The organism is Paraburkholderia sp. BR10141, assembly GCF_056155635.1.
Genome location: NZ_JBMIQH010000006.1, coordinates 57,672 through 170,327 on the forward strand (window position 1 = coordinate 57,672; position 112,656 = coordinate 170,327).

At 66.0% G+C, this 112,656-nt stretch carries 108 protein-coding genes, 2 tRNA genes and 1 pseudogene (2 of these 111 running past the window's edge); 68 read left to right on the plus strand and 43 right to left on the minus strand.

Annotation, left to right across the window (positions count from 1 at the left end):
• From ACOJB8_RS10500 to cysM, 12 genes are all read left to right on the plus strand, one after another.
• Positions 1-715, plus strand: partial view of a prephenate dehydrogenase gene (locus ACOJB8_RS10500; RefSeq protein WP_368727376.1) — the 3' portion only. The gene continues 275 nt to the left of window position 1, outside the view; only the last 715 of its 990 coding nucleotides appear in the window; its start codon lies off the left edge, out of view; the stop codon is at positions 713-715.
• 81 nt (positions 716-796) lie between these two features.
• Positions 797-2,101, plus strand: coding sequence for a 3-phosphoshikimate 1-carboxyvinyltransferase (gene aroA, locus ACOJB8_RS10505; protein ID WP_368727375.1), 1,305 nt, complete (start codon positions 797-799; stop codon positions 2,099-2,101).
• A 27-nt stretch (positions 2,102-2,128) separates the two neighbouring features.
• A complete protein-coding gene (gene cmk, locus ACOJB8_RS10510; protein WP_368727374.1) occupies positions 2,129-2,824 on the plus strand; it encodes a (d)CMP kinase in 696 nt (231 codons plus the stop codon).
• Positions 2,825-3,012: 188 nt separating this feature from the next.
• Complete coding sequence (rpsA, locus tag ACOJB8_RS10515; RefSeq protein WP_069262639.1) at positions 3,013-4,743, plus strand: 30S ribosomal protein S1; 1,731 nt, start codon at positions 3,013-3,015, stop codon at positions 4,741-4,743.
• A gap of 25 nt (positions 4,744-4,768) precedes the next feature.
• Entirely contained in the window at positions 4,769-5,092 is a 324-nt protein-coding gene (locus tag ACOJB8_RS10520) for an integration host factor subunit beta (RefSeq protein ID WP_027817382.1), read from the plus strand.
• A 294-nt stretch (positions 5,093-5,386) separates the two neighbouring features.
• Positions 5,387-5,680, plus strand: a complete 294-nt coding sequence (locus tag ACOJB8_RS10525; RefSeq protein ID WP_028208175.1) for a lipopolysaccharide assembly protein LapA domain-containing protein — start codon at positions 5,387-5,389, stop codon at positions 5,678-5,680.
• A 64-nt stretch (positions 5,681-5,744) separates the two neighbouring features.
• The gene (lapB, locus tag ACOJB8_RS10530; protein WP_069262638.1) at positions 5,745-6,920 is read left to right on the plus strand and encodes a lipopolysaccharide assembly protein LapB; all 1,176 of its coding nucleotides are present in this window, start codon (positions 5,745-5,747) and stop codon (positions 6,918-6,920) included.
• Between the two features lie 85 nt (positions 6,921-7,005).
• A complete protein-coding gene (locus ACOJB8_RS10535; RefSeq protein WP_475012445.1) occupies positions 7,006-8,403 on the plus strand; it encodes a UDP-glucose dehydrogenase family protein in 1,398 nt (465 codons plus the stop codon).
• Positions 8,375-9,379 (plus strand): D-glycero-beta-D-manno-heptose-7-phosphate kinase, encoded by a 1,005-nt coding sequence (gene rfaE1, locus ACOJB8_RS10540; RefSeq protein WP_342948582.1) that lies wholly within the window; start codon positions 8,375-8,377, stop codon positions 9,377-9,379. The genes ACOJB8_RS10535 and rfaE1 overlap by 29 nt, the downstream gene beginning before the upstream one ends.
• Positions 9,380-9,484: 105 nt before the next feature.
• Positions 9,485-10,477, plus strand: coding sequence for an ADP-glyceromanno-heptose 6-epimerase (gene rfaD, locus ACOJB8_RS10545; RefSeq protein ID WP_475012448.1), 993 nt, complete (start codon positions 9,485-9,487; stop codon positions 10,475-10,477).
• Positions 10,478-10,550: 73 nt separating this feature from the next.
• Complete coding sequence (locus ACOJB8_RS10550) at positions 10,551-10,898, plus strand: ComEA family DNA-binding protein (protein ID WP_069262634.1); 348 nt, start codon at positions 10,551-10,553, stop codon at positions 10,896-10,898.
• A gap of 249 nt (positions 10,899-11,147) precedes the next feature.
• A complete protein-coding gene (gene cysM / locus ACOJB8_RS10555) occupies positions 11,148-12,050 on the plus strand; it encodes a cysteine synthase CysM (RefSeq protein WP_069262633.1) in 903 nt (300 codons plus the stop codon).
• A 70-nt stretch (positions 12,051-12,120) separates the two neighbouring features.
• Here the strand turns inward: cysM and mltB are convergent, their stop codons facing one another.
• Positions 12,121-13,434, minus strand: a complete 1,314-nt coding sequence (gene mltB / locus ACOJB8_RS10560; protein WP_475012451.1) for a lytic murein transglycosylase B — start codon at positions 13,432-13,434, stop codon at positions 12,121-12,123.
• Positions 13,435-13,649: 215 nt separating this feature from the next.
• Here mltB and ACOJB8_RS10565 point away from each other — a divergent pair, with 215 nt between their 5' ends.
• Together ACOJB8_RS10565 and ACOJB8_RS10570 are read left to right on the plus strand one after the other, a co-directional pair.
• Positions 13,650-14,576, plus strand: coding sequence for a histone deacetylase family protein (locus ACOJB8_RS10565; protein WP_069262632.1), 927 nt, complete (start codon positions 13,650-13,652; stop codon positions 14,574-14,576).
• 73 nt (positions 14,577-14,649) lie between these two features.
• Positions 14,650-15,435 carry an enoyl-CoA hydratase gene (locus ACOJB8_RS10570; protein ID WP_475012655.1) on the plus strand — a complete coding sequence of 262 codons (786 nt, stop codon included), beginning with the start codon at positions 14,650-14,652 and terminating at the stop codon, positions 15,433-15,435.
• 13 nt (positions 15,436-15,448) lie between these two features.
• Here the strand turns inward: ACOJB8_RS10570 and ACOJB8_RS10575 are convergent, their stop codons facing one another.
• Positions 15,449-16,339: an alpha/beta hydrolase gene (locus ACOJB8_RS10575; RefSeq protein WP_368616016.1), complete on the minus strand. Its 891-nt coding sequence runs from the start codon at positions 16,337-16,339 to the stop codon at positions 15,449-15,451.
• A 301-nt stretch (positions 16,340-16,640) separates the two neighbouring features.
• Here ACOJB8_RS10575 and ACOJB8_RS10580 point away from each other — a divergent pair, with 301 nt between their 5' ends.
• The 6 genes from ACOJB8_RS10580 to ACOJB8_RS10605 all read left to right on the plus strand — a co-directional run bounded on the left by ACOJB8_RS10580 (position 16,641) and on the right by ACOJB8_RS10605 (position 23,013).
• Positions 16,641-17,675, plus strand: a complete 1,035-nt coding sequence (locus ACOJB8_RS10580) for a methionine ABC transporter ATP-binding protein (protein ID WP_069262629.1) — start codon at positions 16,641-16,643, stop codon at positions 17,673-17,675.
• Positions 17,665-18,318 (plus strand): methionine ABC transporter permease, encoded by a 654-nt coding sequence (locus tag ACOJB8_RS10585; RefSeq protein ID WP_069262628.1) that lies wholly within the window; start codon positions 17,665-17,667, stop codon positions 18,316-18,318. Before ACOJB8_RS10580 ends, ACOJB8_RS10585 begins: the two co-directional genes overlap by 11 nt.
• A gap of 55 nt (positions 18,319-18,373) precedes the next feature.
• Positions 18,374-19,171: a MetQ/NlpA family ABC transporter substrate-binding protein gene (locus tag ACOJB8_RS10590; RefSeq protein ID WP_475012454.1), complete on the plus strand. Its 798-nt coding sequence runs from the start codon at positions 18,374-18,376 to the stop codon at positions 19,169-19,171.
• 210 nt (positions 19,172-19,381) lie between these two features.
• Positions 19,382-20,131 carry an electron transfer flavoprotein subunit beta/FixA family protein gene (locus ACOJB8_RS10595; RefSeq protein ID WP_368727368.1) on the plus strand — a complete coding sequence of 250 codons (750 nt, stop codon included), beginning with the start codon at positions 19,382-19,384 and terminating at the stop codon, positions 20,129-20,131.
• A gap of 14 nt (positions 20,132-20,145) precedes the next feature.
• The gene (locus ACOJB8_RS10600; protein ID WP_475012457.1) at positions 20,146-21,093 is read left to right on the plus strand and encodes an electron transfer flavoprotein subunit alpha/FixB family protein; all 948 of its coding nucleotides are present in this window, start codon (positions 20,146-20,148) and stop codon (positions 21,091-21,093) included.
• Positions 21,094-21,225: 132 nt separating this feature from the next.
• Positions 21,226-23,013, plus strand: a complete 1,788-nt coding sequence (locus tag ACOJB8_RS10605) for an acyl-CoA dehydrogenase (RefSeq protein WP_475012459.1) — start codon at positions 21,226-21,228, stop codon at positions 23,011-23,013.
• A gap of 81 nt (positions 23,014-23,094) precedes the next feature.
• Here ACOJB8_RS10605 and ACOJB8_RS10610 read toward each other — a convergent pair whose 3' ends face one another.
• On the minus strand, positions 23,095-24,381 hold the full coding sequence (locus tag ACOJB8_RS10610) for a D-amino acid dehydrogenase (RefSeq protein WP_368616018.1): 1,287 nt from the start codon (positions 24,379-24,381) through the stop codon (positions 23,095-23,097).
• A 176-nt stretch (positions 24,382-24,557) separates the two neighbouring features.
• Here ACOJB8_RS10610 and ACOJB8_RS10615 point away from each other — a divergent pair, with 176 nt between their 5' ends.
• Both ACOJB8_RS10615 and ACOJB8_RS10620 read left to right on the plus strand, forming a co-directional pair.
• The gene (locus ACOJB8_RS10615) at positions 24,558-25,046 is read left to right on the plus strand and encodes an Lrp/AsnC ligand binding domain-containing protein (protein ID WP_042261052.1); all 489 of its coding nucleotides are present in this window, start codon (positions 24,558-24,560) and stop codon (positions 25,044-25,046) included.
• Between the two features lie 111 nt (positions 25,047-25,157).
• A complete protein-coding gene (locus ACOJB8_RS10620; protein WP_475012462.1) occupies positions 25,158-26,312 on the plus strand; it encodes a PA0069 family radical SAM protein in 1,155 nt (384 codons plus the stop codon).
• Between the two features lie 16 nt (positions 26,313-26,328).
• Here the strand turns inward: ACOJB8_RS10620 and ACOJB8_RS10625 are convergent, their stop codons facing one another.
• A complete protein-coding gene (locus tag ACOJB8_RS10625; protein WP_475012464.1) occupies positions 26,329-26,835 on the minus strand; it encodes an NINE protein in 507 nt (168 codons plus the stop codon).
• 104 nt (positions 26,836-26,939) lie between these two features.
• Positions 26,940-28,100 carry a PQQ-dependent sugar dehydrogenase gene (locus tag ACOJB8_RS10630; protein ID WP_475012466.1) on the minus strand — a complete coding sequence of 387 codons (1,161 nt, stop codon included), beginning with the start codon at positions 28,098-28,100 and terminating at the stop codon, positions 26,940-26,942.
• Between the two features lie 228 nt (positions 28,101-28,328).
• Here ACOJB8_RS10630 and rpsP point away from each other — a divergent pair, with 228 nt between their 5' ends.
• From rpsP to ACOJB8_RS10660, 6 genes are all read left to right on the plus strand, one after another.
• On the plus strand, positions 28,329-28,592 hold the full coding sequence (rpsP, locus tag ACOJB8_RS10635) for a 30S ribosomal protein S16 (protein WP_028206744.1): 264 nt from the start codon (positions 28,329-28,331) through the stop codon (positions 28,590-28,592).
• Between the two features lie 97 nt (positions 28,593-28,689).
• The gene (rimM, locus tag ACOJB8_RS10640) at positions 28,690-29,451 is read left to right on the plus strand and encodes a ribosome maturation factor RimM (protein ID WP_069262620.1); all 762 of its coding nucleotides are present in this window, start codon (positions 28,690-28,692) and stop codon (positions 29,449-29,451) included.
• Between the two features lie 65 nt (positions 29,452-29,516).
• Entirely contained in the window at positions 29,517-30,284 is a 768-nt protein-coding gene (trmD, locus tag ACOJB8_RS10645; protein WP_069262619.1) for a tRNA (guanosine(37)-N1)-methyltransferase TrmD, read from the plus strand.
• A gap of 149 nt (positions 30,285-30,433) precedes the next feature.
• Complete coding sequence (gene rplS / locus ACOJB8_RS10650; protein WP_035522529.1) at positions 30,434-30,829, plus strand: 50S ribosomal protein L19; 396 nt, start codon at positions 30,434-30,436, stop codon at positions 30,827-30,829.
• 86 nt (positions 30,830-30,915) lie between these two features.
• Positions 30,916-31,638: a CoA pyrophosphatase gene (locus ACOJB8_RS10655; RefSeq protein WP_069262618.1), complete on the plus strand. Its 723-nt coding sequence runs from the start codon at positions 30,916-30,918 to the stop codon at positions 31,636-31,638.
• A gap of 150 nt (positions 31,639-31,788) precedes the next feature.
• Positions 31,789-32,727, plus strand: coding sequence for a CobD/CbiB family protein (locus ACOJB8_RS10660; protein ID WP_475012470.1), 939 nt, complete (start codon positions 31,789-31,791; stop codon positions 32,725-32,727).
• 79 nt (positions 32,728-32,806) lie between these two features.
• Here the strand turns inward: ACOJB8_RS10660 and ACOJB8_RS10665 are convergent, their stop codons facing one another.
• From ACOJB8_RS10665 to ACOJB8_RS10675, 3 genes are read right to left on the minus strand one after another with little or no spacing between them, the layout of a single operon-like run.
• Positions 32,807-33,130 (minus strand): putative signal transducing protein, encoded by a 324-nt coding sequence (locus ACOJB8_RS10665; RefSeq protein WP_475012472.1) that lies wholly within the window; start codon positions 33,128-33,130, stop codon positions 32,807-32,809.
• A 23-nt stretch (positions 33,131-33,153) separates the two neighbouring features.
• The gene (gene rsgA / locus ACOJB8_RS10670) at positions 33,154-34,095 is read right to left on the minus strand and encodes a ribosome small subunit-dependent GTPase A (RefSeq protein ID WP_475012473.1); all 942 of its coding nucleotides are present in this window, start codon (positions 34,093-34,095) and stop codon (positions 33,154-33,156) included.
• Complete coding sequence (locus ACOJB8_RS10675; RefSeq protein ID WP_368616020.1) at positions 34,092-35,369, minus strand: M48 family metallopeptidase; 1,278 nt, start codon at positions 35,367-35,369, stop codon at positions 34,092-34,094. Before ACOJB8_RS10675 ends, rsgA begins: the two co-directional genes overlap by 4 nt.
• Before the next feature lie 112 nt (positions 35,370-35,481).
• Between ACOJB8_RS10675 and orn the strand changes: the two genes are divergently transcribed.
• Positions 35,482-36,111 (plus strand): oligoribonuclease, encoded by a 630-nt coding sequence (orn, locus tag ACOJB8_RS10680; protein ID WP_069262614.1) that lies wholly within the window; start codon positions 35,482-35,484, stop codon positions 36,109-36,111.
• A 64-nt stretch (positions 36,112-36,175) separates the two neighbouring features.
• Here the strand turns inward: orn and mog are convergent, their stop codons facing one another.
• Both mog and yjgA read right to left on the minus strand, forming a co-directional pair.
• The gene (gene mog, locus ACOJB8_RS10685) at positions 36,176-36,799 is read right to left on the minus strand and encodes a molybdopterin adenylyltransferase (RefSeq protein ID WP_368605520.1); all 624 of its coding nucleotides are present in this window, start codon (positions 36,797-36,799) and stop codon (positions 36,176-36,178) included.
• Entirely contained in the window at positions 36,786-37,400 is a 615-nt protein-coding gene (gene yjgA, locus ACOJB8_RS10690; protein WP_069262612.1) for a ribosome biogenesis factor YjgA, read from the minus strand. The genes mog and yjgA overlap by 14 nt, the downstream gene beginning before the upstream one ends.
• A 266-nt stretch (positions 37,401-37,666) precedes the next feature.
• Here yjgA and pmbA point away from each other — a divergent pair, with 266 nt between their 5' ends.
• Positions 37,667-39,037 carry a metalloprotease PmbA gene (gene pmbA / locus ACOJB8_RS10695; RefSeq protein ID WP_069262611.1) on the plus strand — a complete coding sequence of 457 codons (1,371 nt, stop codon included), beginning with the start codon at positions 37,667-37,669 and terminating at the stop codon, positions 39,035-39,037.
• Positions 39,038-39,132: 95 nt separating this feature from the next.
• Here pmbA and ACOJB8_RS10700 read toward each other — a convergent pair whose 3' ends face one another.
• The 9 genes from ACOJB8_RS10700 to ACOJB8_RS10740 all read right to left on the minus strand — a co-directional run bounded on the left by ACOJB8_RS10700 (position 39,133) and on the right by ACOJB8_RS10740 (position 48,011).
• Positions 39,133-39,630, minus strand: coding sequence for a dihydrofolate reductase (locus tag ACOJB8_RS10700; RefSeq protein WP_028206731.1), 498 nt, complete (start codon positions 39,628-39,630; stop codon positions 39,133-39,135).
• A 95-nt stretch (positions 39,631-39,725) separates the two neighbouring features.
• Positions 39,726-41,252: a sigma 54-interacting transcriptional regulator gene (locus ACOJB8_RS10705; RefSeq protein WP_475012475.1), complete on the minus strand. Its 1,527-nt coding sequence runs from the start codon at positions 41,250-41,252 to the stop codon at positions 39,726-39,728.
• 16 nt (positions 41,253-41,268) lie between these two features.
• A complete protein-coding gene (locus tag ACOJB8_RS10710) occupies positions 41,269-42,762 on the minus strand; it encodes a hypothetical protein (protein WP_406952765.1) in 1,494 nt (497 codons plus the stop codon).
• Positions 42,763-42,926: 164 nt separating this feature from the next.
• The gene (locus ACOJB8_RS10715) at positions 42,927-43,772 is read right to left on the minus strand and encodes a peptidase C39 (protein ID WP_475012477.1); all 846 of its coding nucleotides are present in this window, start codon (positions 43,770-43,772) and stop codon (positions 42,927-42,929) included.
• 13 nt (positions 43,773-43,785) lie between these two features.
• Positions 43,786-44,508, minus strand: coding sequence for a C39 family peptidase (locus ACOJB8_RS10720; protein ID WP_069262607.1), 723 nt, complete (start codon positions 44,506-44,508; stop codon positions 43,786-43,788).
• 115 nt (positions 44,509-44,623) lie between these two features.
• Positions 44,624-46,201 (minus strand): beta strand repeat-containing protein, encoded by a 1,578-nt coding sequence (locus ACOJB8_RS10725; RefSeq protein WP_069262606.1) that lies wholly within the window; start codon positions 46,199-46,201, stop codon positions 44,624-44,626.
• A 27-nt stretch (positions 46,202-46,228) separates the two neighbouring features.
• Complete coding sequence (locus ACOJB8_RS10730) at positions 46,229-46,846, minus strand: hypothetical protein (RefSeq protein WP_475012480.1); 618 nt, start codon at positions 46,844-46,846, stop codon at positions 46,229-46,231.
• On the minus strand, positions 46,843-47,343 hold the full coding sequence (locus ACOJB8_RS10735; protein ID WP_475012482.1) for a hypothetical protein: 501 nt from the start codon (positions 47,341-47,343) through the stop codon (positions 46,843-46,845). Before ACOJB8_RS10735 ends, ACOJB8_RS10730 begins: the two co-directional genes overlap by 4 nt.
• 122 nt (positions 47,344-47,465) lie before the next feature.
• Entirely contained in the window at positions 47,466-48,011 is a 546-nt protein-coding gene (locus ACOJB8_RS10740; protein WP_475012484.1) for a hypothetical protein, read from the minus strand.
• A gap of 547 nt (positions 48,012-48,558) precedes the next feature.
• On the opposite strand from ACOJB8_RS10740, the gene ACOJB8_RS10745 reads away from it, so the two are divergent.
• Together ACOJB8_RS10745 and ACOJB8_RS10750 are read left to right on the plus strand one after the other, a co-directional pair.
• Positions 48,559-49,944, plus strand: a complete 1,386-nt coding sequence (locus ACOJB8_RS10745) for a sigma-54 dependent transcriptional regulator (RefSeq protein ID WP_368616024.1) — start codon at positions 48,559-48,561, stop codon at positions 49,942-49,944.
• A gap of 312 nt (positions 49,945-50,256) precedes the next feature.
• Positions 50,257-51,228 carry a thymidylate synthase gene (locus ACOJB8_RS10750; protein ID WP_342945423.1) on the plus strand — a complete coding sequence of 324 codons (972 nt, stop codon included), beginning with the start codon at positions 50,257-50,259 and terminating at the stop codon, positions 51,226-51,228.
• A 96-nt stretch (positions 51,229-51,324) separates the two neighbouring features.
• On the opposite strand, the gene ACOJB8_RS10755 is transcribed toward ACOJB8_RS10750, so the two are convergent.
• Both ACOJB8_RS10755 and ACOJB8_RS10760 read right to left on the minus strand, forming a co-directional pair.
• Positions 51,325-53,919 carry a DUF6600 domain-containing protein gene (locus tag ACOJB8_RS10755; protein WP_475012486.1) on the minus strand — a complete coding sequence of 865 codons (2,595 nt, stop codon included), beginning with the start codon at positions 53,917-53,919 and terminating at the stop codon, positions 51,325-51,327.
• A gap of 226 nt (positions 53,920-54,145) precedes the next feature.
• Positions 54,146-54,868 (minus strand): ArsR/SmtB family transcription factor, encoded by a 723-nt coding sequence (locus tag ACOJB8_RS10760; RefSeq protein ID WP_368605512.1) that lies wholly within the window; start codon positions 54,866-54,868, stop codon positions 54,146-54,148.
• Between the two features lie 216 nt (positions 54,869-55,084).
• Between ACOJB8_RS10760 and ACOJB8_RS10765 the strand changes: the two genes are divergently transcribed.
• The 3 genes from ACOJB8_RS10765 to ACOJB8_RS10775 all read left to right on the plus strand — a co-directional run bounded on the left by ACOJB8_RS10765 (position 55,085) and on the right by ACOJB8_RS10775 (position 56,989).
• A complete protein-coding gene (locus ACOJB8_RS10765) occupies positions 55,085-55,231 on the plus strand; it encodes a hypothetical protein (RefSeq protein ID WP_176732839.1) in 147 nt (48 codons plus the stop codon).
• 102 nt (positions 55,232-55,333) lie between these two features.
• Positions 55,334-56,359, plus strand: a complete 1,026-nt coding sequence (locus ACOJB8_RS10770; protein ID WP_475012489.1) for a GlxA family transcriptional regulator — start codon at positions 55,334-55,336, stop codon at positions 56,357-56,359.
• A gap of 126 nt (positions 56,360-56,485) precedes the next feature.
• Entirely contained in the window at positions 56,486-56,989 is a 504-nt protein-coding gene (locus tag ACOJB8_RS10775; RefSeq protein WP_069262939.1) for an acyl-CoA thioesterase, read from the plus strand.
• A gap of 103 nt (positions 56,990-57,092) precedes the next feature.
• On the opposite strand, the gene fumC is transcribed toward ACOJB8_RS10775, so the two are convergent.
• The 5 genes from fumC to ACOJB8_RS10800 all read right to left on the minus strand — a co-directional run bounded on the left by fumC (position 57,093) and on the right by ACOJB8_RS10800 (position 63,456).
• Positions 57,093-58,502 (minus strand): class II fumarate hydratase, encoded by a 1,410-nt coding sequence (gene fumC, locus ACOJB8_RS10780; RefSeq protein ID WP_069262598.1) that lies wholly within the window; start codon positions 58,500-58,502, stop codon positions 57,093-57,095.
• Between the two features lie 102 nt (positions 58,503-58,604).
• Positions 58,605-60,293 (minus strand): phospholipase D family protein, encoded by a 1,689-nt coding sequence (locus ACOJB8_RS10785; protein WP_475012491.1) that lies wholly within the window; start codon positions 60,291-60,293, stop codon positions 58,605-58,607.
• 171 nt (positions 60,294-60,464) lie between these two features.
• Entirely contained in the window at positions 60,465-61,427 is a 963-nt protein-coding gene (gene panS / locus ACOJB8_RS10790) for a ketopantoate/pantoate/pantothenate transporter PanS (RefSeq protein WP_475012493.1), read from the minus strand.
• 252 nt (positions 61,428-61,679) lie between these two features.
• Positions 61,680-63,089, minus strand: a complete 1,410-nt coding sequence (locus ACOJB8_RS10795; RefSeq protein WP_475012495.1) for an MATE family efflux transporter — start codon at positions 63,087-63,089, stop codon at positions 61,680-61,682.
• A 145-nt stretch (positions 63,090-63,234) separates the two neighbouring features.
• Positions 63,235-63,456 (minus strand): RNA-binding S4 domain-containing protein, encoded by a 222-nt coding sequence (locus ACOJB8_RS10800; protein ID WP_028206712.1) that lies wholly within the window; start codon positions 63,454-63,456, stop codon positions 63,235-63,237.
• Between the two features lie 308 nt (positions 63,457-63,764).
• Here ACOJB8_RS10800 and ACOJB8_RS10805 point away from each other — a divergent pair, with 308 nt between their 5' ends.
• Both ACOJB8_RS10805 and ACOJB8_RS10810 read left to right on the plus strand, forming a co-directional pair.
• Entirely contained in the window at positions 63,765-64,277 is a 513-nt protein-coding gene (locus ACOJB8_RS10805; protein ID WP_475012497.1) for a hypothetical protein, read from the plus strand.
• A gap of 192 nt (positions 64,278-64,469) precedes the next feature.
• On the plus strand, positions 64,470-66,704 hold the full coding sequence (locus tag ACOJB8_RS10810) for an ATP-dependent helicase (protein WP_475012657.1): 2,235 nt from the start codon (positions 64,470-64,472) through the stop codon (positions 66,702-66,704).
• 46 nt (positions 66,705-66,750) lie between these two features.
• Here ACOJB8_RS10810 and ACOJB8_RS10815 read toward each other — a convergent pair whose 3' ends face one another.
• From ACOJB8_RS10815 to fdxA, 8 genes are all read right to left on the minus strand, one after another.
• The gene (locus ACOJB8_RS10815) at positions 66,751-67,512 is read right to left on the minus strand and encodes a DUF4088 family protein (RefSeq protein WP_254354957.1); all 762 of its coding nucleotides are present in this window, start codon (positions 67,510-67,512) and stop codon (positions 66,751-66,753) included.
• 134 nt (positions 67,513-67,646) lie between these two features.
• Positions 67,647-67,970 (minus strand): AzlD domain-containing protein, encoded by a 324-nt coding sequence (locus ACOJB8_RS10820; protein ID WP_069262594.1) that lies wholly within the window; start codon positions 67,968-67,970, stop codon positions 67,647-67,649.
• Entirely contained in the window at positions 67,967-68,686 is a 720-nt protein-coding gene (locus ACOJB8_RS10825) for an AzlC family ABC transporter permease (RefSeq protein WP_256094564.1), read from the minus strand. The genes ACOJB8_RS10820 and ACOJB8_RS10825 overlap by 4 nt, the downstream gene beginning before the upstream one ends.
• Before the next feature lie 147 nt (positions 68,687-68,833).
• On the minus strand, positions 68,834-69,736 hold the full coding sequence (locus tag ACOJB8_RS10830) for a helix-turn-helix transcriptional regulator (RefSeq protein ID WP_342945430.1): 903 nt from the start codon (positions 69,734-69,736) through the stop codon (positions 68,834-68,836).
• A 28-nt stretch (positions 69,737-69,764) separates the two neighbouring features.
• Complete coding sequence (locus ACOJB8_RS10835; RefSeq protein WP_342945431.1) at positions 69,765-70,256, minus strand: CreA family protein; 492 nt, start codon at positions 70,254-70,256, stop codon at positions 69,765-69,767.
• A 108-nt stretch (positions 70,257-70,364) separates the two neighbouring features.
• A tRNA-Asn gene (locus ACOJB8_RS10840) sits at positions 70,365-70,440 on the minus strand.
• A gap of 79 nt (positions 70,441-70,519) precedes the next feature.
• A tRNA-Asn gene (locus ACOJB8_RS10845) sits at positions 70,520-70,595 on the minus strand.
• Positions 70,596-70,734: 139 nt separating this feature from the next.
• Positions 70,735-71,058: a ferredoxin FdxA gene (gene fdxA / locus ACOJB8_RS10850; RefSeq protein ID WP_028206706.1), complete on the minus strand. Its 324-nt coding sequence runs from the start codon at positions 71,056-71,058 to the stop codon at positions 70,735-70,737.
• Between the two features lie 326 nt (positions 71,059-71,384).
• Here fdxA and pncB point away from each other — a divergent pair, with 326 nt between their 5' ends.
• The 5 genes and pseudogenes from pncB to ACOJB8_RS10875 form a co-directional block, all read left to right on the plus strand.
• Positions 71,385-72,596 carry a nicotinate phosphoribosyltransferase gene (pncB, locus tag ACOJB8_RS10855; protein ID WP_342945432.1) on the plus strand — a complete coding sequence of 404 codons (1,212 nt, stop codon included), beginning with the start codon at positions 71,385-71,387 and terminating at the stop codon, positions 72,594-72,596.
• 86 nt (positions 72,597-72,682) lie between these two features.
• A complete protein-coding gene (locus tag ACOJB8_RS10860) occupies positions 72,683-73,345 on the plus strand; it encodes a LutC/YkgG family protein (protein WP_342945433.1) in 663 nt (220 codons plus the stop codon).
• Positions 73,335-74,771, plus strand: a complete 1,437-nt coding sequence (locus ACOJB8_RS10865) for a sodium:proton antiporter (protein ID WP_342945434.1) — start codon at positions 73,335-73,337, stop codon at positions 74,769-74,771. Before ACOJB8_RS10860 ends, ACOJB8_RS10865 begins: the two co-directional genes overlap by 11 nt.
• 105 nt (positions 74,772-74,876) lie before the next feature.
• The gene (locus ACOJB8_RS10870) at positions 74,877-75,866 is read left to right on the plus strand and encodes a 2-hydroxyacid dehydrogenase (protein WP_069262588.1); all 990 of its coding nucleotides are present in this window, start codon (positions 74,877-74,879) and stop codon (positions 75,864-75,866) included.
• A gap of 167 nt (positions 75,867-76,033) precedes the next feature.
• A pseudogene (locus ACOJB8_RS10875) lies at positions 76,034-77,401 on the plus strand (DNA recombination protein RmuC); the annotation flags it as partial.
• An 80-nt stretch (positions 77,402-77,481) separates the two neighbouring features.
• Here the strand turns inward: ACOJB8_RS10875 and ACOJB8_RS10880 are convergent.
• The 6 genes from ACOJB8_RS10880 to ACOJB8_RS10905 form a co-directional block, all read right to left on the minus strand.
• A complete protein-coding gene (locus tag ACOJB8_RS10880) occupies positions 77,482-77,979 on the minus strand; it encodes an N-acetyltransferase family protein (protein WP_475012502.1) in 498 nt (165 codons plus the stop codon).
• Positions 77,979-78,254, minus strand: a complete 276-nt coding sequence (locus ACOJB8_RS10885; protein WP_028206699.1) for a hypothetical protein — start codon at positions 78,252-78,254, stop codon at positions 77,979-77,981. The genes ACOJB8_RS10880 and ACOJB8_RS10885 overlap by 1 nt, the downstream gene beginning before the upstream one ends.
• Before the next feature lie 67 nt (positions 78,255-78,321).
• Positions 78,322-79,626, minus strand: a complete 1,305-nt coding sequence (gene moeA / locus ACOJB8_RS10890; protein WP_069262585.1) for a molybdopterin molybdotransferase MoeA — start codon at positions 79,624-79,626, stop codon at positions 78,322-78,324.
• 107 nt (positions 79,627-79,733) lie between these two features.
• A complete protein-coding gene (gene mobA, locus ACOJB8_RS10895; protein ID WP_342945437.1) occupies positions 79,734-80,366 on the minus strand; it encodes a molybdenum cofactor guanylyltransferase MobA in 633 nt (210 codons plus the stop codon).
• 7 nt (positions 80,367-80,373) lie between these two features.
• On the minus strand, positions 80,374-81,495 hold the full coding sequence (gene moaA, locus ACOJB8_RS10900; RefSeq protein ID WP_069262583.1) for a GTP 3',8-cyclase MoaA: 1,122 nt from the start codon (positions 81,493-81,495) through the stop codon (positions 80,374-80,376).
• A 156-nt stretch (positions 81,496-81,651) separates the two neighbouring features.
• Positions 81,652-84,900: an Rne/Rng family ribonuclease gene (locus ACOJB8_RS10905; RefSeq protein WP_475012505.1), complete on the minus strand. Its 3,249-nt coding sequence runs from the start codon at positions 84,898-84,900 to the stop codon at positions 81,652-81,654.
• Positions 84,901-85,782: 882 nt separating this feature from the next.
• Between ACOJB8_RS10905 and ACOJB8_RS10910 the strand changes: the two genes are divergently transcribed.
• From ACOJB8_RS10910 to ACOJB8_RS10925, 4 genes are read left to right on the plus strand one after another with little or no spacing between them, the layout of a single operon-like run.
• Complete coding sequence (locus tag ACOJB8_RS10910) at positions 85,783-86,826, plus strand: RluA family pseudouridine synthase (RefSeq protein ID WP_342945439.1); 1,044 nt, start codon at positions 85,783-85,785, stop codon at positions 86,824-86,826.
• Positions 86,827-86,859: 33 nt separating this feature from the next.
• Positions 86,860-87,519: an HAD-IIIA family hydrolase gene (locus tag ACOJB8_RS10915; RefSeq protein WP_069262580.1), complete on the plus strand. Its 660-nt coding sequence runs from the start codon at positions 86,860-86,862 to the stop codon at positions 87,517-87,519.
• Entirely contained in the window at positions 87,516-87,920 is a 405-nt protein-coding gene (locus ACOJB8_RS10920) for a Rieske (2Fe-2S) protein (protein ID WP_069262579.1), read from the plus strand. The genes ACOJB8_RS10915 and ACOJB8_RS10920 overlap by 4 nt, the downstream gene beginning before the upstream one ends.
• A 38-nt stretch (positions 87,921-87,958) precedes the next feature.
• Positions 87,959-88,963, plus strand: a complete 1,005-nt coding sequence (locus ACOJB8_RS10925; protein WP_368616041.1) for a S49 family peptidase — start codon at positions 87,959-87,961, stop codon at positions 88,961-88,963.
• Positions 88,964-89,060: 97 nt separating this feature from the next.
• On the opposite strand, the gene ACOJB8_RS10930 is transcribed toward ACOJB8_RS10925, so the two are convergent.
• Together ACOJB8_RS10930 and ACOJB8_RS10935 are read right to left on the minus strand one after the other, a co-directional pair.
• Positions 89,061-89,783: an SAM-dependent methyltransferase gene (locus ACOJB8_RS10930; protein WP_342945442.1), complete on the minus strand. Its 723-nt coding sequence runs from the start codon at positions 89,781-89,783 to the stop codon at positions 89,061-89,063.
• Positions 89,780-90,418, minus strand: a complete 639-nt coding sequence (locus ACOJB8_RS10935; protein WP_475012507.1) for a Maf-like protein — start codon at positions 90,416-90,418, stop codon at positions 89,780-89,782. The genes ACOJB8_RS10930 and ACOJB8_RS10935 overlap by 4 nt, the downstream gene beginning before the upstream one ends.
• Before the next feature lie 452 nt (positions 90,419-90,870).
• On the opposite strand from ACOJB8_RS10935, the gene ACOJB8_RS10940 reads away from it, so the two are divergent.
• From ACOJB8_RS10940 to nagZ, 22 genes are all read left to right on the plus strand, one after another.
• On the plus strand, positions 90,871-91,512 hold the full coding sequence (locus ACOJB8_RS10940; RefSeq protein ID WP_342945444.1) for a DUF177 domain-containing protein: 642 nt from the start codon (positions 90,871-90,873) through the stop codon (positions 91,510-91,512).
• Between the two features lie 134 nt (positions 91,513-91,646).
• On the plus strand, positions 91,647-91,826 hold the full coding sequence (gene rpmF, locus ACOJB8_RS10945; protein WP_018441573.1) for a 50S ribosomal protein L32: 180 nt from the start codon (positions 91,647-91,649) through the stop codon (positions 91,824-91,826).
• A 134-nt stretch (positions 91,827-91,960) separates the two neighbouring features.
• Entirely contained in the window at positions 91,961-93,100 is a 1,140-nt protein-coding gene (gene plsX, locus ACOJB8_RS10950) for a phosphate acyltransferase PlsX (RefSeq protein ID WP_342945445.1), read from the plus strand.
• Positions 93,100-94,089: a beta-ketoacyl-ACP synthase III gene (locus ACOJB8_RS10955; protein WP_475012510.1), complete on the plus strand. Its 990-nt coding sequence runs from the start codon at positions 93,100-93,102 to the stop codon at positions 94,087-94,089. The genes plsX and ACOJB8_RS10955 overlap by 1 nt, the downstream gene beginning before the upstream one ends.
• 123 nt (positions 94,090-94,212) lie before the next feature.
• A complete protein-coding gene (gene fabD / locus ACOJB8_RS10960) occupies positions 94,213-95,151 on the plus strand; it encodes an ACP S-malonyltransferase (RefSeq protein ID WP_342945446.1) in 939 nt (312 codons plus the stop codon).
• A gap of 34 nt (positions 95,152-95,185) precedes the next feature.
• Positions 95,186-95,935, plus strand: a complete 750-nt coding sequence (gene fabG / locus ACOJB8_RS10965) for a 3-oxoacyl-ACP reductase FabG (protein WP_342945447.1) — start codon at positions 95,186-95,188, stop codon at positions 95,933-95,935.
• Between the two features lie 167 nt (positions 95,936-96,102).
• Positions 96,103-96,342, plus strand: a complete 240-nt coding sequence (acpP, locus tag ACOJB8_RS10970) for an acyl carrier protein (protein WP_004197638.1) — start codon at positions 96,103-96,105, stop codon at positions 96,340-96,342.
• Positions 96,343-96,533: 191 nt separating this feature from the next.
• Positions 96,534-97,775: a beta-ketoacyl-ACP synthase II gene (gene fabF / locus ACOJB8_RS10975; RefSeq protein ID WP_342945448.1), complete on the plus strand. Its 1,242-nt coding sequence runs from the start codon at positions 96,534-96,536 to the stop codon at positions 97,773-97,775.
• 23 nt (positions 97,776-97,798) lie between these two features.
• Positions 97,799-98,269, plus strand: coding sequence for a protein YgfX (locus ACOJB8_RS10980; protein ID WP_342945449.1), 471 nt, complete (start codon positions 97,799-97,801; stop codon positions 98,267-98,269).
• A 113-nt stretch (positions 98,270-98,382) separates the two neighbouring features.
• Entirely contained in the window at positions 98,383-98,982 is a 600-nt protein-coding gene (rpoE, locus tag ACOJB8_RS10985; protein ID WP_027795258.1) for an RNA polymerase sigma factor RpoE, read from the plus strand.
• 90 nt (positions 98,983-99,072) lie between these two features.
• Positions 99,073-99,714: a sigma-E factor negative regulatory protein gene (locus ACOJB8_RS10990; RefSeq protein WP_069262933.1), complete on the plus strand. Its 642-nt coding sequence runs from the start codon at positions 99,073-99,075 to the stop codon at positions 99,712-99,714.
• 5 nt (positions 99,715-99,719) lie between these two features.
• Positions 99,720-100,781, plus strand: coding sequence for a MucB/RseB C-terminal domain-containing protein (locus ACOJB8_RS10995; RefSeq protein WP_069262932.1), 1,062 nt, complete (start codon positions 99,720-99,722; stop codon positions 100,779-100,781).
• Positions 100,782-100,805: 24 nt separating this feature from the next.
• Positions 100,806-102,323, plus strand: coding sequence for a DegQ family serine endoprotease (locus ACOJB8_RS11000; protein ID WP_475012514.1), 1,518 nt, complete (start codon positions 100,806-100,808; stop codon positions 102,321-102,323).
• A 5-nt stretch (positions 102,324-102,328) separates the two neighbouring features.
• Positions 102,329-102,664: a glutaredoxin family protein gene (locus ACOJB8_RS11005; protein WP_475012516.1), complete on the plus strand. Its 336-nt coding sequence runs from the start codon at positions 102,329-102,331 to the stop codon at positions 102,662-102,664.
• 174 nt (positions 102,665-102,838) lie between these two features.
• Positions 102,839-104,632 carry a translation elongation factor 4 gene (gene lepA / locus ACOJB8_RS11010; protein WP_069262568.1) on the plus strand — a complete coding sequence of 598 codons (1,794 nt, stop codon included), beginning with the start codon at positions 102,839-102,841 and terminating at the stop codon, positions 104,630-104,632.
• Positions 104,633-104,665: 33 nt separating this feature from the next.
• Positions 104,666-105,562 carry a signal peptidase I gene (gene lepB, locus ACOJB8_RS11015; RefSeq protein ID WP_069262567.1) on the plus strand — a complete coding sequence of 299 codons (897 nt, stop codon included), beginning with the start codon at positions 104,666-104,668 and terminating at the stop codon, positions 105,560-105,562.
• A 211-nt stretch (positions 105,563-105,773) separates the two neighbouring features.
• Positions 105,774-106,943 carry a ribonuclease III gene (rnc, locus tag ACOJB8_RS11020; protein WP_368682104.1) on the plus strand — a complete coding sequence of 390 codons (1,170 nt, stop codon included), beginning with the start codon at positions 105,774-105,776 and terminating at the stop codon, positions 106,941-106,943.
• 54 nt (positions 106,944-106,997) lie between these two features.
• A complete protein-coding gene (era, locus tag ACOJB8_RS11025) occupies positions 106,998-107,903 on the plus strand; it encodes a GTPase Era (RefSeq protein WP_069262565.1) in 906 nt (301 codons plus the stop codon).
• Positions 107,904-107,921: 18 nt separating this feature from the next.
• Positions 107,922-108,935, plus strand: coding sequence for a DNA repair protein RecO (gene recO, locus ACOJB8_RS11030; protein WP_368616049.1), 1,014 nt, complete (start codon positions 107,922-107,924; stop codon positions 108,933-108,935).
• Positions 108,932-109,696, plus strand: a complete 765-nt coding sequence (gene pdxJ, locus ACOJB8_RS11035; protein WP_069262563.1) for a pyridoxine 5'-phosphate synthase — start codon at positions 108,932-108,934, stop codon at positions 109,694-109,696. The genes recO and pdxJ overlap by 4 nt, the downstream gene beginning before the upstream one ends.
• 55 nt (positions 109,697-109,751) lie before the next feature.
• Positions 109,752-110,150, plus strand: a complete 399-nt coding sequence (gene acpS / locus ACOJB8_RS11040; RefSeq protein ID WP_069262930.1) for a holo-ACP synthase — start codon at positions 109,752-109,754, stop codon at positions 110,148-110,150.
• A gap of 44 nt (positions 110,151-110,194) precedes the next feature.
• Positions 110,195-111,235, plus strand: a complete 1,041-nt coding sequence (gene nagZ, locus ACOJB8_RS11045) for a beta-N-acetylhexosaminidase (RefSeq protein WP_069262562.1) — start codon at positions 110,195-110,197, stop codon at positions 111,233-111,235.
• Positions 111,236-111,324: 89 nt separating this feature from the next.
• Here the strand turns inward: nagZ and ACOJB8_RS11050 are convergent, their stop codons facing one another.
• A protein-coding gene (locus tag ACOJB8_RS11050) for a sigma-54-dependent transcriptional regulator (RefSeq protein WP_069262561.1) crosses the window boundary here: on the minus strand, positions 111,325-112,656 show its 3' portion. 54 nt of this gene lie beyond the right edge of the window; 1,332 of the gene's 1,386 nt are visible here — the last part of the coding sequence; its start codon lies beyond the right edge, outside the window — the gene reads right to left on this strand; its stop codon occupies positions 111,325-111,327.

Here is a 112,656-nt window from a genome sequence, read left to right on the forward strand (position 1 = left end):
CATCGTGCTGATCGCCGCTCCCGTAGCGCAAACCCAGGCCCTGCTCGAGCGCATGGCGCCGCACCTGGGGCAAGCAACCATCGTCACCGACGCCGGCAGCACCAAGAGCGACGTGATCGCCGCGGCCCGTGCCGCGCTCGGCGCGCGCATCGCCCAGTTCGTGCCGGGGCATCCCATCGCCGGGCGCGAATCGAGCGGCGTCGACGCCGCGCTGCCCGATCTCTACGTGGGCCGCAACGTCGTGCTGTGCCCGCTCGCGGAAAACGCGCCGGCATCGGTCGAGCGCATCGCCGCGATGTGGCGCGCCACGGGCGCATTGATCGGCGAGATGCCGGCCGCGCAGCACGATCGCGTGTTCGCTTCGGTGAGCCATCTGCCGCATGTGTTGTCGTTTGCGCTCGTCGACCAGATTCTCGCTTCGCCCGACGCCCAGCTGAAATTTTCGTTCGCGGCAGGCGGTTTCCGCGACTTCACGCGCATTGCCGCGTCGAGCCCCGAAATGTGGCGCGACGTGTGCCTCGCGAACCGCGCCGCGCTGCTCGCCGAACTCGACGGCTACACTGAAGTGCTGGCGAAGCTGCGCGCGGCCATCGACGCCGGCGACGGCGCAGCGCTCGAAACCGTGTTCGCGCGTTCGCGCGCCGCGCGCGAGGCGTGGCAGGAGCGCGGCGGCAAGAGCGCGGCGGCGGCCATCGATACAGCACCAGGCAAATAAGCAAGCAGGACCCAGCCCGACGGCGCGAGCGCCGCAACCCAGGCAACCTCAGGTAACACCAGGCATTCTCAGGACACGCTCATGGAACACCTCGATCTCGGACCGTTCACCCGTGCGTCCGGCACGATCCGTCTGCCCGGTTCGAAGAGCATCTCGAACCGCGTGCTGCTGCTCGCCGCGCTGGCCGAGGGCGAAACGACCATCACGAACCTGCTCGACTCCGACGACACGCGCGTGATGCTCGACGCACTGGAAAAGCTCGGCGTGAAGCTCAAACGAGAGGACGACACCTGCATCGTGCAGGGCACGCGCGGCGCGTTCCAGGCGGTGCGCGCGGATCTCTTCCTCGGCAACGCAGGCACGGCGGTGCGTCCGCTCACGGCCGCGCTCGCGGTGAACGGCGGCGACTACCGCATTCACGGCGTACCGCGCATGCACGAGCGACCCATCGGCGACCTCGTGGACGGCCTGCGCCAGATCGGCGCGAAGATCGATTACGAAGAAAACGAAGGCTATCCGCCGCTGCGCATCCGCCCCGCGCCGGTTTCGGTCGAGGCGCCCATCCGCGTGCGCGGCGATGTGTCGAGCCAGTTCCTCACGGCGCTTCTGATGACGCTGCCGCTCGTGCGCGCCAAGGACGGCGTGACGATCGTCGAAGTGGACGGCGAACTGATCTCCAAGCCCTACATCGAAATCACGATCAAGCTGATGGAGCGCTTCGGCGTGAAGGTCGAGCGCCACGGCTGGCACCGCTTCGAGATCCCGGCGGGCGTGCGCTACCAGTCGCCGGGCAAGATCATGGTCGAGGGCGATGCATCGAGCGCGTCGTACTTTCTCGCCGCGGGCGCGATCGGCGGCGGCCCGCTGCGTGTGGAAGGCGTGGGACGATCGAGTATCCAGGGCGACGTTGCGTTCGCCGCGGCGCTCATGCGCATGGGCGCGAACGTCACGGTCGCCGATGACTGGATCGAGGTGCGCGGGATCGGCAACGATCACGGCAAGCTCGACCCCATCGACATGGACTTCAACCTGATTCCCGACGCAGCGATGACGATCGCCGTGGCGGCGCTCTTCGCCGACGGCGCAACTACGCTACGCAACATCGCGAGCTGGCGCGTGAAGGAAACCGACCGCATCGCCGCGATGGCCACGGAACTGCGCAAGGTGGGCGCGAACGTGGAAGAGGGCCCCGATTACCTGATCGTGCGTCCGCCCGAGCAACTCACGCCGAACGCAGCGATCGACACCTACGACGATCACCGCATGGCGATGTGCTTCTCGCTCGTGAGCCTCGGCGGCGTGCCGGTGCGCATCAACGACCCGAAGTGCGTCGGCAAGACGTTCCCCGATTACTTCGAGCGCTTCCTGGCGCTCGCGCAACCTTGATTCAATGAAGCCGAGTACCTTTGCCGCATGAAATCGACCCGTCCCTTTTATCCGACGCCCGTCATCACGATCGACGGCCCGAGTGCTTCCGGCAAGGGCACGGTGGCCGCGCTAGTCGCCGCGCAACTTGGCTTTCACCTGCTCGACAGCGGCGCGCTGTACCGCCTGGCGGCGCTCGCGAGCATGCGCTACGCGATTGCGGCCGACGACGCCGAGAACCTTGCGAAGCTGATCGACGATCTCCATATCACGTTCCGCGAGGGGCTTGCGCAGCTCGATGGCGTTGAAGTTTCGAACGAAATCCGTGCCGAGGAAGTGGGCAACCGCGCCTCGATGATCGCTGCGCATCCGGCCGTGCGCACCGCGCTCGTGGCGCGCCAGCGGGCGTTTCGCAAGCTTCCCGGGCTCGTTGCGGATGGCCGCGACATGGGCACCGTGATCTTCCCGGACGCTGTTCTGAAGGTGTTTTTAACGGCCAGCGTGGAGGCCCGTGCGGCCCGCCGGCATAAGCAATTGATCCAAAAAGGTTTTTCTGCTAATATGGATGACTTGCTTCGGGATTTGCGTGGACGCGACGCGCGCGACAGTAACCGCGCGGCCGCACCGCTCAAGCCTGCAGCAGATGCGCAGCTTCTCGATACTTCGGCGCTCTCCGTCGACCAGGCGGTCGAACAGGTGGTGCAGTGGTATCAGGAGTCTAGCCAACTGCGGCCCGTACGGTAATCCGCGAACGGGGCAAAGCGCAGTAAAGAAAGCAGTAAGCAGTAAGCAGTACGAGTAGGTGCCCTGGAAAGCAACAGGGCGTGTGTTAAACCCTTTAACCCCGTATGGCTTTTGCATCTGCGCCGCGAGCATCGTGTTCCGGCCTCAACGCCCGGCAGTCAAGACCGACTGGCGAGGTAGCGAAAACCATGCAAATCCAGATTTTTATGTCCGACCTGCAAACCTCCACCCCGAATACCGAATCTTTCGCGGCTCTGTTCGAAGAGTCGCTGACCCGCCAGGACATGCGCGCCGGCGAAGTGATTTCCGCCGAAGTCGTGCGCGTCGACCACAACTTTGTGGTCGTCAATGCTGGTCTCAAGTCCGAAGCCTATATTCCGCTCGAAGAATTCCTGAACGACGCGGGTGAAGTGGAAGTGCAGGCGGGTGATTTCGTTTCCGTCGCGATCGACGCGCTGGAAAACGGCTACGGCGACACCATCCTGTCGCGCGACAAGGCGAAGCGTCTCGCTTCGTGGCTGTCGCTGGAAAAGGCTCTCGACAACAACGAACTCGTGACCGGCACGATCACGGGCAAGGTCAAGGGCGGCATGACCGTCATGGTCAACGGCATCCGCGCGTTCCTGCCGGGTTCGCTCGTCGACACGCGTCCGGTCAAGGACACGACGCCGTACGAAGGCAAGACCCTCGAATTCCGCGTCATCAAGCTCGACCGCAAGCGTAACAACGTCGTGCTGTCGCGCCGCGCAGTGATCGAAGCCACGCAAGGCGAAGAGCGCGCAAAGCTGCTCGAAACGCTCAAGGAAGGCGCGATCGTCAACGGCGTGGTCAAGAACATCACCGACTACGGCGCGTTCGTGGACCTCGGCGGCATCGACGGCCTGCTGCACATCACCGACATCGCATGGCGTCGCGTGCGTCACCCGAGCGAAGTTCTCTCGGTTGGCCAGGAAGTCACCGCGAAGATCCTCAAGTTCGACCAGGAAAAGAACCGCGTTTCGCTCGGTATCAAGCAACTGGGCGACGATCCGTGGGAAGGCATCTCGCGCCGTTACCCGTCGGGCACGCGTCTGTTCGGCAAGGTCACGAACATCACCGACTACGGCGCGTTCGTCGAAGTCGAATCGGGCATCGAAGGCCTGGTTCACGTGTCGGAAATGGACTGGACCAACAAGAACGTTGCTCCGTCGAAGGTTGTCCAGCTGGGCGACGAAGTCGAAGTCATGGTCCTCGAGATCGACGAAGACCGCCGCCGCATCTCGCTCGGCATGAAGCAGTGCAAGCCGAATCCGTGGGATGACTTCAGCCGCAACTTCAAGAAGGGCGACAAGCTCCAGGGCGCGATCAAGTCGATTACCGACTTCGGCGTGTTCATCGGTCTGCCTGGCGGCATCGACGGTCTGGTTCACCTTTCGGACCTGTCGTGGTCGGAAGCTGGCGAAGAAGCCGTTCGCAAGTACAAGAAGGGCGACGAAGTCGAAGCCGTGGTTCTGGGCATCGACGTCGAGAAGGAACGCATTTCGCTCGGCATCAAGCAGCTCGAAGGCGACCCGTTCAGCAACTTCGTTGCTGTCAACGACAAGGGTTCGATCGTCGACGGCGTGGTCAAGTCGGTTGACGCCAAGGGCGCAGTCGTGACGCTGAACGCCGACGTCGAAGGCTACCTGCGTGCTTCGGAAATCGCGCAAGACCGCGTGGAAGATGCTCGCAACGTGCTGAAGGAAGGCGACAAGGTCAACGCGATGATCATCAACATCGATCGCAAGTCGCGTGGCATCAACCTGTCGATCAAGGCGAAGGACTCGGCTGAAACGCAGGAAGCCCTGCGCACCATGTCGGCTGATTCGGGTCAGGCTGCCACCGGCACGACCAACCTCGGCGCGCTGCTCAAGGCCAAGCTCGACGGCCAGAACCAGTAAGCCTCAAACGGGGGCAAGCTGAAGTATGACCAAATCTGAATTGGTCGCGCAGCTGGCTACGCGATTTCCGCAACTTGTTCTCAAGGACGCGGATTTCGCGGTCAAGACGATGCTCGATGCGATGTCCGAGGCGCTTGCCAAGGGCCATCGCATCGAAATTCGTGGCTTTGGCAGCTTCGGCCTGAATCGTCGGCCGTCGCGCGTCGGTCGCAATCCGAAGTCGGGTGAAAAGGTGCTGGTGCCTGAGAAGTTCGTGCCGCACTTCAAGCCGGGCAAGGAACTGCGCGAGCGCGTCGACCGTAATTCGGGCGAGCCGCTGAAGGCGGACGAGCCGGACGACGACCTGTAAGCGTTGGATCGTTTTCGATCGGGCGATTGCGGTCGTCGGCGGTCAATGCCAGATGGCCAGAATGCATGGACCGATAAAAAGCGCTGGGGTGAACAACCCCGGCGCTTTTTTTTCGTCTGCGCCTTTTGGACGCGGTTAGTTCCGGCAAGCCAGGTTGCCTGGCTCAGTGCTCGCTCACACGTGTCGGCCCGCGAGCCGTTCAATTACAATACGGGACACTTCGGCGCGGCTTGTGCTGCGGCGCAGCATGTCCGCCGTGCCGGCGCCTTTCTCAACTGCCAAGAGAACCCTTCAATGAGATTGATCGCCTGGGTGATCCGTGTGCTGGTGTTCGTACTGCTGCTCGTCCTTGCGCTCGCCAACACGCAAACCGCGACGCTGAACTTTCTGGCCGGATATTCGTGGCAGGCCCCGCTGATCCTGATCGGCCTCGCGTTTTTTGTCGTGGGGCTGCTGGCGGGGCTGCTTTCTGCGCTGCCCGGCGTGTTCCGGCTGCGCATGGAAAACGGCCGCCTCAAGCGCGACTTGCGGGTGGCGCGTGAAACGCCCACGCCGAGCGTCGAGCCGCCGCTGCCGCCGCTCATCTGATTTGTATTGCCGTGCCGCGCGCCTGAACGCGTGCGGCTGATTTTCCGCTCATACCATCGCTCGCATGGATCTCGATTTTTGGTGGCTCCTCGTCATTCCCGTGGCTTTCGCGCTCGGCTGGATGGCGTCGCGCTACGACCTGAAGGCACTGCTTTCCGAAAGCGCCAACCTGCCGCGCTCGTATTTTCGCGGCCTGAATTTTCTGCTCAACGAGCAGCCGGACAAGGCCATCGACGCGTTCATCGAGGTCGCCAAGCTCGACCCCGAAACCGTCGAGCTGCACTTCGCGCTCGGCAATCTGTTTCGCCGCCGCGGCGAGACCGACCGCGCGATCCGCGTGCATCAGAATCTGCTTTCGCGTTCCGACCTGCCCGTGAACGAGCGCGACCACGCGCTCTATGAACTCGGCCAGGATTTTCTGAAGGCCGGTATGCTCGACCGCGCCGAAGAGACCTTCGGCAAGCTCAAGTCGGGCGACTTCGCGCTCGGCGCTCAGCGTGCACTGCTCGCGATCTACGAGATCGAGAAGGACTGGAACCGCTGCATCGACACGGCACGTCATCTCGAAACGATGGGCGCGGCGTCGCTCGACCTCGAGATCGCCCAGTTCCACTGCGAACTCGCGCAGGAAGCGCTCCAGCAGAAAAAGCCCGACGAAGCGCGCCGTCAACTGGCGCTCGCGCTCAAGGCCAATTCGCAGAACGTGCGCGCGACGATCCTCGCAGGCGACGTCGATGCGGCAAGCGGCGATTGCGAGACTGCGCTTGGCCACTGGCGCGATGTCGAAGCGCAAAACCCCGCTTATCTGCCGCTCGTCGCCGAAAAGGTCATGAAGGCCTACGAGACGCTCGGCCGCGCCGAAGAGGGCGCACAATTGCTCACGACGTGGGTCGACGCGTATCCGTCGAACGATCTGCTCGACGTCGCCTACAAGTATGTCGCCGCGCTGCGCGGCCCCGATGCGGCGCACGCGCTCGCCCGCACGCAGATGCAGAAGTCGCCGAACCTCGCCGGCATGGCGCGCCTGCTCGAAGCGCAGCAGGCCACGGCCGAAGAGCCGCGCCGCAGCGAACTCGAGCTGATGCGCAAGCTGCTCCAGCAGCGCACCAAGAACCTGCCTCGCTACACCTGCCAGAACTGCGGATTCCGGGCGCGCCTGTTCTACTGGCAGTGTCCGGGCTGCAGCGGCTGGGAGACCTATGCGCCGCGCCGTGTCGAGCCGGTTCCCGCGTCGAGCTGAGCCTTAAGGGCGCGCGTGCCCAGCCCGGCATCAGCCGGCCGCGCCCACAATCATTCCAACATCCGCATCTGTCACCGGAGCGCCTATGAAGATCACCATTGTCGGTACCGGCTACGTCGGCCTCGTCACCGGTGCGTGTCTTGCCGAAATCGGCCACGACGTGTTTTGCCTCGATGTCGATCCGCGCAAGATCGATATCCTGAATGGCGGCGGCGTCCCGATTCACGAGCCGGGCCTGCTCGAACTCATCGCGCGCAACCGCGCGGCCGGGCGCATTACCTTTTCCACCGACATCGCGGCGAGCGTCGAGCACGGCGAGGTGCAGTTCATCGCCGTGGGCACGCCGCCCGACGAAGACGGCTCGGCCGATCTCCAATACGTGCTCGAAGCGGCGCGCAGCATCGGCCGCCACATGAACGGCTTCAAGGTGGTCGTCGACAAGTCGACGGTGCCGGTCGGCACGGCGCAGCGCGTGCACGGCGTGCTGGCCGAAGAACTGGCGAAGCGCGGCCTCTCGCATAGCGTGGATCACCGCTTCTCGGTCGTCTCGAACCCCGAGTTTCTGAAAGAGGGCGCGGCGGTGGACGACTTCATGCGTCCGGACCGCATCATCATCGGTCTCGACGAGGACGAGAACGGCACCGTGGCGCGCGAGAAGATGAAGCGCCTCTACGCGCCGTTCAACCGCAATCACGAACGCACGATCTACATGGACGTGCGCTCCGCCGAATTCACGAAGTACGCGGCCAACGCCATGCTTGCGACGCGCATCTCGTTCATGAACGAGATGGCGAATCTCGCCGACCGCGTGGGCGCCGACATCGAGGCGGTGCGCCGCGGCATCGGCTCCGATCCGCGCATCGGCTATCACTTCCTCTATGCCGGCTGCGGCTATGGCGGCTCGTGCTTCCCGAAGGACGTGCAGGCGCTGATCCGCACGGCCGCGGAGTCGGGCCAGAACCTGCGCGTGCTCGAAGCCGTCGAGGAGGTCAATCACGGCCAGAAGGAAGTGCTCGTGAAGAAGATCGCCAGCGTGTGCGGCGACGACCTCACCGGCAAGCACTTCGCCGTGTGGGGCCTCGCGTTCAAGCCGAACACCGACGACATGCGCGAAGCGCCGAGCCGCCGTCTGATCGCCGACCTGCTCTCGCGCGGGGCCACGGTGGCGGCGTGGGACCCAGTCGCAGCCGAAGAGGCGCAGCGCGTGTTCGCGCTCGATCTCGCACACGCGCCTGAGCAGCACACGCGCCTGACGTTCGCATCGAGCCAGGACGACGCACTCACGGGTGCCGACGCGCTCGTGATCGTCACCGAATGGACCGCCTTCAAGGCGCCCGATTTCGCGCATTTGAAGAAGGTGCTCAAGGCACCGCGTATCTTCGACGGACGCAACCTCTACGAGCCCGACGCCATGGCCGAGCTCGGCATTGACTATCATTCGATTGGGCGGCCCCATGTCAATCTCGCAAACTCCGCAGCCTGAAGCCGCGCCCGTCGCCGCGCTTGCTGCTGCCATCGCGCCGGAAGTGCGCGTCGTGCCGCGCGAGAAGCTCGCGACCTCGCGCGTGCTGGTGGTGGGCGACGTCATGCTCGACCGCTACTGGTTCGGCGACGTCAACCGCATCTCGCCGGAAGCGCCGGTGCCGGTCGTGCATGTGCAGCGCAAGGAAGACCGTTTGGGTGGCGCCGCGAACGTCGCGCGCAACGCGGCGGCGCTCGGCGCTCACGCGGGCCTCCTGTGCGTGGTGGGCCATGACGAACCCGGCGAGCGTATCGTCGAGCTGCTCGACGAAAGCAACGTGAACGCGTATCTCGAGCGCGATCCCGCGTTGCCGACCACCATCAAGCTGCGCGTGCTGTCGCGCCAGCAACAGTTGTTGCGCGTGGACTTCGAAAACACGCCCGCGCACGAGATCCTGCTCGCCGGCCTCGCGCGTTTCGACGCGCTGCTGCCCACGCACGACGTGATTCTGCTCTCCGACTACGCGAAGGGTGGGCTCACGCATGTCACGCAGATGATCGCGAAGGCGCGCGCCGCGGGCAAGGCGGTGCTCGTCGATCCGAAGGGCGACGACTGGGAGCGCTATCGCGGCGCGAGCCTCATCACGCCGAACCGCGCGGAGCTGCGCGAAGTGGTGGGCACGTGGAAGTCCGAGGAGGACCTGCACGCGCGCGTGACGAAGCTGCGCCACGAACTGCAGTTCGATGCGCTCCTGCTCACGCGCTCAGAAGAGGGTATGACGCTCTTTTCCGATGACGGCGCGCTGCACGCGGCGGCCGATGCGCGCGAAGTGTATGATGTCTCGGGCGCCGGCGACACGGTGATCGCGACCGTCGCGGTCATGCTGGGCGCGGGATTGCCGCTCGTCGAAGGCGTCGCGCTCGCGAATCGCGCGGCCGGCATCGTGGTCGGCAAGCTCGGCACGGCCACCGTCGACTACGACGAACTCTTTCAATAATGTTGCGCATGCGAGCGTGCAGCGCTCGCACCCCGGCCGGAATTTCCGCAGCGTTTTTCCGGCGGGGCATCAACCTCGCGTGAACCTCGTCACCGCAGACCTATCATGACCCTCATCGTCACCGGCGCGGCCGGCTTCATCGGCAGCAACATCGTCAAGGCGCTGAACGAACGCGGCGAAGACCGCATCATCGCCGTCGACAATCTCAGCCGCGCGGACAAGTTCAGGAATCTCGTCGATTGCGAGATCGACGACTACATCGACAAGACCGAGTTCGTCGAGCGCTTTGCGCGCGGCGATTTCGGCGACGTGCGCGCGGTGTTCCACGAAGGCGCCTGTTCGGACACGATGGAAACCGACGGCCGCTACATGATGGACAACAACTTCCGCTATAGCCGCGCCGTGCTCGACACGTGCCTCGCGCAGCGCGTGCAGTTTCTGTATGCGTCGTCGGCGGCGATTTACGGCGGCTCGACGCGCTTCGTCGAAGAGCGCGAAGTGGAAGCGCCGCTGAACGTGTACGGCTATTCGAAGTTCCTGTTCGACCAGGTGATCCGCCGCGTGCTGCCCACGGCGCAAAGCCAGATTGCGGGCTTTCGCTACTTCAACGTGTACGGTGCGCGCGAAACGCACAAGGCGCGCATGGCGTCGGTTGCGTTCCACAACTTCAACCAGTTCCGCGCCGAAGGCCGCGTGAAGCTGTTCGGCGAATACAACGGTTATGCGCCGGGCGAGCAGACGCGCGACTTCGTCTCCGTCGAGGACGTGGTGAAGGTGAACCTGTTCTTCTTCGATCATCCGGAGAAGACGGGCATCTTCAATCTGGGCAGCGGCCGTGCCCAGCCGTTCAACGACATCGCCACGACCGTGGTGAACACGCTGCGTGCGATGGAAGGCAAGCCCGCGCTCTCGCTCGCGGAGCAGGTCAAGGAAGGGCTGATCGAGTACATCCCGTTCCCGGATGCGCTGCGCGGCAAGTATCAGTGCTTCACGCAGGCGGACCAGTCGAAGCTGCGCGCAGCGGGCTACGACGCGCCGTTCCTGACGGTGCAGGAAGGCGTGGATCGTTACGTACGTTGGCTTTCTGGCCAGGTGTAACGCGAAGCCCTGACTTCATAAACTGGACTCTCCTCGCCGGCGATGGTCGCCGGCGTTTTGAGGGAGATCCAGCATGTTCCGAAAAGTCCTTGCGGCGGCCGCGCTTCTGGCCGTATTCAGCCACGCCTTTGCGGCCGTGGACGTCAACACCGCCAACGAAGACGCGCTTCGCGGCATCAAGGGGGTGGGGCCCGCGCGCGCCAAGGCCATTCTCGACGAGCGCAGCGCGCACGGCCCGTACAAGGATGCCAGTGACCTCGGCAAGCGCGTGAAGGGCATGGGCGGCCATACCGTCGAACGTTTGCAGGCCGAAGGATTGGCGATCGGTCCCGCGAATGCCCATGCAGCACAGGCGAAGGTTGCGCAGGCAACGCCCGCGAAGGCGGGCGCACCTCAGGCTGCCGTGGCGGTCAAGAAGTAGCAGGCCGCTCGCGCTCGTGTGTTACCCCGCGCGTCGTGCTGCGCCGTCGCGGGGCGCAGTTTCCTTCAGGTGTCGCTCAGGTGAAGTCGACCCGCGACGTTGACCCGCGGCCCGGGCCGCGGGCTTTTTGCAGCCCATGATGGTCGAGTCGCCAGCCGGCGTCCATACCGGCGTCATGGGTCCCCTGCGGTCGCTGCCCGCGTGGTTTAGAATCGACGGGTCACGTCATCGCGCCTCACTGCCATCCCCATGCCCTACAAGACCATTGAAGACACGATCGGCAATACCCCGCTCGTGCAACTCGTCCGCCTGCCGGACGACGAAATCCGCGCCCGCAACAACGTCTTGCTGGCCAAGCTCGAAGGCAACAACCCGGCTGGGTCCGTGAAGGACCGCCCGGCGCTCTCGATGATCCGTAAAGCCGAAGAGCGCGGCCGCATCAAGCCCGGCGACACACTCATCGAAGCGACGAGCGGCAACACGGGCATCGCGCTCGCCATGGCGGCGGCGATCCGCGGCTACAAGATGGTGCTCATCATGCCGGAGGACCTCTCGGTCGAGCGCCGTCAGAGCATGGCGGCTTACGGCGCCGAAATCATGCTTACGCCGGTCAAGGGCGGCATGGAATATGCGCGCGATCTCGCCGAGCAAATGCAGCGCGACGGCAAGGGGATTATCCTCGACCAGTTCGGCAATCCCGACAATCCGCTTGCGCACTACGAGGCCACCGGCCCGGAAATCTGGCGCGATACCGAAGGGCGCATCACGCACTTCGTTTCGTCGATGGGCACGACCGGCACGATCATGGGCACGTCCCAGTTCCTGAAAGAAAAGAATCAGGCGATCGAGATCGTCGGCGCGCAGCCGGAAGAGGGCTCGCGCATTCCGGGCATTCGCAAGTGGCCCGAAGCGTATATGCCGAAGATTTTCGACCGCAGCCGCGTGGATCGCGTGGAGAGCGTGAGCCAGGCCGCCGCCGAGAACATGGCGCGCCGTCTGGCCTCGGTCGAAGGTATCTTCGCGGGGATCTCGTCGGGCGGCGCATGTGAGGTGGCGATGCGTCTTGCGCGCCAGCTCGAGAACGCGACGATCGTGTTCATCGTCTGCGATCGTGGCGACCGCTATCTCTCGACGGGTGTGTTTCCCGCCTGATTGAAGCGTGGACGCAAAAAAAAACGGCCTTCGATGTTTCCGAAGGCCGTTTTGCTTTGTATCGCTGAAGTTACTCTTGCTGTTCGGGTGGCGTCGCGCCCGTGCCGTTCGGGGCGCTGTTCATCCCGTTGCCATTGCCACCGTTGTTGCCGCCGTTGCCGCCATTTCCACCGTTTCCGTTCGCCGGGCCCACCCCCACGCCTGGCTGCGTCGCCAGCATCTGCGCTTTCACGCGCATGCCCAGTTGATACACCGCGAGCGCATAGAAGAAGCTGCGGTTATAGCGCGTCAGCACATAAAAGTTCTTGAGCCCGAGCTTGTACTCGGTGCCGCGGCCAGGCGACGGCAGGTCGATCACCGTGACAGGCGTGCCCGCCTCGGCGGCGATATCCACGTCCGGCTGGTCGAGCACGAGGCCCGAGCGCAGCAACTGGCTCAGCGGCCAGCGCGGTTCGGGCTTGCCGTCGGCGGCGGCCTGGGCGATGCCGAGGCTGCCCGCATCGGTGGCGATATTCCATACCACGGGCCGCCCCGATTCCCAGCCGTTCTGCCGTAGATAGTTCGCCACGCTGCCGATCGCGTCGGCCGTGCTCCCGCGCAGGTCGATGTGATTGTTGCCCTCGTAGTCCACCGCGTACTGCACGATGCTGCTCGGCAGGAACTGGGGAATGCCGATCGCGCCCGTGTACGAGCCGAGTACCGACGACGGATCGATCTGCGCGTCGCGCGTCCACACGAGGTAGTCCTCGAGATTCTTGCGGAACGTCGCCATGCGCTCGGCGCGGTTCGGCGTGTCCGGATAATCGAAGGCGAGCGTGGTGAGCGCATCGAGCACGCGGAAGTTGCCCATGTAGCGGCCGTAGATCGTCTCCACGCCGATGATGCCGACGATCACCTCGGGCGGCACGCCAAACTCCTCCGACGCGCGCTGCAGCGTGGCCTGGTTCGCGCGCCAGAAGCGCACCCCCGCATTGATGCGTACCGGGTCGAGGAAGCGCGCCTGATATGCGCGCCAGTTCTTCACGCCCGGAACGGGCGAGGGCGTCACGAGCTTCACCGCCGTCGCCGAATAGTTCGCGCTCGCGAACAGCGCATGCAGTGCGGTGGGATCGAAGTCGTAGCGCGCCACCATGTCGTTGATGAAGCCGTCGACGTCCGGATTGTTCGCGTAGCGCTGCGGGACGATTTCCTCTTCGAACGTCTGGCCCTGCGTCGGCGTTTGCGGTTGCGCCTGCGCGAGCGTGAGCGGCGTCTGTCGCGATTTCGGCGCGGCAGTTTGCGCGCGCGCCGCGCCGGTGCACAACGCCGCCGCGACGCAAAGCGCGAGTGCGAAGGTCGTGCGGCGTGGGCGGCTGGAGGCGGACAGAGCGGTCTTGAGGGTCATGAGAGAGCGGAGGCAGAGCGGTCCAGGAAGAACCCGGGCAGTATAACCGAGCGCCTTCGGGGAATCGGGCCGTTGCGCGCCGGCGTGGCGCGTGAGCACCAGGTCGCTGTGGTAACGTGGTGTCTGTTCGCGCGCCAGCCGGCGTGCCGCCAGACTAAAGACAGAAGGAGACCCGCGGCCGCGCGCATGCGCGAAGCCCGCGGCGAGTGCGACTCATGACGACCGGTTTCTTCTCTCACCCCGATTTTCTGCTGCACGAGATGGGCGAATGGCATCCTGAATGCCCCGCGCGTCTGCAGGCTATCGAAGACCAACTGATCGCGAGCCGCATCGACGCGCTGATCGAGCGCGACGAATCGGCGCCGCTCGCGACCGAGGCGGACCTCCTGCGCGTGCATACCCAGGCGCATATCGACTTCATCCGCAACACGGCGCCCAGCGAAGGCTACGCGAGCATCGACCCGGACACGCTGATGAATCCGCACACGTGGCAGGCGGCGCTGCGTGCGGCGGGCGCGGCGATCGCGGCCACCGACGCGGTCCTCGCCGGGCGCTACGAGAACGCATTCTGCAGCGTGCGCCCGCCCGGCCATCACGCGGAGCCTGCGCGCGCGATGGGCTTTTGCTTCTTCAACAACATCGCGATCGCGGCGCGCCATGCACTCGAAGTCCACGGCCTCCAGCGCGTGGCGATCGTCGATTTCGACGTGCATCACGGCAACGGCACCGAGGCCGCGTTCGCGGGCGACTCGCGCGTGCTGATGTGCAGCTTCTTTCAGCATCCGTTCTATCCGTACTCGGGGGCCGAGAATCCGGCGCCGAACATGGTCAACCTGCCGATCGCGGCGCGCACGAAAGGCATGGAAGTGCGCGAGGCCATCGACATCATGTGGCTGCCGCGGCTGCACGAGTTCAAACCGGAGATGGTGTTCGTCTCGGCGGGCTTCGACGCGCATCGCGAAGACGATCTCGGCAACATGGGCCTCGTGGAGGACGACTTCGCCTGGATCACGGACCAGATTCGCGACATCGCGGGCCGCTATGCGAAGGGGCGCATCGTGAGCAGCCTCGAAGGCGGCTATAACCTCTCGGCGCTCGGCCGCAGCGTGGTGGCGCATCTGCGCGCGCTGGCGGATATCTAGGCGGCCGGCGCGGCCCCGAGCGCGGACCCGCATCGCACACATTCGAACGAAGGAGACACGCATCGTGAGTGCCATTCCCTCTTCATCGCAAGCGCTAGTCGAAATTACACGCGATGCGTATGGCGTGTCGGGCGTCGTGCGCCTCACGCTGAACCGTCCGGATGCGTTCAACGCGCTTTCCGAGGCGCTCATCGATGCGTTGCAGGGCGAACTCGCCGCGCTGGCGCAATCCGACGCGCGCGTGGTCGTGATCGCAGCGGCAGGGCGCGCGTTCTGCGCGGGCCACGATCTCAGGGAAATGCGCGCGGCGCCCTCGCACGAGTACTACACGAAGCTGTTCGAGCGCTGCTCGAAGATGATGCTCGCCATTCAAAAGATGCCGCAGCCCGTCATCGCGCGCGTGCAGGGCGTGGCGACGGCGGCGGGCTGCCAGCTCGTCGCGATGTGCGATCTGGCGGTGGCGGCGGACTCGGCGCGCTTTGCGGTGTCGGGCATCAATCTCGGGCTCTTTTGCTCGACGCCCGCTGTGCCGCTCTCGCGCAATGTCTCGCGCAAGGCGGCCTTCGAGATGCTGATGACGGGCGAATTCATCGATGCGGAGAAGGCGTTGCGCGAAGGCCTCGTGAATCGCGTGGTGCCCGTCGACCAACTCGACGCCGCCGTGACCGCACTGGCCGCGAGCATCTGCGCGAAGCCGCGCGGGGCCGTCGCGGCAGGCAAGGGGCTCTTCTACCGGCAGCTCGAAATGGGCATCGACGCCGCGTATCAGCTGGCCGGGCAGACCATGGCCTGCAACATGATGACCGACCCAGCGCTCGACGGCGTGCAGGCGTTCATCGAGAAACGCAGCGCGAAGTAACGCGCCTGACCGCTCAGGAGTGCTGGTCGATCCAGTCGATCAGCGCGCCGATCACGCGCTCTCGATCGAGGTCGTTGAGCGTTTCATGGTAGCTGCCTTCATATAGCGTGAGCGTGCGATCGGGCGATCCCACGTTCGCGCCGAACGCGCGGCTGCCCTCGGGCTCGGTGAGCTTGTCCTCGGTGCCATGCCAGATCAGCACGGGTAGCCGCAGTTGCGCGCGTCCCGTCTCGATGCGCTTCATCGCTTCCAGCAATTGCGCCCCCGTGCGGGCGGGAATCGCGCCGTGATGCACGAGCGGATCGGCGCGATTGGCTTCGACCACGTCGCGCACGCGCGCGAGCAGCGCCGCGTCGATCTTCATGGCCGGAAAGGTCGGCCAGATCGCGCTGATTACGCGGCTCGCGGCGATTTTCCATGCGGGCACGTCGCGGCCCGGCGCGAGCGCCGCGCTCGAGAGCAGCAGGCCCGCGAGCGGCACGCGAGTTTGCGGCAGGCGCTCGATGGCGTAGAGCGCGGCAATCGCGCCGCCCATGCTGTGCCCCATCAGGAAGAGCGGTGTGCCCTGTGCAGCGCATTGCGCGCTCGCGTGGGCGAGGAGCGCCTCGGCGTCGTTGAGATAGTCGTCGAAGTGCGAGATCCAGGTGCGGCGGCCAGGGGCATGCCCGTGGCCGCGCAGATCGATTGCGTAGACATCGATGCCCGCGGCGGTCAGCCGCGTGGCGAGCGCCGCATAGCGGCCCGCGTGTTCCGCGAGACCATGAATCAGCGCGATGGCCGCGCGCGGCGGCGCGCTCGCGCGCCAGACGTAGAGCGGCAACTCGACGCGGTCACGCGTACGCAGCGTCGCTTGCGCGGCGGGTTCGGCGGCTTGCGCCATGGCGATGTTCTGACTGGTCTCCATCTCGCTCCCTGTTTGGGCAATGCGTGGCGGTTCACGGTAGTTCGTTTTCGGCATCAATCTGTCGGCGGCAGTGTAGCGGCCGCGCGGGCGGCCACGCGCTGCCAGAAGCCTCTAATGCAAATGAGTTATGAAATTATCGAAATTGATTATTAAAAGGAATTTTGCGTGCCAGGGTAAAATGCGGGGCTAAATCCAGTCCATCAAACGGCGGCTGTCTGCCGGCGCGACGCGTTTTCCGCTACTGAAAAGGAGCGGCCTGCGCGAGCGGCGCGCGGCACACCCGCCGTTTTGCTTTTTTTCCATGATCGAAATTCGAAACGTGTCCCAGCGCTTCGCCGGCCCACAAGGCTGGATCGAGGCGCTGCACAACGTCAATCTGACGATTCCGCCGGGCGAAGTGTTCGGCATCATCGGGCGCAGCGGCGCAGGCAAGAGCACGCTGGTGCGCACCATCAACCTGCTCACGCGGCCCACCGAAGGCGACATCGTCGTCAACGCTCGCACGCTCACGTCGCTCTCTTCGGCCCAGCTGCGCGAAGCGCGCCGCGAGATCGGCATGATTTTCCAGCACTTCAACCTGCTGTCGTCGCGCACCGTGTTCGACAACGTCGCGCTGCCGCTCGAACTGGCCGGCGTGAAGCGCGCCGAGATCGAAGCGACGGTGCTGCCGCTGCTCGAACTCGTCGGCCTGACCGCGCAGAAAGACCGCTATCCCTCGCAGATCAGCGGCGGCCAGAAGCAGCGCGTGGGCATTGCGCGCGCGCTCGCGAGCAAGCCGAAGGTGCTGCTTTCGGACGAGGCGACCTCGGCGCTCGACCCCGAAACCACGCGCGCGATTCTCGACCTGCTGCGCAAGATCAATCGCGAACTGAACCTGACCATCGTGATGATCACGCACCAGATGGAAGTGATCAAACAGGTCTGCGACCGCGTGGCCGTGCTCGACGCGGGCCGCGTGGTGGAAAGCGGTCCCGTGATCGACGTGTTCCTGCAGCCGCGCCACGAAGTCACGCGCGCGCTGCTCGGCGACGTGATCGCCCAGGAATTGCCGCCCGCGCTCAAGGCGCGCGTGGCCGAGCATCTCGCCAAGGGCAGCGGCCACTTGCTGCGCCTCGCGTTCAAGGGTACGGGCGTCGATCAGCCGGTTCTCTCGGAGACGATTCGCCGCTTCGAACTCGATTTCAACATCCTGCACGGCCAGATCGACGAGATCCAGGGGCAGGCGTTCGGCTCGCTCGCGGTGCTCGCGGGCGGCGATCCGGTGAAGGTGGCGCAGGCCATGGCGTGGCTGCGCGAACAAGGCGTCGTGGTGGAGGAACTGTCCCATGTGGAGTGAAATGTTCGACATGTTCGTCCAGTCGTTCTGGGAGACGCTCGTCATGGTGGGCATCTCGGGACTCGTGGGCGCGGCCATCGGCCTGCCGCTCGGCGTACTGCTCTATCTCACCGACCGCAACGGCGTGCTGCAGAACATCGCCGCGAATCGCGTGATGGGGGTGATCGTCAATGCCGTGCGCTCCACGCCGTTCATCATCCTGCTCGTTGCCGTGATTCCGTTCACGCGCCTCGTGGTCGGCTCGTCGATCGGCACGGCGGCCGCCGTCGTGCCGCTCACCATCGCCGCTGCGCCATTCATCGCGCGACTCGTCGAAACGGCGCTGCGCGAAGTCGATCGCGGCCTGATCGAAGCGGCCCAGGCCATGGGCGCGAGCACGAGCCAGATCGTCTTCAAGGTGCTGCTGCCCGAGTCGCTGCCAGGCGTCGTCGCGGGGCTCACCATCACGTTCATCTCGCTCGTCGGCTATTCGGCGATGGCCGGCGCGATCGGCGGCGGTGGTCTTGGCGACCTCGGCATCCGCTACGGCTATCAGCGCTTCGAACCCGAAGTCATGTTGATCGTGGTCGTGATCCTGATCGTGTTCGTGCAGCTCGTGCAGTCGTTCGGCGACTGGCTCGTGCGGCGCCTGAGCCACAAATAGGCCTTAAAACAAGCGGTTTTTCGATCAACATAGCTACACAAGACAAAGGTTGGGTATGCAACGTCGTTTCATGATCCGGCTCGCGGCGGCGCTTGGCGCGGCTTCGCTCATCGCACCGCTTGCTGCGCACGCGGACGAAACCATCAAGGTGGGCGTGACGGGCGGCCCGCACGAGCAGGTGATGGAAGTCGTGAAGAGCGTGGCCGCGAAGAGCGGCCTGAACATCAAGATCATCGAGTTCTCCGACTACGTGCAGCCGAACGCGGCGCTCGCGGGCGGCGATCTCGACGCCAACAGCTACCAGCACGCGCCGTATCTCGACGCGCAGGTGAAGGATCGCGGCTACAAGCTGATCAAGATCGCGGACACCGTTACGTTCCCGATGGGCATCTACTCGAAGAAGATCAAATCGCTCTCCGAACTGAAGCCGGGCGCGCGCATCGCGGTGCCGAATGATCCGACGAATGGCGGCCGTGCGTTGCTGCTGCTGCAGAGCCAGGGTCTCATCAAGTTGCGCGCCGACGCAGGTTTGAAGGCGATGCCGCTCGACATCGTGGAAAACCCCAGGAAGCTGAAAATCGTCGAGCTCGACGCCGCACAGATTCCGCGTTCGCTCGACGACGTGGACGCGGCCGCGATCAACACGAACTTCGCCATGCAAGCGGGCCTGAAGCCGAAACAGGACGCGATCGCAATCGAAGACCCGAAGGGGCCGTACGTGAATATCCTCGCGATCCGCGAGGCCGACCGCAACAAGCCCTGGGTGGCGAAGCTGGTCGCCGCGTACCACTCGCCGGAAGTGAAGCGCTACGTCGAAACGACGTTCGGCGGGGCGGTTATCACCTCCTGGTAGGACCCCCTGGGCCGTGAAATTAGAGATATTTTTCGGCGCCCGGGCTTGATGCCCGGGTTTTTTCCACCGTAAAATCGCACGATCGTTCGCTACTGATGACCGGGGTGCGGCAGCGGTGGTTCGGGAAAATTGCTGGTGGCAGATCGGCCCGACAGGGCTATCGCTATAATGTCCGCCAGGTTGACGTATTCGTAACTTCGGAGCATGTGAATGAAAGTCCTTGTGCCAGTCAAACGCGTAGTCGATTACAACGTGAAGGTTCGTGTGAAGTCGGATGGCACGGGCGTCGACATCGCGAACGTGAAGATGTCGATGAACCCGTTCGACGAAATCGCCGTGGAAGAAGCGGTGCGTCTGAAGGAAGCGGGCGTGGCGACCGAAGTCATCGCCGTTTCGGCGGGCGTGACGCAAGCGCAGGAAACGTTGCGTACGGCGCTGGCCATCGGCGCGGATCGCGCGATCCTCATCGAGTCGAACGAAGACCTCCAGCCGCTGGCTGTGGCCAAGCTGCTGAAGGCGCTGGTCGACAAGGAACAGCCGCAACTCGTCATCCTCGGCAAGCAGGCCATCGACGACGATTCGAACCAGACCGGCCAGATGCTCGCCGCGCTGGCGAACCTGCCGCAAGCCACCTTCGCCTCGAAGGTGGTCGTGGCCGACGGCAAGGCGACGGTGTCGCGCGAAGTGGACGGTGGCGCGGAAACTCTGTCGCTCAAGCTGCCCGCAGTCGTTACGACGGATCTGCGCCTGAACGAGCCGCGCTACGTCACGCTGCCGAACATCATGAAGGCGAAGAAGAAGCCGCTGGAAACCGTCAAGCCCGAAGACCTCGGCGTCGACGTCGCGCCGCGTCTGAAGACGCTGAAGGTTGCCGAGCCGCCCAAGCGCAGCGCAGGCGTGAAGGTGCCGGACGTGAAGACGCTGGTCGAGAAGCTGAAGACGGAAGCCAAGGTGCTGTAAGGAGCGAGACGAAAATGACGAATCTGGTTATTGCTGAACACGACAATCACTCGATCAAGGCCGCGACGCTGAACACGGTCGCCGCAGCACAGAAAATTGGCGGCGACGTGCACGTGCTGGTCGCGGGCCACAATGCGCAAGCCGCAGCGGATGTTGCCGCGAAGATCGCAGGCGTCGCAAAGGTGCTGCTGGCCGACGCGCCGCAACTCGAGCAGGGTCTCGCCGAGAACGTCGAAGCGACGGTCCTCGCGCTTGTGCAAAATGCGGCGAAGAACTACACGCACATCCTGGCTCCGGCAACGGCAGCGGGCAAGAACGTCACGCCGCGCATCGCCGCGAAGCTCGACGTCGCGCAAATCAGCGACATCACCGCTGTGGATGCGCCGGACACGTTCGAGCGCCCGATCTACGCGGGCAATGCCATCGCGACGGTGCAATCGGTCGACCCGATCAAGGTCATCACCGTGCGTACGACGGCATTCGATGCAGTTGCAGCCGTTGGCGGCAGCGCAGCAGTCGAGAAGCTCGACGCGGCAGCGGACAGCGGCCTCACCCAGTTCGTCGGCCGTGAAGTGACGAAGCTCGACCGTCCGGAACTCACGAGCGCAAAGATCATCGTCTCGGGCGGCCGGGGTCTGGGCAGCGGCGAGAACTACACGAAGGTGCTGGAGCCGCTCGCGGACAAGCTCAACGCAGCACTTGGCGCATCGCGCGCAGCCGTCGACGCGGGCTATGTGCCGAACGACTATCAGGTCGGACAGACTGGCAAGATCGTCGCGCCGCAACTGTATGTGGCGGTCGGCATCTCGGGTGCGATCCAGCATCTGGCCGGCATGAAGGACTCGAAGGTCATCGTCGCGATCAACAAGGACGAAGAAGCACCGATCTTCAGCGTGGCCGATTACGGCCTCGTGGGCGACCTGTTCACGGTCGTGCCGGAACTCGTGAAGGAACTCGGCTGAATCCGGCCGGTGTATCGAACGACGAGCGCCGCGTATCATGATTGAACGCGTGGCGTGAGACGAAGCAACAAAGGGGCGCTGCGGCGCCCCTTTGTCATTTGAGGAACCGCATACCGACAGGAGGAGACTGAAATGTACCAGGCGCCCACGAGCGACATGCTGTTCGTCATGAAGGAACTGGCCGGCCTCGAAGAAATCGCCAGCTTACCGGGCGGCGAAGACGCCACGCCCGAAACGGTCGAAGCGGTGCTGCACGAAGCCGCTAAGCTGTGCGGCGAAGTGCTCGAGCCGCTGAACGCCGAAGGCGACCGCAATCCGAGCCGCTGGGAAAACGGCAACGTGCACGCCACGCCCGGTTTCAAGGCGGCATTCCGGCAATACGTGGAAGGCGGCTGGCAAGGCGTGCAGCATCCTCAGGAATACGAAGGACAAGGTTTGCCGAAGCTCGTCGGCACGCCGTGTGTGGAAATGCTCAACGCGGCGAACCTTTCGTTCGCGTTGTGTCCGCTGCTCACCGACGGCGCCATCGAAGCGCTCCTCACCGCCGGCAGCGAAGCGCAAAAGCAGCGCTTCGTGCCGAAGCTCATCTCCGGCGACTGGACCGGCACGATGAACCTCACCGAGCCGCAGGCGGGCTCCGATCTCGCCGCCGTGCGCACGCGCGCCGAGCCGCTAGGCGACGGCACGTACAAGGTGTTCGGCACGAAGATCTTCATCACGTGGGGCGAGCACGACATGGCGGAGAACATCGTCCATCTCGTGCTCGCGCGCACGCCCACGGCGCCCGAAGGCGTGAAGGGCATTTCGCTCTTCATCGTGCCGAAGTTCCTCGTCAACGAAGATGGCACGCTCGGCGCGCGCAACGATGTGCACTGCGTATCGATCGAACACAAGCTCGGCATCAAGGCGAGCCCGACCGCCGTGCTGCAGTTCGGCGACCATGGCGGCGCGATCGGCCAGTTGATCGGCGAAGAGAATCGCGGCCTCGAATACATGTTCATCATGATGAACGCCGCGCGTTTTGCGGTGGGCATGCAGGGCGTGGCCGTCTCCGACCGCGCGTACCAGAAGGCGCTCGCCTATGCGAAGGAGCGCGTGCAGAGCCGCCCGGTGGACGGTTCCGCGAAAGCCGCGGTGAGCATCATCCATCACCCCGACGTGCGCCGCATGCTCGCCACGATGCGTGCGCTCACCGAAGCCGCGCGTGCGCTCGCTTACGTGGCGGCCGGCGAGAGCGACCGCGCGCATGGCGACCCCGACGAGGCGGCCCGTGCGCGGCATCAGGCGCGCTACGAGTACCTCGTGCCGATCGTGAAGGGCTGGAGCACCGAACTCGCGCTGGAAGTGACGAGCCTCGGCGTGCAGGTGCATGGCGGCATGGGCTTCATCGAGGAGACGGGCGCGGCGCAGTTCTACCGTGACGCACGCATTCTGCCGATCTACGAGGGCACGACGGCGATCCAGGCGAACGATCTCATCGGACGCAAGACGCTGCGCGACGGCGGCGCGGCGGCAAAGGCGCTGCTTGCCGATATCGCGCAGACCGTCGACGCGCTGGCCGCACAACGAGGCGCGGCGTTCGAGTCGATGCGCAAGCATCTCGCGGCGGGTAAGGAGGCGCTGGCATCGGCCGTGGACTTCGTGCTCGCGAAGACGAAAAGCGATCCGAACGCGGTATTCGCGGGCAGCGTGCCGTATCTGAAGCTGGCGGGCATCGTGCTGGGCGGCTGGCAGATGGCGCGCGCCATGCTCGCCTCGCAACGTCTCATGCAGGAGGACCCGAAGTTTCATGGCGCGAAGATCGCCACGGCGCAGTTCTACGCGCAACACGTCTTGCCGCAGGCGGTGGCGCTCGAAGCGGCGATCGTCAGCGCAAACGGCAGCGAGGGCGTGCTGGCGCTAGCGGAGGATCAGTTCTGACGCAGCCGCGCGCTACTCACAGCGAGAAATGAAACACGGCGCCCTGGCGGCGCCGTGTTCGTTCACGCAGCGTGGCTGGCTTCAGGCATACGCCGGACGATGCGAGCCTTGCGTGTCGCCGAGATAGCGGTGCACCGAAAGATCGTCCGCGCGGATGGCGGGCTGCTTGCCCGAGATCAGGTCGGCGAGCAATTGGCCCGAACCGCACGACATCGTCCAGCCGAGCGTGCCGTGACCCGTGTTCAGGAACAGGTTCGAGATCGGCGTGCGGCCGACAACCGGCGTGCCGTCCGGCGTCATCGGGCGCAGGCCGGTCCAGAAGGTGGCCTTCGTCGTGTCGCCACCGCCCGGGAACAAGTCGTTGACGCACATTTCGAGCGTTTCACGACGCGCTTGCTTGAGCGTCTTGTCGAAGCCGACGATCTCGGCCATGCCGCCCACACGGATGCGGTCGTCAAAACGCGTGATCGCGATCTTGTAGGTTTCGTCGAGCACGGTCGAAACCGGCGCGGCACTCGCATTCACGATCGGCGCCGTGATCGAATAGCCCTTGAGCGGATAAACCGGAATCTTCACGAGGCCCGCGAGCATCTTCGTCGAGAAGGAGCCGAGCGCGACCACGAACGAATCGGCGCGCACCAACTCGCTGCCGCATTGCACGCCCGCGATACGGTCGCCCTGCATGGCGAGGCCGTCGATCGGCGTGTTGTAGCGGAATTTCACACCCAGTTGTTCGGCCATGGCGGCGAGGCGCGTGGTGAACATCTGGCAGTCGCCGGTTTCGTCGCCGGGCAGACGCAGGCCGCCGGTGAGCTTGCCCGACACCGCGGCGAGCGCCGGTTCTGCGCGGCCGAGTTCGGCTGCGGTGAGCAGTTCGTACGGAACGTTCGCGTCCTTGAGCACGGCGATGTCCTTCGCTGCGCCTTCGAACTGCTGCTGCGTGCGGAACACCTGAAGCGTGCCGCCCGTGCGGCCTTCATACTGAATGCCCGTGTCGGCGCGCAACGCCTGCAGGCAGTCGCGGCTGTATTCCGCGAGACGCACCATGCGGCCTTTGTTGAGCGCGTAGCGTTCAGCCGTGCAGTTCTGCAGCATCTGCCACATCCACTGCAGCTGGAACTTCGTGCCGTCCAGACGAATGGCGAGCGGCGCGTGCTTCTCGAACATCCACTTGATCGCCTTGAGCGGCACGCCCGGCGCGGCCCACGGTGCGGCGTAGCCCGGCGAGATCTGTCCGGCATTGGCAAAACTGGTTTCGAGCGCGGGACCGGCCTCGCGGTCGATCACCGTGACTTCGTGGCCCGCGCGGGCGAGATACCAGGCGCTGGCCACACCGACCACACCACTGCCCAACACGACGACTCGCATAGCTGCTCCATATAGTTTCGTTGAGCTACGCCGCGTTGCCGGGCCCTTGGAAGCCGTCTTTTGGCACCGATAGGGAAGAAGGCATGAAAATCCGGGTGTAGCCAGTATTTGTAGCTATGCTATTGTTGTATGTCCAGGTTTTGTTATCGTATTTTTCAGATTTTCGGGAATAAATCATGAGAACGCAGCGCCAGCCGGTCCGCGCGCTCGACCGGCTCGATCACCGCATCCTGAAGCTGCTCCAGGAGGACGGCCGCATGGCGATGAAGGACCTCGCGGAGCAGGTCGGGCTCTCGGTCACACCGTGCATCGAGCGCGTCAAGCGCATGGAGCGCGATGGCGTGATCACGGGTTACTTCGCGCGTGTGAATCCCTCTGTGCTGGGTGCGGCGCTGCTCGTGTTCGTGGAGATCACGCTCGATCACAAGAGCGGCAACATGTTCGATCAGTTCCGCCGCGAGGTGCAGAAGATTCCCGAAGTGCTCGAATGCCATCTCGTCTCGGGCGACTTCGACTATCTCATCAAGGCGCGCATCGGCGAGATGGCCGACTACCGCAAGCTGCTCGGCGACATCCTGCTGCAACTGCCGGGCGCCGTGCAGTCGAAGAGCTACGTGGTGATGGAAGAGATCAAGGAGACGCTGACCATCGCCGTGGGGGAATGAACGGGTAACAGCGGGCTGAAGGCGGCCCCGTTTTTAGGACTCGACAACGCGGATCGATACTGTATATTTATACAGTATCGATCCGCGCTTTCATGTCCATTTTCTCTACCCGTGACTGATTCCCATCACCCCGATCCCGACGCCTGGTATCCCGTTGCACCGCCCACCGCGCGCAAGGGGCGCGGGGCGGTCACGAACCTGCAAGGGCGCTACGAAGTCGACCAGCGCGAAGCGTTCGACGACGGCTGGCAGCCCACGGGTGTCGGCGGGGAGCGCGATGGTGATGGCGATGAAACCGGCGAGCCCAGGCTGCGCACCGAAGTCTTCGAGGAGCGCGCGAAGAGCATCCTCACACGCAACCAGTCGCCGGACATTCCATTCAACGTCTCGCTCAATCCGTATCGCGGCTGCGAGCACGGCTGTATCTATTGCTTTGCGCGGCCTACGCACAGTTATCTCGGCCTCTCGCCGGGGCTCGATTTCGAGAGCCGAATCTACGCCAAGGTCAATACGGCGGAGTTGCTCGCGCGGGAAATCGCCAAGCCGTCGTACGAGCCCGAACCGATTGCGCTGGGCGTGAATACCGACGCCTGGCAACCGGTGGAGCGCGACCTGCGCATCACACGCCGCGTGGTCGAAGTGCTGGCGGAACGGCAGCATCCGTTCGCGGCCATCACGAAATCCTCGCTGATCGAGCGCGATCTCGACCTGCTCGCGCCGATGGCCGCGCGCCAGCAGTTCATGGCGGCAATCACGATCACCACGCTCGACGCCGATATCGCCCGCTCGCTCGAACCGCGTGCGGCGACACCCGCGCGCCGGCTGCGTACCATCCGCACGCTCGCCGAAGCCGGTGTGCCGGTCGGCGTGAGCATCGCACCCGTGATTCCGTTCGTGACCGAGCCCGACATGGAGCGCGTGCTCGAAGCCTGCGCCGAGGCCGGTGCGACAAGCGCGAGTTACATCGTGCTGCGTTTGCCATGGGAGGTCGCGCCGCTGTTCCAGGACTGGCTGGCGGCGCACTTCCCGCAGCGCGCCGAGCGCGTGATGAGCCGCGTGCGCGACATGCGCGGCGGCAAAGACTACGAATCGGCGTTTTCGCAGCGCATGAAGGGAACGGGGCTGTGGGCCGACCTGCTCAAGCAGCGCTTTCATCATGCCGTGCGGCGCCTCGGGCTCAACGAGCGGCGCCACGGCATTCTGGACATGTCGGCGTTCGTGCAGTCGAAGACCGTGCGCGAGAAGCCTCAGCTCGACCTGTTCTGAGCCGTTACTGCGCGATTTACTGCGAGAGCGCCTTCGCGGCCTCGACCTGCGACTCGAAGTACGTTTGAAACGAGAGTGCGAGTCCCGTCATCAGCAGGAACGCGCCAATCAGCAGCGAGAAGATCACGACGAAAATCACCGTCCAGCCCGAGCGGCTCGTGCGGCCTTTCTCCACGAACGCGGCGTTGAACTGCGCGTCCCATTTGGCGTCGGGGCGAAGTCCGTAGACGATTGCCGCCAGAAATGCCGAGAGGACCGACACCGCGCCGATCACGGCGAGCACCCAGCCGGGAATCGAGGCGCGCTCGGTGGCGACGAGCAGCATCACGCCCGGAATGCCGAGGAGCGTGCCCAACAAATGCGCCCAGCCCCACACGTCGCGCGGGCCATACAGGTAGAAGCGGTGGGCGCCGAGACTGCCAAACAGGAAGGCGAGGGCGGCGGTGAGCGTCTTGGAGCGAAAGCGTGCGAGGTTCTTGTCGTTGGGCATGGGCTCGGGCGAAACGTGGGCGTCGGCCGCCATGAGCGCATTACGTCGAACGCGCACGGGCCGCCGGGCATTGTATGCCGCACGACGCGCTTGCAGCACAAGCGCACGCTTATGCCCGGCACCATGGTCTGCCCGCGTCACGGTTTCGTGTAGGTCACGCGATAAATCGCGCCCGCATAGTCGTCGCTGACGAGGAGCGATCCGTCGGGCAGCGGCAGCACGTCGGCGGGGCGGCCCCATTGGGTCTCGTCTGAATTGAGCCAGCCCTGCGCGAACACTTCCTGGCGTGCGTTCGTGCCGTCCGGGTTGGCGATCACGCGCACCACGCGATAGCCGACCTTCTTGCTGCGGTTCCACGAGCCGTGCTCGGCGATGAAAATGCTGTTCTTATAGTCGGCCGGGAACATCGAACCGGTATAGAAGCGCATGCCAAGCGACGCCACGTGCGCGCCGAGCTTGAGGACGGGGGGCGTGAAGCCGCTGCACGGATGGCCTGCGCCGAACTCGGGGTCGGCGACATTGCCGCCGTGGCAATAGGGAAAGCCGAAGTCCTCGCCCACGTGCGCGAGGCGGTTGAGCTTGTCGTCGGGGATGTCGTCGCCGAGCATGTCCCGGCCGTTGTCGGTGAACCAGAGCTCATGCGTCTGCGGATGCCACGCGAAGCCGACCGTGTTGCGCACGCCGCGGGCGATGGTCTCGTAGTGCGAGCCGTCGGGCTCCATGCGCCCGATCATCGCGAAATGCACGCGCTGCGGGTCGCTGGCCGGCAGACAGACGTTGCACGGCGCGCCTTGCGGCACGTAGAGCTTGCCGTCGGGGCCGAAGGCGATGAACTTCCAGCCGTGGTGGCGCTCGGCGGGCAGCGAATCCGTGACGACGACGGCTTTGGGCGGATCGTCGAGATGACGGTCGATGTCGTCGAGCCGCACGATAGACGACACCGCTGAAACGTACAATGCGCCGTTGCGCCAGGCCACGCCCACCGGCATCGTCAGTCCCGAGGCCACGATATGGCGCTTGATGGCTTTGCCGTCCTTGAGTTCGAGCGCGTAGACGTCGCCGTCCGTACTCCCCACATACAGGAGGGTGCCGTTGCCTGACAGCGTCATTTGGCGCGCACCGGGCAAGTCGGCGGACAGCACCTCGATGTGGAAGCCCGGCGGCAGCTTGATGCGCTCGATGGGAAGCGCCGCTTGAGCGAACGGCGCCGCGAGCAGGGCGGCGGCAAAGGCGAGACACGCCGCTGCAAAGCGTCGGGCCGACTCGCGAGACACCGGAAAAAAGGAGCTGCCACCCACGCCGCCGCCACAAACGCGACGCGGCCATTGCACGAGTCGTCTGAAAGTCGCCACAATTCGCTCCAGGGCCCGCCCATCGTGGGCATGAGCCGCAGTTTGACCGCTTTGTCTCGCCGCTTTCCGCGCGCCGGCGTGCAATTTCCCGTTAAGTGTTTGTTATGCCTCCGGTTTCGGGCTATAATCGCATGTTTCAGTAGTCCCGAACCCCCGGTTTTCAAGGATTTTCGTATGGTCATCATCCGTCTGGCACGCGGCGGCTCGAAGAAGCGCCCGTTCTACAACATCGTCGCAACCGACTCGCGCAACCGTCGCGACGGCCGTTTCATCGAGCGCGTGGGCTTCTACAACCCGGTCGCTACCAAGGGTGAAACGCTGCGTATCGCTCAAGATCGCGTGACGTACTGGAAGGAAAACGGCGCGCAAATGTCGCCGGCCGTCGAGCGCCTCGTGAAGGAAGCGCAAAAGACCGCCGCCGCTGCGCCGGCTGCTTAAGTCTTTAAGCGTCTTTTCAGTCTGTTGTCCGTGTTTCACCCGTGTACGCGCTGCATGATCCGCGTATGCAATATCAAGCTGGTCGCAAGGGGTGCCGATGTCCGCGCATGACGCCAAATCTGCCGTAGAGGCGAACGACGCGTCGGAAAGCGGGGCGCCCGAAGTTGCAGCCAGCGGCGCCGGCAAGGCTGCCGCCCGCGGCGCGCCGTCGTTTGGTGCGTTCGTGCGCAAGCCTGCGCGCGAGAGCGCCGCGAAAGCTGTGCCCGCAACCGGGACAGCCGGTGGCCTGCGCGCCGAAACCGAGGCGAGTTGGCCTGCCGACGCCGTTGAAGTCGGCGCCGTGATCGACGCCTACGGCCTCAAGGGCTGGCTGAAGATCGCGCCGCACGCGCAGGATAGCCAGGCGCTGCTTTCCGCTAAACGCTGGTGGCTCCTCAAGGGCCGCGAGGGTCAGGCGCATCGCGAGCGTCATTGCGCGGTGCGCGTGAGCGCCAAGGTTCATGGTGACAGCGTCGTTGGCCAGCTTTCGGGCGTGGCCGACCGCGATGCCGCGCTGCTGTTGCGCGGCGCGCGCGTGTACGTGAGCCGGGCCGAATTCCCGGCGCCCGCAGCCGATGAATATTACTGGGTCGACCTGATCGGCCTCGATGTCGCCAATGAGGCGGGCGTCGAGCTCGGCAAGGTTGCCGACCTGATCGACAATGGCGCGCAATCGGTGTTGCGTGTCACGTATGCGTCCACGGACAAGGATGGCAAGCCGGCCACCGGCGAGCGCCTGATCCCGTTTGTAGGCGTGTTCGTGAAGACGGTGGACCTGGCGGCGAAGCGTATCGTCGTCGACTGGGAAGCCGACTACTAAGCAGCGGCAACGCTGTGGCAACCCCGCCGCGCGCCTTGATTCAATTTCGCTGAACGGAGAGAGCGATGCAGTTCGATGTCGTCACGCTCTTTCCCGAGATGTTCCGCGCGCTGACCGACTGGGGCATTACCAGCCGGGCGGCGAAGCAGCAGCGTTACACGTTGCGCACGTGGAATCCGCGTGATTTCACGACCGACAACTACCGTACGATCGACGATCGCCCCTACGGCGGCGGGCCCGGCATGGTCATGCTGGCCAGGCCGCTCGAAGCGGCGATCGACGCGGCAAAGGCCGCGCAGGCGCAAGCCGGCGTGAGCGCCCCGCGTGTGCTGCTGATGTCGCCGCAAGGCAAACCGCTCACGCACGAACGCGTCATGCAGTTCGCGCAGGAGCCGGGTCTCGTGATGTTGTGCGGCCGCTATGAAGCGATCGACCAGCGTCTCGTCGACCGCTGCGTGGACGAAGAAGTGAGCCTCGGCGACTTCGTGCTCTCGGGGGGTGAATTGCCCGCGATGGCCTTGATGGACGCCGTGGTGCGCAACCTGCCGGGCGTGCTGGGCGATGCGCTTTCGGCGGTGCAGGACAGCTTCGTCGACGGTTTGCTCGACTGTCCGCATTACACGCGCCCCGAGGAATACGACGGTGTGCGCGTGCCCGATGTGCTGCTTGGCGGCCATCATGCGGAAATCGAGCAATGGCGTCGCCGCGAGGCGTTGCGCAACACGTGGAACAAGCGGCCCGATCTGATCGCGCGGGCCAGAAAGAACAAGATGTTGAGCCGGGCCGACGAGGCGTGGCTCGCTAGTCTCGCGAAGGGCTCGAACGAAGCGTAAGGCTTCGGGCGTGCGCGACAAGGGGCGCAAAAGGCGGTGCCGCTTCATGCGTGAACGGCGCCAGTTGTGAATCCATCCTCTATCGGGGCCGTAGTGCAGCAACCCTGCACAGGTACGAACGCCGACAAGATGGCATACGGAGTCAATCCATGAATCTGATTGAAAAACTCGAGCAGGAAGAAATCCAGCGCGTGCTGGGCGAGAAGACCATCCCCGAATTCGCCCCCGGCGATACGGTGATCGTCAACGTGAACGTGGTTGAAGGTAACCGCAAGCGCGTTCAGGCATACGAAGGCGTCGTGATCGCGAAGCGTAACCGCGGCCTGAACTCGTCGTTCATCGTGCGCAAGATCTCGTCGGGCGAAGGCGTCGAGCGTACGTTCCAGACGTACTCGCCGCTGCTGGCCAGCATCGTGGTGAAGCGTCGCGGCGACGTGCGTCGCGCGAAGCTGTACTACCTGCGCAACCTGTCGGGCAAGAAGGCACGTATCAAGGAAAAGCTGGTGTCGAAAGACCGCGCAGCTGCTCCGGCCGAACAGGCGTAAAAGCTGTAAGAAAGAAGCACCCTCCGGGGTGCTTTTTTCTTTTTGGCCGCAAAATAATCTCGTGTACGTGTAATCCGGGACGCCCGTTGATCCGCCCAGTATTTGAACCCGAAAGCCTGCCGATCGAATCGACGGGCGCGAGCCTTCCGCAGGTCGCCGCGGAACGCCTGACCGCCGCCGGCTTGCGCACGCGCTTCGAGCAGCGCCTGCCGTGGGACCCCGAACCCCAGGAAGCCCGTCTGTTCGAGATGCGCGATCCACGCGAGGCCGCCGTGCTCATGCCCATTGCCATGCGCCCGGGCGGCCTGACCGTGCTGCTCACCCAGCGCGCCGACAACCTCAGCAATCACGCGGGCCAGGTGAGCTTTCCCGGCGGCAGCCGCGAACCTTCCGACCCCACCCCCATCGCCGCCGCGCTGCGCGAGGCGCACGAGGAAGTGAACCTCGACCCCGCGCGCGTCGAGGTGCTCGGCGCATTGCCCGACTACCTCACCGGCACCGGCTTCAGGGTCACGCCCGTGGTCGGTCTCGTGCACGAGCCGTTCAGTCTCGCGGCGGACTCGCTCGAAGTGGCAAGCATCTTCGAAGTGCCGCTCAGCTTTCTCATGAACCCGGTGCATCACCAGGTGCGCGTGCTCCGCTGGGAAGGCGGCGAGCGGCGCTTTTATGCGATGCCGTATCCGGACCGCAATTCGCCGGACCTCGACGTGCCCGAACCCGTCGTCGCTTCCGGTGTCGGCTCCTCGCACTTCATCTGGGGGGCGACGGCCGGTATGCTGCGCAACTTCTACCGTTTCCTGCTCGCGTAACACGTCTGGCGGCGCGTGCAAGCGTCGCTGCGCACTGTTGCGAGTTTGCCGCCCGAATTGCCGGCGATGGTCAGGCACATCTGGCCCTGTGATATCGTTGCAACACTTTCATAAAACCCCTTTCGCAACCCGATCTGCACGGCGCGTCGCATGACCTTCTTTTCCGTATTGCTGGCTCTCGTCATCGAACAGGTGCGGGCGCTGTCGCCCAATAATCCGGTCATGGCGCTCGTGCGCCTCAATGCGGAGTGGGCCGCTCACGGCTTCGACGCCGGCAAGCAGAAGCATGGCCTCCTCGCGTGGCTCGTGGTCGTGCTGCCGTGGACGCTCGCCACGGCGCTCGTCTACTACGTGCTGTACCACATCAGCTTCGTGCTGGCGTTCCTGTGGAACGTGGTGGTTGTGTACTTCACGCTCGGTTTTCGCCAGTTCAGCCACTATTTCACCGACATCCATCTCGCGCTGAACAACGACGACGTGCCGCGCGCGCGTGAAATCCTCCAGGAATGGACCGGCATCGACGCCGTGGACATGCCCGTGAGCGAGATCGTGCGCCACACGCTGATTCACGCGGTGATCGCCTCGCATCGGCACGTGTTCGGCGTGTTCTTCTGGTTTCTCGTGCCGATCGGACCCGCGGGCGCCGTGTTGTACCGCATCGCCGAATATCTCGCGCGCGAGTGGGCACGTCCGGCCGAGGACCGCACCGAGGCGTTCTCGAACTTCGCGCAGCATGTGTTCTTCGTGATCGACTGGGTGCCTGCGCGGCTCACGTCGCTCGGCTTCGCGATCGTCGGCAACTTCGAGGACGCGATCTACGCCTGGCGCAACCACACGAACCAGTGGCCCGACACCAACGAAGGCGTGCTGCTCGCCACTGGCAGCGGCGCGCTGGGCGCGCGCCTGTCAGGCCCGCTCGCCGAGCAGTCCAGCGTCGATGTGCTCGCGCAGCCGGGCGAGGGCGGTCCGTACACGGTGGGCGACGACTGCACGCCGCGTACGCTGCAATCGGCCGTGGGCCTCGTATGGCGCGCCGTGATCCTGTGGATGATCCTGCTGCTCATGCTGACGATTGCCGTCTGGCTCTGAGCGCCCGACGCTGAGTCGCAGAAATGCAAATGGGCCGCTTCCAGCGGCCCATTTTCGTCTGGATCAGCAACTCACGCCGTTACTCGTCGCGCACGTCGCGATCGCGTCCGCAATTCCAGCACACGGTGAACTGCGCCTCGAGCACCTCGCCGCAGCGCGCACAGCGCCACTTGGGCGAGCCCGGCGGCGGCCCGTTCACGGCTTCGTCAATCAGACGCCGGGCGAGCTTCTCGTCGCGCTCGTCGACGAGCCACAGTTCGGGCGCGCACTGCTCGGCCGGAATCTCGCCCATCGCGCCGCTCAGGTAGCGGTTGTGCAGCTCGCAGGGGACGCCCGCCGTCGCCAGGATGTTCATCCAGTGCTGGGCGATCAGCAGATTCGGCGCGCGCACGAGCTTGAGCATAGGCGTTGGGGGCAGGCGGCGCGTCAGCGCACGATCTGGCTGATCTCGTGGATGAGCTGCGCGTAGAGCGCCTGGCGCTCGGGCGCGATGCGGCCGTCGTCCACGGCTTCCAGAATCGCGCAGCCCGGCTCGTGCAGGTGATGGCAGTTATAGAAGCGGCAATGCGCGAGCAGCGGCCGGAACTCGGGGAACGCACGCTCCAGCTTGCCTTCGGTGAGGTGATAGAGGCCGAACTCCTGGAAGCCCGGCGAGTCGATCAACGCGCCGCCCTCGGGCAGCGTGTAGAGCCGCGTGAACGTCGTGGTGTGACGGCCGCTGTTGAGCGCCGTCGAGATCTCGCGCGTGGCCGCTTCGGCGTCGGGGATCAGCAGGTTCACGAGCGTCGACTTGCCCATGCCCGACTGGCCGAGCAGGATCGTCTGATGGCCGTGGAGATGCTCGGCCAGCACCGCGTGTGCTTGCTCGGGGCGGCCCTTCACCGAAACCTCCAGCACCGTATAGCCCAGCGCGCGATAGCGTTCGAGGCGCTGGCGCGCGAGCGGCAGCGCGGGCTCTACGTCGATCTTGTTGAGCACGATGAGCGGCTTGAGGTCGTTGGCCTCGGCGGCCACGAGCGCGCGCCCGAGCAGGTCCTCGCTGAAGTGCGGCTCGGTGGCGAGCACGATCAGCAACTGGTCGAGGTTCGCCGCGAAGAGCTTCGACTTGAACTGGTCGGAGCGATAGAGCAGGTTGCGCCGCTCGCCGATCGCGACGATCACGCCCTGGTCGGCGGAAGTCGACTGATACTCGACGCGGTCGCCCACCGCAACCTCGCTCTTCTTGCCGCGCGGGAAGCATTGCAGGTGCGCGCCGCCGCCGTCGGGCGCGACGAGATAATGGCGCCCATGGGCGGCGATCACCACGCCGTGCAGCGTGGCGCCTGCAGCTTTTGCGTTGCCGGCGGCTTTGGATGCGCGCCGGTTCATGCGTGCGCGAGCAGTCGGTCGATCCGCTGCGAAGCCGGCGGATGCGAGTAGTAGAACGCGGTATAGAGCGGGTCGGGCGTGAGCGTCGACGCGTTGTCCTCGTAGAGTTTCACGAGCGCGTTGACGAGATGCTGCGCGTCCGTTTGCGTGGCGGCGAAGGCGTCGGCCTCGAACTCGTGCTTGCGCGAGGAGAGGCTGCCAAGCGGCGTAACGAAGAACAGGAACACGGGCACGGCGAGGAAGAACAGCACGAGCGCGAGCCCTTCATTGCCGCCGAGCAGCGACGGCCGCACGCCGAGCCCCTCGTAGAACCAGACGCGCTGCGAGAGCCAGCCGAGCAGGGCGAGCAGCGCGAGGCTGATCGCAAACGTGACGACCATGCGCTTGATCACGTGACGGCGCTTGAAGTGACCGAGTTCGTGCGCAAGCACGGCCTCGATCTCGCTGCCGGACAGGCGCGCGAGCAGCGTGTCGAAGAACACGATGCGCTTGGATGCGCCAAAGCCCGTGAAATAGGCGTTGCCGTGCGCGGAACGGCGGCTGCCGTCCATCACGAACAGGCCCTTGGCCGCGAAGCCGCAGCGCTGCATGAGCGCCTCGATGCGTGAGCGCAGCGCTTCGTCGCGCAGCGGTTCGAACTTGTTGAAGAGCGGCGCGATGAAGGTGGGGTAGAGCACCAGCACGAGCATCTGGAAGGCGACCCATACGGCCCACGTCCAGAGCCACCAGAGGCTGCCCGCCTGCTTCATGAGCCAGAGCACGACGAAGAGCAGTGGAATGCCGAACGCGGCGCCGATCAGGAGCCCCTTGATGCGGTCCATGATGAAGATGCGCTTCGTCATGCGATTGAAGCCGAAGCGCTCCTCGACCACGAACTGGCGGTAGTAGTCGAGCGGCAGCTCGACCAGGCCGGAGATGGCGAGCACGGCCCCGACCAGCGCGATCTGGCCCACATATTCGCGCCCGATCGCGTCCGAGATGCCGAGATCGAGCGCCTGCACGCCGCCGAGCAGCGTGAGCGCGATCAGCACCACGGCGCTGAGCACGATCTCGATCATGCCGAGGCGCGTGCGCGCGACCGTGTAGTCGGCGGCGCGCTGGTGCGCGGCGAGCGGGATGGTGGCGGTGAACTGCGCCGGCACCGCGCCGCGGTGGGCGGCCACGAAGCGGATCTGGCGCGACGCGAGCCAGAGTTTGGTCGCGACCATGGCGAGCACGCCGACGACGAACAGCACGCTGAAGTACAGCGCAGGGGAGGGGGACAGATTAGGCATCCAGGAAGTCCGTGGTATCTATGCGACAATTATATGTTCTCGCCGGCCGGGCATCGCATCCTGTCGATGCCGCGCACGCGCCGCGCCACCAACGCTCTTCGGGTTGCCTTTCATGACTGACATTACCGCTGCCGGCGCGCCGCTCATCGAGCGCACCGACATGAACCTGATCTGGCTCGATATGGAGATGACGGGCCTCGATCCCGACAACGACCGCATCATCGAGATCGCCGTGGTGGTGACGAACTCGACGCTCGAGAAGCTCGTGGAAGGCCCCGTGCTGGCCATCCATCAGCCGGAGTCGGTGCTCGACCGCATGGACGAATGGAACCGCAACACACATGGCCGCTCGGGCCTCACCGAGCGCGTGCGCGCTTCGACCGTCACGGAAGAAACCGCGACCGAGCAGATCATGGCGTTCCTTTCGCAATACGTGCCGCCGGGCAAGTCGCCGATGTGCGGCAACTCGATCTGCCAGGACCGCCGCTTCATGGCGCGCTGGATGCCCACGCTCGAGCGCTTCTTTCACTACCGCAACCTCGACGTGAGCACGCTCAAGGAGCTGTGCCGCCGTTGGCAGCCCACCCTCTACAAGGGTTTCCAGAAGCGCGCGATGCACACGGCGCTCGCCGACATCCACGAGTCGATCGACGAACTCAAGTACTACCGCGAGCACTTCCTCGTTCCGGCGCCGGGCATCGTGCCCGACGTGGCGGCAGGCGAGGCCGGCCCGGCGCTCTGAGCGCCGTTGAGACACGCAGCAGCAGCGGCGCTGCCGCTGCTGCGCGATCGTTGAAGTTCGAGTGTCAAGCGCGCGGCGCCCGCTGCGCGTTCCTGGGCCGGAACGCCGCCACGACGTTCGGATCGGTTTCGATATACGGTCCGCCGATCAGGTCGATGCAGTACGGCACGGCAGCAAAAATACCGGGCACCTTCACCGCGCCCTGATCGTCGCGCAAGCCTTCCAGCGTTTCCTTGATCGACTTCGGCTGCCCCGGCAGATTGATGATGAGCGCCGCGTGGTCGTCGTTCTCGCGGATCACGGCAACCTGGCGCGACAGAATGGCCGTCGGCACGAAATTCAGGCTGATCTGGCGCATCTGCTCGCCAAAGCCCGGCATTTCCTTTGTCGCGACCGCGAGCGTCGCCTCGGGCGTCACGTCGCGGCGTGCGGGGCCGGTGCCGCCCGTCGTCAACACGAGGTCGCAGCCGAGGCCGTCCACGAGCGCCGTGAGCGTCGCGGAGATTGTTCCCGCGTCGTCGTGGATCAGGCGCGTTTCGGCGCGCCACGGCGTTTTCAGCGCGTTGCCGAGCCACTCCATCAGCGAGGGAATGCCCTTGTCCTCGTAGACGCCGCTCGTCGCGCGGTCGCTGACCGACACGAGGCCGATCACGAGTTCGTCAGGATGGCTGCGCTCAGGCTTCGTCATCTTCGCGGTCCTCGTCGGCACGCTCGTCGTCCTGGTCTTCGCTCTCGCCGGCGCCCTGGGCGCTCGCGTCCTTGATCCACTGGAACAGCTCGCGGAAGGACCTGGGCGGCTTGCCTTGCTCCTGCTCTCGGCGCGCGTTGCGGATCAGCGTGCGGCCTTCCTGCGGGTCGGCGGCGGGGTGCTGGCGGATGAATTCGGTGAGCGCGGCGTCGTCCGCGAGCAGCTTGTCGCGCGTGCGCTCGATCCAGTGCAGGCGGGCCGTGGCGGCCCTGTTCACGCCGCGGTGCTCGTCGAGCTTCGTGCGCAGCGCGGCGACTTCGGCCTCCGTGAGCCCGCGCATCATGCGGCCCACGTACTGGAGCTGGCGGCGACGGCCTTCGTGGTCGGTGATGCGGCGGCACTCGTGGACGGCGTCCGCGAGGTCTTCGGTCATCGGCATGCGCTTGAGCGCGTCCTTGGGCAGTTCCACGAGGGCCTGGCCGAGTTCCTGGAGCGCTTCCATGTCGCGCTTGAGCTGCGATTTGCTCGGGCGATCGTAGCCGTTGTCGTCTTGTTCGGCGACAGCGTCGTTCATCGGTTGAATGCGGGTTTTGCGTTTCATGGGGCGTATTGTAGCGTGCGCGCGCGTGCGGCTCGGGCTGGAAGTCGGCGGAAAGCGGCGCCGGCGGCCCGATGCGGGTGCGGGCATTGGTACGGCGGTTGGTGCGGGGGCCAGGCGGCGAAAGCGCCTGTGATGCGTGTTCACATACCTTGCTATGATCGCGGGATGCGCTTTGCGAACGCTGCGCGTTCCGAGGCACCTGAATCGACACCAGCGAAACACGACATCAGCGGGCCGCACCGGCCCAATACCGGACCGTAACGACAATGGCAGCAGACATCGAAGCCCGGCAACGCTTTTTCCCCCACACCCAGGACGAGCTGAAGGAGATCGCGTCAGATATCCTGCGGCACGCCAGCGCGCTCGGCGCGAGCGACGCCGCGACCGAGATTTCCGAAGGCGACGGTTTGTCCGTCTCGGTGCGGCGCGGCGAGGTCGAGACGATCGAGCACAACCGCGACAAGATGGTCGGCGTGACCGTCTATATCGGCAACAAGCGCGGCAACGCGAGCACCTCGGACTTTTCGCCGCAGGCGCTCAAGGACACGGTGGCTGCCGCGTACAACATCGCGCGCTTCACCGCCGACGACGACTGCGCGGGCCTCGCCGAGCGCGATCTGCTCGAAACCGCGCCGCGCGACCTCGACCTCTATCACCCGTGGAATCTCTCCGCCGACGAGGCCGTGGAAATCGCGCGCCGCGCCGAAGACGCCGCGTTCGCCGTCGACCCGCGCGTGAAGAATTCCGAAGGCGCGAGCGTGTCGGCGCAGCATTCGCAGTTCGTGCTCGCCACCTCGGGCGGCTTCATGCACGGCTATCCGTACTCGCGCCACTACGTTTCGTGTGCGCCTATCGCAGGCGTCGGCCGCAACATGCAGCGCGACGACTGGTACAGCTCGCGGCGCAGCGCGGCCGAGCTGGCCTCCCCCGAAGCCGTCGGGCGTTATGCGGCCGAGCGTGCGCTTTCACGCCTGAACGCGCGCAGCCTCGACACGCGCAAGGTGCCGGTGCTGTTCGAGGCGCCGCTCGCGGCGGGCTTGCTCGGCGCGTTCGTGCAGGCTGTGAGCGGCGGCGCGCTGTATCGCAAGACGTCGTTCCTCGTCGACAGCCTCGGCAAGCCGGTGTTCGCGCCGCACATCCAGATCGTCGAGGACCCGCATGTGCCGCGCGCGGCCGGCAGCGCGCCGTTCGACGAAGAGGGCGTGCGCACGCAGCGCCGCGAAGTCGTGAAGGACGGCATCGTGCAGGGCTATTTCCTGTCGTCGTATTCGGCTCGCAAGCTCGGCATGCAGACCACGGGCAACGCCGGCGGGTCGCACAACCTGCAGTTCCAGAGCTCGCTCACGAAGCCCGAGGACGACTTCGAGGAGATGCTGAAAAAGCTCGGCACGGGCCTGTTGCTGACCGAACTGATGGGGCAGGGCGTGAACTTCGTGACGGGCGACTATTCGCGCGGCGCGTCGGGCTTCTGGGTGGAGAACGGCAAGATCCAGTACCCGGTGGAAGAAATCACGGTGGCTTCCACGCTGCAGGAGATGTTCCACCACATCGTCGCCGTGGGCGCGGATACGCTCGCGCGCGGCACGCGTCAGACCGGCTCGGTGCTGATCGAGCGGATGACGGTGGCGGGCCAGTAAGCGCCCTTTAGCGCCTTCTGCACAGGCTCGATGAAAAACGGCACGCCCTGGCGTGCCGTTTTGCTTTTGGGTGCCGCGCTGCGCGCGCCCATCGATCAATCGCGCCGCACGTACCGCACGAAAGCGAAATCGAAGTCGTTCGGTGCATTCGCATGCAGCGTCTCGCGCGACGTTTCCTGCCACACGTCGGGGTCGGGCGCTGGGAAGGTGGCGTCGCCCTCGAAGTCCGCGGAGATTTCCGTCACGACGAGTTCGTGCGCAAGCCCGAGTCCTTCGCCGTAGAGCTGCGCGCCGCCGATCAGGAACGCCGTGGGCGCCTGGTCCTGGGCCGCGAGCGCGAGCGCCTCGTCGAGGCTCGTGGCGGTGTCGCAGCCGGGAAAGCGCTTGCCCGCGTCGCGCGTCACGACGATGTTGCGGCGGCCCGGCAAGGCGCGGCCGATCGATTCGTGCGTTTTGCGGCCCATGATGATGGGCGCGCCCATCGTGGTGCGCTTGAAGAACGCGAGGTCTTCGGGGAGCCGCCAGGGCAGCGCGTTGTCGCGGCCGATCACGCCGTTGCGGGCGCGCGCGACAATGAGAGTGAGCGTCGTCATCGAAAGGGTAGAGGTGCGAGGTTGTAAGCTGTTCGCAGTCATTCTACCCGAGCGCGCCGGGCGCCCCGACGCGCTTCCTCGCGGCATCGGCTGTTTCAGTCCTGCCCGTCGGTCGGCAATTCCGCCTGGTTCTCCGCTTCGCCGCCAAAGAACGTTTTTTCGTCGCGCAGGCCGTGCGTGCCCATCAGCCGGTAAAGCGTCACGCGCGAGATGCCGAGATCGGCAGCGGCTTCCGTGAGCCGGTGCCGGTGCCGCAGCAGCGCCGCTTCGATCGCGCGCCGCTCCGCGGCCTCGCGCGCCTGCGCGAGCGTGACCGTCTGCTGCGCGGTGAAGTGCGCGAGATCGAGATCCTCCGCCGAGATCAGCTTGCTTTCGGCCATCACGATCGCGCGGCGCACGCGGTTGATGAGCTCGCGCACGTTGCCAGGCCAGTTGTAGTTGTACAGGGCCTCGATGGCGTCTGGCGTGAAGCCGCGGATGCGGCGCGCGCTGTCCTGCTTGAACTTGTGCAGCACGTGATGCGCGAGAATTTCGATGTCCTTGCCGCGCGCGCGCAGCGGCGGCTCGTCCACGCGCAGCACGCACAGGCGGTGAAAGAGGTCGGCGCGAAAGCGTCCGTCGCGCATCGCCGCCTCGAGATCGACGTGCGTGGCCGAAATGATGCGCACGTCCACGGGAATCTGCTCGCGGCCGCCCAGCCGCTCGATCTTGCCTTCCTGCAAAAAGCGCAGCAGGCTTGCCTGGCTTTCCAGCGGCAGGTCGCCGATTTCGTCGAGAAAGAGCGTCCCGCCGTTGGCCGATTCGACGCGCCCGATCTTGCGCTGGTTCGCGCCCGTGAACGCACCGCGCTCGTAGCCGAACAATTCGGATTGCAGAAGATGGTGCGGAATCGCGCCGCAGTTGATCGGCACGAAGGTCGCCTTGCGCCGCGCGGAGCGCTCGTGGATCGCGAGCGCCGTGAGTTCCTTGCCAGTGCCCGATTCGCCCGAGATGAATACGGTGGCATCGGTGTTGGCCACCTTGCGGATCGTGCGAAAGAGCTGCTGCATCGCTTCGCAGGTGCCGACCATCTCGTCATCGTCCTGGCTCGCGGCGGCGGCCGGCGTGTCGAGATCGCACAGCGACACCATGCCGAACGCGTGGCCCACGAGGTAGTCGAGCGTCGCATGCGCGACCGGCACGTGCACGTAGTCGAAGCAATAGTGGCGGATCAAGCGCCGCACTTCGGCGTCGGTGAGGCGCGAATCGTCGGTGAGCGCGATCCATCCCACCTGCTGCAGCCGCAGAATCGTCTCGAGGCCCGCGAACTCGCGCGGCGCGAAACCCGTGAGATCGATGATGCCGGCGTAGGCCGCCTCCGGTTTCACGAGGCGCGAGGCCTCGTGCACCGTGCGCGCGGTCGAGATTTCCCAGCCACGGCTCTTGAGGTAGGCACACAGCAGCGGGTCGGGCGTACGCGCGACATACAGCAGGGTGCGCTCGATGCCCGCCTCGGGCTTCGCATCGCGCGCGCGGCCCACGTCGGGGATATCTTCGGCAAGCGGCGGCCCGCCCACGGCGAGACGCTGCCCGGCTCCGGCGAGTGGTGTCACAGTGGCGCCCAGATGTGAGGATTCGCGCACGATCGGCCTCATGTGATCAGAAGGTGTAAGGGAATCGCACGCCGACGACGAAGTTCGGTGCATCGGGCGTGAGCCCGACGGACACCGCGCCGTTGATCGTCAGGTGCTTGTTCACCACGTGATTCAGGCCGAAGTTGAGCACCGAGGCGGTCGTCTGGCTGCCCGGCACGCCGGTCCAGGTGCCGCCCGGCGACTTGGTCTTCGACTGCGGCTCGATGGCCATGGTGTACGAAATGCTCGCCGAGTCCTTGTCCGAGAAGGCGAGCGCTACGCCGCCGCCGAACTGGATGATGTCGCCGAGTTTCACTTCGGCAGGCTCGGTCTGCCCGATCACCGAGGAGATGTCGGCGAACGAGCGTGAGATGTTGTACGTGTATGAGAAGCTGCCGAACAGCACCACGGGGTCGTAGGTCTTCAGCACCGAGATGCCGGCCGTGACGTTCCAGAAGCCCGTGCCTGTAGGCAGCTTGCTGGGAGCGACGAGATTGGTGTTGTCGGGCGTGATCTGCTGAACCTTGATGCCGAACGGCGAGGTGCCGGTCGCCGTTTTCACGCGCAGGCTGCCGACCACGTCGGGAATGCTGTTGGTTTCCTTCAGGAACTGGTAGTAGATCCCGAAGTTCACGTCGCCGATGGCGTTCGAATTGACCGATGCATCCGTGAGCGTGCTGGCCGAGCCGCCCGCGCCACCCACGATGAAGGTGCTGTGCCGGTAGACGTAAGGCACGTCCACATCGATGCTCATGCGGTCCGTGAGGCCGTAGCGCGTGTCGAGGTCGGCCGTGATCGTGTGCGACTTGGTCTGCCCCAGATTGATGTTGCCGAGGAAGATCGCGTCGAGTGCAAGAAAGCCCGAAAGCTGGAGCTGGCGCCGATCGTAGTAACTGTCGCTGATGCCCCAGTCCAACGTCAGCTTGTGGTCGAAGAGCGGCGCGTGCTCGCGCTGCACGACCGCCTCTTCGGCTTGCGTGCGCGACGGCTCGGCGCTCTTTTGCGTCTCACCCACGGTCGGGCTGCCGGTGTTGGGATTGACGCCCGGGTTGATACCAACGGGCGCGCCCTGCTGCGGCCCGCTCGCGGCCGAAGTGCCGGTCGCACCATTGGTCGCGCCCGCGTCGGGCGAGGGCGGGTTCACCGGCACGCCCGTGGCCGTGCCGGTGAGCGAACCCGGCGCCGTCGCGCCCGGCAGCGCCTGGGCGAGCGGCGGCAGGGGCACAGGCAGACCGTCTGCGCCCGGCTGTTCCGCGACCGTCGCGCCCGACGCGGCGTCAGGCGCGCCCGCGCCCGGCATGCCGCGGCCGCGTTGCGCCATTTCGAGGTTCGTCACCTGGCGCTCCAGCGACTGGATTTGCCTCTGCTGCTCGTCGACGACGCGCATGAGTGTATTCAGGCGGTCTTCGATCGACTGGCTTTGTAGCGCCTGCGCGTGGGCGGATTGCGAGAGCGCGAATAGTAAAACGGCTGCTGGAATGGCGGCCAGCGACACGTGTGGCGCGGCCGCCCTGGACATCATCTTCATTGTTCTTCCCCCGGGATCGAATGCGGGCGCCCGGCGGAACCCCCTGGTTCCACGCCCGCGCACGTCGATGCTCCTCATTCAAAGTGCTGCTTCTCGCGCGGGTCCTTGCCCGCGTGGTGGTCTCCTTGACTGGCACGTCTCGTGTAGGCCCTCGGTTAGTGGAGATTTCGCAGAGCCTGTAATACGCCGGTCTGCCGGATCATTTGCGACGTCATCTGCTGCGTCTGCAGACTCAGTTGCAACTGGTTGGCGACCTGCTGGTTATTGCCTGCGACCTGGAGTAACTGGGCGATCGCGCCGGCTTGCTGCATGTTGCCCGGCACGATGTTCTGCGTGGCGATGCCCGCCGGCGTCTGCAGCGTCACGTTGACGCCGTTACTGCCGAACGAGATGCCCGCTCTTATGCTGCCGGTCGCGTTCGATGCCGACGCGCTCGACTGGTTGGCGGCGCCTGGCAGATTCGCGAGGTGCGGCGCGTTGTTGTCATAGGAGATGGTGGCGGCATTGGCGCCCGTATTGCCGTTGCCGGCCACCTGGGTGATCTGCGAGACGCCGTTGATCGAGACGTTCTGGCCGCCGGTGGCCGTCGCGTTCGGGTTGGCGCCGCTGTTTGCGCCCGTGGCCCCGCCCTGCGTCGGGTCGATCACGGTTGCATAGGTCTTCACCTGCGCGCTCACCTGGTTGGCCGCGTTCTGGGCGACCGCGAGCGCGCCTTGCGCGACTGCGGTCGCGCCGTTTGGCAATTGCCATTGAGAAAGCAGGTTCAGAACGAACCCGGAAATCATGTCGCTGCCGGCATATTTGCCGGTCTGATGCGCGAGCACGTCGTCGCCGACGGCTTCGCAGCGGATGCCTTGCGCCTGTCCGTCGGCGTTCGCGAGAAACGCCGGCACCGGTTGCGGCAAGCCGATGCCTTCAGCCGCTAGCGCACCGCTCGAAAAAGCGCAGGCGAGCGCGCAGACGGCTGCCGCGATGCCACACTGTGAGAGGTTGCGTTTCATGATTCTTCGGACTTCAGAACATGACGGCCTTATCGAGGCCGTATTCGAAGAAGGGAGTCGCCGCAGTGCCATTGAGCAAGGCTTGTTCACGCAGCTTGAGCGCGAGCGACTCGTTGTTCTGCAACAGCGGAGAGTCCTCCAGGAACGGTTTGCCGAGCACCGCGAAGACGAGGCCGTTCCATGTTTTGGCGAAGTCGTCTTCGGCGACGATCCGGTTGCCGAGCGCGGGGTCCGCAATGAAGATGCGGCCGTTCTCGGCGTGCTTGACGATCACGAAGTGCTCGTAGCCATCGATGTTCATGAGCACCAGCACGGGAATCTGCAGGTGGTAGAGCGCGTCGGTATTGACGCGAAAACCGCGGCCGCGCAAGCCGATCGTCTCGACGAACTTCTTCATGTCGAGCATGGAGAAGCCGTTCTTGACGACCACCTCGGGCGTGGAGAACACCATCATCTGGCGGATCAGCTCAGGTTCGGGGATGTCGATGCCGTAGCCATACTTGAGCAGTGTGGCGAGTGCGGCGGCGCCGCAGCTGTAGTCGTACTGCTGGCTGACGATGCTGCGATAGCGCAGGTCCCGCATCGAGTGGAGCGGCAGCTTCACCGGCACGCCGACGAGGTGGGTCGCGTCGAGCGTCGACTGCTGCGCATGCACAGGCACAAGGGCTGCGCTGGCCGAGAGCGTCAGCGCGACGACAAACATCCTTGATGCCGGGGTCGATACGGGCCCGGACATGGTGGTCTCCTGCCTTCTGGTATGCGCGCCGGCTGCGGTGGGACAGCCGGCGCGCGTTGCTTGCTGCGTTTTCTGCCTGGGGCGAGCCCAGTTCCTGCAGTGCTGCCAACCGTGCTTAGTGGCCGTTGTTCATCGCGGCGATTGCCATGCCGTTGTGCTGCAGGTTGCCGATGCCGCCGGCAATGTTCACGCCGATGTTGCCTTGCGCGCCGGTGAGCGTATTGGCGCCGAGGCTGGCCGTACCCTGGAACTGGCCGACTGCCGACATGTTGGCGTTCTGCGAGCTGTTATCCGTCGCGACCATCGCAACCGTCGAGTAGGCACCCGGGGTTGCCGTCGTCACCGAGCCCGCAAGACTGTTGTTCTGCGCGTTGCCGATGCCGGATGCGACGTTCACGCCGACGTTGCCCGATACGTTGGCGAGAGAGCCGTCGCCGACAGACGCGTTCAGGTTGAAGTTCTTCACGTGGGCGCTACCGCTGGACGCCTGCGTGTTGAAGATCTGCGCGTTGCCGAACACGTTGCCCATGTCGACGGAAGCGAGCGCGACGTCGTTGCTTTGCGCGTTGTTGATGCCTTCAGCGATGTTCACGCCGAGGTTGCCCGTCACGCCGGTTGCTGCGCCGTTGCCGGTATTGGCGTCGAGCGTGCCCGCCTGTTGTGTGTTGATATGCTGCGTAACGGAGCCGGTGGTGTGCTCGTCGACGGTGTTGAGCGAGTCGCTCACGTTGTAGCCCCAGCTCTTGCTCGAGCTCGAGCTGCGCGACGACGAGTGGCTATGCGAATCCGAGCTGGAGCTCGACGAGCTGTACATGGATGCGTACGTGCTCGACGAGTTCTTCGACTTTTCGCTCGTGCCGTTCACGCTCGTCGAAAGCGCGGCGCTGGCCGTGCCGTCAGCATGAGCCGTATTGGCGGTCGTCGAGCTGTTGCTCGTATTCTTGTTGTTGTTCACGGACCAGGCCGCGCCGACGTTCGTCGTGTCGCTGTTGTTGTGCGAGTTGGTCGTGGTGTGCGACGTGCTTTCCGAGCCAGTGAGGTCGATGCCGGCCGAGCCGTTGCGGTGGTTGCCGGTGTGCGACCACGATGCGTTGGCCTGGAGGCTGCCATTGCCGCTCTGCGACTTCGTCGACGTGTTGTTGCCTACGCTGCTGTAGCTCGTGCCAAGGGCCGCGCTGCCTGTGTCGCTATAGGTGCTGGCAGTCGTGTGGTCATGTGTGCTGCCATTGTCGGTCGCGACGTGATAGTCGGCGCTCGCGCTTGCGTTGAAGGTCTTACTGAAGCTCGAGTTGCTCGACGAGCTCTTCGAGTTCGACGCATTCACTTGATGCGAATGCGACGAACTGCTCGACGACGACGAGCTGCTCGACTCGCTCGAGCTCGAGGACTTCGAGAAGGAATTGCTGCCCGTGCCCGTCACGCTCCACGTGGTGTTGTTCACTGCCGTGGTGATCTTGCCGCTGTTGTAGCTTTGCGCTTGCGGAAGCAGCGTGCCGCCACCGGTGGTCTGGTTGTTGTTGATGACGGCGCCGGCGGTGCTCGAAACCGAGACGCAGCCGAACAGCGCGACAAAGCCTTCGATGCCCACGTATTGCGTGACGCCTGTGGCGTTGAAGAGATACGCCGAATTTGCCGCGTGAGCGGAGCCTACCGCCGACGCAAGAACTGCCGCTGCTATGAGGGTGCGCTTCATGATTTCGCTCCGATACTGAGTGGTCAGTTAAAAAAGAGTGCCCGCCGGGGGACGGAGCACAAAACTGTTTGCCGTAGCGTTACCGGCGCCGGCCGTCTGGTTCACCTGCACGAGGCCCGTCGCATTCCTGAATGCCGCATTGTCGATGCGTACCTCACGAATACCCCCTGCCTGGGCCATTTGCCCCTGACCGCCGTTTTGAGCAGCCGCCGCGGACAGTTCGCCGTCCGAGACCGCCACTACACCAATCGCACCACTGCTGATGAGAGCAGTGTTGCGCTGGACATTGCCCACGCCCGCCGACTGATTCACCATCATTGCGCCGTTCGCGTTTGCAAAAGCTCCTGCACCTATCGTCGCGCTCGCGCCCTTGAGTCGCGCCGTGACGCTGGCGAGCTGCTCGTCGCCGTTGACGTTGATCGACACGTTGCCGGTCGTGATCGTCAGCTGGTTGGCCTGCGCGTTGTCGACACCCGCGGTCTCGTTCACCGTGAGCGCGCCGGTCGTCGAGGTGGCGGCGCCCGGGGCGATGCTCGCCGTCGCGCCGACGCTCACCTGGGCCTGCGCGGCGCTCGCGAAGGCGAGCGCGGCGACGCCGGCGAGCGCCGTGCGCCACGCGCGTGACGTCTGGATCGAACGGCTCATTTCATGCCTCCCATGGCGCCCGAAAGTGGGGCGAGCGCGCCTGTGATCGTCGAGGAAATCGTGCCGCCGAGACCGGCGCCGACGCCGCCGGTCGCGCCGGCACCGGCCGCCACATTCGAGCCGGTTGCGCTGCCCGTGAGAATGCGCGTGAGCGCCTGGACGCCGGCGGTCTGCGCGCTCAATGCGCCGTTCGCGTTGACGCCGCTCGAGCCGTGCGCGTTGGTGAGATCGGTGTCGGTGACGAGCGTCGCCATCGCCGGGTCGAAGCTGTTCTTGGGGAAGGTCGTGGCGCGCACGAGCACCGGGTCCTGATTCTTCGGCACGTTGTCGAAAGCGCTGCGCGGCGTGATGTCTCGTTCGACGATGACGTCGCCAGGGTTCGTGACCTGCTGGGCGGCCACGCCCGCCGTGACGCTCGCGGCCAGTAAGCCGCACAGGGCGGCGGCGAACTGGGTCGACCGGCGGCGGGCGCCGCGCGTCGAATTGCGTGCTCTCATGCTGGTCTCCTCCTGGCCGGAGTCGGCACATCGGCGCCTCGTCCGGTCATTTCGTCCTGGTCGCGCGTGTTCGCAGCGAACCAGGACACCGCGCCGCAAGCGGCGCGGGTGCTATCTCATCGTTACTTTCTCGTGTAGCTCGCGAGGTTGCCCTGCGTGTTCTGGGTCGCGTCGACAGGGATCGGCAGCGGTGCGGGCGGCGCGATTTCGTCCCAGAGCGTCACGTTGTTGTTGCCGCGCATCAGTTGCGGGGTGGCAGCCATCATCACCATGCCGACGGCGCCGCCGCGCTGGCGCGAAAGCGTCTGGTCGTCGAGAGAGCCGATGCCCGCGAAGACGCCGTCATTGCCAAAGGCGACGGGGTCGGCCGGCGCGGGGGCGCTGGCGGCCGTGTTGCTGGCCGGGGCCGCGGCGGTCGAAGTCGCGTCGCTGGCCGGCGTGCCCACTGCGAGCGTGGCGGGAACGAGTGCCGCAGGTGTTGCAGGAACGACATCCGGGGTGGCGCTGGCGACGCTGGCAACCGCAGTTGGCGCGGCAGGTGCATCGTCCACTGCCTGTGCGCGAGCACCGGGCGAGAGTAGGAGGAGGACGGCGGGAACGAGCATGGCGGCACATGCACTGCCGTAGCCAATGACACTGCGCCGGACCTGCTGGATGTTGAGTCGCATGGCGTATCTCCTGATGCGAGACATTTAGCGAAACGTGTGCCATCGCCCGCAATCCATTGATACGCTTCGAACCGCACTATTCTCTGCAAATTTTGAATGGCGGATATTCGCCAAAATGTTTCAGCGCTGAAACGTGGGGCTGTTTAAACCCGTTCGGAATGCGATACGGGTTTCAAAGGAGAACGTTTGCGCGCCAGACACTTAACTATTGAGAGAAAGGAAACATCCGTAATTCTTTCTGCACTGACAAAATGCCGGAAAACTAGTGGAAACATTTCCATCGGTCCCTTATCCATTCCCATTGCATAAATTCTATCCAAGTGCCACGAGGCTATAGTAAGCTTCAGAAAAAGCCGTAATGCCTAAAAGAAAACGCCCGCAACTGGGCAAGTTGACACACACGCCACAACTCGGGGATTCACTGTCAGCAAAAGCATGCGCGTTCACTGTTTTTCAGGTACGCGAAAGCCGCTTTTTGCTGCGTGTCTGTACATTCAGGTGCGTGCCGTCATTCCCAAACGATGGTGTTGGCAAGAGGATCTGAATAATGGAACCTGCAACGCGGCAATTGGTGTACGTGACGCGAAAACCGGTCGAAGCGTTGAACGAGCGGTTCCACGAGCGTGGCTGGCAGGTGGAGATCGTCGGCAACGCACGGGACGCGCGGCGCGCTCTGCGCGCAGGGATGCCTGCGGGCGGGCTGCTCGATCTTTCCAGCGAATTCCATCTGCATGAAATCGGCTCGTTCGAGCCGTGCCTCACGCTGCCCAACGTCGGCTGGGTGGCTGCGACCACGACGGGCCAGTTGCAGGACGCAACGCTGCGCCGTCTGGTGCGCGATTACTGTTTCGATTACGTAACGGTCCCCTGGAACGGCGATCGGATCGTCGATTCCGTCGGCCACGCGTATGGCATGGTCTCGCTCTGCGAAGTCGCCTCGAACGACACCACGGGCGGCACCGAAGGCGAAATGGTCGGCTCGTGCGAGGCGATGCTGGCGCTGTTCCGCTCGATCCGCAAGGTCGCGCTGACCGATGCGCCGGTGTTCATCTCCGGCGAGTCGGGCACGGGTAAGGAACTCACGGCGGTGGCGATCCACGAGCGCTCGGCGCGCCGCAGCGCGCCGTTCGTGCCGATCAACTGCGGCGCCATTCCCCCGCACCTGCTGCAGTCCGAGCTGTTCGGCTACGAGCGCGGCGCGTTCACGGGCGCGAGCCAGCGCAAGATCGGCCGGGTCGAATCGGCCAACGGCGGCACGCTTTTTCTCGACGAAATCGGCGACCTGCCGATGGAAAGCCAGGCGAGCCTGCTGCGTTTCCTGCAGGAAGGCAAGATCGAGCGCCTGGGCGGTCATCAGTCGATTCCCGTGGACGTGCGCATCATCTCGGCCACGCACGTCGATATGCGCGCGGCGATGGTGGAAGGGCGCTTCCGCCAGGATTTGTATCACCGTCTGTGCGTGCTGCAGATCGACGAGCCGCCGCTGCGCGCGCGCGGCAAGGACATCGAGCTGCTCGCGCGGCACATGCTCGAGCGCTTCAAGAAGGACGGCAGCCGGCGCCTGCGCGGCTTTTCGCCCGACGCCATCGCCGCCCTGCACAACTACAGCTGGCCCGGCAACGTGCGCGAGTTGATCAACCGCGTGCGGCGCGCCATCGTGATGTCGGAGGGCCGCGCGATCACGGCGCGCGATCTCGAACTCGGCGACTACGTCGAGGTGGTGCCGGTCTCGCTCGCCCAGGCGCGCGAAGCCGCCGAGCGCCAGGCCATCGAACTCGCGCTGCTGCGCCACCGCGGCCGCCTCGGCGACGCCGCCCAGGAGCTCGGCATCTCGCGCGTGACGCTGTACCGGCTCTTGTGCGCGCATGGCATGCGCCATATGGAAAGCGAGCCGCTCGCGCCGCATCCGGGCGGCCTGGTTTCGGGCGGTTGAGGCGGGGTGGGGTTGCCTGAGGGCGCTTGACGTCGATTGAGGCGACCGGCACTTTCGTGCTCCACGCGTGGATCGCGCGCCGTCGCTTTGCGCGGCCTTTGCCATGCGTTTCATCTCGGTGCGTCTTATAGCGTCGCGAGACTTTCTCCGGGCTCGTCGTAGCCCTTCCTGTGGGCGTTCTGCCCTTGTCACCGTTGCGTGATGCGCTCGCGCTTTCGGCGCGGCCGACCCGGGACGCGCGCGCCGGGTAAAATCCTCCTTTTCCATCCTGAATCCGAACCGGGCGCCACGTGCCCGACGAGGGAACCGCGCATGAAACAGTATCTCGAGCTCGTCCGCTCGATTCTCGACACCGGCACCTGGCAGGAAAACCGCACCGGCATCCGCACGATCAGCCAGCCGGGCGCCATGCTGCGCTTCGACCTGCAGGAAGGCTTCCCCGCGGTGACGACGAAGAAGCTGGCATTCAAGTCGGCCGTGGGTGAGCTGATCGGATTTTTGCGCGCCTCGCGCAGCGCAGCCGACTTCCGGGCGCTGGGCTGCAAGGTCTGGGACGCCAACGCGAACGAGAACGCCCAGTGGCTCGCCAACCCGTACCGCCAGGGCACGGACGACCTGGGCGACGTGTACGGCGTGCAATGGCGGCGCTGGCCTGCTTACAAGGTGCTCGACGGCGACGCCGCCGCACAGCTCGTCGACGCGCAGTCGCGCGGCTATGCGCGCGTGGCAGAATTTACCGAGGATGGCCGCTCCAAGGTGCTGCTCTACAAGGCGGTGGACCAGCTGCGTCAGTGCCTCGATACGATCATGAGCAACCCCACCGACCGGCGAATTTTGTTTCATGGCTGGAATCCGGCCGTGCTCGAAGAGATCGCGCTGCCGGCTTGCCATCTGCTGTACCAGTTCCTGCCGAACCCGACAAAGCGCGAAATCTCGCTGTGCCTCTACATCCGCAGCAACGATGTGGGCCTCGGCACGCCGTTCAACCTCACCGAAGGCGCGGTGCTGCTGCACCTGGTGGGCCGGCTCACGGGCTATACGCCGCGCTGGTTCACGTACTTCATCGGCGACGCGCATATCTACGAGAACCAGCTCGATATGCTCAACGAGCAGCTGCGCCGGGAGCCGTACGCGAGCCCGCGTCTGGCCATCTCCGAGCGCGTGCCCGAGTACGCGAAGACGGGCGTCTACGAGCCTCAGTGGCTCGAAAAGGTCGAGCCGTCGGACTTCTCGCTCGTCGACTACCGGCATCACGAGCCGCTGACCGCGCCGATGGCAGTGTGAGGCGCTTGCATTTGCGTGAGTGGCCGGTATGACCGCGCCATGAATAAAGCCCGCGAACGGCGACGTTCGCGGGCTTTTTCGTTGGCGGCGCGTCGATCAGCCGTGGTGGCGATCGTCGTGATTGCCACCGCTTGCACGCTCTTGCGGATGAGGCGCGGGCTGCGGCTGCGGACGCGGTTGGGGCTGCGGCTGCGGGCGGGCCTCCGCGTGCTGCTGCGGCTGGGGCTGGGGCTGCGGATGGAATTCCGGGCGCGGCTGCGGTTGCGGCTGCGGACGGGCTTCGGCGCGCTGCTGCGGTTGCGGCTGCGGATGGAATTCCTGACGCGGCTGGGGCTGCGGCTGCGGCCGGACCTCGGCGCGCTGCTGCGGTTGCGGCTGGGGTTGCGGACGGACCTCGGCACGCTGTTGCGGTTGCGGCTGGGGTTGCGGACGGACCTCGGCACGCTGTTGCGGCTGCGGCTGCGGCTGCGGCTGCGCTTGCGCCTGCGGATGAAACTCGGGGCGCGCCGCGGGCTGCTGCGCCGGCCGCGCCTCGGCTTGCTGCGGCATCTGCTGGCCGTGCTGCGCCGCGGCTGGCTCGGGCATCCGTTGCTGCGCTTGCGGCTGCGGCTGGCCACGCGCCGCGTCACGCTGCTCCTGCATCGCGACGGCGGGCGGGCGGCCTGCCTCGTTGCTGCCCGGCTGGCCTCGTGTGGCCATCGGCGCGTGCGGCTGTGTCCAGGCCGGTTGATGCACTTCGCCGCGCGCCGCGTTGGCCGCGTTCATCGCACCCGGGCCGGGCTGACCGGCTGCAGGCGCGCCGCCTTCGGGCCGGCCCGCAAACTGCGGCGGACGCGGCACGCCATGTTCCTGCGCGACAGCGGGCGGCATGCCCGCCTGGCCATGTTCGGGGCCACGCGGCATGGCGTTGGCGGCTGCGGCGCCCGGTTGGGGGGCGCCGCCAGGCATGCCCGGACGGCCGGCTTGCGCCTGCGGGGCCGCCGGCCTGCCCGTCGCGCCAAGCACCGGTGAGTGCGGCGGTACGACACGCACGTTCTGTGCGGGCCACGCGCCGTGAGCTGCGGCAGAGAACGGCGAGGACGGCGCATGCGCCGGCGCCGAGACGCGCACCACGGGCGCGCCTGCCCCCGGCACCGTGCCGCCGGCGTGGGCGAAGCGCTGCGCGAGGTTGTCGTGGAATGCGGGCGGTGCGACGGGCGCGCGCGTGGCGACGACCTGACGCTGATTGAGCGCCGCGGGCGGCCGGTAGTCGGCGCGGCGCATGTTGGGCCCGAAGCTGCCCTTCACAGGCGCGATGCCAGGCGTGCCCGGGTCGATGCGCGCATTGCGCCATTGCTGCGGATCGACACGCTGCGCGAACCGCGAGACCGGCTGACCATGGACGAACGCCGTGGCCGGTACCGCCGTCACCGCACCCGGCGCGCGATAGTTCACGTAGGTGTTGTGAACGTTGATATTCGTGATGTTGACGTCGCGCCGGTAGTTGTTGACGACGACGGTCTGGTTCACGCGCTCGTAGTAGTGCGGGCTCCAGCCGCCCCAGTGCGGATGCCATGGCTCACTCGGCCCGAGCGCGAACCACGCGACGCCCGCGGCCGCGACGCCGCCTACCGCGAGGTTGACGCCCCAGTCCGTGCCGCCGTCGCCGCCGCCCACGAACGCGACCAGCGCCGGCGCATAGACGGGCGGCGCGCTTTCGACGACCGGCCCGGGCACCCACGCCCACGAATCGTCGACGTAAGCCCAGCGTCCGTAGTGATACGGCGCGAAGCCCCAGGGCGCGTCATCGACCCACGTCCAGCCCCACGGCGCCTGCCACACCCAGTGGCCGTCGTGATACGGCGCCCAGCCGGTGGGCACCGAGTTCGGCGTCCAGACTTCGCCGTATTGCGGATCGTTGCGCCACGTGCCGTTGTTGTCGAGGTCCTGGTAGCCCGGGACGTCGCGCGAGACATAGCGCGCCGAGACCGAGCGGTCCTCGGCGGCGTCGCGCGCGAGCCCCCACTGGTCGAAGGCGTCCGGCGGCGGCGTCTGGTCGCTCGCCACCTGCTGCAGGTCGGTGCCGGCGAAGCGGATCTGCTGGCCGGCCGTCATCGGCGTCTGACCGTTTTCGCCGTACACGGTCACACTCCCGCTGCGCACGGTGACGGTCGTGCTGCTGCCGTCGGGTGCCACATCCACGCGATAGTCGCCGGGGCTCGTCACGCCGAGTGCGAGGTTCGGCGTGTCGATTTCATACGAGCTGCCGGGCGGCACTTCGCGCACGCGCGTCGAGAGCGTGCCCTGCGCGACCTTGAGCTGCGCGGTTTGATCGTCGAGATTGAGGACGTCGAGGCTCGTTTGCGCGCCGAGGCGCACCGCCGTCGAGCCGATGTGCATCTCCGAGCGCCCATTGGCGTCGTTCCAGAGCTGATCGCCGGTCGTGAGCGGGCGGTTGAGCTGCGCGTACGACCAGTCGCTCGCGCCGGCCGGCTCGGTGGTCACGGCGCCGGCCATGTAGTCCAGACGCGCGACGCGGCTCGGCGGATCGCCGCCCGTGGCAGCGGGGGCGGTCGCGGCATCGGGCGGCGCTGCCTGCGCGAAGACCGCGGGCGCGGCTGCGAGGTTCAGCGCCGCGAGCGCGGCGAGCGCAAACAGCGTGCGGCGCGAAGTGCGCCGAAACTGGGTGATCGTAGGTGTGCGCGTCATCATTGTTCTCCTGTCGATGGGATTTGGCGCTTGGCTGCCGCAGCGTTTAACGCTATCCCATGCAGGGCACTGTATCCGGCGGGCTTGTTTCCATGCTCACGGATTTGTTAAGGCTTATGCACCAGATGTAACAGAACGTGTGACCGCGCGCGAAACGCGCATTTTTGCGCGCGAAATCGGCGATGTTGTACGGTAATTGTCAGCTAATTCCGCGCGTGCAGCTGGTGTCTCAGGCACCGGCGATTGCGTCGAACTCGCGCTGCCCCTTGGGTGTGATGCGCAACACGCGCGGGCGGCTCGTGCGCTCGATCCAGCCGCCCTGCGTCCACGAATCGAGCAGCGCCGCGCCGAGTGCGCCGCCCAGGTGCGGCCTGCGCTCGCTCCAGTCGAGGCAGGTGCAGGCGAAGCGCCGCCGCCGCGCGCGCAGCGCCGCCACGTCCACGCCCCAGGCCGCGAGACGCGTTGCGCCCTCGGGGGTGGCTTCGAGGGTGTCGCCGTCGCGCACCAGCAGGCCGCCGTCCACGAGACGTTCGAACACCCGCACGGCCACTTCGCCGGCCATGTGGTCATAGCAGGTGCGCGCATGGCGCATCTCGAGCGGCACCGTACGCGCGGGGCGCGGCGCCGGGCGTTGCGAGGCGACGGTGTTGGACACCTGCGCGACGTTCATGAGCGCCTCGATCGCCGCAGCGATCTCGGGGTTGGCGATGCGGTAGTAGCGGTGGCGGCCGCGTACGTCGAGCGCGAGGAGCCCGCCGTCGGTCAGGCGCGCGAGGTGGCCGCTCGCCGCCGAAGGCGACAGCCCCGCGATCATCGTGAGTTCGCCCGCGGGCCGCGCGCTGCCGTCCATCAACGCCCACAGCATGGCGGCGCGGCCCGGATCGGCGAGGAGTGCGGCAACGCGTGCGAGGCCCGGGAAGTGGCTCGACTCGTCGGTGGCGGGAAGGTTCATGGCGGCTCCTTCATGGTTTGCGATGGCGGCTGACGCCGCCCACACCGTGACTTTAGCGAATTGTCGCATTCGACGTTTCAGTCTATGGTGAAGTGTCGATTGCAACCACTCGAGATCCCCGCGGTGAGGTCGAGGCATTGCCTGCGGCGGTACATACTGCGGTGCGCCAGAGCCCCGCGCTAAAATCGTTCATTCACGCAATCGGCCCGGCCTTTCATGAAACGCTTCCTCGCTCTTTTTGCCGTCGCCGCGCTCGCCGCCTTGTGCACCGCCTGCGCAGGCGGTTCCGCGCCGTCGTCGAGCGGTGCCAGCGGCATCACGATGTACGGCACGATCGACGAGGGCATCACGTTCCACAAGTGAGCGGCCTGGCATCATCTGGCAGTTTTTGATGTTGCTTTGGCCTGACTGCCAAAGGCGCGCGTGCGATGATGCAGACAGATCGTCAGCATCGAGTCCGCCGCCATGCCGTCTCAACCGCCGTCCCAAACGCCCGCACGCCATGTCGTGTTCGCCGTCGCGCCGGAGCTCGTGCTGCTCGACGCCTGCGGTCCCGTCGAGGCGTTCTGGCGCGCCGAGCTGGCGATGCGTGTCGCGAGCGGTACCCGCGGCGGCGATCCCTGCGCCTACCGCACGACGCTCGCCTCGGTCGCCGGCGGCGTGCTGCCCACCTTCGCGGGCATGCCCATCGTCACCGAGCGGCTCGACACGCTCGACCCTGCCACGATCGACACGCTGATCGTCCCCGGCGTCCCCATCGACGACACCACCGCGCTGCAACCCGAACTCGTCGCCTGGATCGCAGCGGCCGCGCCGCACGCGCGCCGCGTCGCGTCGGTCTGCACGGGGGCGTTCTATCTCGCGGCAGCGGGGCTGCTCGACGGTCGCCGCGCGGCCACGCACTGGCGCAACGCGGCGCAGCTCGCGCGCCGTTTTCCCCGTATCGAAGTCGATCCCGAGCCGATCTTCATCCGCGACGAGCGCGACGGCCGCGTGGTGTGGACGTCGGCGGGTGTGACGGCGGGCATCGATCTCGCGCTCGCCCTGATCGAGGAGGACTGCGGCCATGCGGTCGCGATGCAGGCCGCGCGCCGCCTCGTCGTGTTCATGAAGCGGCCCGGCGGGCAGTCGCAGTTCAGCGAGGCACTCGCGGCTCAGGTCAGCGCGGGCGCGGAGTTCGACGCGCTGCACGGCTGGATGGCCGCCAACCTGCACGGCGAGCTGAGCGTCGAGCGTCTGGCCGAAGAAGCGCGCATGAGCCCGCGCACGTTCGCGCGCCGATATGTCGACGCAGTGGGGCGCACGCCTGCGCGCACGGTCGCGGCGATGCGCGTGGAGGCCGCCGCCCACGCGCTCGTGCAGTCGCGCCGCCCGCTCAAGCGCATTGCGGCCGACTGCGGTTTCGGCACCGAGCAGAATCTGCGGCGCGCGTTCGAAAGGTCCTACGGCGTGCTGCCCCTCGACTATCGGGCGCGATTCGCGGCGAGCTAGAAACACCGCCGATGGCGTTTGGCAGGCGGCTGCGACTCTCTGTCTTATTGCGCTCGTATAATCAACGCCTCCTTACCCCACCATACGAGCCGCCGTACGCGGCTTTTCGCCATGAGCCAAGCCGAGATGAAGACGCCTACCCAGCCGCTGGACCGTTCGGAAACGACGTTCCGGTTCCTCGCCGAGCCGACTTCGGTGAACTTCGGCGGCAAAGTGCACGGCGGTGCGCTGATGAAGTGGATCGACGAGACGGCTTATGCGTGCGCCGCGGTCTGGTCCGGCCGCTATTGCGTCACGGTGAGCGTGGGCAATATCCGCTTTCGACGGCCGATTCTCGTCGGCAACATGGTCGAGCTGCGCGCGCGCGTGGTCGCCACGGGCCGCACGTCGATGCATATTCACATCACCGTGCATGCCGGCGATCCGAAGAGCGGCCAGCTACGGCTCACCACGGACTGCCTGATCGTGTTCGTGGCCGTCGACGAAAACGGCAATCCGATTCCCGTGCCGACTTACGTGCCAGAAACGGACGAGCAGAAGCGCCTCGCGAAGTACGCGCTCGACGTGAAGGAAGCGCTCGACGCGATCGTCGAACTCAAGCCCGAGGAAGTGGCGAAAGGGCAGGTTTAAGCAGGGTCGACACGCAGGCACGCTGTTGCGCCAGCATGAAAAAACGGGCGGCGAGGGTTTGAACCCCGCCGCCCGTTTTGCATTTCAGCCCTGCAAATAGAGCTTATTTCTTCGCGTTGCCGACCATCTCACCGGGCTTCACCCATTCGTCGAACTGCTGCTCGGTCACGTGTCCCAGCGCAAGCGCGGCGGCCTTGAGCGTGGTGCCTTCCTTGTGCGCCTTCTTGGCGATCTGCGCGGCCTTGTCGTAGCCGATGTGCGGATTGAGCGCCGTCACGAGCATGAGCGATTCGTTGAGCAGCGTGTCGATGCGCGAGCGGTTCGGCTCGATCCCCACCGCGCAGTGATCGTTGAAGCTGAGCGCACCGTCGGCGAGCATGCGGATGGACTGCAGCACGTTGTGCGCGATCATCGGGCGGAACACGTTCAGCTCGAAGTTGCCGCTCGCGCCTCCCATGTTCACGGCAACGTCGTTGCCGAACACCTGGCAGCAGAGCATTGTCACGGCTTCCGACTGCGTAGGGTTCACCTTGCCCGGCATGATCGAACTGCCCGGCTCGTTCTCGGGAATCGACAGCTCGCCCAGGCCGCAGCGCGGGCCGCTCGCGAGCCAGCGAATGTCGTTGGCGATCTTCATGAGGCTCGCCGCCACGGTCTTGAGCGCGCCGTGCGCGAACACGAGCGCGTCTGCGGCGGCCATCACCTCGAACTTGTTGGGCGCGGTGACGAAGGGCACGCCCGTCAGCTTCGCAATGCTTTCCGCCACCTTGTGCGCGAACTGCGGATGCGCGTTCAGGCCCGTGCCTACGGCCGTGCCGCCCTGCGCGAGTTCATACAGATGGGGCAACGAAGATTCCACGTGCTTGATGCCGTGATCGAGCTGCGCAACATAGCCCGAGAACTCCTGGCCGAGCGTGAGCGGCGTGGCGTCCTGCAGGTGCGTGCGGCCGATCTTCACGATGTCGGCAAAGGCCTTCGCCTTCGCATCGAGCGTATTGCGCAGCGTCTTGAGCGCCGGCAGCAGATGCTTGACGATGCCGTAGGCGGCGGCCACGTGCATCGCGGTCGGGAACACGTCGTTGGACGACTGGCCGCGGTTGACGTCGTCGTTCGGATGCACCTTGCGCGCCTCGCCGCGCTCCCCGCCCAGAATCTCGCTCGCGCGGTTCGCGATCACCTCGTTGAGATTCATGTTGGTTTGCGTGCCGGAGCCTGTTTGCCAGACCGCAAGCGGAAATTCGCCCGGATGCTTTCCCGCGATGATCTCGTCGGCGGCCTGCATGATCGCGTGCGCCCTGGTCTCGTCGAGCACGCCTAGCGAGAGATTCACTTCGGCTGCAGCGCGCTTGATCGTCGCTAGCGCGGTGATGAGTTCCGGCGACTGCTTTTCGGTGGAGATGCGGAAGTTCTGCAGCGATCGCTGCGTCTGCGCGCCCCAAAGCTGCTGGGCGGGCACGGCGATCTCGCCGAACGTGTCGCGCTCCATGCGGACGCTTTCGTTGCTTGCGGTCATTTGTTCCTCCGGTGATTGAGGCGGCGCCTTCGGCTCGCGCGGCTTGCGAGTCAAGCGTTCTACGTTTTGCTCGCCCGATAGCGACGTGCGCTCAAAGCCGCTTCAAAGCTGGCTATCGACCGGCAACAGCAAGAATAGCCCGGTTAGGACATTTCTGTAGAAACCCGCACCAGGGTCGAGGTTGTAGGTGCGGATCATGCCGTTCTCCTCGTCGGTCCAGACGAGCGCCGAGTTGACCGTCGTGCCTTTGAGCAGCGCCAGTTGTTCGGGCGTCGCGAGCGTCACGCGGTAGCTCACCTGCGGCGAGGTCGCACGCTTGAACAGGTCGGCGACTTCATGCGCGATCGGCGGACTCTCGATGGTGAGCGCAAGCTCGGTGTTCAGGCGTGCCGAGCGCGGATCGAGATTGAGCGAGCCGATCACGAGCGTGCTGTCGTCAATCACGTAAGCCTTGGCGTGCAGGCTCGCTCGCGAGCGCGAACCGACCACGCCGAAGCGCTGCTCGTCGTCGTGCTCCTCCTGCTGCGGCTTGAACTCGTAGAGCTCGACGCCGGCCTCGAGCAGCGGCACGCGGTAGGGGCTGTAGCCGGCCTGCACCGCCACGGCGTCGGTGGCGGCGAGCGAATTGGTGAGGATCGCCACGCGCACACCATGCGCGGTGAGCGCGCGGATGGTCTGCACGCCCGTGTCGTGCGGCACGAAGTACGGCGAGAACACCAGCACGCTGCAGTGCGCCTGATGGATACGATCGAGCAGCGCGCGCATGGCGTCGCCCAGCTCGCCTTTGTCGGCGCCCGCGATCTTGCCGGGCGAGTCGGCCACGAACGCCCATTTCGCCCAGACGAGCCCGAGCGTGTTGCCCGCGATCTGCTGCGCGAGCGGCGTGGCGTTGAGCGGCTTGGCGTTGTAGGGTTCGGCGCTCTCGTGCCAGTGGCGGCGCAGGTCGTCGCGCGCGGCGTCGAGATCGTGTGCGTCGAACTTCTGATGATTGAGCACGCGCAGGGGGTAGGAGATCGAGCTGTTCCAGTACTCGTCGAAGCTTGCCGAGACGCTTTGCGCGACCGGGCCCGCCGTGAGCACGTCGAGGTCGCGGAAGTCGATCGTCGGGCTCGCGTTGAAGTACTCGTCGCCGAGATTGCGGCCGCCGACGATCGCCATTTCGTTGTCGACGATCGTCGCCTTGTTGTGCATGCGGCGCGTGAACTGGTCGACGTTCGTGAAGAAGTTGCGCGTGCGCAGGTACATCGATTCGCTCGTGCTGCCGTACGGATTGAAGACGCGGATCTGGATGTTCGGATGGCTGTTGAGCGCGGCCATCAGGCGGTCGATGTCGTGAAAATTCAGGTCGTCGACCAGCATGCGCACGCGTACGCCGCGATCGGCCGCATAGAGCGCCGACCCGAGCAGCAGCTTGCCGGTGGTGTCCTCGTTGGCGATGTAGTACTGCATGTCGAGCGTTTTCGTCGCCGCGCGCGCAAGCGCGACGCGCATCTGCAGCGAGTCGGTGCCGGTGGCGAGCAGGCGAAAGCCCGATTCGTCGGGGTGAGCGGCAAGGGGGGCGGCGAGCGCGGCGCCGAGCGGCGTGGCGCTGGCTTGCTGTGCCGGCAGCGCCGCGCTCGTCTCGCGCGGGTAGTCGGTGGCGGGCGGGCGCGTCGCGCAACCGGCGATCAGCGCGAGGCAAACGAGCGCGAAGCAGGCTCGCCGTGGGGCTCCAGGCAGGGCTTGCAGCGAGGCGTGCCGCAAGGTCATGCGCTGCGTAACGGCTTCGGATCGGGCGGGATGCGCGGGCAAACGGATTCTCCATGGCGGCGCGCCGCATGATGGTTCGTTTTCATTGCACGGCTTCGCGAAGATTCTACGGGAAGCGGCCTGCCTGTCTTGCGGCGGCGGACACGCTGCGTATGCAATTTCCGGGCCGCAAGCAACTGACGATTGCGCGCGGCCGGAAAGGTCTGCGGTTGATCAAACGCGCGCGGTCGACGCGTTCTCAGCGCCTTGCGCATCGCGCGTGCTGCCGCGCGCCGGCTTGCCGGCCCAGTAGCCAGCGAGCACCGAGCCCGAGAGGTTGTGCCATACCGAGAAAAGCGCGCCGGGCAGGGCGGCGAGCGGGGAGAAGTAGAGCTTGCCGAGCGTCGCGGCGAGACCCGAGTTCTGCATGCCCACTTCGATGGCCAGCGTGCGGCACACCGATTCGTCGAAGCCGAGCAGGCGGCCGCCCCAGTAGCCGCCGAGCAGGCCGATGCCGTTATGCAGCACCACACCGAGCGCGACGAGCGGACCGACCGTGGCGATGCTCGCATGCGTGCCGCTTACCACGGCGGCGATGATCGCGAGGATCGACACCATGGAGACGAGCGGCAGCACCGGCTCGACGCGGCGCACGAGCGAGCCCGCGAGGCGGTTCACGATGAGGCCGATGGCGATCGGCAGGCCGACGATCTGCAGGATGCTCATGAGCATGCCGTGCACGTCGACGACGATCGAGGCATCGACGTAAAGACGGGTCAGCAGCGGCGTCGCGAATACGCCGACCAGGGTGGAGAGCGCGCTGATCGTCACCGAAAGCGCGACGTCGCCGCGCGCGAGATAGATCATCACGTTCGACGCCGTGCCGCTCGCCACGCTGCCCACGAGCACCATGCCCGCCGTGAGGTCGGGCGGCATGTGCAGCACTTTGGCGATCGCCCAGGCGGCGAGCGGCATGACGAGGTAGTGCAGGAAGATGCCCGCGGCGACCGGCGCAGGCCGCGTGAAGACGCGCTGGAAGTCGGCGAACGAGAGCGTGACGCCCATCGCCAGCATGATGATCATCAGGAGCGTCGTGACGTGCGGCGCGATCGGCGCGACGAGGCCCGGATCGAAGTAGGCCAGCAGGGAAACGAGGACGGCCCAGAGCGGGAAGAGTCGGGTAATCGGGGCAAGCATGAAGGGGCGGTCCGTGAATGGGTTCGTTGTGCGTTGGCGCACGGCAAGCGGTGCCGGGGTGGCCGGCGGCGCTCGCGGGGCGCGGATGTCTCCTGTGTCGACTGGCGTTGGCGCTTTAGCGCCCGGTCCAGTCCCATGCAGCGTACTGTTCTTGCCCTCGTGGGACGGACGCCGCTTGCGGCGCCTGGCGCGTATTTTAACCGGTCGAGCCGGTGCGGCCCGGTCGGTTAAGTAAACGCTTCAACCCGCGCTTCAACCCGCGCGGCCCGCCGCGGCGGCGTGAGCCTGCGAGCGCAGGCTCATCCGGTGAAAGCGCCATGTCATGAGCACGGCGACGGTGGTGAGCCCGGCTGCGAGCCCCCACCAGAGCCCGAGCGCGCCGAGGCCGAAGTAAAACGCCAGCGCGTAGCCCAGCGGAAAGCCGATGCCCCAGTAGCCGAGCGTGGCCGCGAGCATCGGCACGCGCGTGTCCTTCAGGCCGCGCAGGCAGCCCGAACCCACGGTCTGCGCGCCGTCGACGATCTGGAAGATGGCCGCGACGCCGAGCAGCGTGGCGGCGAGCGAGACCGTGTGCGCGTTGGCCGGGTCGTCGAGATGCAGGTAGAGCCCGACGATCCAGTGCGGCGCCAGCACCATCACGAGCGCCGAGAGCGACATGAAGCCGACGCCGAGCCCGAGCGCGACGAAGCCCGCATGGCGTGCCGCACTCGGCACACCCGCGCCGGACCAGTAACCCACGCGCACGTTGGCCACCTGGCCGATCGCGAGCGGCACCATGAACGTGACAGAGGCCACGTTCAGGGCGATCTGGTGCGCCGCGAGCGGCGTCTCGCCGAGCAGGCCGGCGAGCAGGCCGGTGGCGAGAAAGAGCGTCGCTTCGACCGCATAGGTGATCGCAACCGGCCAGCCGATCGTGAAGAGTTCGCCCATCAGCGGCGCCGTCGGCCGGCGCGCGACGACGAAACGCTGGTGCGAAGGCCGCAGGTGCAGCAGCGCCATCAGCACGAACGCGGTGAGCCACACGGTGATGGTCGTCGCTACCGCCGAGCCGAGAAAGCCGAGGCGCGGCAGGCCCCAGGCACCGTGGATCAGGCCGAAGTTGAGAAAGCCGTTGATGAACACGCACGCCACCGACACCCACAGGAGGCGCCGCGCCGCGCCGATGGCGGGCAGGAACGAGCGCATGAGCCCCACGCCGATAAGGCTGGCGGGCGCGCCCCAGCGCAGCACGGCCGTGTATTCGCCGATGTGATGCGCGAGCAGCGTCGGCTCCCCGAGGGCGCGCAGGATCGGCTCGGCGAACGAGAGCAACGCGAACGCCGGCACGGAAAGCAGCAGGGACAGCGCGAAACCGGTCCAGTAGATGTGCGGCACGTGGCTTTCGTTGTCGGCGCCGCGCGCCTGCGCGACGCTCACGCTCACCGAGGTCAGCACACCTTGCAGCACAGTCACCACCACGAAGAACAGGTTGGCGCCGAGGCCGCCCGCGGCGAGCGCGTCGGCGCCGAGCGAGCCGAGCAGCACCGTGTCGGTCACGCTCATCGCCATCTGCGAGAGTTGGGCGATCGCGAGCGGCCCGGCGAGGCGGGCGGTGTCGGCGGCATGGCGGCGCAGCGTGGGCGGCGCGGCAACGGCGCGGCGGGAAAGCGTAGTTCGAGTCATGAAAAACAAGCGGCGCGAGATAAGCGCGCCGCGAGGCAGGGTTCGTCTGTCAAAACTGAAAGCTTATTGCGAGACAGCGACCTTGTCGATCCAGATGCTCAAATCTGGTGCATAGCCGGCGCCTGCGGGCAAGTTCCGGCGGGGTTCACTCGCTCGCCTTGATGGCAATGCGGGTGTCGCCGAGCAGCACGGCTTGGCCCGCGCGAATCTTGCACGTCTTGCGCAACTCGACTTCGCCGTCCACCTTCACCGCGCCCGAGGCGACGATCTGCTTGGCTGAGCCGCCACTGTCGGCGAGTCCGGTGATCTTCAGGAGGTTGTGCAGTTCGACGTAGTCGCCGGTCAGCGTGAAATCGAGATTGGGCATGGCGGATTCAAATTCGAAAGGCGTGCGGCTAGCGCGCGAAGGGTGAGCATCATAAGCGATGGCGGGCTCGCGGCAGCGCCTGCCAGCGCATCGTTACATCCAGGGGCCAGATGTTATGAATTCGTCAGTAAATGAAACGTTGAGTAACGTCGCGGGACCCCACGGCGATCTTCATACCAAAATGGTTTCACCCGGATCGACAGCGCCGCTCGAGTTTTTCTGATGCGGTTCCATCGAGCCGGGGCGCGATTGTGGCGGGCTTGCCCACCGCATAAGCGCCTTCGGAACCACTGCAAAGAGGATACGCCATGACCCAGATCGCCAAGCTGCTCACTGTTACCGCCGCTTTTGCCACCGTGACCACTGCCGCCGTATTTGCGCAGGGCGCGTATGCCCAAAACGCGACCCAGGGCGCGACACAGGCCGGCGAAGCCCCAACGATGGCGCCTTCCGGCGCGCCGGCCATGGCGCCGGGCGCTGCCCCTGGCCAGATGACCGGGCAGGCGCCGGGCCAGGCGCCGGCGGCCGCAGGGATCGCGCAGCCCGCGCCCGCGCCGCAGGCCCTGACCGCACCGCAGTCCGCCGACCCGCTGGTGCAAAAGCGCAACGCGAACGCGGCGGCGAACGCCGAATACCGCAGCGCGAAGAAGTCGGCGAACGCCGAGTACGGCGACGCGAAGAAGCAGGCGAAGTCGCAGTACAAGGCGCAGGTGAAGGACGCGAAGATCAACCACAAGGCCGACCGTCAGGCCAACGACTCGGAAATGAAGGACCAGATGAACGGCATGTCGGCCCAGCAGCAGGGCGGCCAGTCGCAGTAACGATCGGCTGATGCCGAAGGCGCCCGCGCCTTTGGGGCGCCGACCTTGTGCCTGGTCTTGTGAGCGGCGGCGTCCGGCAACGGGCGCCGCCGTTTTGTCTGGCGGCTCCCGGGTGTCGGCGGCAGCGAAACGCGCCGTGGCGTTGTCGTTAAATCCCGCCAGATCGCCGTGGAATCAGGCGCTTGCGGACGCATGGTGTATGGATATACAGTATGCATCGCTCCTTCCCGATTCGCCACGTTCATCGTCCCAGCGCCCGCCGTGTCCACCGTTTCCGTTGCCGATTCCTCCGTCTCCGATGCCAGCCAGGCGCGCGCCGAAGCAGCCAATGCCGTTGGCGCGTGGCTCGCGAAACTCAACGATGCGCAGCGCGAGGCCGTCGAACACGGCGGCGAAGCGGGCTACGCGCCGGGTTCCGCGCTGCCGGGCCCGCTGCTCGTGATCGCGGGCGCCGGGTCGGGCAAGACGAATACGCTCGCGCACCGCGTCGCGCATCTGATCGCGGGTGGCGCCGACCCGCACCGCATCCTGCTGCTCACGTTCTCGCGGCGCGCCGCGCAGGAAATGACGCGGCGCGTGGCGCGTATCGCTGCCAGCGCTCCAGGCGCGGCCGCCGTGCTCGCGCAAGGGCTCAGTTGGGCGGGCACCTTTCACGGCGTGGGCGCGCGGTTGTTGCGCGAGTACGCGGATCACATCGGCCTGTCGCCGGCGTTCACGATCAACGACCGCGAGGATTCCGCGGATCTTATGAATCTGGTGCGCCACGAGCTGGGTTTCTCGGCCAAAGAAAAGCGCTTCCCCTCGAAATCGACTTGCCTCGCGATCTATTCGCGCGCGGTCAATACGGGCGACTCGCTCGCCAATGTACTCAACCGTTCGTTCTCGTGGTGCCTCGAGTGGGAGCCGCAGCTACGTGCGCTGTTCGCCTCGTACGTGGACGCCAAGCAGAAGCAGAACGTGCTCGACTACGACGACCTGCTGCTCTACTGGGCCCACATGGCCGCGGAGCCGGCCATCGCCGCCGATCTCGCGGGCCGCTTCGATCACATCCTCGTCGACGAATACCAGGACACCAACCGCCTGCAGGCCTCGATCCTGCTCGCGCTCAAGCCCGATGGCCGCGGCCTCACCGTGGTCGGCGACGACGCCCAGGCGATCTATTCGTTTCGCGGCGCGACCGTGCGCAACATTCTCGACTTCCCGGCGCAGTTCGACCCGCCCGCGCGTCAGGTGACGCTCGAACGCAATTACCGTTCGACGGCGCCGATCCTCGCCGCCTCGAACGCCGTGATCGACGCCGCCGCCGAGCGCTTCACCAAGAACCTGTGGACCGAACGCCCCTCGCAGCAGCGCCCGCGCCTCGTCACGGTGGCCGACGAGGCCACCCAGGCGCGCTACGTCGTCGAGCAGATTCTCGAGGCGCGTGAAGCGGGCATGAAGCTCAAGCAACAGGCCGTGCTGTTTCGCGCGGCGCACCACAGCGCGACGCTCGAAATCGAACTGGCGCGACGCAATATCCCGTTCGTGAAGTTCGGCGGACTGCGTTTTCTCGACGCCGCGCACGTGAAAGACGTGCTGGCGGTGCTGCGCTGGGCCGAGAATCCGCTCGACCGTGTAGCCGGGTTTCGCGTGACGCAGTTGCTGCCTGGCGTCGGGCCCGCCAACGCCGCGCGCCTGCTCGACCAGGTGTCAGCGTGCACGGGCGCATATCGCGCCGCCGAGGCGCTCGCGGCTTTCGCGCCGCCGCCGCGCGCGGCCGAGGACTGGCCCGCGTTTGCGTCGCTCATCGACAGCCTCTCGATGCGCTCGACGCCGTGGCCGGCCGAGTTCGAGCGCGTGCGGCGCTGGTACGAGCCGCATCTCGAGCGCAATCACGAAGACGCCCAGGTGCGTCTCGCCGACTTGCTGCAGATGGAGAGCATTGCGAGCACCTACGCCTCGCGCGAGCGCTTTCTCACCGAACTCACGCTCGATCCGCCCGACGCGACGAGCGCCGAATCGGCCGATCCGCTGCTCGACGAAGACTACCTGATCCTTTCGACGATCCATTCGGCGAAAGGTCAGGAGTGGCGCAACGTGTTCGTGCTCAACGGCGTGGACGGCTGCATTCCGTCCGATCTCGGCGCGGGCAGCGACGAGGAGCTGGAGGAGGAGCGGCGGCTGCTCTATGTGGCGATGACGCGCGCGAAGGAGGATCTGCACATCGTCGTGCCGCAGCGCTTTTATGTGCACAACCAGGTGGCGTCGGGCGACCGGCACGTGTGGGCCTCGCGCACGCGCTTCATCGCGACGCCCATGCTGCCGCTGTTCGAATCCCGCGCATGGCCGCCCGCGCCCGTGGCGAGCGCGCCGAGCGCGGCCGGACTCGCCGCCGCCGCGCAGGCGAAGGTCGAGATCGCCGCGAAGCTCAGGAAGATGTGGGATTGAGGTGGAAAGCGGGGCGCGCGCCGTTTTCAGGCGCGCGCGCCAGCGCTTAGCGCCGCTGCTCGCGTGCCGTGCTGCGTTGCGGCGGCATGAAGAAGTTGCGCATCCACGCGGCGAGGCGCGTGAACACATCGTCGGGCTCCTCGACGAAAATCTCGGGCTTGAGCAGGCGCAGATATTCCATGATTTGTTGCGCTTCCTGCTTCTGGAACACGCCATGCGTCACGCCGAGCCTCAGCAGCCCGCGCAGCTCGCCCAGACGCTCGCGCGCCGCGCTGCCGCTCGCCTGTTCACAGCCGATCTTCGCTTCGTACACACGCTGACGCAACGACTCGGTGAGGCGCCACGCGGGCGTCTGCATCGACTCTTCGAGGGCCTGGATGTCCTGCACGCCCGACTTGATCTGCGCAGCCAGCGGGTCGACCAGCGTGTCGTCGCCCTGGGCTTCGCTCACGATGGCCGCCGCCCAGTCGCGGCACTGCTTCGAGAGTTCGTCGGGCGTCCACTCGGGCCGCGACGCGAAGCCGAAACCGAATTCGCCTGCCTGACGCATCAGGATCGAGACGACCTCGGGGAATTCCTTGTCGAGCGTGCGCTTGGCCCACGCGTACTGGCCGCCTTGCAGGAGCCGCTGGACGGCGTGCTCCGTGAGCGGCGTCATGTTGTCGAGCAGCTTCGCGCGCAGGTAGTCCTCGAATTCCGGCGTGGCGAATTGCGGGTCGAGTTTGAGCGAGACGCGCAGGAACGCGTCGAAATCCTTGCGCAGCGACGCAAGCGTTTCGTCCTTCAGGTTAAGGGTGATATGCCCCATTGTGGTTGCCCCGGTGTAATCCTTGTCGCTTCTCGCGTGCTCTCGCCGTTCGAGCAGTGGCCTGCCAGAGCAGGCCCTGACGGGTTTAACGGCGCTCCGGGGTGAAACTTGAGCGTAAGGGGCGACGCTTGCCTCTAGCGCAGGACAACGCCTTGCCAGAGGAAGAACACGCCGAGCCCGATCGCGATGGTGAGGAGCGGGCGCTTCGTGAGCGCGCTGACGACGATCGCCGCGAGCGCGCCGACGAGCTGCGGGTTGCGCCAGGTCAGCTCGGCGCCCTGACCGTGGGGCGAGACCGCCATCGGCACGATGATCGCCGTGAGCACGGTGACGGGCACGAAGCCGAGCGCGGTGCGCACGAGCGGCGGGAATACCAGCCGGTCGCCGAGCACGAACACCGCAGTGCGAATGACCAGGGTGATCAGGGCCATGCCGAGAATCAGGACGACGTAGTTCATTGCCCGGCTCCTGCGGTGCGTTGGACGTTGGGGGACTTGCGGGAGGACTCGCTGCCGGCGCGGGCGCCGCGCGACGAACCTGGCCGTGAGAGCACGACACCCACGACCACGCCCGCGAGCACGGCGCCGAGCAGCCCGAGCTTGTACGGCCAGCCCTGCCAGAAAAAGGCGAGCGCGCCCGCAGTCGCGGCGGCGGCGAGGTAGCGCAAGGCAACCAGCTGTGGCACGACGATGGCGATGAAGGTCGCGACCATCGCGAAGTCGAGGCCGAGCGACTGCAGACCCGGGAACGCCGCGCCGAACAGCAGGCCGGCCGCGGTCCAGAGTTGCCAGTTCAGGTACATCGAGAGGCCCGAGCCGAGGAAATGCCACGGCGAGACGTCGTCGCCGGGCGGATGGCGGCGCAAATGCGCCCACGCGACGGCGAAGACCTCATCGGTGAGCAGGCTGCCGAGCACGAGCCGCCAGCGCAGCGGCAGGTGCGAGATATAGGGCGCGAGCGTCGCGCTATAGAGCACGTGGCGCAGGTTCACGATGAACGTGGTGGCCCAAATCACCGCGAAGCTCGCGTGCGAAGCGATCAGCCCGAGCGCGATGAATTGCGCGGAGCCGGCGAACACGGCGAGCGACATGAACTGGCCGTGCCAGAGCGAAAGCGGGCCCGAGGTGACGAGCGTGCCGAAGATCACGCCGAAGGGCGCGGCGCCGATCATCATGGGGATCGTGTCGCGCGCGCCGGCGATGAATTCGGCAAGGCGGTTGGGATGCGTGGTCAAACTGTCCTCCTGATACAAGGGGACAGCATAGCGGGCCGCCTTACGCGTGGCTTGTACGTTCTTGCGGCCGGATGCGGGTTGGCGCGTTCAGGACGACTGCCAGCGCCCCGGCGGCACGCCGAACATGCGCCGAAAGTGTCGCGTGAAATGGCTCTGGTCGGTGAAACCGCTCGCGGCGGCGACCTCGGCAACCGTAGCGCCTTCGCGCAGCGGGGCGAGGGCGCGTTGCAGGCGCAACTGGGTGCGCCAGGCGTGCGGCGGCAGCCCGGTTGCCTGCGTGAAGAGCCGCGCGGCGTGAAACGGCGAGAGGCCGACCGCCTGGGCGAGATCGGCCACGCGCAGCGGCGTGGCGAGATCGGCGGCAAGGAGCGCCTTCATCGTTTCCACGCGGGGATCGTTCGGGCCGTGTTTGAGCGCCGCCTCGCGCGTGCGGCCGTAGCGCGTGAGCAGCGTCGAGAGTGCGTCGAGCAGCGAGCCTTCCACGGCGAGCAGATCGGCACAAGGCGCCGAAGGCGATGCCGGGCTGGCGCTCGCGCCGGGTTCGGGCACGGCTGCGGCGCGCCGCCAGTCCGCGTCGGCTTCCAGCAGCCGGTGGGCGCGCGAGAGCCGGTGCGCGAGATCGAGATCGTGGATCACCTCGGCGTCGAACCACGGCAGCGGCTGCGTGCGCCCGGCGATTTCGCCGGCGAGCTCGTGCAGGAAGTCGATCGGCACATACATCACCCGATAGCTCCAGCCTTCTTCGACGGCGCGTGAACCCGTATGCAGCTCCCCCGGATTGATCACCGGCACGCTGCCCGTTGCGGCGACATGCTGCGTGCCGCGATAGCGAAAGCATTCCGCGCCGCCCTCGATCACGGGGATCGTGTAGGCCTCGTGCCAGTGCGGCGCGAACGTATGTTGGTTGTATTCGGCCGTGACGAGATCCGCGCCGGGCAGAAGCGGCGTGCGCCAGTAGCGGGCGGAGTCTCGAAAACGGGAACCGGTCATGGTGAAGGATCCTGCACGGATCCCCAGTTTAGCGCAGCGGAATCGTCGTGCCCGCGGGCACCGGCACGGCCGTGACGCTGTTCTTGGCGCTGCCGCTCACCACGCGGTCGCTGTAGGTCAGATACACGAGCGCGTTGCGCTTCGCGTCGACCACGCGCACGACGTGCAGCGTCTTGAAGAGGAACGACATGCGCTCGTTGAAGACGTCGTCTTGCTGTTTGAGCGGACCTGCGAACGAGATCGGCCCGACCTGCCGGCACGCGATCGACGCCTCGGTCGGATCTTCCGCAATGCCGAGCGTGCCCTTCACGCCGCCCGTGCGTGCGCGGGAGACGTAGCAGGTCACGCCTGGCACCTGCGGATCGTCGTAGGCCTCGACGACGACTTTGTCCGAGCCGGTCACGCGGAAGTTGGTGTTCACACTGCCGATCTGTTCGGCGTGGGCGGCGGCGCAGGCGACGAGGCTCGCGCAGGCGAGCAGCGGGCGCGCGAGGCAAGCGCAGAGGCGGGTGGATTTCATGCGGATTCCCGAAGATGACGAAGCGACATTATCGGGGAGGGTAGCGTGCGCCACGCGCGCAGCAAAAGAAAAAGGGGTTGCGTGCAACCACGCAACCCCTCGATATTTTGGCTCCCCGACCTGGGCTCGAACCAGGGACCTACGGATTAACAGTCCGGCGCTCTACCGACTGAGCTATCGGGGACCAGCAGTACAGCGACAACACTTTACGTCATAAAAAAGCCCGTTTTGCGTGGTGAACGCCAACGGGCTTTTGCGAATCTTGGCTCCCCGACCTGGGCTCGAACCAGGGACCTACGGATTAACAGTCCGGCGCTCTACCGACTGAGCTATCGGGGATCAACAAAAGCAGAGAACGAGATTCTATGGGGTCTGGCTGGGCCTGTCAATACCCTGTCGCGATCTGTTTAGGGCAATCCGCCGCGCGAGGGACTGTCCATGTAAGCGACGGCGGCGGGAAGACACCCCGAACAAGCGATCAGCGTGCGAGCAGCGCGAGCTTGTCCTTCACGTCCTTGAATTCGTCGGCTTCCGGCAGCGGGGCCTTGGTCTTCGTGATGCTCGGCCAGCCCTTCGCGAGGTCGGCGTTCAGCTCGATGAACGATTGCTGGTCGCCAGGCACGTCTTCCTCGGCGTAGATGGCGTTCACCGGGCACTCGGCAACGCACACGGCGCAGTCGATGCACTCGTCCGGGTCGATCGCGAGGAAGTTGGGACCTTCGCGAAAGCAGTCCACCGGGCACACATCGACGCAGTCGGTATAGCGGCACTTGATGCAGCTCTCGGTCACAACGTGAGTCATTCAGGCAGCTCCTGCAAGCTTTTTGTATCGGGGGATGGCGGTTCGCCAAAAGCGCTATTGTAACTGATGAGGAATTACCCCAACCACAGGCCCGCGACCGTCCTTAGATCGTTTCGTGATTAGTTTATAAGACCGGGCGATCCGCAGCGTTTTATCCCTTGCGCGCGAGGGGCCGTGCCGCCGGGCACGTGGCGCGCGCGGGCATTCGGGTAACATGGACGCACCGCTGGCGCCTGCCGCCCGGAACCGCTGCGGGGCATCTGCCCGGCAGCATGTCCGGTTCCCGCTTCGCGGGCGCTATCCGATTGCAGTCCGGCTGGCCCATCATGATCATTACTTCGCTGCTCGATACCGATCTCTACAAATTCACCATGATGCAGGTGGTGCTGCATCATTTCCCCGCGGCCAATGTGGAATACCGCTTCCGCTGCCGCACGCCGAACGTCGATCTCGTGCCCTACGTCGACGAGATCCGCAGCGAAATTCAGAAGCTGTGCAGGCTGCGCTTCGCCGAGACCGAGCTCGACTACCTGCGCAAGATGCGCTTCATCAAGAGCGACTTCATCGACTTTCTCGCGCTCTTTCACCTCAACGAAAAGTACATCTCGGTCACGCCGTCGCCCAAGGCCAATGGCGAGATCGACATCGCGATCCAGGGGCCGTGGCTGCACACGATCCTCTTCGAGATCCCGGTGCTCGCCATCGTCAACGAGGTGTACTTCCGCAACACGCAGCATCATCCGCAGTACGAGGAGGGGCGCGAGCGCCTGCGCCACAAGATCGAGCTACTTGGCGCGAAGCCCGAATTCGCCGACTGCAAGATCGCCGACTACGGTACGCGCCGCCGCTTCTCGAAGCGCTGGCACGAGGAGGTGATCCTCACGCTCAAGGCCGATCTCGGCGAGCAGTTCACGGGCACGAGCAACGTCTACTACGCGATGAAGCACAACCTCACGCCGCTCGGCACGATGGCGCATGAGTACCTGCAGGCGTGCCAGGCGCTCGGGCCGCGTCTGCGCGACTCGCAGATCTTCGGCTTCGAGATGTGGGCGAAGGAATACCGCGGCGACCTGGGCATCGCGCTCTCGGACGTCTACGGCATGCAGGCGTTTCTGCGCGACTTCGACATGTACTTCTGCAAGCTCTTCGACGGCGCGCGGCACGACTCGGGGGATCCGTTCGAGTGGGGCGAGCGCCTGCTCAAGCACTACGAGGACAATCGCTGCGATCCGCGCACGAAGACGATGATCTTCTCGGACGCGCTCGACATTCCGAAGGTGCTGCGCCTGTACGAGCGTTTCGGCGACCGCTGCCGCCTCGCGTTCGGCGTGGGCACGAACCTCACCAACGACCTGGGTTACCAGCCGCTGCAGATCGTCATCAAGATGGTCCGCTGCAACGGCCAGCCCGTCGCCAAGCTTTCCGATTCGCCGGGCAAGAACATGTGCGACGACAAGGCATATCTCGCCTATCTGCGCCAGGTGTTCGGCATCGAGCAGCCCGTAGAGGAAGAGTGCGGGGGGCAACCAGGCGTGTGAAAAACGCCGCACGCTTGACCCGCAGATCGCAGGCGACGCCCCGGTATAATCGGCGCGTCGCCTTTCTTCATCTGACGAGGACGTTCATGGACACGACGGCCGCCCGCCGCAGCATACTCGCGCGCATTCGCGCGGCGCAGGGACGCGAGGCCACGCCCGCGGCGGATGAGCGGGAAGCCGTGGCCGACTACCTCGCGCTACATCCCGAGGGTCCGCGCCCGCCGCTGGAAGGCGATCTCGTTGCGCGCTTCGTCGGCGAGGCGCGCAAGATGTCGAGCACCGTCGACGAAGTCCAGCAACTCGCCGACGTGCCCGCCGCCGCGCAACGCTATCTCGCTGAGCGCAGCCTGCCGATGCAGGCCGTCGCGTGGCAGACGCTCGACACGCTCGACTGGGCCGGCGCCGGTCTCGCCGTGCAATTCCGCAAGCCCGAAGATCGCGATCTCGTCGGCCTCACGGGCTGCTTTTGCGCCACCGCTGAAACCGGCACGCTGGTCCTGCTCTCCAGCCCCCAGACGTGGGCCTCGGGCGCGCTGCTGCCCGAAACGCACATCGCCGTCGTGCCCGCTTCGCGCATCGTCGCGGGCCACGAGGACGCCTTCGCGCTCATGCGCGCCGAACGCGGCGAGCTGCCGCGCGCGGTCAACTTCGTTTCGGGGCCTTCGCGCACCGGCGACATCGAGCAGACCATCATTCTTGGGGCACACGGGCCGTATCGCGTGCATGTGATCGTCGTGCATGGCGCGTAAGCGCAACACGGCAAGCGCTTGCGCGGGGACGCTCTGCGCGGCGCTGACGCTCTACAGCACGAGCGCACACGCGGCGGCCTTCGACGGCGCATCGCTCGGCGCCGCGTGGGCGCTACCGTTCGCCGGCATGCTGCTGTCGATCGCGTTCTTCCCGATGTTCGCGGCCACGTTCTGGCATCACCACTTCGGCAAGGTTTCGGCGGCCTGGGCGCTCGCGTTCCTGCTGCCGTTCGCGGCCACGCATGGTGTCGGCGTGGCGTATCCGCTGTTCGTGCACGCCGTCGTCGACGAATATCTGCCCTTCATCGTGCTGCTCGGCGCGCTCTATACGATCGCGGGCGGCATCTGCGTGTACGGGAATCTACGCGGATCGCCGCGCATGAACACGGCGATCCTCGCGCTCGGCACCGTGCTCGCGAGCGTGATGGGCACGACCGGCGCGGCGATGCTGCTGATCCGCCCGCTCCTGCGCGCGAACGACAACCGCCGGCACAACGTGCACGTGGTCGTGTTCTTCATCTTTCTCGTCGCGAATGCGGGCGGCCTGCTCACGCCGCTCGGCGATCCGCCGCTGTTCCTCGGTTTTCTCAACGGCGTGGGATTCTTCTGGACTGCGCAGCATCTCGCGCTGCCGATGCTGTTCGTGTGCGGCGTGCTGCTTGTGGTGTTCTACGCGCTCGATAGCTGGTACTTTCGCCGCGCCGGGGAAGTGCACGCCGCTGCGCTCGACCCGACGCCGGACACAGACGCGCTCTCCATCGGCGGCAAGGCGAATTTCGTGTTGCTCGCGCTACTCGTCGTGCTCGTGCTGATGAGCGGCGTGTGGCGTCCCGGTATCGTTTTCGAGGTCGCGGGCGCGCACCTGCAGTTGCAGAATCTCGTGCGCGATGCGGGACTCGTTGCGCTCGCACTCATTTCGCTCGTGTTCACGTCGAAAGCAGCGCGCGCCGACAACGGTTTCGAATGGGCGCCGATCGTCGAGGTGGCCAAACTCTTCGCGGGCATTTTCGTGACGATCACGCCGGTCATCGCGATGCTGCGCGCAGGCGAGGCGGGCGCGTTCGCCTCGCTGATCCGGTTCGTGAACGACGCGCCAGGCCGCCCCAACGAAGCGATGTACTTCTGGGCGACGGGGCTCCTCTCGTCGTTTCTCGACAACGCGCCCACCTACCTCGTGTTCTTCAATCTCGCGGGTGGCGACGCCAACGCGCTCATGTCCGGCGGCGCGAAAACGCTCGCCGCGATCTCGGCAGGCGCAGTGTGGATGGGCGCACTCACCTATATCGGCAACGCGCCGAACTTCATGGTGAAGGCGATCGCGCAGTCGCGCGGCGTGCGCATGCCGGGCTTCTTCGGCTATCTTGGCTGGTCGGGCGTGCTGCTCGCGCCGGTGTTTCTCGCGGCCACCTGGCTCTTTTTCGTCTAGCGGCAAGACGCTAGCGAGCCGGACTGCGAAAAGCGCGCGAGACTTCCCTGAGCGCCCCGTCACGCGCAACAATGACGGACATCGACTGAAGTGTGGAGAGCAACGATGCAAAAGATTCTCGTGGCGCGCCCGATCTTTCCCGACGTGATCGATCGGCTCAAGCAGTATTTCGACGTGGACTGGAACAACGGCGAAGCGCTTTCGCCCGAGGCGTTGCACCAGCGTCTCGCCGACAAGGACGGCGCGCTCACCGCGGGCGACCCGATCGGCGCCGCAACGCTCGCCGCGGCGCCGCGCCTGCGCGTGGTGTCGAACATGGCCGTGGGCTACAACAACTTCGACATGGCCGCCTTCAACGCGGCCAACGTGCTCGGCACCAACACGCCGGACGTGCTCAACGAAACCACGGCCGACTTCGGCTGGGCGCTGATGATGGCGGCCGCGCGCCGCGTGACGGAATCGGAGCACTTCCTGCGCGCGGGCAAGTGGGACAAGTGGTCGTTCGACGCGTTCCTCGGTTCGGACATTTTCGGCGCCACGCTCGGCGTGATCGGCATGGGCCGTATCGGCCAGGCGCTCGCGCGTCGTGCGCGCGGCTTCGACATGCGCGTGGTGTATCACAACCGTTCGCGCGTCGCGGCTGAGATCGAGCGCGAGCTGAATGCCGAATATCTGTCGAAGGAAGACCTGCTCAGGCAGGCCGACCACGTCGTGCTCGTGCTGCCCTATACGGCGCAAAACCATCACACGATCGGCGCAGCCGAACTCGCGCTGATGAAACCCACGGCGACGCTCACCAACATCGCGCGCGGCGGCATCGTCGACGACGCGGCGCTCGCACACGCGCTGCGCACGCGCCAGATCGCGGCGGCGGGCCTCGACGTGTTCGAGGGCGAGCCGCGCGTGCATCCGGCGTTGCTTGAAGTGGAGAACGTCGTGCTCACGCCGCACATCGCGAGTGCGAGCGAAGCCACGCGCCGCGCGATGGCGAACCTCGCCGCCGACAACCTCATCGCGGCGCTCGGCGAGGGACCGCGCGCCGGCCAGCCGCCCAATCCGATCAACCCCGCTGTGCTGGGGCAAGCCCGTAAATGAGTCCGCTCGCAGTCATGTCGCTGGCGATCGTCGCGCTGGCGATTGCATTCGTCGTGACGCTCGTGGCGCTGCTGCGCGCGCGTCAAGGCCATGGCGACGGCGATGCCGAAGCCACGCTCGACGCGCTCGATCAACTGAGCGACCGCCTCGCGGCCTCGACCGACACGCAGGCGCGCGCGGCCGAGCGCATCGAGCGCGAGCTGCGCAACGAGATCGCGCGCACGGCGCAGAGCTCGCGCAGCGAGTTCGGCGGCGGCTTCGCGCAGGTGCAGCAGGCGCTGGCGGCGCAGCTCGGCAGCATCGCGACCGTGCAGAACAGCCAGATAGACGGTTTCGCCCAGCAGCTCGCCAAACTCACCGCCGCCAATACGCAGCAGCTCGATGCCGTGCGCCAGAGTCTGCATCAGCAAGCCCAGCAGGCGCGCGACGAGCAGGGCGCCGCGCTGCGCCACTTCGGCGCGCTGCTCACGCAGCAGCTCGGGCAACTCACCGAAGTCAACGACCGCCGCTTCGCCGAAGTGCGCGCGACGCTCGAACAGCGCCTCAAGGACATCGAAGCGAACAACGCGGCGAAGCTCGAGGAAATGCGCCGCACGGTCGACGAGAAGCTGCACGCCACGCTCGAACAGCGCCTTGGCGAGTCGTTCAAGCTCGTTTCCGATCGGCTGGAGCAGGTGCATCGCGGGCTTGGCGAGATGCAGACGCTGGCCGCGGGCGTGGGCGACCTGAAGAAGGTGCTCACCAATGTGAAGACGCGCGGCACCTGGGGCGAAGTGCAGCTCGAAGCGCTGCTCGAACAGATGCTCACGCCCGACCAGTACGCGAAGAACGTCGCGACGGTGCCGAAGAGCACGGAGCGCGTGGAATTCGCGATTCGCCTGCCCGGACGCGGCGCGGGCGGCGCGGAACAAGGCGAGCCGGTCTGGCTGCCGATCGACGCCAAATTCCCGCGCGAGGACTACGAGCGTCTCATCGATGCGCAGGAGCGCGCGGACGTGCTCGCGATCGAGGAGGCCGGGCGCGCGCTCGAACTGCGCATCCGCGCGGAGGCGCGCACCATCGCCGAGAAGTACGTCGCGCCTCCGCACACGACCGATTTCGCGCTGCTGTTCCTGCCGACCGAAGGCCTTTACGCCGAAATCCTGCGCCGCCCGGGCTTGACCGATGTCCTGCAGCGCGACTACCGCGTGAGCGTGGCGGGTCCGACCACGCTCACGGCACTTCTCAACAGCCTGCAGATGGGCTTTCGCACGCTCGCGATCGAGCGCCGCTCGAGCGAGGTGTGGCAAGTGCTGGGCGCGGTGAAGACGGAGTTCGGCAAGTTCGGCGACGTGCTCGCGCGCACCAAGACGCAGCTCGAAACGGTCACGCGTTCCATCGAGGCGGCGGAGGTGCGCACGCGTGCGATGAACCGCAAGCTGCGCGACGTCGAGGCGCTGCCGGGCGAGGCCGCCGCGAATCTTCTCGGCGACGCGCTCCGTAACGGCAACGGCAACGGCGACGCAGAAAGCGAAACGGGCTTCGGCGACGAGTGACCGCAACCCGCGCGCCAAAAGACAACGGGCCGCCCGATTCAGGCGGCCCGTTTGCATTCGAGCGTGTGCGGTGCGTTGGCTTAACCGATCATCGTTTCACCAGCTGCGGCGAGCTTTTCGAGCGCATCGCCGGTCATGCGCACGACGCGCCAGTCGGGCAGCACGGTCGCGCCGAGCTTTTCATAGAAGCCGATGGCCGGCGTGTTCCAGTCGAGCACGGTCCACTCGAAGCGGGCGCAGCCGCGTTCGACGGCGATCGCCGCGAGCGCGCGCAACATCGCGGTGCCGAGGCCGGTGCCGCGCTGCGACGGCTGCACGTAGAGGTCTTCGAGATAAAGGCCGCGGCGGCTCAGGAACGTCGAGTAGTTGTGGAAGAAGAGCGCGTAGCCGACGATGCGGCCGGCGTCTTCCGCCACCAGCGCTTCAGCGGCCGGGCGCGTGCCGAACAGGGCGTCGGCGAGGCCATCGGCCGTGCCCGTGAACAGATGCGTGAGCTTTTCGAACTCCGCGAGCTCGTACATCAGCGCGTGCATCGCGCTGACGTCGGCGGCCGTGGCGGCGCGGATCGTCGCGGTCATCACGCTTCCTCGGGCACGTCGGAAAGATGGATCTCGATGCCGCCGAAGCGCGAGGCCACCCAGTTGTAGGCGTGACAGGCGATCCACAGCAGGATGAAGCCGACGATCGCGTTGAGCAGCAGCGCGCTGAAGATGGTCGAGAGTTCGACCGCGCCATAGCGCACGAACGCCACGAGCACGCCAAGCAGCACGATCGGCACGCTGAAGGTCAGGTACACGAGGATGAGCGCCTTGGCGGTCTGGCCCGCAGCGATGAACGAGATCTGTTTTTTCATAGTAGTCGGTCCGTTATGCAGGTGTGGACGTGTGGTTGGTTTTGATGACCTCTCGGGCGCCGCCGCGCTAGACGAGTCCATCGAACAGCATGATGTCGACCGCGTCGCCGGCATCGAGATCGCCGGCTTCATGGGCGAGCACGATGAAGCAGTTCGCCTCGCTCATCGTGCTGAGCGCGCCCGAGCTTTGCGAGCCGGTAGGCGCGACGCGCCACTGGCCGCTGGCGTCGCGGCGCGCGAGGCCGCGCTGGAATTCGGTGCGGCCCGCGCGCTTTTTGATCGGCTGATCGCTCAATGCCGGCACGAGCGGGACGGGCTGCGCTTGCGCGCCCGCCATCGCCAAGAGAGCGGGGCGCACGATCTGGTAGAACGAGACCATCGTCGCGACCGGGTTGCCGGGCAGCCCGAACAGGAGCGCCGCGCGGCCCGCGCCCGGGCGTCCGCCCGACCAGATGCGGCCGAACGCAAGCGGGCGGCCGGGACGCATGGCGAGGCCCCAGAACGAGACGTCGCCGAGCGTTTGCAACTGGGTGCGCGTGAAATCGGCTTCGCCGACCGAGACGCCGCCGGAGGTTAGCACGACATCGGCGGATTCGGCAGCGAGTTTCAGCGTGGCGGCCAGCGCCGCGGGGTCGTCGCGCACGACGCCCAGATCGATCGCCTCGACGTTCAGGCGCTGCAGCATCGCGCCGAGCGCGTAGCGGTTGCTGTCGTAGATGCAGCCCGCTTCGAGCGGCTCGCCTGGCGAGCGCAGTTCGTCGCCGGTCGAGAAGTAGGCCACGCGCAGGCGCTGCTTCACGTGCGCCTCGATGAGGCCGAGCGACGCCAGCAAGCCAATGTCGGACGCGCGCAGCACGCGGCCGGCCGCGAGCGCCGCGCCGCCGCGCGCGAGGTCCTCGCCCTTACGGCGCGCGTTCGCGCCGCGTTTGACGGCGTTTGCTTCGAAAGTGACGACGTCGCCCTGCACAGACACATGCTCTTGCGGCACGACGGTGTCGCAGTTCGCGGGCATCGGCGCGCCGGTCATGATGCGCACGCACGCACCCGCGGCAACATCGCCCGGGTAAGCGTGACCGGCGAAGGCCTTGCCGCATACGGCGAGCGAGAGGGCGCCGGAGATGTCGGCCAGGGCCGCGCCATCGAACGCGTAGCCGTCCATCGCGGCGTTGTCGTGCGCGGGAACGTCGATGGGCGAAATCACGTCTTCGGCCAGCACACGCGCGAGCGCTTCACGCAGCGGCACGCGTTCGCTCGCCGCAAGCGGCGTCGCCCACTGCAGCACGATGGCCTGGGCGGCGCTGACGGGCAAAGCTTGCGGATCGTACTGGCTGATGCAGCCGGCGCTGCCGGAGGGATGGTTAAGCGTGGTCATCGAGTGAGGAAGCGTCGCATCCGCACGGCGTGTGCGGCGATCGTCCAGGCGGGCGTGCCGGCCGTGTGCCGGGGACGGCGGCCGACCGGGCGGCGCCCGATTGCAATTCAGGCGCGTTCGAGTTCGGCCAGTTCCTGTAAGGAATTGATATTGTAAAACGCACGTTCGTCGGCAAAGGCGACTTCGGTGGCCGTGTGGCGCGCGTACCACGCACGCACCTTGCGCTCGCCGGCGGCGAGGAAGGCGGCGAGGTCGTCGGCGAGCGAGGTGCGTACGAGCGCGAATACCGGGTGCAGCGAGACCACGCCTTCGGCATTCGTCGTGGTCGCGGTCACGATGTCGGCGCGCGCCGAGAGCGCGGCGTGGCCCAGGCGCTCGGCGAGATCGGCCGGCAGCCAGGGCGAGTCGCAGGGCGCCGTGAGGAGCCATTCGGTTTGCGCAGCGCGCAGTCCCGCGAGGAGCCCCGCGAGCGGGCCGGGGAAGTCGGGCAGCGTATCGGCGAGCACGCTCGCTCGCCATGGTGCGCCGAGCGCCGCATAAGCATCGCCGTTGCGGTTCGCGCTGATCGAGAGGGCGCCGACCTGCGGCGCGAGGCGCGTGAGCACGTGCGCGGCAAGCGGTTTGCCGTGCAGCATCTGCAAGCCCTTGTCCGCGCCGCCCATACGCTGGCCGCGGCCGCCCGCGAGCACGAGGCCCGTGATCGATGCCGTGGAAATGGGGTTGGCGCTCGTCGGCGTCATGGGCTGCTCAGCCGCCGATATAGGACATTTCGATGCGGCGCTCGTCGGAGGCCGCCGGCGCCTGCGCGCTGCCCCGCAGCTGCGAATAGCGGTCGGCGCGGCCTTCCCATACCTGCGCGATGGCGCCGGAGATTGCCGTGTCGGTGGCGCCGTTGCGCAACAGCGCGCGCAGGTCGTAACCCATCGAGGCGAAGAGGCACAGGTACAGCTTGCCCTCGGTCGAAAGGCGCGCGCGCGTGCAGTCGCCGCAGAACGCGCGCGTCACGCTGGAGATCGCGCCGATTTCGCCCGCGCCATCTGCGTAGCCCCAGCGCTGCGCCGTTTCGGCGGCGTTGTGGGGCTCCAGCGGCACGAGCGGCCAGTGCTCGGAAATGCGCGCGACGACTTCCGCCGACGGCAGCACTTCGGCCATGTTCCAGCCGTTCGAGGTGCCCACGTCCATGTACTCGATGAAGCGCAGCGTCACATCCGTGCCGCGGAAATGCCGTGCAAGCGGCACGATCTCGCCGTCGTTCGTGCCGCGCTTGACGACCGTGTTGACCTTGATCGGCGCGAGACCCACGGCTTGTGCCGCCGCAATGCCGTCGAGCACGTCGGCCACCGCGAAGTCGGCGTCGTTCATGCGGCGAAAGAGGGCGTCGTCGAGGGCGTCCAGGCTCACCGTCACGCGTGTGAGGCCCGCGTCGCGCAGCGCGCGCGCCTTGCGGGCAAGCAGCGAGCCATTGGTGGTGAGCGTGATATCGAGCGGTTCGCCTGCGGGCGTACGCAGCGCGGCGAGCCGCTCGATCAGGAATTCGATGTTCTTGCGCAGCAGCGGCTCACCACCCGTGAGGCGGATCTTGGTGACGCCATGCGCGACGAAAAGCCGCGCGAGCCGCTCGATTTCTTCGAGCGAAAGCAGCGCGGAATGGGGCAAAAACGGGTAATCCTTGTCGAACACGGCTCGCGGCATGCAGTACACGCAGCGGAAATTACAGCGGTCCGTGACCGAGATGCGAAGGTCGCGCAGGGGTCTGGCGAGCGCGTCGAAGACCGCGCCAGAAGGCGCGCGCACGGCTTCCGCGGCCGTCCGGGGCAATTCGGGCGGCAGCGATCGAACGTCGGCAACAGGGATGATGCGTCGTGTCATGGTCTCTTCGTTCTCGCGTTAATTCGATTTTAGCCGAACCCGGAGCTGCCTTCAGACAAGGGAGAACGCTGATATATCAAAAAAAGCCCGCCGTGAGGGGCGGGCTTTTCGGGGTGCGCCGGAATCGGGGCCCGGCGGCCAGTTGCCTTGCAGCGCTTACGGCAGGCGGGTGGTCTCGACCTGCTGCATCGGCGTGCTGTCGACCGGCGGCAGCGGCTTGCGCTCGCGCGGCGTGCGTGCGGGCTTGACCAGCTGCGCGGCGGCTTGCTGCGCAGCGCGCAGCTTGTCGGCGTCAGTATTGACCCAGACGAGACCCGCCGATTCCAGCATCGGGCGCAGCGTGTCTGCGGTGGGGGCAGCCGCGGGCGCCGCCGTTGCCACCGGGGCCGGATGCGAGGCAACCGGCTCGGTAATCGCGATGACCGCCGGAGCGGCGGCTACCGCTTCTTGTGCCGGCTCCGGTTGAGCGACGGGCGCTGCTGACGCTGCCACGGGCTCTTCGGTCCGCGGTGCTTCGACGCGATCTTCGCGCACGACAGGCGGCGTTTCGGCCTGAACCGGCTCCACCGGGGCTGCCGGCGCGACCGGTTCGTCCGCTGCGGCAGGGGCCACAGGAGCGACAGGTGCCACAGCTTCTTCGGCCTTCGGCTCGACCGCGTGTGCGGTTTCGACGCTCACCGGTGCGGCTTCGGCGGGTGCCGGAGCCGGCTCGGCAGGAGCCGGAGCTTGCTCTGCAGCGGGCGCGACGGTTTCGACGGGCGCCGTCGTCACTGCAGCGGCAGGCACGTGCCCGGCTTCAGCGACAGCGGCTGCGGCCGGCAGTGCGGTCACGACAGGCTCGGCAGCCGCCTCGGTGCGCGCCTCTACGGCCGGTGCTTCATGCACTTGTGCGGCGATGGCAGGCTGCTCGAGCGCCGGTTGGGCGGGGGCGGCTTGCTCTTCGCCTTCCGGTGCATCTGCGCCCGGCGTCAGGCCGGCTGCATCCGTCTCGCGCTCGCGGCGACCACCACGGCGGCCGCGGCGGCGGCGGCGGCGTTCTTCGCCTTCACGCGGTGCGCCATCTTCGTCGGCACCGGCGCTCACGCCTTCGAGCAGGTCTTCCGTCTGCGGCGCTTCGACGCCTTCGGCGCCTGCCGATGCGGCGTCAAGACGCGCTTCCTGGGCTTCAGCGGCCTCGGCTTGCTGACGGCGACGCGACTCACCGCGCTCACCGCGCTCGCCACGTTCACCACGCTCGCGGCGCTCGCCACGTGCGGCGCCGGCTTCTGCCGTTACATCGCTACGTTCCTGACCGCGCTCGACGCGTTCGATGCGCTGTTCGCGCTCGGTGCGCGCTTCGCGGGTTTCACGCGGTTCACGTTGCTCGCGCGGTTCGCGTTGTTCACGCGGCTCACGCGGCTCACGCGGCTCGCGGACACCACGGCCTTCGCGTGCTTCACGCGGCTCACGCTGTTCGCGCGGCTCGCGTTCCTCACGGCGGCCAGCCGGCTGGCCGGCACGTGCGCCGCCTGCGCTTTCGCCGCGGGCTGCCGCGTCGCGGCCGCCGGAGCGGCGATTGCGGTTGCGATCGCCGCCGGTCTTCTCACCGCGCTCGGTACGCGCTTCGCGGGTCGGACGGGCAGTCTTTTCGGGTTGAGCGACCGGTGCCGGCGCGGGCGCCGCAGCCGGTGCACCGCCAAAGAGACGCTTGACCCAGCCAAAGAAGCCGCCGCCCGCGGGCGTGACAGCCAGTTGTGCCGCGACGGGCGCGGTTTCGGCCGGCTTGACCGGCGCGCTCGGCGCAGGACGCTCCGGCGTGATGCCCTTCACCGCCGCTTCCTGTTTCGGCTTGGCTTCGGCGGTACGCTTGCTGTAGCCGGTTTCCGACTCGAGTTCACGAGCCGCTTCCTCGGCCATCTTCCACGAGGCGCGCGGGTCGTCGAGGCGCGCATCGTCGTGACGCAGGCGCTCGAGCTTGTAGTGCGGCGTTTCGAGGTGCTTGTTCGGGATCAGAACGACCGCAACCTTGAAGCGCGACTCGATCTTGTTGATCTCCGAGCGCTTTTCGTTGAGCAGGAAGGCGGTCACTTCGACCGGCACCTGGCAATGAATTGCCGCGGTGTTTTCCTTCATCGCCTCTTCCTGGATGATGCGCAGCACCTGCAGCGCCGACGATTCCGTATCGCGGATATGACCCGTGCCGTTACAGCGCGGGCAGGTCACGTGGCTGCCTTCCGAGAGGGCGGGGCGCAGGCGCTGGCGCGACAGCTCCATCAGGCCGAAGCGCGAGATCTTGCCCATCTGCACGCGGGCGCGGTCGTGGCGCAGCGCGTCTTTCAGGCGCTGCTCGACTTCGCGCTGGCTCTTGGCCGACTCCATGTCGATGAAGTCGATCACGATCAGGCCGCCCAGGTCGCGCAGACGCAGCTGGCGCGCCACTTCGTCGGCGGCTTCGAGGTTGGTGCGCGCGGCGGTTTCCTCGATGTCGGCGCCCTTGGTGGCGCGCGCCGAGTTCACGTCGATGGCGACCAGGGCTTCGGTGTGGTCGATCACGATCGCGCCGCCCGAGGGCAGCGGCACCGTGCGCGAATACGCCGTCTCGATCTGGTGCTCGATCTGGAAACGCGAGAAAAGCGGCACGTCGTCGTGATACCGCTTCACCTTATTGACATTGTCCGGCATCACGATATCCATGAAGGCGCGCGCCTGGTCATGGATCTCGGTGGTGTCGATGAGGATTTCGCCGATGTCGGGCTGGAAGTAGTCGCGGATCGCGCGAATGACGAGGCTCGATTCCAGGTAGATCAGCATGGGCTGACCGGACTGGCCGGCCTGCGACGCGGCTTCGATGGCGCGCCACAGTTGCAGCAGGTAGTTCAGGTCCCACTGGAGCTCTTCGGCGGAGCGGCCGATGCCGGCCGTACGCGCGATGATGCTCATGCCGTCCGGCAGTTGCAGCTGCGCCATGGTTTCGCGCAGTTCCTGACGGTCGTCGCCCTCGATGCGGCGCGAGACGCCGCCGCCGCGCGGGTTGTTCGGCATGAGCACGAGGTAGCGGCCGGCGAGCGAGATGAACGTGGTGAGGGCGGCGCCCTTGTTGCCGCGCTCTTCCTTCTCGACCTGGACGATCAGCTCCTGGCCTTCCTTGAGGGCGTCCTGAATGCGCGCGCCGCGCATGTCGATGCCTTCGCGGAAGTACTGGCGGGCGACTTCCTTGAACGGCAGGAAGCCGTGGCGGTCTTCGCCGTAGTTGACGAAACACGCCTCGAGCGAAGGCTCGATCCGGGTGACGATCCCCTTGTAGATGTTGCCTTTGCGCTGTTCGCGCCCGGCGGTTTCGATGTCGATGTCGATGAGCTTCTGTCCATCGACGATGGCGACACGCAGTTCTTCCTGCTGTGTCGCGTTGAACAGCATTCGTTTCATTGAACGACTCCAGTGCGTTCGCGCGCGAGCCGCACGGTGCGCGGCGGTGACGCCAGGCAGCACGGTGCGGGCAGCGGCGAGCCGCGCCTTATTGTGTTGTCACAAGCACGCTGGAGCGGGAACGATGGCGGGGAGAATTGCCTTTCCTGGGCGCCGGTCCGGCGTTGCGTTGCCGTGGACGGGGCCGCGTGGGCACATGCGAAATACGTCTTCAAGAAGAGAAGAGACATGCCGCGGGTTCGCGACGGCAACGTTTTCCTGCGCTTCCAATCCACCTGGCTGCCGTGACCATGAACGTGCCGATGGGTGTGCCCATCGCACTGGCCGTGACAGACGCCGGCCGCAGCGGCGAACCGCGCGCGCTTGCGACTGGATCAGGTTCGCGGCCTCAAGATTCAATCAGGGCCGCGCACGGGAAGCTTTTCAGGAACGCCCGTCTTCCCCCTCGGGGTGTCTCGCCACTTTTGACGTCGCCGTGTCCCGCACATTGCCGGGACGCTTCGGGCGCTCGCCGTATTTTCGCCACCAGCGCCTCCCGCGGCGGTCACTTCGACCGCGCGGCGGGACGCGCCGGATAAATTCTTTATACCAATGTTCCGTTACCGTCGGAGCCGCCCCTGACCGAACGTGCCTGTGGGCGCCGTCCCTGCCGGAGTGGTGATCCGTGCGTGCAACTCGTTGCTTCTCATCAAACGGGGTGAGCAACCAGCCCCGGGCGCAAGTAAAATAACCGTTTATCGCTTGCAGCCTGCGCTCGCCGCGTGGTCCAAGTCCAGGATAACCCCCTTGGGGTGTCCATTGGGTGGTTCGCAGAACATTTGGCCATTTGGCCTGGGCCATTTGGCCTACCGTTGCGTCGGCGCTGGGCAAATTATATTCAGAATGAAAGGGTTAGGCAAAACATCCCAGAATCAGGTCGCAAGCGACCAGGTTTCGTTCGTCGAAATCGACGAGGGCGCGGCCGGTCAGCGCATCGACAATTTTCTCGTGCGCGTCTGCAAAGGCGTGCCGAAAAGCCACATCTATCGCATTTTGCGCAGCGGGGAAGTGCGCGTAAATAAGGGCCGGGTCGACGCGCAGTATCGGCTCGCGGAAGGCGACATCGTGCGCGTGCCGCCCATCCGCACGTCGCAGTCGAGTGCGCCGGCCGGCGCCGCGCCCGTGCCGGCGGCTCAGTTTCCCATCATCTACGAGGACGACGCGCTGCTCGTCATCGACAAGCCTGCCGGCGTGGCCGTGCACGGCGGCAGCGGGGTGGCGTTCGGCGTGATCGAGCAGTTGCGCGCGGCGCGAACGCAGGGCAAGTTCCTCGAACTGGTCCACCGGCTCGACCGCGAAACGTCGGGCGTGCTGATGCTCGCCAAGAAGCGCGCCGCACTCGTGGGCCTGCATGCGCAGATGCGCGATAACCAGACCGACAAGCGCTATTACGCCTGCGTCCACGGCGAATGGGCGAGCGACTGGGGCCGTCGGCGCGCTGTGAAGGAGCCGCTTCACAAGTATCTGACCCCGGAAGGCGAGCGTCGTGTGCGCGTGCAGCCGGACGGCTTGCCCTCGCATACGGTGTTCAATCTCGTCGAGCGCTGGCCGGGCTACGCGCTGCTCGAAGCCGAACTGAAGACGGGCCGCACGCACCAGATCCGCGTGCACCTCGCTCACCTCGGCCTGCCGATCGTCGGCGACGCCAAGTACGGCGACTTCGCGCTCAACAAGGATCTCGCGCGCACGGGCGCGCGGCCGGGCATCAAGCGGATGTTCCTGCATGCGCACCGGTTGAAGCTCGCTCACCCGATCACGGGCGTCCCGTTGCAGTTCGAGGCGCCGCTGCCGGCGGATTGCCGCGGCTTCGTCGACGCGCTGCGCGCGCAGCGCGAGCAAGGCGCGGCAACCGACGCGGCCCAACCTGACGCGGCCCGTCCCGAATGACACCGAATCTGACAGCGTTTGGAGAAGTCCTGCATGGCTCGAGAGTTATTTGACCTGATTGTGTTCGACTGGGACGGCACCCTGATGGACTCGACCGCCCATATCACGCGCAGCATCCAGGCGGCGTGCCGCGACCTCGGCTTGCCCGTGCCCGGCGACGAGGCGGCGAGCTACGTGATCGGCCTCGGCCTGCGAGAGGCGCTGCAGATCGCCGCGCCCACGCTCGATCCGGCCGACTACCCGCGGCTCGTCGAGCGCTATCGCATCCATTATTTGCTGAAGGACCAGCAGACCGAGCTGTTCGCAGGCGTGCGCGAGATGCTCGCGGAACTGCGCGACACCGGCTACCTGCTCGCCGTGGCGACGGGCAAGAGCCGCGTGGGGCTGAACCGCGCGCTGGCGGATTCGCGGCTCACGAGCCTCTTCGACGGCACCCGCTGCGCCGATGAGACCTTCTCGAAGCCGCATCCGGCCATGCTTCAGGAGCTCACGCGCGAACTGGGGCAGGATCTGGGGCGCACGGTGATGATCGGCGACACGACCCACGATCTGCAGATGGCGATCAACGCGGGCGCGGCTGCCATTGGCGTGGCGTATGGCGCGCACGCATCCGGCGCACTCGAAAAGCTCGAGCCGCGCTTTGTCGCGCCCGACGTAGCTGCGCTCGCGGGCTGGCTGCGGGAGAACGCATGAGCGCGGCGCCCGAGACAGCGGCGCTCGAGCCGGTGCGCGTCTGCGCGTCCGACGAACTCACCGAGGGCGGCGAGGGTCGGCGCATGAATGCAACCTACGCGGGCGGCGACGCGGTGGTGTTCTTCGTGCGCTATGGCGGAGAGGCGTACGGCTACCTGAACCGCTGCGCGCACGTGCCGATGGAACTCGACTGGGTCGAGGGCCAGTTCTTCGAGTCCTCGGGGCTCTATCTGATGTGCGCCACGCACGGCGCGATCTACCAGCCCGACACGGGCAAGTGCGTGGGCGGCCCATGCCGCGGCGGGCGTTTGCGCCCCGTGCAAGTCGAGGAACGCGACACACCCGAGGGGCGTGCGGTATTCTGGCTGCCGGACGACGCTTTGCGTCCGACCCCAACCTGATTCCTCACTTTCGACCCTTTCGAACGTAACCCGCTCGCATGTCCGACAATCCGACCCCTGATTCGAACGAAGCGCCACGCGCGGCTTCGTCAGACCGCGGCGCGCCCGCGCCTGGCTGGGAGCGCGAGGCGCTCGAACGTATCGCGCTCGCGGCCATCACCGAGCAGCGTGCGGCGCGGCGCTGGCGTATTTTCTTTCGCTTCGCGTTTCTCGCCGTGTTCGTGGTGATCGCGTGGGCGATCCTCGATCTGTCGGGCGCGCGCGTGGAGAGTGAAGGGCGCCACACGGCGCTCGTTTCGCTCGACGGCGAAATCGGCTCCGACACCCCGGCGAACGCGGAGGACATCATCAGCGCGCTCGACAGCGCCTTCGACGACGACGGCACCGCGGGCGTCATCCTGCATATCGACAGCCCCGGCGGCAGCCCGGTGCAGGCCGGCATCATCAACGACGAGATCCACCGTCTGCGCATCAAGTATCCGGCCATCCCGCTGTATGTGGTGGTGGGCGACATGTGCGCTTCGGGCGGATATTACGTTGCGGCCGCCGCCGACAAGATTTACGTCAACAAGGCGAGCATCGTGGGCTCGATCGGCGTGCTGATGGACGGATTCGGCTTTACCGGCCTCATGGACAAGCTCGGCGTCCAGCGGCGCCTGCGTACCTCGGGAGAAAACAAGGGCTTCTTCGATCCGTTCTCGCCCGACACGCCGAAAATGGACGCGCATGCCCAGGAGATGCTCGACCAGATCCACCAGCAGTTCATCGACGCCGTGAAGGCGGGCCGCGGCAAGCGTCTGAAGGACTCGCCGGATGTCTTCTCGGGCCTGTTCTGGACCGGGCAGAAGAGCGTGGATCTCGGTCTGGCTGACGGCTACGGCGACACCGATTACGTGGCGCGCGAGGTCATCAAGGCGCCGGACGTCGTCGATTACACGGTCAAGCAGAGCCTCACCGATCGCGTGGCGAAGCGCGTGGGCGCGAACATCGGCTCGGCGGCTGTGCATTCCCTGCTGATGGGCGGCAAGCTGTCGGTGCACTGAGCACTGGCGGCGCGTTAGCCACCGGTCGTCCTCGAGAAAAATCGGCCGCTGCGCGAGGGTTGCGCAGCGGCCGATTCGTTTGGGCGCGCCGGAGCGTTCAGTGCGCGAGCAGCAGGAAGATTGCCGGCCGCTTGTGCAATTCGGGCGCGGGCTTCTTTTTCCAGTCGGACACGGCGCGGCTCACGATCGTCTCGGTGGGCAGCGTGAGATCGGCGGCGACGCACACGAGCGTGGAGGGCGCACAGGTCGCGAGCAGCGCGTCGAGCAGCGTGCGGTTGCGGTAGGGCGTCTCGATGAAGATCTGCGTCTGCTTGCCCTTGCGCGAGATTTGCTCGAGATCGCGCAGCTTTTTCACGCGCTCGTTCGCGTCGACGGGCAGGTACCCGTGAAACGCGAAGCTCTGGCCGTTCAGGCCCGACGCCATCAACGCGAGCAGAATCGAACTCGGACCCACGAGCGGCACGACCTTGATGCCGCGCTCGTGCGCGCGCCGCACGAGCAGCGCGCCCGGATCGGCGACTGCGGGCACGCCCGCCTCGGAAACGAGCCCCGTGTCGATGCCCGCGAGCAGCGGGGCGAGCAGCTTCTCGACCTCGCCGGCGGGCGTGTTGACATTGAGTTCGCGGATCTCGATTTCCTGGATCGGCCGCGTCGTGCCCACGCGCTTGAGGAAGGCGCGCGTGGTCTTCGCGTTTTCGCCGATATAGCTGGCGAGCGCGCCCGCGCGTTCGCGCACGGGCGTCGGCAGGACGGCGTTGAGCGCGGCATCGTCGCCTTCGCCGAGCGTGTTGGGGATCAGGTAGAGGGTGCCGAGGCTCATGCTTGCGTCTCCAGCAACGGGTATCCCGCGGCAAGCAGCATGCGCGTGAGCGCGATGAGCGGCAGGCCGATCAGGGCGGTGGGGTCGTCCGATTCGATAGCTTCGAGCAGCGTGATGCCAAGCCCTTCCGCTTTCGCGCTGCCCGCGCAGTCGTAAGGCGTTTCGGCGCGCAGGTAGGCGTCGAGCGCGGCGTCGGGCAGGTCGCGAAAGCGCACCTTCGTGACGACATCGACGGTATCCGTTTGGCCAGTCGCGGTGTCGAGCACGCTCAGGGCACTATGGAACAACACTTCGCGGCCGCGCATGGCCAGCAACTGCTCGAGCGCGCGCTCGTGCGTGCCGGGCTTGCCGATCTGGCGGCCATCGAAGGTGGCGACCTGGTCGGAGCCGATCACCAGCGTTCGCGCCGCGCCGGCGGGCAGCGCGGCGGCCACGGCGCGGGCCTTCGCGGCAGCCAGGCGCAGCGCCGTCGCTTCGGGCGTTTCGCCGGGCTGCGGCGTTTCGTCGACGGCGGGCACGGCCGTGTCGAAGGGAATGCGCAGGCGCTCGAGCAACTCGCGCCGGTAGCGCGAGCTGGAGGCGAGGATGAGGGCGGGGCGGCCCGTGCGCGGGGCCTGCGAGGGAGAATCCTGCATGTTCGATCTGAGTTTCGGAGTATGGAAGAGCGGCTGCGAATGTGGCTGTGTATGCGACTGGAAAAAGGCGGCTGTGGCTTGGCGATTTTCGGGCGGATTTCGCCGTGAAAACGGGGGCGGATATCCCGCAAAACATCGTCAGAGGCTCCCGAAGACCGCGCTTGCACAGACACTTGCGTACGCGAGCTTAAGTGTTTGACTCACAAAGATAAAGGCGATATGATTTTGGGCTTTTCATCGGTACGCTCTCGTCGCACGTCTTGTGCGGGCGCCTGAATTTCGCGGCGTCACGGCTCGAATGACCTTGCCGGCAGTAGCGTGTCGATGGCGAATGTTGGCAAGCGCAGGTCGATAGCGACCCGTGCGGGCCGGCCAGGCTGGATTGCTGCGGGCCGCTGGCGGCTTTCGCGCATCGCTCGCCGCGCCCTAAGCCTTGAAGCAGGAGAGCGCACATGACCGAACACACTGGCAAGCCTGCTGGCGCCGAATTGAATCCGCGCGACTTCGATATCTTCGAATTCGCGCGCAGCGAGCGCGAAGCGGCAGGCGTCGTGCGCGTCTCGCAACTGCCGCGCATGTTAAACGAAGTCCCGGCCGACGCGCCAGATCGCGACACCGCGTTCACCTGGCAGGCTGCGGGCTTTACCCAGCAGGAATTGCAGGACGACGGCACCGAAGGGCCGCAGCCATACCTGCGGCTGGCTGTTCACGGTGGCGCGTGGCTCACGTGCCAGCGGTGCCTCGCTCCCTACGAGCAGGCATTCAATGCGGATGCGACCTTCCGTATCGTCCAGACGGAAGAAGAGGCGGACGAGTTTCCGCTCGACGACGATGAAGTCGAAGTGATCGTGGGCTCGCGCCATTTCGATCTCGTCGACTTGATCGAAGAGGAGCTGTTGCTCGCGCTGCCGCTGGTGCCGAAGCACGAAGTCTGTCCGGAAATTCACGAAAGCCTCGCCTCGGGTCCCGACGGCGCGGAGGGCGTGGATTCCGTAGACGACGTGCCGGAGCAGGAAATCGAGCCGGAAGAGCGCGTCAACCCGTTTGCGGCGCTCGAATCGCTCAAGAAGGACGGTCCTGGCAGCAAGCACTGAGGGAAGCCTTGGGCGGCTGTGCGGGGCAGGCAGTACCAGACGCGTGAGCCTGAGCCCGGAGTCCGGCCATCCCCCAAGGGTGGCGGCGGCCGGATCGGGCTGTGTTAGAATTCGGAAAATTTTCAGGAGTTATCATGGCAGTTCAACAAAACAAGAAGTCGCCGTCGAAGCGCGGTATGCACCGCTCGCACGATTTCCTCACGGGCGCGCCGCTGGCCGTCGAGCCGAGCACGGGTGAAGTGCATCTGCGTCACCACATCAGCCCGAACGGCTACTACCGCGGCAAGAAAGTCGTCAAGACCAAGAACGACTAATCGTTTCAGCGTGCGGCGCAGTGTTTGACATCTGGCGCCGCATCTGACGATTCCGTTCGCTTGACCATATTTCGGCTCGGCAAAAAGGCGGCATTCAACTGCCGCTTTTTTATGCCTGAAATCCGTCGCATTCCATGACTGTTACGCTCACGATAGATTGCATGGGAGGCGACCACGGCCCGTCTGTGACGGTGCCTGCCGCAGTCCATTTCGTCCGCTCGCACCCCGACGCGCATCTCATGCTCGTGGGCGTCGAGTCGGCGGTTCGCGCCCAGTTGAAGAAGCTGAAGGCGTCGGACCATCCCGCGCTTACCGTCGTGCCCGCCACCGAGGTCGTCGAAATGGACGATCCGGTTGAAGTCGCCCTGCGCAAGAAAAAAGATTCGTCGATGCGCGTCGCGCTCAATCGCGTGAAAGAGGGCGGGGCGCAAGCCTGCATCTCGGCCGGCAATACCGGCGCGCTAATGGCCGTCTCGCGCTACGTGCTGAAGACGTTGCCCGGCATCGAACGCCCGGCCATCGCCTTCGCGCTGCCGAACCCGCGCGGCTATACGACGATGCTAGACCTCGGCGCGAACGTCGACTGCGAACCGCAGCACCTGCTGCAGTTCGCGGAGATGGGCCACGCGCTCGTCGCGGCGCTCGAGGGCAAGGATCGCCCAACCATCGGGCTCCTGAATATCGGCGAAGAAGTCATCAAGGGCAACGACACCATCAAGCGCGCGGGCGAGCTCCTGCGCGCGAGTACGCTGAACTTCCGCGGCAACGTCGAAGGCAACGACATTTACAAGGGCACCGTCGACGTCATCGTCTGTGACGGTTTCGTTGGGAATGTCGCGCTCAAGACGTCGGAGGGCCTCGCGCAGATGCTCAACGACATGATCAAGGAAGAGTTCGGCCGCTCGTGGCTCACGAAGCTCATGGCGATTGCCGCACTGCCCGTGCTCATGCGCTTCAAGAAGCGTGTCGACCATCGCCAGTACAACGGCGCGGCGCTGCTCGGCCTGAAGAGCCTCGTCATCAAGAGCCACGGCTCGGCCGATGCCTACGCGTTTGAGTGTGCGATCAATCGCGGGTATGATGCCGTCAAAAATGGCGTGCTGGAGCGCCTCGCGCACGCCATGGAAGAAAACGCCGGTTCGCTCGAACAGGCGGCAGACGAGCCCGGCGGCGCCCAGAACGTGCAAGCCGCGCAGGCGGGGCAGGCTACCAGTGCGCCCAGCCAGGCAGCGGGCGAGGTACCGCCCGGCGCCGCATCATCCTCGAAGGCATAATGGCTCAATCGACTCTCTATTCCCGCGTGATCGGCACGGGCAGCTACCTTCCGCCTGATCGCGTCACCAATCAGGAACTGGCCGAACGGCTCGCCGCAAAAGGCGTCGAAACGAACGACGAGTGGATCGTGGCCCGCACGGGCATTCACGCGCGCCACTTCGCCGCGCCCGACGTCACGACGAGCGATCTCGCGCTTGCGGCATCGCAGCGCGCGATCGCGGCAGCCGACGTCGATCCGCAGTCGATCGACCTCATCATCGTCGCCACTTCCACGCCCGATTTCGTCTTTCCGAGCACGGCCTGCCTCTTGCAGAACAAGCTCGGCATCCGCAATCACGGCGCGGCGTTCGACGTGCAGGCCGTGTGCTCGGGCTTCGCGTACGCCGTTTCGGTAGCCGACAGCCTGATCCGCAGCGGCCAGCATCGCACGGCGCTCGTGGTCGGCGCGGAGACCTTCTCGCGAATTCTCGATTTCAACGATCGCACCACCTGTGTGCTGTTCGGCGACGGCGCAGGCGCGATCATCCTGCAGGCGTCGAGCGAACCGGGCGTGCTTTCGAGCGCGCTGCACGCCGACGGCAGCTACGCGCACATCCTGTGCACGCCGGGCAACGTGCACGGCGGAGTGATCGCGGGCAACGCGTTCCTGCACATGGACGGCCAGGCCGTGTTCAAGCTGGCCGTGAACGTGCTCGAAAAGGTCGCGATCGAGGCGCTCGACAAGGCGCAGCTCACCGCTGACCAGGTCGACTGGCTGATCCCGCACCAGGCCAACATCCGCATCATGCAGGGCACTTGCCGCAAGCTCGGCCTGCCCGCGGAGCGCATGGTGGTGACGGTGGGCGAACATGGCAACACCTCGGCGGCCTCGATTCCGCTCGCTTTCGACGTCGCGGTGCGCGACGGCCGCATCAAGCGCGGCCACAACGTGCTGATCGAAGGCGTCGGCGGCGGCTTCACCTGGGGCGCCTCCGTCATCCGCTTCTAAGCATCCTGAGCGGGCTTTCGCGCTCCCGCAGCGGTCCTGGCGCACGACGTGCATGTCGCGCGCAGCCGGCGGCGGTTCATCCGAGCACATTGCCCACCCGTATTGATCGAATTTGGGGACGTTATGAAATTCGCGTTCGTTTTTCCCGGACAGGGCTCGCAGGCCGTCGGCATGCTCGACGCCTTCGCCGATAACGCCATCGTGCGCGAGACGCTGCAAGAAGCGTCCGACGCGCTGGGCCAGGACCTCGGCAAGCTGATCGCCGAAGGCCCCGCCGAAGAACTCAATCTCACCACCAACACGCAGCCGGTCATGCTCACCGCCGCCTACGCCGTCTATCGCGCGTGGCAGCAGGCGGGCGGCCCTCTGCCTGCCATCGTCGCGGGCCACAGCCTCGGCGAATACACGGCGCTCGTCGCTGCCGGCGTCCTCGCATTCCGCGACGCCGTGCCGCTCGTGCGCTTTCGCGCGCAGGCGATGCAAAGCGCGGTGCCGGTGGGCGAGGGCGGCATGGCCGCCGTGCTCGGTCTCGACGACGACTCCGTGCGCGCAGTCTGCGCGGAAGCCGCGGCTGCGAGCGGCGGCGTGGTCGAAGCCGTGAACTTCAACGCGCCGGCGCAAGTCGTGATCGCGGGCCACAAGGGCGCGGTCGAGATGGCCTGCGAGATCGCCAAGGCGAAGGGCGCCAAGCGCGCGCTGCCGCTGCCGGTTTCGGCGCCGTTCCACTCGTCGCTGCTCAAGCCTGCCTCGGATCAGTTGCGCGACTATCTCGCGAACGTGACGCTGAACGCGCCGCAGATCCCCGTGGTGAACAACGTCGACGTGGCATTCGAAACCGACCCCGCGAAAATCCGCGACGCGCTCGTGCGCCAGGCCGCGGGCGCCGTGCGCTGGGTCGAATGTGTGCAGGCCATTGCGGCGCAAGGCGCGACGCACGTGGTCGAATGCGGTCCGGGCAAGGTGCTTGCGGGCCTCACCAGGCGTATCGACGGCAACCTGGTCGGCGCCTCGGTGCTCGATCCGAAGTCGCTCGACGAAGCGCTCGCGCTTCTGAAGGCCTGAGCGCCTACGCCACCACCGCTAACGGATTCAAACGATGGAAAAGACTCTCGACAATCAAGCCGCGATCGTGACCGGCGCCACCCGCGGCATCGGCCGCGCGATCGCGCTGGAACTGGCGCGCCAGGGCGCGACAGTGATCGGTACGGCAACGAGCGAAGCCGGCGCGCAGGCCATCTCGGCCGCTTTCGAAGCAGCGGGCCTGAAGGGCCGCGGCGCGGTGCTCGACGTGAACGACGCCGCTGCGGCGGAGGCGCTGATCGACGCAACGGTCAAGGAATTCGGCGGTCTTGCGATCCTCGTCAACAATGCGGGCATCACGCAGGACAACCTGGCGATGCGCATGAAGGACGACGAGTGGGACTCGGTCATCGACACCAACCTGAAGTCGGTGTTCCGCCTCTCTCGCGCCGTGCTGCGCCCGATGATGAAGGCGAAGGGCGGCCGCATCATCAATATCACCTCGGTGGTGGGCTCGTCGGGCAACCCGGGTCAGGCTAACTACGCCGCCGCCAAGGCCGGCGTGGCGGGCATGACGCGCGCGCTCGCACGCGAGATCGGCAGCCGCGGCATCACCGTGAACTGCGTCGCGCCCGGTTTCATCGACACCGACATGACGAAGGACTTGCCGGCGGAGCAGCAAGCCGCGCTCAAGCAGCAGATTCCGTTGGGCCGTCTCGGCAGCCCGGACGACATCGCGCATGCGGTCGCGTTCCTCGCGTCGCCGCAGGCAGCCTACATCACGGGCACGACGTTGCACGTGAACGGCGGCATGTATATGTCTTAACCGGATTCAGGTACTATCCGCGCCTTGATGCGCTTGATGCAAAACATTGCGCAAGCGCCGTCGCGGATAGCCTTCCGGAACCTTGAGCGCCGCTTTTCAGCCAGGTCAAACCTGATAAAATGCGCGCACTCGCATTCATGAGCTAACTTTTTTCCCTTGGAGGGGTAATGGACAACATCGAACAGCGCGTCAAGAAGATCGTCGCCGAGCAACTGGGCGTCGCCGAAGCTGAAATCAAGAACGAAGCTTCGTTCGTGAACGATCTGGGCGCCGACTCGCTCGACACCGTCGAACTGGTCATGGCTCTCGAAGACGAGTTCGGCATGGAAATCCCGGACGAGGAAGCCGAGAAGATCACGACGGTTCAGCAAGCGATCGACTACGCTCGCGCGAACGTCAAGGCTTAAGCGCCAGATTCCCGCCTGGGCCGCGCAACGCAGTGCGCTGGCGGCCCGCGAGGACGCTCGCCCGTGAAACCGCATACGCCTGCCGCACTCGCTGCCGGGCATCTGCCGGTCAACTAGCCACAGGGCTCACAGGAGCATTTCCTGTGGCCTCTGTGGCTTTTGTTTTTGTCATCTATGGATAAGGGGTTACCGTGAGCCGTCGTCGAGTTGTTGTTACAGGCCTGGGGCTGATTTCGCCTGTTGGCAATAATGTTGCCGACGGCTGGGCCAATCTGGTCGCCGGGAAGTCCGGCATCGCCAACATCACGAAGTTCGACGCTACGAACTTCTCGACCCGCTTTGCCGGCGAAGTGAAGGGCTTCAACGTCGAAGACTACATGCCGGCGAAAGAAGCGCGCCATATGGATACGTTCATCCATTACGGCATCGCGGCGGGCATGCAGGCGATCCAGGACAGCGGTCTCGAAGTCACCGAAGCGAACGCTGAGCGGATCGGCGTGAACGTCGGCTCGGGCATCGGCGGTCTGCCGATGATCGAAGTCACGCAAACCGAACTGCTCAACCGCGGCCCGCGCCGCATCTCGCCGTTCTTCGTGCCCGCCTCGATCATCAACATGATCTCGGGCCATCTGTCGATCAAGTACGGCCTCAAGGGTCCGAATCTGGCGATGGTCACGGCCTGTACGACCGGCCTGCACTGCATCGGCGAAGCGTCGCGTCTGATCGAATACGGCGACTGCGACGTGATGATCGCGGGCGGTGCGGAAGCGACCGTGTCGCCGCTCGGCATCGGCGGCTTCGCGGCGGCGCGCGCGCTCTCGCAGCGCAACGACGATCCGGCGACGGCCAGCCGTCCGTGGGACAAGGACCGTGACGGCTTCGTGCTCGGCGAAGGCGCGGGCGTGATGGTGCTCGAAGAGTACGAACACGCGAAGGCGCGCGGCGCGAAGATCTACGCGGAAATCGGCGGCTACGGCATGAGCGGTGATGCGTATCACATGACCGCTCCGCCGGAAGATGGCGACGGCGCACGCCGCTGCATGATCGCCGCGCTGAAGAACGCGGGCGTCAACGCCAACGAAGTGAACTGGCTCAGCGCACACGGCACGTCGACGCCGCTCGGCGACCTCGCGGAAACCCTCGCGATCAAGCGCGCGTTCGGTGACCACGCGAAGGACATCGTCGTGAACTCTACCAAGTCGATGACGGGCCACCTGCTGGGTGGCTCGGGCGGCCTGGAATCGGTGTTTACGGTGCTCGCGGTGCATAACCAGGTGTCGCCGCCGACGATCAACATCTTCAACCAGGATCCGGCATGCGACCTGGACTACTGCGCGAACACCGCGCGGGACATGAAGATCGACGTCGCGCTGAAGAACTCGTTCGGGTTCGGCGGCACGAACGGCACGCTCGTCTTCAAGCGTCACGCTTGATCCCGCACGACGAGACAGCGGCCGTGCCGAATGCTTCGGCCGGCCGCGTCCCTCCTGCTTTCCCCTCGCGGCGCGCGGGCGCGCCGCTTCTTTCCCTGCGTCCATCGCTTGCGCTGCAATTGCTCGTTGCCGCGGGTCTGGGCGTGGCCGCGGCCGCCGTCTACACGGCGCTCGCACCCTGGCTCGGCGTCTGGCAAGCGTTGCCGCTCGCGCTGGCGTTCCTCGCGACCGGCGGGCTCGCGGCTGCGGCGTGGCGCCGCAAGCAACCGGCCTTCCTCGAAATCGGGTCGGATTTTCTCGCGGCCTGGTCGTGCGATGGCGCCTGCCTCGCGGCCGGGCGGCTTGCCGGCGCGTCGCAATGGGGCGCGTGGCTGCTCGCGCTCGTCGTGGAGCAGGGTGCACGCCGCACGACGATTCTCGTCGCCGCCGACGCCGTTCCAGCAGAAACCTTCCGCACACTCGCCGTGCGCGCGCGCAGCGCGGCCGGTCGCTGAGCCTCCTTTCGCTGTAAAGCTTGTAACCGCTGTTACTCGCGTAACGTGAGACCGTGGCGAGGACGCTACAATGGTGCCCCCACGTCTACTTCATGTGCTAACGGATTTTTCAGGTGAGCGAAAAAGAAATTGATCAGGTTCTGGTCGAGCGCGTGCAAAAAGGCGACAAGGCCGCGTTCGAGCTCCTGGTCTCGAAATACCACCGCAAGATCATCCGGCTGATCTCGCGCCTCGTGCGGGACCCCGCCGAGGTCGAGGACGTGGCCCAGGACGCCTTTATCAAGGCTTACCGTGCACTACCGCAATTTCGTGGCGAATCGGCTTTCTATACGTGGTTGTACCGAATTGCTGTCAATACGGCAAAGAACTACCTTGCGACCCAGGGAAGACGCGCGCCGACTTCTACCGAGGCAGATGCTGAAGAAGCGGAAACTTTCTCGGACGCCGATCAACTAAGGGATATCAATACGCCCGAGTCGATGTTGATGAGCAAGCAGATCGCACAGACGGTCAATGCTGCGATGGCGGTTTTACCGGAAGAGCTGCGCACCGCCATTACGCTTCGGGAAATAGAAGGCCTAAGCTACGAAGAAATCGCCGAGATGATGGGGTGCCCGATCGGCACCGTCAGATCGAGAATCTTCCGCGCTCGGGAAGCCATTGCGGCAAAATTGCGTCCGCTGCTGGACACTCCGGAAGGCAAGCGCTGGTAAGAAGAAGAACCAGCTTCGCCCCGGGCGGCGACGCGATTCACCAGAATGAGTTGGTGTCACAGGGACGTCTGTTAGGGAATGGGGAGCATCATGGGTTCGGTCTCGATGCAATCGGTATCAAGCTCGCGCAGCGAGCGTCTGTCCGCCTTCGTCGACGGTGAAGCGTCGGCGCAGGAGCATCTGAACGGAAATTTTCTGGAACTCGACGGCGAAGGGCGCGCAGCCTGGTCGGAGTACCATCTGATCGGCGACGTACTGCGTTCCGACGATCTGGCCCTCAGCCAGGCGGCAAGCCGCGCCTTCATGACGGGTTTCGCGGCGCGCTTCGAAGCACAGCCGCATCTGCTCGCACCGGCTGCGCTGCCGCAGGTCCAGGCCGGCCGCAATGAGCGCGTTGGCCGCATTCTGGCGCTGCGCCGCCGCGTGATGCCGTCGCTGGCCGTGGCGGCTGCGGCCGCCACGCTCACGTGGATCGTCATGCCGCAGATGCGCGGCGTGGGCATGGCTGGCGCGCCGCAAATCGCTGCTGTGCAGTCGCAGGGCGACGGCGTGCAGCGCGTGGCGATGAACACCACGCCGGCGCCTGTTGCAGGCGGTCAGGACGGCAATATCATCCGCGACGCTCGCCTCGACGAATATCTCCAGGCGCACCAGCAGTTCGCGCAGCAGCCGGTCATTTCGGATTCCATGCCGTACATCCGTTCAGCCGCTCTTACTACGCAAGGCCAATAAGTTTGATGCAGACATTGCGGTTGAATAAAAAGACAATCTGGGGGCGGTTGCCGGCATTCCTTTGCTGCGCAGCCGCGATGTTCACCGCTCTGTCTGTCGCCCCGCGTGCCCACGCGCAAGGCGCGTCCGCGGCCGATGCCGCCACGCGCCAGAGCGCGGCACAGCTGCTCGACCGCATCCAGCAGGCCGCCCAGCAGCAAAGTTACGAAGGCACCTTCGTCTATCAGCGCGGCGAGTTCGTGCAATCTTCGCGCATCACGCACTACGCCTCGAAGCAGGACGGCGAGTTCGAAAAGCTCGAAAGCCTCGACGGCAAGCCGCGCACAATGCTGCGCCACAACGACGATCTCTATACCTTCGTGCCCGAGCGCAAGCTGCTCGTCGTCGAAAAGCGCCAGAACAAGGACGCTTTCCCGGCGCTGCTTTCCACGAGCGGGGACCAGGTGCTGGGCGTCTACGAGCCGAAGATGCTGGCCAACGACCGCGTGGCCGGCCTGGACAGCCAGGTGATCCAGCTCGACCCGAAGGACAATTTCCGTTTCGCCTACAAGCTGTGGGCGGACGCGAAAACCGGTCTGCTGCTGCGCTCGCAGATGCTCGACCCGTCGAACGGCCAGGTGCTCCAGCAGCTCGCGTTCACGCAGGTGCGCATCGGCGGACCCGTCGACAAGACGCCTATCGTCAATGGCATGCGCAATATCGAGGGTTGGAACGTGGTGCGCCCGCCGCTCCAGCCGGTCGACATCGAAGCGCAGGGCTGGTCGTTCGGCCAGGCTGCGCCGGGATTCCAGAAGATTCGCGAAGTGCGTCGGCCGATGGCGGCGCGCGATGCGAGCGATCCGCCCATCCCGGTCGATCAGGCTGTATTCTCTGACGGACTGTCCACGCTTTCCGTCTTTATCGAGCCGGTGAAGAACAACAGTCGCAAGGAAGGCTCGGGCAGCAGTGGCGCGACCCACGTGCTCGTGAAGCGCAACGGCGATTACTTCATCACGTTGCTTGGCGAAGTGCCCCAGACCACGTTGCAGCAGTTCGCGTCTGCCATAGAATACAAGGCTCCCAGGTAACTCCTTCCTTCGGCTGACTTCGATATGACGATTCTCCCGCTGCGCAAATTCTTCGCGGCCGCGGTCGTGGCGGCGTGCCTGCCGTTGGCACCGCACGTGGCATCGGCGGCGCCGGCTGCCAACCTGCCCGACTTCGCCGACCTCGTGGACAAAGTGGGGCCGTCGGTCGTCAATATCCGCACCACCACACGCGTCTCCTCAGCTCAGCGCGGCCTGCCGCCGGGCATGGATCAGGGCGACATGTCGGAATTCTTCCGCCGCTTCTTTGGCATCCCGCTCCCGCAAGGGCCGCAGGGTGGGCAGGGCGGCGGCCAGGGGGGCAGTCAGGGCGGAAGCCCGGGCGGCGGTTCGGACTCCGGGCCGGACAGCGGCAACGACACCGAACAGAACAGCGGCGTCGGCTCCGGTTTCATCCTCTCGGGCGACGGCTACGTGATGACCAACGCGCACGTGGTCGACGACGCGGACAGCATCTACGTGACGCTCACCGACAAGCGCGAATTCAAGGCGAAGCTGATCGGCGTGGACGACCGCACGGACGTCGCCGTGGTGAAGATCCAGGCCGCGAATCTGCCGGCCGTGACGATGGGCGATTCGAACAAGGTGCGCGTGGGCGAGTGGGTCGTGGCGATCGGTTCGCCGTTCGGCCTCGAGAACACCGTGACGGCGGGCATCGTGAGCGCGAAGGGTCGCGACACGGGCGATTATTTGCCGTTCATCCAGACCGACGTGGCCGTGAATCCCGGCAACTCGGGCGGTCCGCTCATCAACATGCAGGGCGAGGTGATCGGCATCAACTCGCAGATCTATAGCCGCACCGGCGGCTTCATGGGCATCTCGTTCGCGATTCCGATCGACGAGGCGATGCGCGTGGCGGACCAGCTCAAGTCCACGGGCAAGGTCACGCGCGGCCGCATTGCCGTCGCAATCGGCGAGGTGACGAAGGACGTCGCCGACTCGCTCGGTCTGCCCAAGGCGCAAGGCGCGCTGGTCTCCAGCGTCGAGCCGGGCGGCCCGGCCGACAAGGCGGGCATCCAGCCGGGCGACATCATCCTGAAGTTCAACGGCACGACCGTCGACGCCGCGACCGACCTGCCGCGCATGGTCGGCGACACGAAGCCGGGCACCAAGGCGACCGTGACGATCTGGCGCAAGGGCGCAACGCGCGATCTGCCGATCACGATCGCCGAGATGCAGACCGACAAGAGCGCGAAGGCCGACCAGAAAAAGGCGCCCGAGCCCAAGCCGCGCGCGATGAACGCGCTCGGTATCGCGGTGGTCGATATTCCCGCCGACCAGCTCGCCCAGCTCAAGATCAAGGGCGGCGCGATGGTGGACTCGGTCGATGGCCCCGCACAGCGCGCCGGCCTGCAGAAGGGCGACATCATCCTGCGCGTGGGCGACACGGATATCACCGGCGCGAAGCAGTTCCAGGAGGTGACGGCGCATCTCGACTCGCAGAAGACGGTCGCGGTGCTCGTGCGTCGCGGCGACAACACGCAATTCGTGCCGCTGCGCCCGCGCGCGCCGGGGCAGAAGTAACCCCGATGCGCACGCCCATGCGGTCTTCGTCGGCGGCGCCGGGCGCGCTCGAACGCACGAGCGCGCACCTCGTGCTGTATGGGCGCGCGTGGTGTCATCTGTGCGAAGAGATGCGCGTGGCGCTCGCGCCGCTCGCCGCCGCGGCGGGTGCGCGTCTCGACGTCGTCGATGTCGATTCCGACCCCGCGATCCAGGCGCGTTACGACGAGCTCGTGCCGGTGCTCCTTTGCGACGGCATCGAGCTGTGTCACTACCGTCTCGACGAAGCACGCGTGCGCGCTACGCTGGGCCTGAGCGCCGACGCGCCGAACACACCGCCGGCGCCGCCGCGCGGTGTGTGAAACGCGGGCGCGGGGGCGGCGCAAGACATGCCCCCGCGCCATCACACATCCGTACATCAGCGGACGGTTAGCCTGTGGGACCCCTTTTCGGCTAAAATAGTCCGGTTTTTCATCTGTTTACGAGGCGTGTCCAGCTATCGTTGGGGCGCGCCTTTTTCGCTTGATCGGCACTGAATGGATCATATTCGTAACTTCTCGATCATTGCGCACATCGACCATGGCAAGTCGACGCTCGCCGATCGCATCATCCAGCTGTGCGGCGGCTTGTCCGACCGCGAAATGGAATCGCAGGTGCTCGACTCGATGGATCTCGAGCGCGAGCGCGGCATCACCATCAAGGCGCAGACCGCTGCGCTCTCGTACAAGGCGCGTGACGGGAAGGTCTACAACCTGAACCTGATCGACACGCCGGGGCACGTCGACTTCTCCTACGAGGTGAGCCGCTCGCTCTCCGCGTGCGAGGGCGCGCTGCTCGTGGTGGACGCGAGCCAGGGCGTCGAGGCGCAGACGGTGGCGAACTGCTACACCGCGATCGAACTCGGCGTGGAAGTCGTGCCGGTGCTCAACAAGATCGACCTGCCCGCCGCCAACCCCGAAAACGCCATCGAAGAGATCGAGGACGTGATCGGCATCGACGCCACCGACGCCACGCGCTGCAGCGCGAAGACCGGCCTCGGCGTGGAAGACGTGCTCGAAGCGCTCATCGCCAAGGTGCCGCCGCCCAAGGGCGATCCGCAAGCGCCGCTGCAGGCGCTCATCATCGACTCGTGGTTCGACAACTACGTCGGCGTTGTGATGCTCGTGCGTATCGTCAACGGTACGCTGCGTCCGAAGGACAAGATCAAGCTGATGGCTACCGGCGCGCAGTATCCGGTCGAGCACGTCGGCGTGTTCTCGCCGAAGTCGCGCAACCTCGAGCAGCTTTCGGCGGGGCAGGTGGGCTTCATCATCGCCGGCATCAAGGAACTCGCCGCGACCAAGGTGGGCGACACCGTCACGCTCGCGACGAAGCCGGCGGCCGAGCCGCTGCCGGGCTTCAAGGAAGTGAAGCCGCAGGTGTTCGCGGGCCTGTATCCGGTCGAGGCGAACCAGTACGACGCGCTGCGCGAATCGCTCGAAAAGCTCAAGCTCAACGACGCCTCGCTGCAATACGAGCCGGAAGTTTCGCAGGCGCTGGGCTTCGGCTTCCGCTGCGGCTTCCTGGGTCTTCTGCACATGGAAATCGTGCAGGAGCGTCTCGAGCGCGAGTTCGACATGGACCTCATCACCACGGCGCCGACCGTGGTGTACGAAGTCGTGCAGGCGGACGGCAGCACGATCAAGGTCGAGAACCCGGCGAAGATGCCGGAGCCCTCGAAGATTGCCGAGGTCCGCGAGCCGATCGTGACGGTGAACCTGTACATGCCGCAGGAGTACGTGGGTTCGGTCATCACGCTCTGTACGCAAAAGCGCGGCAACCAGATCAACATGCAGTACCACGGCCGCCAGGTGCAGCTCACGTACGAAATTCCGATGGCGGAAATCGTGCTCGACTTCTTCGACCGCCTGAAGTCGGTGTCGCGCGGTTATGCGTCGATGGACTACGAGTTCAAGGAATACCGCACCTCCGACGTCGTGAAGGTCGACATGCTGATCAACGGCGACAAGGTCGATGCGCTGTCCATCATCGTCCACCGCTCGCAGTCGCAGTACCGCGGCCGCGAAGTGGCGGCGAAGATGCGCGAGATCATCCCGCGCCAGATGTACGACGTGGCCATTCAGGCTGCGATCGGCGCGCACATCATCGCGCGCGAGAACATCAAGGCGCTGCGCAAGAACGTGCTGGCCAAGTGCTACGGCGGCGACATCACGCGTAAGAAGAAGCTGCTCGAAAAGCAGAAGGAAGGCAAGAAGCGGATGAAGCAGGTCGGCTCGGTCGAGATTCCGCAAGAGGCCTTCCTCGCCATCCTTCGTGTCGAAGATAAATAAGTAACGCAAATAAGCCGGACAACGGATCTCTACATGAATTTCGCGCTGATACTCTTTGTGCTCGTCATCTTGACGGGCGTCGCGTGGGTTGCAGACAAGCTGGTGTTCATGCCGCGCCGGCGCCTCGCCGCCGATGCGGCGGTCGCGGAGTTCGACCGTCAGCAGGAACGTGTGGGCGAGCGCTTCGCCGATGAAAACGCGCCTGTCACGCGTCAGAACCTGCGCAACGACAAGCTGCGCCAGCCGTGGTGGCTCGAGTACACGGCGAGCTTCTTCCCCGTCATCCTGATCGTGTTCCTCGTACGGTCGTTCGTCGTCGAGCCGTTCAAGATTCCGTCGGGTTCGATGGTGCCCACGCTGCTCGTGGGCGACTTCATCCTCGTGAACAAGTTCGACTACGGCATCCGCCTGCCGATCACGAACACGAAGATCACGCAGGGCCGGCCGCTCGAGCGCGGCGACGTGGTCGTGTTCCGCTATCCGAAGGATGAGTCGGTCGACTACATCAAGCGCGTGATCGGCCTGCCGGGCGACGTGGTCTCGTATCAGGACAAGCAGCTCACGATCAACGGCAAGCCGGTGCCGGAAGTGCCGCAGGGCGACTTCTTCGACGAAGAGCGCATCGGCTATGCGAAGCAGTTCACGGAAGACCTCGGCAGCGGCCGCAAGAACAACATCCTCAACAACCCCGCGGTGCCGCCGTTCATCGTAGGCGCAGAGGATTATCCGTATCGCGACAACTGCCAGTACAACGCGCGCGGCGTGATCTGCAAGGTGCCGGCGGGCCATTACTTCATGATGGGCGATAACCGCGACAACAGCGCGGACAGCCGCTACTGGGGCTTTGTGCCCGACGCGAACATCGTGGGCCGCGCGTTCTTCATCTGGATGAACTTCAGCAACCTGCGTCGCATCGGTTCGTTCGAGTAATTCGTGTTGCCTCGACGTGCAATGCATGTAGAGCATGCGCGCGAAGGAGCCATCGAGGCAGCAACAAAAAGCGTATGCGTGAGCACGAGTCTCACTCGCAACGCATCTTCGCGCGCTACTTGAAGAATCCCCGGTAACGTCGCTTCGTCACGGTTTTTCGCCCGCCGCCCCCTGTTTTCGCCGGGGGCGGCGGGCGCGTTATACTCTCCCCATGCCCCAATCTCCGTTGGAAAGCCGTCTGCGCTACGAATTTCGCAATGCGGAATTGCTGCGCCAGGCTTTAACCCACCGCAGTCACAGTGCCACGCATAACGAACGCCTCGAATTCCTCGGTGATTCGGTTCTGAATTGCGCGGTGGCTGCCCTATTGTTCCAACGTTTTGGCAAGCTGGACGAGGGCGACCTCTCGCGCGTGCGCGCGAACCTGGTCAAGCAACAGTCGCTCTACGAGATTGCTCAGGCCCTCAATATCGCCGACGGCCTGCGGCTCGGCGAAGGCGAGTTGCGCAGCGGCGGCTTCCGCCGCCCGTCGATCCTCGCCGACGCGCTGGAAGCGATCTTCGGGGCGATTTTCCTCGACGGCGGCTTCGATGCCGCCCAGACGGTCATCAAGCGCCTCTACGTGCCGATCCTCGATCACATCGATCCGCGCACGCTTGGCAAGGATTCCAAAACGCTGCTGCAGGAGTACCTGCAGGGTCATAAGATCGCGCTGCCGACCTACACGGTCGTCGCGACGCATGGTGCGGCGCACAATCAGCAGTTCGAAGTCGAATGCACGGTGCCCAAGCTCGACGTGAAGGTGTCGGGTTCGGGCGCGAGCCGTCGCGCGGCGGAGCAGGCCGCAGCGAAGAAGGCACTCGACGAGGTCATGGCCGCGGCGCCCGCGCTGGTTGCGAAGCCGCGCCGCTCGAAGGGCGCGCGTGCGCCCAAAGCGGAACCCGAGGTCGTCCCCGGCGTGACCGGCGTGCAGGGCGCGCTCGATCTGCGCTCGCCGGAACGCCGCGAGCGTGCCTCCGCGCGCGCCGAGCGTCCGTCGCAAACCGCGGCAGCCGAAGGCGCGCCGCTCGCGGTGATCCGCGCGGCGCACGTCCAGGAGCGTCCGGCGGAGAAGGACAAACCTGCTGAAAAGCCCGCAGAGAAGGCCGAACGCGGTGCAGAGAAGGCCAGCGACAAGCCCGCCGACAAGGTCACGGGCTTCGACGCCGTGCCGAGCGCCGGCGCCATCGGCCACCGTTCGGCCGCGGTGAAGGCCGAAGCGGCGTTGCGCACTGTCGAGCGCGCGCAAACCGCAACGGCCGGCGGCACCAGCGCCGACGCCCAGACCCATGCCGAAGCCACGACAGCCATTCCCGTGCGCGCGGCCGATGCCGGCCACTGATTCCACCGAGGCGCGCCGCGAGCGCGCCTCCCGTTTTTCTATTCCGGTCCGATCATGAACGCTCCCACTTCCACTCCTGCCGGTTTCCGTTGCGGCATGGTCGCGATCGTCGGCCGTCCGAACGTTGGCAAATCGACGCTGATGAACGCGCTGGTCGGCCAGAAGATCAGCATCACGTCGCGCAAGGCGCAGACTACGCGCCATCGCATCACCGGCATCAACACGATCGACGACGCACAGTACATCTTCGTCGACACGCCCGGTTTCCAGACGCGCCACAGCACGGCGCTCAACCGCTCGCTGAACCGCGCGGTGACCTCCACGCTCAGCTCGGTCGATGCCGTGCTGTTCGTGATCGAGGCCGGCAAGTTCGGTCCCGACGACCAGAAAGTGCTCGACCTGATTCCCCCGAGTGCGCCCACGATCCTGATCGCCAACAAGATCGACCGCGTGACCGACAAGGGCACGCTGTATCCGTTCATCCAGCAGGTGCAGGGTCTGCGCGAATTCCGCGAGATCGTGCCGCTTTCGGCAAATAATCCGGACGACATCAAGCGCCTGCTCGCGACGCTCAAGCCGTATCTGCCCGAAGGCGAGCCGATCTACGGCGAAGACGACCTCACCGATCGCAGCGAGCGCTTCCTCGCAGCCGAAATCCTGCGCGAGAAAGTGTTCCGCTGGACCGGCGACGAACTGCCGTACACGAGCACGGTGCTGATCGACAAGTTCGAGCAGGAAGGGCGGCTGCGCCGCGTCTTCGCGACGATTCTCGTCGAGCGAGACACGCAGAAGGCGATGGTGATCGGCCAGAAGGGCGCGAAGCTCAAGCAGATCAGCACCGAGGCGCGACTCGATATGGAGAAGCTGTTCGACGGTCCCGTCTACCTCGAAACCTTCGTGAAGGTGAAGAGCGGCTGGGCCGATAACGAAGCCGGGCTGCGCGCCTACGGTTACGAGTAAGCACGACGGGCACCGCGTATGAGTGACGGCGCAGCCGGAACCCTGCACGACGACTGGCCCGCGCACGATGACGCGCAGGCCGACGAGGCAATCGCTGCGGACGAACCGACCGGTTCCCGCAGCGCGCGTCGCTCGCCCGCGAAAGGCACCCAAAGTGCGACGAGCACGCGCAGCACGAAGGCGACGAAAGGCGCCGCCACGCGCAACGCGATGACCGAAGGCGCCGACGCCACGCTCGAAGGCCGCGCCGAACCGCGCAACGGCCGCAAGACCACCGCGCGCTCGCAATTGCCGCGCGCGTCACGCAGCACGACCCCCGATTACCGCATCGCCGAGCAGCCGGCTTTCGTGCTGCACAGCTATCCGTACCGCGAGACGAGCCTCATCATCGATGTGCTCTCGCGCGATCACGGCCGCGTGGCGCTCGTCGCGAAGGGCGCGAAGCGTCCGCATTCGGCGTTGCGCGGCGTGCTGCAGACCTTCCAGCCGCTCGCGCTTTCGTGGACCGGCAAGGGCGAGGTGCGCACGCTCACCGGCGCCGAGTGGGTCGGCGGCATGTTGCCGCTGACCGGCGACGCGCTCCTGTGCGGCTTCTACGTGAACGAGCTGCTCGTGAAGTTCATCGCGCGCGAAGACCCGCACCCCGAACTCTTTCGCCACTACGTCGTGACGCTCACGCGCCTCGCGCACGACGAGCCGCCCGTGCAGGTGCTGCGCTCGTTCGAGCGCGTGCTGCTGCGCGAGGCCGGCTACGCGCTCGCGCTCAACCGCACCGTGAACCGCAAGACCGTCGCGGCCGAAGGGCGCTACGTGTTCGATCCGGAACGCGGCGTGCGCGAAGCATCGGATGAATGGCCTTCTCAATGGCCCCGGCTTTCGGGTCAGACGTTGCTCGACATGGAAGAGGACGATTACCATCGACCCCAGACGGTTGCGCAGAGCAAGGCGCTCATGCGCTTCCTGCTGAACACGTACCTTGGCGGCACGCCGCTCGCGACGCGCCAGATTCTGATCGACTTGCAGAACCTATGAGCTTCTTTCTCACTTCGCCCAACGTGATCGACCTCGGTGTGAACATCGATCACGTCGCCACGCTGCGCAACGCGCGCGGCACCGCTTATCCCGATCCGATCCGCGCGGCGCTTCTCGCCGAAGAGGCGGGCGCCGACGCGATCACGCTGCATCTGCGCGAGGATCGCCGCCATATCGTCGACGCCGACGTGCGCGCGCTGCGTCCGCAGCTGAAAACGCGCATGAATCTCGAATGCGCGGTGACGCCCGAGATGCTCGACATCGCGTGCGAGATCAAGCCGCATGACGTTTGCCTCGTGCCCGAAAAGCGCGCGGAACTGACGACCGAAGGCGGCCTCGACGTCGCGGGCCACTTCGACGCCGTTGCCGCCGCCTGCCGTCAACTTGCCGATGCGGGCTGCCGCGTCTCGCTTTTCATCGACCCGGACGAAACGCAGATCCGCGCGGCGCACGAAACGGGCGCGCCCGTGATCGAGTTGCATACGGGCCGCTACGCCGAGGCGCACGACGCCGGCGAGCAGGAGCGCGAATACGAGCGCGTGGTCACCGGCGTGAGCTGCGGCAACAGTCTCGGACTGAAGGTGAATGCCGGCCACGGTCTGCACTATACGAACGTGCAGCAGATCGCGGCCATCGACGGCATCGTCGAGCTGAACATCGGCCACGCGATCGTTGCGCACGCAATTTTTGCGGGCTGGGAGAACGCGGTGCGCGAAATGAAGGCGATCATGGTTGCGGCGCGCCTCGGCACGCGCGGCTGACTGCTACCCCGCGCCATCGCGTCAGGCGCAATCGACAGACATCGACGGGAGTCTCATGGCGATCTACGGTATCGGCACCGACATCATCCAGGTGAGCCGCGTGGCGGCGGTCATGGAGCGCACCAACGGGCGCTTCGCGCCGCGCGTGCTCGGCCCGGACGAACTCGCCGTCTACGAGGCGCGCAAGGCGCGCTCGGCGGCGCGGGGCCTCGCGTATCTATGCACGCGGTTCTCCGCGAAAGAGGCGTTCTCGAAAGCGATCGGCCTCGGCATGCGTATGCCGATGACCTGGCGCGCCATGCAGACCCTCAACGAGCCGGGCGGCCGTCCGGTGATCGTCGCCTCGGGCGAACTCGCGCGGTGGCTCGACGAACGCGGTATCACGGCGCGCGTGAGCATCACCGACGAGCATGACTACGCGGTGTCGTTCGTGGTTGCGGAAATCAACGGTTGATATCTTTCGCCGTGCGTTGCGCGGCATCTACGCAAAACTCATCGATGAAGAATAATCCCGGGCCAGTCATGCTCGACGTGGTCGGCACCACGCTGAACGACGACGACGTGCGTCGCCTCGCACACCCGATGACGGGCGGCGTGATCCTGTTCGCGCGTCACTACGAGAACCGCGCGCAGCTCGTTGCGCTGACCGACGCCATCCGCTCGGTGCGCGAGGACCTGCTGATCGCCGTCGACCACGAAGGCGGCCGCGTGCAGCGCTTTCGCACCGACGGCTTCACCGTGCTGCCCGCCATGGGGCGCCTCGGCGCCTTGTGGGACAAGGATGTGCTGCTCGCCACCAAGCTCGCGACGGCGGTGGGCTATATCCTCGCGAGCGAGTTGCGCGCGTGCGGCATCGATCTCTCGTTCACGCCGGTGCTCGATCTCGGCTACGGCCAGTCGAAGGTGGTCGGCGATCGCGCGTTCCATCGCGATCCGCGGGTCGTCACGCTGCTCGCCAAGAGTCTCAATCACGGGCTATCCCTTGCGGGCATGGCCAATTGCGGCAAGCATTTCCCGGGGCATGGCTTCGCGACGGCGGACTCGCACGTCGCGGTGCCCGTCGACGAGCGTCCGCTCGAAGCGATCCTCGGCGAAGACGCACAGCCTTACGACTGGCTCGGTCTCTCGCTCACGGCGGTGATGCCGGGGCACGTGATTTATCCGAAGGTCGATGCGAAGCCCGCGGGCTTCTCGCGCATCTGGGTCGAGGAAGTGCTGCGCAAGCGCTTGCGCTTCACGGGCGCGATCTTCAGCGACGACCTCTCGATGGAGGCCGCGCGCCAGGGCGGTACGCTCACCGAGGGCGCGCGCGCCGCGCTCGAAGCGGGTTGCGACATGGTGCTGATCTGCAACCAACCGCACGAAGCCGGGAAGGTGCTCGACGCGTTGCGTACGATGGAGCCGCGCCGCGCGCCCAAGGCTTCGGGGCTGCGCATCAAGCGCATGCGCGCGCGCGGCAAGGCGCAGCGCTGGGACAGGATGGTAGCGGACCCGGGGTACATCGAGGCGCAGGCGTTACTGCGCAGCGTGCTGCCTTGATGTGCTGATTGCTGCATCGGTGGAATGAAAAAGGCTGTCCTTCGGAAACGAAGGACAGCCTTTTTACAACATGCGTGGGTTTTGCCGATTCAGTTGAGCCGCATGCGCTGGAGCTTGTTATAGAGCGTCTTGGGGCTGATGCCGAGCAGCGACGCGGCGCGGTGCCGCGTGCCGCCCACGGCGTCGAGCGTCGCGCGGATCAGCATTTCCTCCACGTCGGCGAGCGGCGTGCCCACGGTGACCTGCACGCGGCCGCCGTTCATCTCGCGCGGGCCCGCGCCGCTGCTTTCCTCGGCCTGCAGCGTCTCGAGCACCTCGCCCGAGGCGTGCCACGCGCGCCTCACGCGTTCGTGCAGTTCGCGGACGTTGCCGGGCCAGTCGTACGCGAGGCACTCGCGGATAAACGAGGGCGCGACGAGCCGCGTCGCGCCGGCCAGACCGTGCGCCTGGGCCTCCTGATTGAGTTCGTCGATGCAGGCGAGCGCGAGCAGGGCGGCGTCGTCGTCGCGCTCTCGCAGCGGCGGCAGCTGGATCGCCGCCGCATCGAGGCGCAGCCAGAGATCCTCGTGCAGTGCACCCTGCTGGACGGCTTCGCGCGGGTTCGCATGGGTGGCCGCGATCAGGCGGAAATCGGTGCCTACCTCGCTGTTGCCGCCCACGCGCATGAAGGTCTGAGAATCGAGCGCGCGCAGCAGTGTTTCCTGCTGCTCACGCGGCAGGTCGGTCAGCTCGTCGATGAAAAGCGTACCGCCGCTCGCCTGATCGACGAGACCCGGCTCGCGCTGTTCCGCGCCCGTGAACGCGCCGCGCTCGTGGCCGAACAGCACGCTCGCCAGCGGCCGGCCCGCGGCCGCTTCGGCCACGAGCGAGCGGGCGTCGCACACGATGAACGGCCCCTTGCGGCGGCGGCTCAGCTGGTGCAGCGTGCGCGCCGCGACTTCCTTGCCGGTGCCGGCTTCGCCGTGCACGAGCAGCGCCGCTTCGGTGGGCGCGAGCTGTTCGAGCGTGTCGTAGACATGCTGGATCGCGCTGCTGCGGCCGAGCATCGGCCCGAAGTGGCCCATCTTGCGCAGTGTCGCGCGCAGCGCGCTGACCTCCTCGGTTAGCTCGTAGGGACGCGGAATGCGTGCGAGCAGGCTGCGCAGGCGCGGAATGTTGACGGGCTTGAGCAGATAGTCCCAGATGCCGTGGCGCAGGCCTTCGATCGCGCTTTCGACCGTGGCGTTGCCGGTCATCACGATCACCGGCAGGGCGCCGCCTGGCGGCTGCGCCGGCAAATGCGGCAGCAACTCGAGGCCGCCGCCATCGGGCAGGTTCAGGTCGACGAGTACGACGTCGGGGATGAAGCGCGCAAGGGCGGCGCGCGCTTCGGCGAGGGTGGCAGCGGTGTCGACGGAGAACCCGTCGGCCGACAGGATCGC

Coding starts and splice junctions, on each gene's coding strand:
- acpS (WP_069262930.1), top strand. CDS start 109,752: ATGGCGATCTACGGTATCGGCACCGACATCATCCAGGTGAGCCGCGTG.
- ACOJB8_RS10835 (WP_342945431.1), bottom strand. CDS start 70,256: ATGAAATCCACCCGCCTCTGCGCTTGCCTCGCGCGCCCGCTGCTCGCC.
- yjgA (WP_069262612.1), bottom strand. CDS start 37,400: ATGAAACGCAAAACCCGCATTCAACCGATGAACGACGCTGTCGCCGAA.
- pdxJ (WP_069262563.1), top strand. CDS start 108,932: ATGAGCTTCTTTCTCACTTCGCCCAACGTGATCGACCTCGGTGTGAAC.
- ACOJB8_RS10775 (WP_069262939.1), top strand. CDS start 56,486: ATGAAGACGCCTACCCAGCCGCTGGACCGTTCGGAAACGACGTTCCGG.
- ACOJB8_RS10825 (WP_256094564.1), bottom strand. CDS start 68,686: ATGATGATCGGCGCCGCGCCCTTCGGCGTGATCTTCGGCACGCTCGTC.
- lapB (WP_069262638.1), top strand. CDS start 5,745: ATGGATCTCGATTTTTGGTGGCTCCTCGTCATTCCCGTGGCTTTCGCG.
- mobA (WP_342945437.1), bottom strand. CDS start 80,366: ATGACGCCGACGAGCGCCAACCCCATTTCCACGGCATCGATCACGGGC.
- ACOJB8_RS10745 (WP_368616024.1), top strand. CDS start 48,559: ATGGAACCTGCAACGCGGCAATTGGTGTACGTGACGCGAAAACCGGTC.
- lepB (WP_069262567.1), top strand. CDS start 104,666: ATGAATTTCGCGCTGATACTCTTTGTGCTCGTCATCTTGACGGGCGTC.
- ACOJB8_RS10795 (WP_475012495.1), bottom strand. CDS start 63,089: ATGACTCGAACTACGCTTTCCCGCCGCGCCGTTGCCGCGCCGCCCACG.
- ACOJB8_RS10605 (WP_475012459.1), top strand. CDS start 21,226: ATGTACCAGGCGCCCACGAGCGACATGCTGTTCGTCATGAAGGAACTG.
- rfaD (WP_475012448.1), top strand. CDS start 9,485: ATGACCCTCATCGTCACCGGCGCGGCCGGCTTCATCGGCAGCAACATC.
- ACOJB8_RS10760 (WP_368605512.1), bottom strand. CDS start 54,868: ATGAACCTTCCCGCCACCGACGAGTCGAGCCACTTCCCGGGCCTCGCA.
- ACOJB8_RS10915 (WP_069262580.1), top strand. CDS start 86,860: ATGGCTCGAGAGTTATTTGACCTGATTGTGTTCGACTGGGACGGCACC.
- ACOJB8_RS10660 (WP_475012470.1), top strand. CDS start 31,789: ATGACCTTCTTTTCCGTATTGCTGGCTCTCGTCATCGAACAGGTGCGG.
- rfaE1 (WP_342948582.1), top strand. CDS start 8,375: ATGTCAATCTCGCAAACTCCGCAGCCTGAAGCCGCGCCCGTCGCCGCG.
- trmD (WP_069262619.1), top strand. CDS start 29,517: ATGCAGTTCGATGTCGTCACGCTCTTTCCCGAGATGTTCCGCGCGCTG.
- plsX (WP_342945445.1), top strand. CDS start 91,961: ATGACTGTTACGCTCACGATAGATTGCATGGGAGGCGACCACGGCCCG.
- ACOJB8_RS10590 (WP_475012454.1), top strand. CDS start 18,374: ATGCAACGTCGTTTCATGATCCGGCTCGCGGCGGCGCTTGGCGCGGCT.
- rsgA (WP_475012473.1), bottom strand. CDS start 34,095: ATGAACCGGCGCGCATCCAAAGCCGCCGGCAACGCAAAAGCTGCAGGC.
- fdxA (WP_028206706.1), bottom strand. CDS start 71,058: ATGACTCACGTTGTGACCGAGAGCTGCATCAAGTGCCGCTATACCGAC.
- ACOJB8_RS10905 (WP_475012505.1), bottom strand. CDS start 84,900: ATGAAACGAATGCTGTTCAACGCGACACAGCAGGAAGAACTGCGTGTC.
- ACOJB8_RS10595 (WP_368727368.1), top strand. CDS start 19,382: ATGAAAGTCCTTGTGCCAGTCAAACGCGTAGTCGATTACAACGTGAAG.
- ACOJB8_RS10865 (WP_342945434.1), top strand. CDS start 73,335: ATGGCGCGTAAGCGCAACACGGCAAGCGCTTGCGCGGGGACGCTCTGC.
- ACOJB8_RS10575 (WP_368616016.1), bottom strand. CDS start 16,339: ATGGAGACCAGTCAGAACATCGCCATGGCGCAAGCCGCCGAACCCGCC.
- ACOJB8_RS10725 (WP_069262606.1), bottom strand. CDS start 46,201: ATGAAGCGCACCCTCATAGCAGCGGCAGTTCTTGCGTCGGCGGTAGGC.
- rnc (WP_368682104.1), top strand. CDS start 105,774: ATGCCCCAATCTCCGTTGGAAAGCCGTCTGCGCTACGAATTTCGCAAT.
- ACOJB8_RS10665 (WP_475012472.1), bottom strand. CDS start 33,130: ATGCTCAAGCTCGTGCGCGCGCCGAATCTGCTGATCGCCCAGCACTGG.
- recO (WP_368616049.1), top strand. CDS start 107,922: ATGAGTGACGGCGCAGCCGGAACCCTGCACGACGACTGGCCCGCGCAC.
- pmbA (WP_069262611.1), top strand. CDS start 37,667: ATGGCAGCAGACATCGAAGCCCGGCAACGCTTTTTCCCCCACACCCAG.
- ACOJB8_RS10810 (WP_475012657.1), top strand. CDS start 64,470: ATGGTGTATGGATATACAGTATGCATCGCTCCTTCCCGATTCGCCACG.
- ACOJB8_RS10940 (WP_342945444.1), top strand. CDS start 90,871: ATGACCGAACACACTGGCAAGCCTGCTGGCGCCGAATTGAATCCGCGC.
- ACOJB8_RS10805 (WP_475012497.1), top strand. CDS start 63,765: ATGACCCAGATCGCCAAGCTGCTCACTGTTACCGCCGCTTTTGCCACC.
- ACOJB8_RS10740 (WP_475012484.1), bottom strand. CDS start 48,011: ATGCGACTCAACATCCAGCAGGTCCGGCGCAGTGTCATTGGCTACGGC.
- ACOJB8_RS10600 (WP_475012457.1), top strand. CDS start 20,146: ATGACGAATCTGGTTATTGCTGAACACGACAATCACTCGATCAAGGCC.
- ACOJB8_RS10520 (WP_027817382.1), top strand. CDS start 4,769: ATGACCAAATCTGAATTGGTCGCGCAGCTGGCTACGCGATTTCCGCAA.
- acpP (WP_004197638.1), top strand. CDS start 96,103: ATGGACAACATCGAACAGCGCGTCAAGAAGATCGTCGCCGAGCAACTG.
- ACOJB8_RS10930 (WP_342945442.1), bottom strand. CDS start 89,783: ATGAGCCTCGGCACCCTCTACCTGATCCCCAACACGCTCGGCGAAGGC.
- fabG (WP_342945447.1), top strand. CDS start 95,186: ATGGAAAAGACTCTCGACAATCAAGCCGCGATCGTGACCGGCGCCACC.
- ACOJB8_RS10625 (WP_475012464.1), bottom strand. CDS start 26,835: ATGGCGGCCGACGCCCACGTTTCGCCCGAGCCCATGCCCAACGACAAG.
- ACOJB8_RS10715 (WP_475012477.1), bottom strand. CDS start 43,772: ATGAAACGCAACCTCTCACAGTGTGGCATCGCGGCAGCCGTCTGCGCG.
- fumC (WP_069262598.1), bottom strand. CDS start 58,502: ATGACCGCAAGCAACGAAAGCGTCCGCATGGAGCGCGACACGTTCGGC.
- moaA (WP_069262583.1), bottom strand. CDS start 81,495: ATGACACGACGCATCATCCCTGTTGCCGACGTTCGATCGCTGCCGCCC.
- ACOJB8_RS10955 (WP_475012510.1), top strand. CDS start 93,100: ATGGCTCAATCGACTCTCTATTCCCGCGTGATCGGCACGGGCAGCTAC.
- ACOJB8_RS10935 (WP_475012507.1), bottom strand. CDS start 90,418: ATGCAGGATTCTCCCTCGCAGGCCCCGCGCACGGGCCGCCCCGCCCTC.
- ACOJB8_RS10580 (WP_069262629.1), top strand. CDS start 16,641: ATGATCGAAATTCGAAACGTGTCCCAGCGCTTCGCCGGCCCACAAGGC.
- ACOJB8_RS10870 (WP_069262588.1), top strand. CDS start 74,877: ATGCAAAAGATTCTCGTGGCGCGCCCGATCTTTCCCGACGTGATCGAT.
- ACOJB8_RS10820 (WP_069262594.1), bottom strand. CDS start 67,970: ATGAACTACGTCGTCCTGATTCTCGGCATGGCCCTGATCACCCTGGTC.
- ACOJB8_RS10755 (WP_475012486.1), bottom strand. CDS start 53,919: ATGATGACGCGCACACCTACGATCACCCAGTTTCGGCGCACTTCGCGC.
- ACOJB8_RS11000 (WP_475012514.1), top strand. CDS start 100,806: ATGACGATTCTCCCGCTGCGCAAATTCTTCGCGGCCGCGGTCGTGGCG.
- mltB (WP_475012451.1), bottom strand. CDS start 13,434: ATGACCCTCAAGACCGCTCTGTCCGCCTCCAGCCGCCCACGCCGCACG.
- fabD (WP_342945446.1), top strand. CDS start 94,213: ATGAAATTCGCGTTCGTTTTTCCCGGACAGGGCTCGCAGGCCGTCGGC.
- ACOJB8_RS10535 (WP_475012445.1), top strand. CDS start 7,006: ATGAAGATCACCATTGTCGGTACCGGCTACGTCGGCCTCGTCACCGGT.
- ACOJB8_RS10920 (WP_069262579.1), top strand. CDS start 87,516: ATGAGCGCGGCGCCCGAGACAGCGGCGCTCGAGCCGGTGCGCGTCTGC.
- ACOJB8_RS10860 (WP_342945433.1), top strand. CDS start 72,683: ATGGACACGACGGCCGCCCGCCGCAGCATACTCGCGCGCATTCGCGCG.
- nagZ (WP_069262562.1), top strand. CDS start 110,195: ATGAAGAATAATCCCGGGCCAGTCATGCTCGACGTGGTCGGCACCACG.
- pncB (WP_342945432.1), top strand. CDS start 71,385: ATGATCATTACTTCGCTGCTCGATACCGATCTCTACAAATTCACCATG.
- ACOJB8_RS10925 (WP_368616041.1), top strand. CDS start 87,959: ATGTCCGACAATCCGACCCCTGATTCGAACGAAGCGCCACGCGCGGCT.
- mog (WP_368605520.1), bottom strand. CDS start 36,799: ATGACGAAGCCTGAGCGCAGCCATCCTGACGAACTCGTGATCGGCCTC.
- cmk (WP_368727374.1), top strand. CDS start 2,129: ATGAAATCGACCCGTCCCTTTTATCCGACGCCCGTCATCACGATCGAC.
- ACOJB8_RS10995 (WP_069262932.1), top strand. CDS start 99,720: ATGCAGACATTGCGGTTGAATAAAAAGACAATCTGGGGGCGGTTGCCG.
- ACOJB8_RS10910 (WP_342945439.1), top strand. CDS start 85,783: ATGAAAGGGTTAGGCAAAACATCCCAGAATCAGGTCGCAAGCGACCAG.
- ACOJB8_RS10615 (WP_042261052.1), top strand. CDS start 24,558: ATGAGAACGCAGCGCCAGCCGGTCCGCGCGCTCGACCGGCTCGATCAC.
- ACOJB8_RS10720 (WP_069262607.1), bottom strand. CDS start 44,508: ATGTCCGGGCCCGTATCGACCCCGGCATCAAGGATGTTTGTCGTCGCG.
- ACOJB8_RS10800 (WP_028206712.1), bottom strand. CDS start 63,456: ATGCCCAATCTCGATTTCACGCTGACCGGCGACTACGTCGAACTGCAC.
- ACOJB8_RS10585 (WP_069262628.1), top strand. CDS start 17,665: ATGTGGAGTGAAATGTTCGACATGTTCGTCCAGTCGTTCTGGGAGACG.
- ACOJB8_RS10830 (WP_342945430.1), bottom strand. CDS start 69,736: ATGACCGGTTCCCGTTTTCGAGACTCCGCCCGCTACTGGCGCACGCCG.
- cysM (WP_069262633.1), top strand. CDS start 11,148: ATGCCCTACAAGACCATTGAAGACACGATCGGCAATACCCCGCTCGTG.
- ACOJB8_RS10885 (WP_028206699.1), bottom strand. CDS start 78,254: ATGAAAAAACAGATCTCGTTCATCGCTGCGGGCCAGACCGCCAAGGCG.
- ACOJB8_RS10750 (WP_342945423.1), top strand. CDS start 50,257: ATGAAACAGTATCTCGAGCTCGTCCGCTCGATTCTCGACACCGGCACC.
- rpmF (WP_018441573.1), top strand. CDS start 91,647: ATGGCAGTTCAACAAAACAAGAAGTCGCCGTCGAAGCGCGGTATGCAC.
- ACOJB8_RS11005 (WP_475012516.1), top strand. CDS start 102,329: ATGCGCACGCCCATGCGGTCTTCGTCGGCGGCGCCGGGCGCGCTCGAA.
- rplS (WP_035522529.1), top strand. CDS start 30,434: ATGAATCTGATTGAAAAACTCGAGCAGGAAGAAATCCAGCGCGTGCTG.
- ACOJB8_RS10770 (WP_475012489.1), top strand. CDS start 55,334: ATGCCGTCTCAACCGCCGTCCCAAACGCCCGCACGCCATGTCGTGTTC.
- rimM (WP_069262620.1), top strand. CDS start 28,690: ATGTCCGCGCATGACGCCAAATCTGCCGTAGAGGCGAACGACGCGTCG.
- ACOJB8_RS10525 (WP_028208175.1), top strand. CDS start 5,387: ATGAGATTGATCGCCTGGGTGATCCGTGTGCTGGTGTTCGTACTGCTG.
- ACOJB8_RS10765 (WP_176732839.1), top strand. CDS start 55,085: ATGAAACGCTTCCTCGCTCTTTTTGCCGTCGCCGCGCTCGCCGCCTTG.
- ACOJB8_RS10700 (WP_028206731.1), bottom strand. CDS start 39,630: ATGACGACGCTCACTCTCATTGTCGCGCGCGCCCGCAACGGCGTGATC.
- moeA (WP_069262585.1), bottom strand. CDS start 79,626: ATGACCACGCTTAACCATCCCTCCGGCAGCGCCGGCTGCATCAGCCAG.
- panS (WP_475012493.1), bottom strand. CDS start 61,427: ATGCTTGCCCCGATTACCCGACTCTTCCCGCTCTGGGCCGTCCTCGTT.
- lepA (WP_069262568.1), top strand. CDS start 102,839: ATGGATCATATTCGTAACTTCTCGATCATTGCGCACATCGACCATGGC.
- ACOJB8_RS10610 (WP_368616018.1), bottom strand. CDS start 24,381: ATGCGAGTCGTCGTGTTGGGCAGTGGTGTGGTCGGTGTGGCCAGCGCC.
- ACOJB8_RS10990 (WP_069262933.1), top strand. CDS start 99,073: ATGGGTTCGGTCTCGATGCAATCGGTATCAAGCTCGCGCAGCGAGCGT.
- ACOJB8_RS10730 (WP_475012480.1), bottom strand. CDS start 46,846: ATGAGCCGTTCGATCCAGACGTCACGCGCGTGGCGCACGGCGCTCGCC.
- ACOJB8_RS10735 (WP_475012482.1), bottom strand. CDS start 47,343: ATGAGAGCACGCAATTCGACGCGCGGCGCCCGCCGCCGGTCGACCCAG.
- era (WP_069262565.1), top strand. CDS start 106,998: ATGAACGCTCCCACTTCCACTCCTGCCGGTTTCCGTTGCGGCATGGTC.
- ACOJB8_RS10565 (WP_069262632.1), top strand. CDS start 13,650: ATGACGACCGGTTTCTTCTCTCACCCCGATTTTCTGCTGCACGAGATG.
- aroA (WP_368727375.1), top strand. CDS start 797: ATGGAACACCTCGATCTCGGACCGTTCACCCGTGCGTCCGGCACGATC.
- ACOJB8_RS10815 (WP_254354957.1), bottom strand. CDS start 67,512: ATGGGGCATATCACCCTTAACCTGAAGGACGAAACGCTTGCGTCGCTG.
- ACOJB8_RS10675 (WP_368616020.1), bottom strand. CDS start 35,369: ATGCCTAATCTGTCCCCCTCCCCTGCGCTGTACTTCAGCGTGCTGTTC.
- ACOJB8_RS10710 (WP_406952765.1), bottom strand. CDS start 42,762: ATGTCCAGGGCGGCCGCGCCACACGTGTCGCTGGCCGCCATTCCAGCA.
- orn (WP_069262614.1), top strand. CDS start 35,482: ATGACTGACATTACCGCTGCCGGCGCGCCGCTCATCGAGCGCACCGAC.
- rpsP (WP_028206744.1), top strand. CDS start 28,329: ATGGTCATCATCCGTCTGGCACGCGGCGGCTCGAAGAAGCGCCCGTTC.
- ACOJB8_RS10550 (WP_069262634.1), top strand. CDS start 10,551: ATGTTCCGAAAAGTCCTTGCGGCGGCCGCGCTTCTGGCCGTATTCAGC.
- ACOJB8_RS10880 (WP_475012502.1), bottom strand. CDS start 77,979: ATGACCGCGACGATCCGCGCCGCCACGGCCGCCGACGTCAGCGCGATG.
- rpsA (WP_069262639.1), top strand. CDS start 3,013: ATGCAAATCCAGATTTTTATGTCCGACCTGCAAACCTCCACCCCGAAT.